Genomic DNA, 106,403 nt, shown 5'->3' with positions numbered 1-106,403 from the left:
GTGCTTTTCGCGCAGCGGACCGCGGGTGCCAGCCGGCACCCGGCCTTCCCTGCGCCCTCTTGGATAAGAGGGTGGAGTGACGAAGCAAAGCTCGGGCGAAATGCGCCGCGAGAACGCGGCTGTGCGTCCGCCTACCCAGAGAGTCCGGTTCGGGCACCGATGCCTTGTCCCTACCGATGGCTTGTCCCTAACGCTAGGGACAGACGCGTTGCTGCGATCCGCTTAGCATGGTCCGCCCGGTTGCTCGGGACCGCGGGAGGAAACGCCTATATCGGACGACATGCCTTCTGAGCAACGACGGTGCCCCTGGGGAGCAGTGCAACCTCGAGCCGGGCGCCCGATGCAGCCGGCGGAGTCATCAGAGCGGACAAGGAGGAACAGGATATGAAGATCGGTTTCGCGCGAGCCTCGCTTCTTGTGGCATGCGTCCTTTATGGAACTGCTGCTCACGCGGACATCAAGATTGGAATTGTGATTTCGGCAAGCGGCCCGGGATCCGCTCTGGGCCAACCGCAGCTCAAGACGGTTGCAGCTCTTCCGAAAGAGATCGGTGGAGAGAAGGTGACCTATATCGTCCTGGACGACGAGTCGGATTCGACTAAAGGGGTCCAGAACGCACGCCGGTTGGTGATCCAGGACAAGGTCGACGTGCTGGTCGGCTCCTCTCTGACCCCGGTGACCATGCCGATGCTGGATGTCGCGCTCGAATCGAAGACGCCGCTGCTGTCGCTCGCTGCCGCTACCGCCATCGTTCAACCGATGGATGAGAAACGCGCCTGGGCTTTCAAGGTCGTTCCCAATGACGACCTCATGGCGGCGGCCATCCTCAAGCATATCGCGAAATCAGGCGTGAAGACGCTCGGCTATATCGGCGTTTCGGATGGCTACGGCGAGGGCTACTACAAGGAGGTGAGCCGCCTCGCGCCCACGTTGGGGCTGACCGTAACCACACATGAGGTCTATGCGCGAGCCGACACCAGCGTCACCGGTCAGGCGCTGAAGGTGATGTCGACCAATCCCGATGCCGTATTCATCGCCTCCGCAGGAACTCCGGCGGTCTTGCCGCAGCAGGCGCTCCGCGAGCGCGGTTACGCCGGGAAGATATTTCAGACACACGGCGTGGCCAGTGAGGAGTTCATCAAGCTCGGTGGCGCGAACGTCGAAGGCGCCGTATTCGCGGGCGAGGCTTTCACCATTGCCGCCGATCTTCCCACGGGAGATCCGTTTCGTCGCTCGACGGAGGAGTTCGTGACCGCGTATGAAGCGGCGAACGGGCAAAAGCCCAACATGTTCGCTGCTCACCTCTGGGATGTCGTCGCGCTGATAGGAAAAGCTGCACCGGATGCGCTGAAGACGGCAAAGCCTGGCACAGCCGAATTTCGCGCGGCTCTGCGCGACGCACTCGAGCGTGGGCAGAACATCTATCTCAACAATGGGCTGTCGAACATGAGCAAGGCCGATCACAACGGTTACGACGAGCGCTCGGCCTTTCTGATCAAGGTCGAAGGCGGGAAGTTCCGCCTCGCAAAGTAGCGGGGCGCCAATCAGTTTTGTACGAGCGGGTGGCGGGACACCATGCCTGCGCCGATCTGGTCCGGTGGTCCGTTTTGGGGATCCAGAGATGGCTGATCGGGGATGGGGGCGCTCCATTCCCGGGGCGTCCAATGGGGCGTGAGATGAACAAGAAAAATCGATTTTCGATTTTCTATTGACCCTTTCGCGTTGCCTTGCCATCATTCGACCCATGGGTCCGCTTCAGTTTCACATGACCGGAGGCCCCGGGGATGGTCCGCGCAGCCTGACATCGGCGTTGCATGAGCGCTTGCGCGCCGACGTCCTGGCGACGCGGCTGCTTCCAGGCCAGAAGCTGCATATTGCCGGCCTCGCCAAGCAGTTTTCCGTGAGCCTTGCCGCCGTACGTGAGGCACTTTCCCGACTGGTGGCCGACGGGCTCGTGCTGGCGTCCGACCAGCGTGGCTTCCGGGTGAGCCCGGTGTCGCTCGCTGATCTCGCCGACGTGACGCAGACCCGGATCGATATCGAAGGCCTTGCGCTCCGTCGCTCGATCGAGCGGGGCGACGATGCCTGGCTTGCCTCGGTGAAATCCGCCTGGTCGGACCTGAAGGCGGTTCCCTATCGCTACCCCGACGATCCGACGGTGCATTATGAAGAGTGGGTGGTCCGCCATCGCATCTTCCATCGTGCGCTGGTCAATGCCTGCGGCTCACCGTGGCTGCTCGGCTTCCGCGACGTGCTGCACGAACAAAGCGAGCGATATCGCCGCCTCTCGATCCGCAGGGAAGTCGGCAAGCCGCGCGACGTTGAGGCTGAACACAGGGCGATTGTCGCTGCCGTCGTCAAACGCGACGCGGACGCGGCGGTTCGCGCATTGTCAAAGCACTTCGGCATCACCAAAGAGTTTGTCGAACTCGCCGCGCCTCGCATTGCGGAGGTGAACGGCGCAAACTGACGATCCGGAAAAATCCGGCAAAGAAAAACAGAGACCGGGAGGAAACAGATCATGAAAATAACTCGCCGCAAGGCGCTATTGGCGTCGCTCTTCGCAGCCGGCGTGCTCGCCGGCCCTGCCACTGCCGCCGAAACCATTCGCGTCGGCCTGCCGACCAAGACCTACTGGCCGACGACGATCGCCGAGACGGCCGTGCGGCAGAAATTGTTCGAGAAGGAAGGCATCCAGGCCGAGCTGACGATCTACCGCAGCGGTGCAGAGACGTTCGAAGGCATGGCTGCGGGCGCGGCCGATATCATCCTCGATCCGCCCTCGCTGGTCTCCGCGGGGCGCAAGAAGGGTGTGATGTCGCGGATCGTGGCCAATGCCGCGATGGGAAATTTTGGCTGGCAGTTGATGGTCCCGACCAAGTCGACGCTCGACGTCAAGGGCCTCAACGGCAAGAAGGTCGCGATCACCGCCGCCGGCTCCGGTTCCGACCTGCTCGCACTGTGGACACTCCAGGACAAGAAGATCGATTTCACGCGCGTCCCGGTTGGCGGCGGCGGTCTGGTGCCGAACCTCCTAGCGGGCAACGTCGAGGCCGCCGTGGTCTATTCGCCGCTGAGCTTCCAGATCTCGAAATCGGGCGAAGCCAAGTCGATCCTCGATTACGCCACGGCGGTGCCGCCGAACCTCACGGCAGGCTGGATCGTGCTCGACAAATTGGCGGAGACAAAGCCTCAGCTGGTTCAGAAGGCGGTGAACGCCCTCTATGGCGCAGTTGCGTTCATGCGCGCCAATCGGGACGTGACCGTCAAGCTGATCGCCGAGCTCTACGAAATGCCGGCCGAGATCGCCGCCCTGGAATACGACAACACGATCATGAAGCTCGAGACCAGCGGCGACATGGGCGCGCCCGACGTGAACGCGGCCGTGCAGCTGTCGCTGGACCTCGCCAAGCTCGGCGGGCTCAAGGACATCGTACCGGTCGAGGAAGTGATCTCGACCAGGTTCAAGCCGGTTCCGACCAAGCCGTGACGATGCAGAACTCACTCGCCATCAAGCTTGCACGGATCGCGATCGTCATCGCGGTCCTGGCGCTGTGGGAGGTGCTGTCGCGCACCGGCATCGTCAATCCGCGCCTGCTGCCCTCGGCGTCCGACACGTTCGCGACACTCGGCGACCTCCTGCAGCGCGCGGCCGTGCGGAAAGACCTGATGGTGACTGCGACCGAAGTACTGGCCGCGTTCGCGTTAGCCGTCCCCTTCGGCGCCGCGATCGGCTTCCTGGTTGCGGAGAACCGCTACTTCGCTGACGTGGCCAAGCCGCTGCTGTTCTTCGCCTTCAGCATCCCGAAGTCGATCTTCCTGCCGATGTTCATCCTCGTACTCGGCGTCGGGTTCGCCCAGAAGGTCGGCTTTGGCTTCTTCTCCACGATCTTCATCGTGATCATGTCGACGACCACGGCGGTGGAGTCGGTCAAGGTCGAGCATCTCACGGTGGCGCGCTCCTATGGCGCAACTCCGATGCAGACCGCGTTCCGGGTCTATCTGCCGAGCATGCTGCCGGTGCTGCTCGAGGCCCTGCGAATCTCCATGATCTTCAACCTCACCGGCGTGATCCTTGCCGAGATGTACGCCTCGCGCGACGGCATCGGCCACCAGATCGCGACCTGGGGCGAGAACTTCCAGATGAAGCAACTCCTCGCCGGGGTCGTGATGGTCGCCGCGATCGCCATGACCTTCAACGAACTTGTCAGATGGGTGGAAACGCGATGCAGCCATTGGCGAACGTGACCCCGTTGAAGCCTCCCGCGCGCGCCGGCGCGATCGAGGTGAAGAATGTTGGGCAGGTCTTCAAGACCAGGTCTCAGGACGTCGTCGCCCTGGAAGACGTCTCGCTCGATATCAAGCCGGGTCGCTTCGTCGTGCTGGTCGGCCCGAGCGGTTGCGGCAAGTCGACCCTTCTGATGATGATGGCGGGCCTGCGCCAGCAGACCTCGGGCTCGATCACCATCAGTGGCGCGCCGATTCTGCAGCCCGACCCGGACAGGGTCGGCGTGGTGTTCCAGGAGGCGAGCCTGTTTCCCTGGCTGACGGCCGAAGACAATGTCGAGTTTCCGCTGGCGCTGCGTGGCGTGCCCAAGGCGGAGCGCCGCGCCAAGGCGCAGGATGCGCTCACGCTGGTCGGCCTCGACGGCTTCGGCAAGCGCCATCCGCACGAGTTGTCAGGCGGCATGAAGCAGCGCGTCTCGATCGCGCGCGGGCTGGTGCAGGACCCGCCGGTGCTGCTGATGGACGAGCCGTTTGCTGCCCTCGACGAGCAGACCCGCATGACCATGGGTGACGAACTGCTGCGCATCTGGGCGGCGACCGGCAAGACCGTCGTCTTCGTCACACACAGCCTCACCGAAGCGGTCTATCTCGCCGACGAGGTGATCGTGATGTCGGCGCGGCCCGGCCGCATCGTCGATCATCTCCAGGTCCAGCTGCCGCGGCCCCGCACCTATGAGATGCTGAGCGGCGATGCCTTCGGGAGCTTGCGCGACCGCATCTGGCGGCATATCCGCAAATCGGCCTGAGGCGGAGATGAGCGCCAAAATAAGTGCGAAGACGCTGCGACGTCTGATCGTGATCGGCTTGATCGCGCTGTGGGAGCTGTTGCCGCAAACCGGTCTCATTCCCGAGCTGTTCTTGCCGTCGCTTTCGTCGACGCTGATGGCCGGATGGACCGACGCGGCCGAATACGGTCACGCGCTCGCAGTGACGCTTTATGAGGTGCTGATCTCCATGGCCTTCGCCTGCGGCGGCGGCATCCTGCTTGGCGCTATCGTCGGCAGCCTGCCGCGTCCGCGCGTCCTGATCATGCCGATGGTGTCGAGCCTCTATGCCGTGCCGCTCGTGATCCTCTATCCCGTCTTCACGGTGTGGCTCGGCATTGGCTCGGAATCCAAGATCGCCTTCGCCTCGATTTACGGCTTCCTGCCAACGATGCTGGCCACCGCCGCCGGCATCCAGACCATCGACCCTCAACTCCTGCTCGCGGCACGCAGCATGGGCGCCACGCTGAGCCAGCGGCTGGTTCGCGTCATCATTCCCGCGGCGATTCCGACAGTGCTGTCGGGGCTCCGCGTGGGAGGCGCACTGGTGATCGTTGGCGTCGTCGTCTCGGAGATGCTGATCTCCTCGGCCGGCATCGGTTATCTGATCTCGCGCTACCGCACGATCCTCGATAGTCCGCACGTGTTCGCCGGCGTCCTCCTCGTGCTGTTCATGGCGATCGCCTTCAACGCCGCGATCCGGTGGATCGAACGCAAGGCGGCGATCTGGCAGACCGGCACGCGCGCTGGTCAGGCCAACGATGACATCGCATCGGGCGCGATGCAGCCAGCGACCTGAGGAAATTCCGCGTGTTTGATCTGACCCTGACATTCGACAACGGCCCCGATCCCAACGTGACGCCGCGCGTGCTCGACATTCTCGGAGAGCGCGGCATCAAGACCACGTTCTTCGTCATCGGCGAGAAGCTCGCCGATCCCGCGCGGCATGGCCTTGCAATCCGGGCGCACGGGGAGGGGCACTGGATCGGCAATCACACCTTCACCCACAGCGTCCCGCTCGGCGAGCAGCCGGATCGCGCGACCGCGAAGAACGAAGTTGGCTGCACGCAAGCCGCGATCGGTGATCTCGCCCATCCGCAGCGCTGGTTCCGGCCGTTCGGTGGCGGCGGCAATCTTGATACGCGGCTGTTGAAGCCATCCGTCGTCGACTATCTCGCCCGCCACAAGCATAGCTGTGTGCTCTGGAACGCGATCCCCCGCGACTGGGACGATCCCGACGGCTGGACCGAGCGCGCCGTTGTCCAGTGCGGCCAGCAGCCCTGGACGCTGATGGTTCTGCACGATCTTCCGACCGGAGCGATGGACCATCTGGAGCGGTTCCTCGACCGCGCCGAGGCGGCCGGCGCCCGTTTCCGCCAGGAGTTCCCGCCACAATGCGTTCCGATCCGTAATGGCGCGATCGCACTTCCGATCAACGACTATGTTTCCTCCATCGAAGAGAGCGTTTGACTGATGAAAATCGCAAGTTTCACGATCGCCGGTACCGCGAGCTTTGGTATTGTCACCGACAACGGCGTCATCGATGCCGGCAAGCGTCTCAAGGCCTATCCGACGCTGAAGACGCTGCTTGCCAAGGGATCGCTCGACGAATTGAAGAAGCTTGCCGGCGAGAAGCCCGACCACGCGCTGCAGGACGTCACACTGCTGCCGACGGTCCCCGATCCCGACAAGATCTTCTGCATCGGCGTCAATTACGCCACCCATCTGGCCGAGAGCGGCCATCCCACCCCGCCACACCCGATGATCTTCACCCGCTTCGCCAACAGCCAGGTCGGACATGGCCAGCCGATGATCCGGCCGCTCGAATCCGAGCGCTTCGACTATGAGGGCGAGATGGCGGTTGTCATCGGTAAGGCCGGCCGCCGCATCTCGCGCGAAGCCGCATTGAGCCATGTCGCCGGTTATGCCTGCTACAATGATGGCAGCATCCGCGACTGGCAGCGCCACACCTCGCAATTCGCCCCCGGCAAGAATTTCGCCGGCACGGGCGGCTTTGGGCCCTGGATGGTCACGACCGACGAATTGACCGACGTCAGCAAGCAGACGCTGATCACGCGGCTCAACGGGGTCGAGGTGCAGAAGGCCCCGATCTCCGATCTCGTCTTCGACGTGCCGGCCCTGATTGCTTATTGCTCCACCTTCACCGAGCTCGCGCCAGGCGACGTCATCGTCACAGGCACGACCGGCGGTGTCGGCGCTTATCGTAATCCGCCGCTGTGGATGAAGGGCGGCGACATCGTGGAGATCGAGATCTCCGGGATCGGGGTCCTCAGCAATCCCGTCAAGGACGAAGCGCCGGCCAAGGCGACGCGCGCGGCCTGATTGGCCGCGCTCCACAGCAATAAGAAGGAGACCGTCATGCCGATGCCAACGCATATCCTCCCGACCACGGTGGTCGGAAGTTATCCGCAGCCGGAATGGCTCGTGAATCGCGCCATGCTGTCGAAAGTGGTGCCGCGCACGCGCCTGCACGACATGTGGCGGCTGCCAGCGGAACATCTGGAGGAGGCCCAGGACGATGCGACGATCGTCGCGATCCGCGACATGGAGCGCGCCGGTATCGATATCGTGACCGATGGCGAAATCCGCCGCGAGAGCTACTCCAACCGCTTCGCCACGGCGCTCGACGGTATCGACGGAGACAATCCCGCGATGATCGTAGCACGCACCGGTAACACCCAGACCCCGGTGCCGCGCGTCATCGGGCCGGTGAAACGCAAGGGGCCGGTCGAGCTGCACGACATGCAGTTCTTGCGCAGGAACACCGATCGTGCAGCGAAGATCACGCTGCCGGGTCCGTTCACCATGAGCCAGCAGGCCAAGAATGAGTTCTACAAGGACGACGAAGAGCTCGCGATGGCCTTGGCGGAGGCCGTCAATGCCGAAGCGCTCGATCTGCAAAGAGCAGGCGCGGACGTGATCCAGCTCGACGAGCCCTGGGTGCGGAACAATCCGGAGTCCGCCAAGCGCTACGCCGTCAAGGCGATCAACCGCGCGTTGGAGGGCATCACAGTGCCGACCGTCGTGCATCTCTGTTTCGGCTATGCGGCGGTCGTGCCAGGCTCGAACAAGCCGGCAGGCTATTCGTTCCTCGCCGAGCTCGACGATACGACTGCGGACCAGATCTCGATCGAGGCGGCGCAGCCAAAACTCGACCTCGGTGTTCTGAAGGATCTCTCGTCAAAGAAAATCATGCTCGGCGTGCTCGACCTCGCAGACCCCCAGATCGAGAGCGTCGATACGGTCGCCGACCGCATTCGCAACGGCCTGAAATATGTGTCGCCTGATCGTCTCGTTCCGGCGCCCGACTGCGGCATGAAATACATGCCACGTGCTGTCGCGTTCGGGAAATTGAAGGCGATGTGCGATGCGGCGGCCAAGGTTCGGCAGGAGCTTGGTTGACGAGGTTCCGAGCCGCTCGCAAGTAATGCACGATCCGGTCTGGTCCGCCTCAGACCCAGCCGCCATCGACGATGTAGTGCTGGGCTGTGCAGCCGGAAGCTTCGTCGGAAGCGAGGAAGATGGTGAACTTCGCGACCTCGTCCGGCACGAGCTTGCGCTTCAGGCATTGTCGTTGCATCAGCTCGACCTCGCCCTCGGGCGTCATCCATTTGTCGAGCTGGCGCTCGGTCATGATCCATCCCGGCGCTATCGCGTTCACGCGGATGTTGTAGGAGCCGTAATCGCGCGCCAGCGAGCGTGTGAGACCGATCACGCCTGATTTGCTGGCGGTGTAGGCGGCCATGCCGCCTTGTCCGGCGATCCACGACACGGAGCCGAAATTGATGATGGCACCGGCGTTCGCCGCCTTCATGTCCGGCAACACGGCCTGCGCAGCAAAGAACTGGTGCTTCAAATTGACCGCGATGCGGTCGTCCCAATACTCCGGTGTCATTTCCTCGGTGCTGTGCCGCTCGTCATGCGCGGCATTGTTGACGAGGATGTTGATCGCGCCGTGCACGTTCCGCGCCTCCGCGACACCGGCGCGCAACGCGGCGATATCGGTCAAGTCGACCCGCATGAAACTCGCGTTAAGCCCTTGGTCCGATAGCTCGCATGCCAGGGATTGGCCCTCGTCGACTTTGATGTCGAAGAACACGACATTGGATTTCTGCAGTGCGAAGCGCCGCACGATCGCAGCGCCAATTCCGGATGCGCCCCCGGTGACGAGAACAACCTTGCCGGCGAGGTCGGAATAAACGGCAGCCATGGATATCCCTCGATTTGCGTTGGGCAGCGCAACGCGCTGCCGACTCTCCCGCTCACCTTAGCTACTGCGCTCGTGAGGTGCATAGATCAGAATTTCAGTTGCGTACCTCAAAAATCGAAGGCAGGATTGCACCAAAGAATAAAAGCCGTTGGGAGGAATGTGATGAGACTGCTCGGGAAACTGGGACTGGCCGTTGTCGCATGCCTGTTCGGGGCGAAACTCGCTGCGGCCGAAACGACGGTCAAGTGGCTGCACATCGAGGCCAACCCGGCCCAGGTCAAAATCTGGGAGGAGGTTGCGCGCGCCTATGAGGGGTTGCATCCGGGCGTGAAGGTCGAGATGCAGTTCCTCGAGAACGAGGCCTACAAGGCCAAGCTGCCGACCATCCTGCAATCCAAAGACCGGCCCAACATCATCTACAGCTGGGCGGGCGGTGTCCTGAAGACGCAGATCGAGGCCGGCGTGCTCGAAGAGATCACCGATTCTGTGAAGGGTTACAGCGACAGTCTCACACCGGCGGCGCTCGCCGCCTTCACCAGCAACGGCCGTGTTTATGGTCTGCCCACAGCACTCTCGCAGGTTGGCTTCCTCTGCAACAAGGAGCTGATGGCCAAGGCGAAGGTCGATCCTGCCGGGATCAAGAGCTGGGACGATCTGCTTGCTGCCGTGAAGACGTTGAAATCCGCCGGCGTGACCCCGATCGTCGTCGGCGGCGCCGACAAATGGCCGCTGCACTTCTACTGGACGCATCTTGCTGTGCGCATCGGCGGCAAGGCGGCGTTCGATGCGGCGCTACGCGGCGAGAACGGCGGCTTTGCCGGGGAGACCTTCCAAAAATCCGGCGAGCTGTTCAAGCAGCTCGTGGATCTCCAGCCGTTCCAGAATGGCTTCCTGGGTTTCAAGAATCCGCAAGCCGTCGGCTATTTCGGCGACGGCAAGGCGGCGATGACGCTCGCGATCAGCACGGTCTATCATCTGCAACGCGCTCTCGCCGCCGACAAAGTCGGATTGAACGAAGACAAGATCTGCTGGTTCGACTTCCCGGTCGTGACCGGCGGCAAGGGCGCGCCGACCGATACGCTCGGCGGCATCACCGGTTGGCTGATTACGAAAGGCTCGCCGAAGGAGGCTGTCGATTTCCTGAAATATTTCGTCTCCAAGGATGTGCAGACGCGGCTTGCCGCCGGCAACTTCATCATCCCGGTGGTGCAGGGCGCGGATGTCGGCCTCAACAACGCTTTCATGAAGCTGATCGCCGCCAATCTGGCGAAGTCGAACTACCACCAGAACTTCTATGACCAGAGCCTCGGTCCGTCGGTCGGCCGCGTCGTCAACGATGTCACGGCCGAGATCGCCGGTGGCAGCATGAGCCCGCAAGACGCTGCCAAGGCGATCGAAGCGGCGTGGAAGCAGGGCAACTGACGGTGGCGCGGCGGACCGCGAGCGTGTCGGCGATCGGCGCTGCTGGCGAGATGGTGCCACAGGTCACGATCCGCGGCCCAAGTTGGGACGGCAGGCTGACGGTGCTCATCCTGTTCCTGCCGCCGGCGCTGCTGTTGTTCACGTTGTTCGTTGTGCTGCCGATCGGCGAAGCAGCCTGGTATTCGGGCTTCAATTGGAACGGGTTCGGCAGGCCGACCAATTGGATCGGCTTGGACAATTACCGCTTTGTGCTGGAGACCCGCGCCTTCTGGCTCGCGCTGCGCAACAACGGCCTGATTATCGGAGTTTCGCTCGCCATTCAGCTGCCGCTTGCGCTCACGCTGGCCTTGATGCTCGCCGAACGCTTTCGAGGGGCGGTGGCTCTGCGCATGCTGTTCTTCATGCCCTTTATCCTGGCGGAGATCGCGACCGGGCTGATCTTCAGCTTCGTCTATGATGGCGACTACGGCCTTGTAGCTTCGATCTGGCGCACCTTCGGCGCCGAGCCCCCACATCTGCTTGCCTCGACGGATACGGCCATGCTGGCGGTGCTGATCGTGATCGTCTGGAAGTACTTTGGCTTCCACATGATGCTGTTCATCGCAGCGCTCCAGAGCCTCGACAAGAGCCTGGTCGAGGCGGCACGCATTGACGGCGCGACCCGATCGCAAGCCTTGCGACATGTGGTCATCCCGTTGCTCTATCCGACGATTCGGCTCTCAGTGTTCTTCGCCATCGTCGGCTCGCTGCAGCTCTTCGACCTCGTCATGCCGCTGACGCGCGGCGGCCCTGCGGACTCCTCGAACACGATGGTGAGTTTTCTCTACAACAACGGCATCTCGCGCATGCGGGTCGGCTACGGGAGCGCTATCGGTGTCATTCTGTTCGCGATCTGCGTGACCTTTGCCTTCACGTACAAGCGATGGTTCATGCGCGATGAGTAACGCCAAGGCTATTCGCGCGCCGTTCGATCCCTCAATGCTGTTCAAGATGGTGTTCCTCGCGGTCGTTGCCATCATCGTCATGGTGCCGTTGCTCGCGACCTTGTTCGGTGGCTTCAAATCGCTCGGCGAACTGCGCGTCAATCCGTTTGGCTTGCCACGTCACTGGGAGTGGCAGAACTATGCCGACATCCTGTTCTCGGCACGCTACTGGCAGCTCTTGCGCAACTCACTGATTATCTCGACTCTCACGGTGGCACTGACCCTGATCGTCGCCTCGATGGCGGCATTCACCTTCGCCCATATCAGGTTCTACGGCAGCTCGATGCTGCTGAGCTACCTGACGCTGGGCCTGCTGTTTCCGGCCGCGACAGCGGTGCTGCCGCTCTTCATCAAAGTGCGCGATCTCGGGTTGCTCGATACATATTTTGGCGTTGCCCTGCCGCAGGCAGCCTTCGGTCTTGCGATGAGCGTGCTGCTGCTGCGGCGTTTCTTCAAGGACATCCCGTACGAACTGCTGGAGGCCGCGCTGGTCGACGGCTGCAGCTATATCAAGTTTTTCCGCTATGTGACGTTGCCTTTATCGCGGCCGATCCTGGCGACCGTCGGCACCATCACCTTCGTCAACAGCTGGAATGCCTATCTGTTGCCGCTGGTGATGCTCAACACCGACGCGCTCTATCCCTGGCCGCTCGGTATCATGATTTATCAGGGCGAGTATTCGTCCGAGTGGCATCTGATCCTCGCCTTCATCACGCTGACCATCCTGCCGACGATCGTTCTCTTTCTTCTGGCGCAGAAACACATCGTCGCTGGCCTCACCGCAGGCGCGGTCAAGGGGTGAACGGTACCTCACGGAGATCACAATGAGAAAAGTCGGCATCGGCATCATCGGCTGCGGCAATATCAGCACAGCTTATCTGAAGGCGGCCCAGCGCTTCCCGGTCATGGAAATCAAGGCGCTCGCCGATATGCGCAGCGACGTCGCGGAGCGGCAGGGCTCCGCCTTCGGACTGCCGGCGATGCGGGTCGATCAACTGCTCAAGCGGGACGATATTGAGATCGTCATCAATCTCACCGTGCCACTCGCCCACACTGACGTCAGCCTCGCAGTGCTAAACGCCGGCAAGCACGTTCATTCCGAGAAGCCGCTCGGCATCAACGTCACGGAAGCCCGCAAGGTGATGGATCTCGCCGCGCAAAAGGGTCTTCGCGTCGGCTGCGCGCCCGATACGTTCCTTGGCGGCGGACACCAGACCGCGCGCAAGCTGATCGACGATGGTGCGATCGGCAGGCCTGTGGCCGGTAGCGCGTTCTTCGGCTGCCCCGGCCACGAGCGCTGGCATCCGGCGCCGGGTTTCTACTATTTGCGCGGCGGCGGGCCGATGCTTGACATGGGGCCGTACTACATCACTGATCTCGTGCAGCTGCTCGGCCCGGTGGCGAGCGTGATGGGCTCGACCGCGCGTCCGAAATCCGAGCGGCTGGTCACCAGCCAGCCGATGAACGGCACGCTGATCCCGGTCGAAGTTGCGACCCATGTCGCCGGCACGCTCGAATTCGAGAGCGGGGCGGTTGTCTCAATCGCGATGAGCTTTGATGTGCCGAAGCACCGGCACGCGCCAATTGAGATTTATGGCGACAAGGGCAGCATGCTGGTGCCGGACCCGAACCGCTTCGGCGGCGAAGTGCAGGTCGCCAGGACCGGGGGCGACTGGGAGCCGGTGCCGCTGACTCATGGTCATGTCGATGGCGAGTTCCGTTCCATTGGCGTCGCCGACATGGCCTCCGCGATCCTGAATGACCGGCCGCATCGTACCAGCGGCGCACTCGCTCTCCACGTGCTGGAGGTGATGGAGGCGTTCCAGACCTCCGCCGACGAAGGGCGACGCGTCAAGATCGAGAGCTGCGTCGAGCGGCCGGCGATGCTGCCGGCCGGGCGTGAAACCGGACAGATCGACTAAGGACAGAAACATGCGCAAGGCAATGATTGTATGGGGCGGCTGGCCGGGGCACGATCCCGATCTCTGTGCTTCGATGATCCGCGGCTGGCTGAAAGCGGAAGGCTTCGAGGTGCGGACCGAAACCACCACCGCCGCGTTCGCCGATCCCGCGATTCACGACCTGTCACTGATCATCCCGATCTATACCATGTCGAAGATCGAGAAGGCGGAAGCGCTCAACCTCTGCGCTGCGGTCCGCAGCGGCGTCGGGCTCGCCGGCCATCATGGCGGCATGGGCGACGCGTTCCGCGATTCCGTCGACTACCAGTTCCTGTGCGGAGGGCAGTGGGTTGCGCATCCCGGCAACATCATCGACTACAAGGTCGACTTGACGAAGCCGGATGATCCCATCATGAAGGGCCTGAAGAGTTTCGAGCACCGTTCCGAGCAATACTACATGCATGTCGACCCCGCCAACGAGGTGTTGGCGACGACGACCTTCACCGGCGAGCACGCGCCCTGGATCGAGGGCGTGGTGATGCCCGTGGTCTGGAAGAAGCGATACGGCGCGGGCAGGGTGTTCTATTCCTCGCTCGGCCACCGCGCCTACGAGCTCGACGTACCGGAGATCCGAACGTTGATGACCCGTGGCATGCTGTGGGCCGCACGCGAATGACTGCTGGTGCGACCCAGCCGGTGATTCGTGCCACGCTTGAGGACGTCGCGCGCACGGCGGGTGTTTCGCTCGCCACGGTCGACCGCGTCGTCAACCGGCGTGAGGGCGTGCGCGCCAAGACCGTCGCGCGAGTCGAGGCCGCGGTGGCAAAACTCGGCTATCGGGCCGACGTCGCGGCCGCTCGGCTTGCCCGCGGGCAGACGTTCCGCTTTGCCTTCGTGCTGCCGACCGGCAGCAACAGCTTCATGACCAACCTGACCGAGCAGGTCCAGCGCACCGCGGACTGGCTCGCCGGCCAGCGCGGCTTCATTGATGTCCTCCATGTTGACGTGTTCGATCCGGACGTACTCGCCGCCGCCCTGGAAAATCTCTCGCCGGCGTATCAGGGCGTCGCCGTCATCGCGCTCGACCATCCCAGGGTACGCGCGGCGATCGACGAACTCACCGCGCGCGGGGTCGCTGTGGTGACCCTTGTGTCGGACGCGCCGAGCTCGCGTCGCCTGCACTATGTCGGCATCGACAATCCGGCGGCAGGCCGCACCGCTGCAACGCTGATGGGACGGTTCCTCACTGGTCGCAAGGGGACGGTGGCCGTGATCGCGGGATCGTTGTCGCTGCGCGATCACACCGAACGGCAATTCGGCTTCCACCAGATCCTGTCCAGCGAGTATCCGAACCTGCTCGCGCTGCCGGTGATCGAGGGCCGCGACGACAGCGAGCGCACGCGAGAGCTCACTGCGGCACTGCTCGCGCGCCAGCCCGATCTGCGCGGCATCTACTGCTGCGGCGCCGGCAACCGTGGCATCGCCGACGCGCTCGAGGCCTCAGGACGCGCGCGCGAGGTGGTCTGGATTGCCCATGAGCTCACTCAATATACACGGCGTTTCCTGGTGCGCGGCGCGCTCGATGCCATCATCAACCAGGATCCCGGCCACGAGGCACGGTCTGCGGCGAGAATTCTGCTCGCGCATTGTTCGGGTGAGCCCATCAGCCCCGACCAGGAGCGCATCCGCATCGACATTTTTCTGCGGGACAATCTGCCGTAATCTCGACTGGCCGGCGGGGCGCATCAGAAGCTCGCGGCCATTTCGGCCAGACGTTGGTGGGCCCTTTCGCGGGCCGCTTCCATGGGCTGTTGCGGTCCGGTGGTTGGCCCAATCAGAATGAAACGGACATTGTTGATGCCGACAAAGCGCAAGATTTCGCGGAGGTAAGGCGTTGCCATGTCGATGCGGCCGCGGTTCATGCCGGTGGCAAAATCGCTGCCACTGGCGATGATGACGATGGTCGGCCGGTCCTTCAGCAGCGGGATATATCCCAGGGACGGGTCGAACCGGAAGGTGAGCCCGGGTTGGACGATGACGTCGAACCATTGCTTAAGCTTATAGGGAATGCTGAAGTTCCACATCGGCGTCGAAATCAGCACCCGCTCGGCGAGCGCTAAGCGCACCGCCATCCGCTCGGCTTCCGCGAAACTGTCCCGCTGCGCGTCGTTGAAGGCTTGCGCCTTCATCCGCGCATATTTGGCTTCGACAATGGGGCCTGAAAACTCCGGCAGGCGCTCCCGCCAGAGATTCATGACGTCCACGTCCCAGTCGGGCCGAGCTCGGCGAAAGCCGTCAAGGAAAACGCGTGCGCCGGCGCTTGACCAGGAGTCGTCGCGGGGCGAGCAGGACAGGTGCAGGAGCTTCGCCACCGCTCATCCCAGCGCTTTGATGACCGCATCGGCCTTGGTCACGACGGCGACGTTTTGCATGGCAAAGTTGATCGACGCAGCGTGCCAATCGGCGTTCATGGTCGAGCAGCAATCCTCGGGAACAACCATGAAGTAGCCCTTGTCGGCACCTGTCCGCGCCGTGTGCTCGACCGACATGTTGGTCCAGGCGCCGGTGTTGATGATCATGTCGCGGCCGGTTGCTTTCAGAATTGTTTCGAGCCTCGTGCCTTCCCAAGCGCTCATGCGCACCTTCTCGACCACGAAGTCGCCGGGCCGTGGTTCGAGACCTGACACCGGTGCCGCGCCCCAGCTTCCGCGCACCATCGCCTTGCTGTCGAGGAGACCCTCGAACAGCGGCGCATTCAAGGTCACGCCGGGCGCGCCGGACTCGACGACGAACCAGACATGAATGATGGCGACGCCGCGCGCCCGCGCCGTTTCCGCCAGGCGGCGAACATTCTCGACGACATGCTGCTGGCGCGCATGCCCGGGCGCGCCGGAATCGGCAAAGGCGCCACCGTCCATGATGACGTCGTTCTGGAGGTCCTGGATGATCATGGCACAGCGTCGCGGGTCGAGCTGCATTTCGCCGTCGGCGAGGACGGGTGCAGCGGAAGCAGAGCCGGTCGCTGCAGTGCCGCTGCCTCGCTTGCCGCTCATATAGGGCTCATGGCGCGGTCCGACCTTGGTGGGGACGGCATAGACCGAGTGCGTCGAAGTCAGGTACAGCGTGCGAAAATCCCGCCCGCCCCAGGTAAGGTTGGCGACGAGCTCGGGCAGGCGGAGCTTGCCGAGCAGCTCGCTCTGCGGCGAATAGACCCAGACCCCGCCGGGTGCCGTAACCCAGACGTTGCCGTGCTGGTCGCACTTCATGCCGTCCGGCAAGCCGGGCTCGAGTTCGGAGCGGATGCCGCTCCCGAATACACGCGCACTCGACAGCGAGCCGTCGCCGTTGACGTCGAATACGCGGATCAGTGCCTGCACGGTGTCGTTGACATAGAGCAGTTTCTCGTCGGGCGAGAAGCACAGCCCGTTCGGTTGGTCGAACAGATTGCGGTCAACGACCAGCTTCGGCTCGGCGCCGGGCACGACGCGATAGACGCCCTGGAAACCGAGCTGCCTTGGCCGCTCGACGCCATAGACTGGCATGCGGCCGTACCAGGGATCCGAGAAATAGATCGCGCCGGAGGAGTGCACGCAGACGTCGTTGGGGCTGTTAAGCTCCTGCCCCCCAAAGTGCGAGGCTAGCACCTCGCGCCGCCCGTCCGGCCGCTCGCGGATCAACGACGATGTCGCGTGCTCGCAAACGATCAAATTGAGCTCGGCGTCATAGGTCATGCCGTTGCATTTGTTCGACGGACGTTTGACCTCGGCGATGCCGCGCCGCCCATCCCAGCGCCGGCGCACGTCGCCCGGCATGTCCGAGAACAGCAGATAATGATCGACCGGATGCCAGATCGGTCCCTCCGTGAAGTCAAAACCGGTGCCGATCTGCGCGACCGGTGCGTAAGGATCGATCAGGGTCTCGAATTCGGAGCGCAAGGTGACGTGCGTCATCGTCCATCCTCTGGCGTCTAGGCCGGAAACCAGTTGCGCTGGGGCAGGGATTGCACGACCGGTCCAGGGACCTGGTCGTGCAGCCGGCCGACGACGTTGCCGCCCTCGATCTTGGCGGGACGGTCGTGGACCGGCAGCAGATAGCGCGAATTGCTGAGCAGCTTCTTGATGGCGGCCTTCTCGGCCCGCTTGGTGGTGCCGTGGTTGCCCGTGGTGCGTGGCTCCCAGTCGTGGATCTCGTTGAAGGGCGTCACGATCTGGTCGTTGAAATCATAGATGACGTCACCGCAGATGGTGGCGATGCCGTCGGCGGTTTCTACGATGATGTTCATCGACCCCTCGGTATGCGCATTCGCGGCGTCGCAGTAGACGCCCGGCATCAGCTCGATGGGACCCGTGATTTCGAGGTCGAGAAAGCGCAGCGCGCTCTTGGTGTGCAGACGGTCGATCAGATGCTTGATATCCGGCGCCGGATATTGCGGATGCATGAGGCCGGACACGGAATACTCGAGCTCGCGGCGGTTGAGGACGACGGTCGTGTTCATCGGAAACAGATCGTCCTTGCCAGCGTGGTCGATATGCAGATGGGTGTGGCAGACGAAACGCACATCGCCCATCCGCACGCCGTGCCGCGCAAGCTGGTTCTCAATCATGTGCTCGTGATACTGCAGGCCGCGCATCCCCAGCGTTTCCATGATCTGGTTGGAGCGGTAACCCGTATCGACCACGACCGGGTATTTGCCGCCGAGGATCAGGAAGCCGAGGGTGAGGACACGGCGGGTGCGGCCGCAGTCGTGGCCGAGAACCAGAAAGCTCGATTCCAGCTCGATATCGCCATAGTCCAGGATCTTGATTTCCAGCGGCATTCCGTCCCTCCTGTGTCCGTTCTTATTGGTTTCCTCGGCGCTCAGAGCCGATAGACGCGCATGGCGGTGGTTCTGAAGATGGCTTCGCGCTGATCATCTCGCAGCGGCGCTGCGGCGGCACGGAACGCATCGATCAACTCGCGGTAGCTGGTCCACAATTTCTCGATTGGAAAATTCGAGCCGAACAAGCAGCGTTCGGCGCCGAAGATCGCGATCGTGTCGGTCAGGACGGATGCGATATGCGCGGGGTCGTTGCGGTGGATGAAGGTTCCGAGCCCCGACAGTTTCGACACGACGTTCGGGCAGGCGGCGAGGCGGGCCATCCCGGCACGCCACGCGGCGCGGGCTGAGGGTGAAAGGTCCTCGAGCATGCCGGCGTGCTGGAGGATGAAGATCACCTTGGGGCAGGCTTCCGCAAGGTGTGCGGCGTCCGGCATCTGCGGCGTGAACACCTGAAGGTCAAAGCTCCAGCCATAGTCCGCAAGGCGAGCGATATTGCGCTGGATCACGGGATCGGTGCAGAGATCCGGCCGCGCGGCAAAGCGATAAAGCGGGTTCTCGTGCCAATGCAGTTGCATGCGAACACCGCGTACCAGGGCATGGCGCTTCAGGCGGTCGAGCTGTGGACGCACATCGCCCACTGAAAAGTCGGCGTAAGCCACGATGGCATGCGGCCAGCCGTGCTCCTCGGCGGTCTGCTGCACCCAAGCGGCCTCGTCCTCGAAGCGGTCATTGGTCCAGTTGGTCTGGACATAGACCGACCGGGTAACGCCGCTGCCTTCGAGGTCGCCGAGATATTCCTCGATCGGGTAATCGCGCCGGATCGGCTCGTATGGACCGAAGATGCGCGGTTGCATCGGACCGACCAGCCAGGGCAGGTCGGCCTGGCGCCAGATATGATGGTGCCCATCGACGATGTCGGTCACGCAACTCTCCTTTGTCCCAGCGCCAGCACGTGCGCGACGATCGACGCGCTCGATCCACCATCGACGAGGTCGTCGACGAGGCGTTCGATCGCGACCAGCGCTTCGGTCTGCGGGCGAAAGCCGGGACCAGACGCGAGCGGCGTCAGCCAGCTCACGCGCCACGCACGGCGCGATAGTTTCGCGACCGCGTCGCGCAGCGCATCGGGTTCGCCCCGCTCCAGGCCGTCGGAAACGATGATCACGGCGGCGCCCCGCGCGTATCCGCCGAAGCGGGGCACCGCGAGAAAGGCCTGAAGCGCATCGCCGATTCGGGTGCCGCCGTCCCAGTCGCTCACCACGTAGGCCGCGGCGTTGAGCGCTTGCTCGCGCCGCTTGAGACGCAACGGCCGGGTGATGCGGGTCAGCCGTGTGCCGAAGGTGAAGACCTCGACGTTGGGCGCCGCCTGCACCAGCGCGTGCGCGAACTTCATATTCTCCTCGGTGCGGGTCTTCATCGAGCCGGAGACGTCGATCAGAAGCAACACCTTGCGTGGACGCTGCCGCCGCTTCAAACGTCCCAGCCGGAGGATTTCGCCGTCGCTGCGAACGGAGTCGCGCAGGGTGCGGCGCAAATCCGCGTAGGGCCCGCTGCGTGCCCGCATGCGGCGATGGCCGCGCCGCTTCGGTAGGCGCCTGGGTGCCTCGCGGGACAGACGGCGCAGCGCACCGGTGGTCGAGAGCTGCGCAAACCGGCGCTCGACGAGGGCTTCGGCGCGCGCTGCTGCGAGACCGGACTCATTGGCTTCGTCCGACAACAGCGGCTCGTCGTTTCCGCGGGCCTCCTCTTGCAGCCGAACCGTCTCGTCGTCCTCACCGTCATCGACGCGCTCGATGGCCTCGTTTCCACGAAAGTGCAGATCGAACAGCCGGTCGAACGTTGCACGACGGTCCGGCGGAGGGGCCAGTGTTGCGAGGGCTGCCTGCCGAATGTCCTCCAGGCGGCGGGGACCGAGCAACTGGATTGCGGCCAGGAACGAGGTCGTCTGTTCCGGTGCGACGGCAAACCTGTTCGTTCGCAACAAGCCGACGAACGAGATGAAAACACGCGCAGCGTGCGGCAGTTCGGGTTCGGCGCTCATGCAGAGGCCTCCGCCAGCAGGGCATCGAGGCGCGGCGAGATAAAGTGCAGATCCTCCTCGTCTTTCAGGGCAACGCCGATCGAGCGCCTGAATGCATCAGGCCAGCGCGCCCCGCCCTTGTGCAGCAGCGTGGCGGCCTCAGCCCAGTCGACGGCCTCGGCAATCCCGGGCGCCTTGCTGAGCGGCTCGCGTCGCAGCTTCTCGACGGCCGCGACGACGGCCCGCGCGGTCCCTTCGGCGACGCTGGAGGCCCGCATCATCACGATGCGCGCTTCGCGCTCAGCGGTGGGATAGTCGATCCAGTGATAGACGCATCGCCTCCGCAACGCTTCATGAAGATCCCGCGTGCGGTTTGAAGTCAGGACGACGACCGGGCGCTCGGAGGCGCGCACCGTACCGCGTTCCGGGATCGAGATCTGGAAGTCAGACAGAAACTCGAGCAGGAAGGCTTCGAATTCCTGGTCGGCGCGATCGATTTCGTCGATCAATAGCACAGTCGAGTCAGGCGCGCGCAGCGTCGCCAGCATGGGTCGCTCGATCAGAAACGTTTCGCCATAGATGTCGATGCTCTCATCGCCGGCCTGACGGATGGCGAGCATCTGGCGCGGATAGTTCCATTCATAGAGTGCGGCGGACGCGTCGATGCCTTCGTAGCATTGCAGGCGGATTAGTCGGCGGCCGAGGACAGCGGCAATAGCTTTGGCGGCCTCGGTCTTGCCGACGCCCGGCGCGCCCTCGAGCAGCAATGGCTTGCCCAACGCCAGCCCGAGATAGGCCGCGGTCGCCAGTCCCTCGTCGGCGAGGTAATAGGCCGCCCGAAGCGCCTTCTCCAGGGCCTCGGGGCTGTCGATGCCGACGATGTTGCTGCGGACGGCCATCGAGTCCTCAGCGCCGCGCCTGAGGGCGCGCACCGCCCTCGGCCTTGATCGCGCGCAGCACCTTCTCCGGCGTAATCGGCAGATCGTCGATGCGGACGCCGACGGCGTTGAAGATGGCATTCGCAACCGCTGGCAATACGGGATTCGCGCACATTTCGCCCGGACCCTTGGCGCCAAAGGGGCCATCGGGGGCGGGACGTTCCAACACGGCGATGTCGTGCGGGCAGATGTCGCCAGGACCGGGCATGACATATTCGACGAAGTCGCGAGGGCCGTGGATAGGGTCGGGATAATAGGGTTCAGGCGTCTCGTAGAGCGCGTGACTGACGCCCATCCACGCGCCGCCGACGAGCTGTTGCTCGACCAGGCGCGGGTTGAGCGCACGGCCGAGCTCATAGGCCGAGTCCATGCGGATCATCGTGACCTCGCCGGTCTCGTCGTCAACCTCGACCTCGGCGACGAGACAGGCGTGGGCGTAGCAGGTCGCCGGCGACATCTCGCCGGTTTCCGGATCGACATTGGACAGGGGAACCAGGAAGATGCCACGACCCGCGATGGTCTTGCCCTGCTTGAACTGCGCCGCGATGGCGACGTCCTTGGTGGAGATCGAGCGGTGCGGCGCGCCCTTGACGTGGATGTTGCCACGCCCGTCGGTTTCGAGATCGGCGGCGTTGACCTCGAGTTCCTCTGCTGCGGCTTCCATCATCACGCCGCGCGCCTCGCGCGCCGCCGCCATCACGGCATTGCCGACGCGATGTGTGCCGCGCGAGGCGAACGAACCCATGCAATGCGGACCGGTATCGGAATCGGCGGTGTCGACATAGACGTCCTCGACGGGTACGCCGAGTGTCTCTGCGCAAATCTGCCGCGTTACCGACTTCATGCCTTGGCCGAGATCAATCGACGACAGCGCCACGGTGAACTTGCCGCTCGGATTGGAGTGAACCAGGGCCTGGCTGGGATCGCCACCGAGGTTCATGCCGATGGGATAATTGACCGACGCGATGCCGCGTCCGCGATGTCGGGTCATCTCAACGCCTCCTGGTGCCGAACACGGATGAGAATCGACCCGCCCCATGCGAGGGCGATGTTGGTCGCGATGGCTGCGGCGGTGGCGGTGCGGGCGGTGGGGGCTCGCGCGGCGGTTCGCGCGACGCGGTCGTTGGCAGGCGATCATAGCTCGTGCGCTGCTGCGCCGGCGTAGTTATCCGCGCGTTGGTGTCGGCAGGCGTCCGCGGGATGGCGGCGCGGCTGCCGCCTCCGTCCTTGCGGGAGGAGGCGCGCTTGAACTCGTCGCGGATCGGCCATTTGGCTTTCTCGGCAGCGACCTGGACGCACTCGATCAGTGCCGTGTTCTTGGCCTCGCGCCGATGCGCCTTCATGTCGCCGTCGCGATAGGCATTGAGGATACGGAACTCCATCGGATCCATGCCGACGAGGTTCGCGAGCTTGTCCATCTGGCACTCGATCGCAAAATCCATTGCCGTGACGCCGAAGCCGCGCATCGCGGTTGCCGGCGTACGGTTGGTGAAGACGCAGTAGACATCGCCATAGACGTTCGGGATGGTGTAAGGCCCTGGCAGGTGGGCTGCGCATTTGACCGCTGCATAGCTTGAGAGCCGCGTATATGCGCCGCTGTCGAAATATGCGCGGATCTTTCGCGCGACGACCCGGCCGTCGCGCATCACGCCGTCCTTGATGTAGATGCGCTCGGCGCCGCGCGGCGGGCCGTATTGCATCTCTTCTTCGCGTCCGAACACGTAACGCACGGGACGTCCCGTCAGCATCGCACCCAGGATGCATAAAGGTTCGGTCAGCGTGTCCACCTTGCCGCCAAAGCCGCCGCCGACGGTGCCGCCAATGAAATGGAAGGTGTTGGAGGGGACGTCGAGAATCTTGGCGCAGGTGTCGACTGAGAAGAACAGTGCCTGCGTCGACGTATAGACGACGTAGCGCCCGTTGGTGTCGGGCGCCGCGATCGAGCCGTTGGTTTCGGTCGGCGCGTGCTCGATAGGCGACATCTGGTAGCGCTGCTCGAGCACGTGATCGGCGGTCGCGAGCGCGGCATCGGCATCGCCGAAGCGGAGTTTTTGGTGGTCATATACGTCGTGATAAATGAAGGCATTCTTCGGATAAGTATCGTTGACGACCGGTGCGCCGGCCTTCAACGCATGTTCCACGTCGAACACGGCAGGCAACGGCTCATAGTCGATCCGCACCTTTGCAATCGCCTCGAACGCCTCGCGCTCGCTGTCGGCGACGACAGCCAGGATCGGTTCGCCCTTGTAGCGGACCTTGTCGACGGCCAGCGACGGTTCGTCGTCCTTGCCGAAATTGATCAGGCTCAAGAGCGTGTTGAGGTTACGGGGCACGTCGGAGCCGCGGATGATCCGGCGCACGCCGGCGGAGCGCTCGGCCTCCGCGGTGTCGATCCGTCGGATCCTTGCATGAGAATGGGTCGAGCGGACGACTTTCAGGTGCAGCATGCCCTGGAGCTTGTGGTCGTTGAAATAGCTCGATGTGCCCGTGACATGGCCGAGCATGTCCTGGCGCTGTGTGCCCTTGCCGATCTCGTTGAGATTATCGTCGCGCTCGTCCGCGAAAATGTCTTTGCGCAGTTCCAGCATGGTCTGGTCCTTCAGGCGCTCACCCGGCCGCCGGAGGCGGCGAGGATGGCGTTGATGATCGGCTCGTAGCCGGTGCAGCGGCAGATGTTGCCGGAGATCGCCTCGACGATCTCGGCGCGGCTCGGGGAGGGATTGCGGTCGAGCAGCGCCTTGGCCGCCATCAGCATGCCCGGCGTGCAATAGCCGCACTGGGCAGCAAAATTCTCGGCGAAAGCGCGTTGCAGCGGATGCAGGTTTGGTCCTTGCTTCAGGCTATCCAGCGTCTCGACGGAGCGGCCGGCGACGGTCTCGGCCAGCGTCAGACAGGAGAGATGAAGCTCGCCGTCGACCAGGACGCTGCACGTGCCGCAGCCCCCCTGGCCGCAACCGAACTTCGGCGTCATGTCGCCGATCAATTCGCGAAGCGCGACGAGCAGGTTGGTGCCGCCATCGACGAAAATGGCGACATCGCTGCCGTTGTGACGAAATTGCAGGGCAGTCCTGGCCATACGATCTATTCCTGACCCAAGAGAAGACGACGCAGATGTACGCCGACGATCTCGCGGCGATACCAGGCGCTGCCGAGCGCGTTGTCGGACGGCGATGTTCCTTCCACGGCTGCAGAGGCTGCGGCCGCAATGGTCGCGGCATCGAGCGAGCGGCCTTCCAGCGCGCGTTCGGCCGCCCGCGCACGTATTTGCGTCGGCGCCATCGATCCCAATGCAATGCGTGCCCCGGCGACCCGCCCGCCGCTGATAGGCAGATGTGCGGCGAGCGTGATAACCGAGCCGCCTTTGGGCTTGATTCGTGCGATCTTGCGGTAGCGGAAAGCCTCCGCGCTCGCCGGCCGCGTGCAGGACACCGACAGCACGAGCGTGCCCGCCTGCCTTTCACGTGACTGCAAAAACTCCTCAATCGGAATGTCGCGCGATCCAAAGCCGCCTTGCAGGGCCACGGTGGCATCGAGCGCAAGCATGGCGACGGTGAAATCGCCATAGGGATTGGGCGCAAACAGATTGCCGCCCACCGTACCCATGTTGCGCACCGCCGGGCCACCAATCGAGCGGGCAGGAGCGTGCAGGAAAGCGAGGTCGCGCTCGCCCAGAATCCGGGCGAAAGTTACGCCGGCACCCAGTGTGATCCGCGGGCCTGAGGGGTCGATGCGCATCAAGGCATGGTCATTGGCGCGCACGACGGTCGAGATGGAGATGTCGCCTTCGTTCAGTGCGCGCATCACGAGCGTGCCGCCGCCGAGATAGCGCGCATTGCGATCGGACGACAGCGCTGCGGCGGCCTCACTCAAACTCGTGAAGGTCTTCACCGTCACAGTCATGTTGACACAGCCTCCTTGAGGTGCCGGCGGATCGCGTCGAACCCCGCTTGGTAGATATCTTCCGCGACCATGTGGGTGATACGGTCCTTGTCCTCCGGCCGTGTCGAGAAGCGGGATTCCCAGTGCCAGAAGGTGCGGTCGCCGTCCGTCACGGGCAGCAGGCGGACGTGGGCCACGTAGTTGAACATCGGGACCGGCGTATCGAGCAGGCAATAGCTGAAGGTCTGCTCCAGATCCGATAGCGTCAGCAATTGCTCGCGCAGCTCGGAGCCGTCCTGGAGCTTGAACCGCCTGACACAGCCGATCTTGTCCGAGGCTTGGGCGCGCTCGATCGTGGAGGTCGCGACCGCCGGATGCCAACGATCGTGCCCGTTGAAATCGCGCAGCACGGCCCACAGGGAGCCGGTCGGCGCATCCACGATCGTGCTCTTGATGATGTGCGGCACGGCGCTCAGCCTCCGAACTGGCGTTTGAGAGCGTCGAAGCCGCCCTGGAACACGCCGCCGCCGATATTTGCGACGAGCTCCGCCTCCCGCTCGGGTGCGCAGTCGAACTCGGCGGTCCATTCCATGAAGGTCTGGTCGCCATCCGTGACCGGCGTCAGCCGAAGCGTGGCGACGTAGTCCTCGACCCCCATCGGGGATTCGAGGATCGAGTAGGTGCAGAACATGTCGTAATCGGACAGGCCGAGCAGCTTCTCCCGGATACGATCGCCGTTGCGCAGGCGAAAATCCCTGACGCAGCCGATCTTGTCGGAGGGCTCGCCGCCCTCGATGCGGCTTTCCGCAATCGCGGGATGCCAGTTCGGCAGACCGTTGAAGTCGCGCACCCGCGCCCAGACGCGGTCGTTGCGCGCGTTGACGACGGTTGAGACGTAGACGCGGGCCATGGTGCGACCTCAGCTCTTCTTCCGAGGGCTGCGCTCGGCGGGCGGCTCGCCCTCGGCCGAAGGCGAGGGTGCAGCGGCTGGCTTCTCGCCGCCGCCGCCCTTGCGTGCGGAGTCCTTGATGCCCTGCATGTCGCGCGCTTCCCGGATCAGGCCTGGCATCTTGGCGAGGCTGCCGCCTTCGACGCCGATGTCCGCCAGAAGCGAGTCGATCAGCGGCGCCTGGACGCGGTAGCGCAGCGCCGAGTCGATCACCTCGTCGGTGGCGCTGCGGCCGCCATTGCCGCCATGGCCGTTGCCGTTGAGGCCGTCGACCTGGAGGATGCGGATGCCCTCGATCTTCTCCATCGGCTTCACGCTCTCACGGACGATGCCCTCGATGCGGTCGAGCAGCTTTCGCCGGAACAGCGAGTAGCGCGCCTGGTCGGTCAGCACGTTCTCGGCCTCGTTGAGCATACGCTGCCCCTCGGCCTCGACCGCAGCGCGGATCCGTTCGGCTTCCGCGGCAATTCGCGTCTCCTCGGCCTGCTTCTCGGCGATCAGGATCTCCACGGTCTTACGGCGCTTCGCAATCTCGCTCTCGCGCGCGGTAATGACACGCTCGGTCGCTTCAGTGGCATGCACCCGCGCTTCCTCGGCCGAGGCCTTGGCCGCAGATTCCTCCAACGACTTCAGGTGGATGGCAATCGCCTTCTCCATCAGAACGGTCTCGACCTCCCTCTCGCGATTGATTTCAAGCTTGCGTAGCTCGCGCTCGCGGCCGATGCGGGCCTCGTCGAGGCCACGATCGGACGCGATGCGGGAGCGCTCGACCTCTTCGCGCGCGGCAATCTCGGCTTCCTGGAGCGACTGGACACGGGCGACCTCGAGTTGTTCGATGGAACGTCGGCGTTCGATCCGCGCCGCCTCCAGCGCATGCTCGCGCGAGACATCCGTGGTCTCGACCTCCCTGCGCGCGACAATCTCGGCCTGCCTGACCTGGCGGTCGGCGTCGATGCGCTCGGACTTCTTGGTCGAAAGCGCAATGACGCGGTCCTCGTCCGCGATCTCGATCGCCTTCTTGTGCTCGATGTTGAGGACTTCGCGCTTCTTGGAGGACGTGATCCGCTCGGCTTCGAGCGCGAGATCGACGCCGATGCGCTGGCGCTCGATGGCGTCGCGACGCTTCAACTCGGCAGCCTCGAGCACGGCGGTGCGCTCGATCTCGAGCGCGCGCGTGTCACGCTCGGCCTGAATACGCTCGGCTGCAACGGACTTCTCCTGCGCAATCCGGGCGGCTTCGATGGCTTCGCGTGAGGCAATGTCGGCTTCCTCGACGGCGCGGTTTCGGGCGATTTCCAGCGAGCGAACGCGTTCTTGCTGGGTGATGCGGGCAGCTTCCGTGGCTTCGCGCGCCGTGACCTCTGCGACTTCCAGCGTCTGGTTGCGTTCGATCTCCAACTGCCGGGTATTTTGCTCGACCGCGATGCGCTCGACGGCGAGCCTATGCTCGCGGGCGATGCGCGCCGCCTCGACCGCGCGTTGCGCCTCAATCTCGGCTTCCTGGATGTTACGCACCTGCTGGATCTCCAGCGCTCGGGTGCGCTCATCGGATGCGATGCGCTCGACATTGACGATCATGATCTGGGCGATGCGGGCCTTTTCGGTGGTCTCGCGGGCAGCGATCTCGGCTTCGTCCACGGCGCGAGTCCGGTCGATCTCGCGGCGTCGGGTCTCCTCCTCGTTCGCGATGCGGGCGTCGGTCACGACGCGGTCTTGCTGGATACGCGCTTTCTCGATTGCCTCGCGGGCGGTGATCTCGGCTTCCTCGACGGTCTGCATCCGCTCGATTTCGCGCTGGCGCACCTCGCGCTCGGAGGCGATGCGGCTGGTATCGATCGAGCGCTGGTTGGCGATCCGGGCCTTCTCGATATCCTCCCGTGCGAGCAGTTCCTTCTCCTCGATGGTGCGGGTGCGCTCGATCTCCCGCTGACGGGTCTCACGCTCCGAAGCGATGCGGGCTTCGGCGATCGCCTGGTCGTTGGCGATTCGCGCCTTCTCGATGGTTTCACGGGCGGAAATCTGCGCCTGCTCGGCTTCGGTCTCGCGCAGGGCTCGCTCACGTGCGACTTCGGTGCGTTGCAGGGCGCGGCGCATCTCGATGTCACGCTCCTGTTCGAGGCGCGCCGTCTCGCTTTCGCGTTCGATCTCAAGCGCCTGCCGCTCGGCCTCCAGGTTGCGGGAGCGGATCTTGATCATCGAAACCTGCTCGATGTCGTTGCGCAGCTTGCGTTTGGCCTCGATGTCCTCCATCAGGCGGGTCAGACCTTCGGCGTCGAAGCGGTTCGAGGGATTGAAGAATTCGAGATCGGTCTGGTCGAGATCGGTGATCGCGACTGACTCCAGCTCGAGTCCGTTCTGGGCGAGTGCTTCTGCCGCGTTGGCTTTGAGGCGGGCGACGTACTCACCACGCTGCTCGTGCATCTGCTCGAGGGTCATCTCCGAGGCAACGGAACGAATGGCTGAGATGAATTTGCCGGCGAGGAGGGCGTGGAGCTGCTCGGGCTCCATGGTGCGGCGGCCGAGCGTGGCGGCCGCGATAGACACGGCTTCGCGGGTCGCCTGGACCCGGACATAAAAGTCAGCCTCGATGTCGACGCGCATGCGGTCTCGGGTGATCACGGCGTCCTGGCGGGAGCGAACGATGCCCATCGGCTGCACGTTCATGTTGACCGGCGTGTAGTCGTGGATGAACGGCAGCACGAAGGCGCCGCCGTTGATCACAACGCGCTCGCCGAGCAGGCCGGTGCGAACGAATGATGTCTCCTTGGACGAGCGATGATAGAGCCAGTTCACGATGTAGACGCCGACCACGATCACCACGACGGCGACGATCAACCAGAGGATCAATTCACCGACCAGAGTCCCTGACATGTTTCTCTCCCTCGACCTTTCGGCGTTATCGCGCGCCGATCGCCTTGAATTTGCGAACCTGATCCGTCAGCGCCCGCTCGACCGGCAGCCGCTCCATCGAGGAGGCGCCGTAGAAGCCGTGGCAATTGCGTGTGTTCCTCATGATGAAATCGGCATCGTCAGGATCGGAGATCGGTCCGCCATGAGCGAGCACCAGAATGTCCGGGTTGACGCCGAGCGCGGCGGAGGCCCAGGTGTCGATGTGCGCTGGGCAATCAGTCAGCTTGTGTGCGGTCTGCGCGCCGATGGTCCCCCCCGTCGTCAGGCCCAGATGACAGACGATAATATCCGCGCCCGCGATCGCCATCGCGGCGGCCTCCTTCTCGCTAAAGACGTAGGGCGTCGTCAGCAGGTCCTTCTCGCGCGCCTTTGCGATCATGTCGATCTCGAGCGCGTAGGACATGCCGGTCTCTTCGAGATTGGCACGGAAGACGCCGTCGATAAGGCCGACGGTTGGAAAGTTCTGCACGCCGGCGAAGCCGAGCGCCTTCAATTGGTCCAGGAAAAGATCCATGTCGCGGAACGGATCCGTGCCATTGACGCCGGCGAGCACTGGCGTTCTGGTGACGACGGGCAGCACTTCGCCGGCCATCTCCAGCACGATCGCGTTGGCGTCGCCGTAAGCCATCAATCCCGCGAGCGAGCCTCGGCCGGCCATGCGGTAGCGGCCGGAATTGTAGATGACGATGAGGTCGACACCGCCGGCCTCTTCGCATTTGGCCGACAAGCCGGTGCCGGCCCCGCCGCCGACGATGGGCTCGCCGCGCCTTGCCATGTCGCGGAAGCGCTTCAACAGTGCAGCGCGTTCAAACCGGGCCATCGGTCACCTCGCTAGTCTCCGGCGCGCCCCGGTGCGGCCGAACAATGTTCGGAACGCGCTGACAATGGTGGAGGCGAACTCGGGGTCATTGATGTTCTTGGGAACGCGGATGAGCCGACGGTTGGCGGTCTGCCGCACGTTGCGCTCCAGCGTTCGGAACAGCGCCGCATCCGCGTCCGGATCCCAGAATGGCTGTCCTCGCGCGTCGAGCGCGGAGACGCCGCCCTCGGGCAGGAAGAAGCGCACCGGGCCGTCCATGCGGTTGAGCCGGTCGGCGACCCAGTGCCCCATGCGCTCGTTCTCCTCCGCCGTGGTCCGCATCAGGGTGACCTGCGGGTTGTGGACGTGGAACTTCCTGCCGCGGTAGCGTTCCGGGATGGTCTCGGGGGCACCGAAATTCACCATGTCCAGCGCGCCCACCGAGCCGACATAAGGCACCCGGCTGCGGATGATGGCGCCAAAGCGATCGTCGGTGGCCGGGAATACGCCGCCCATCAGGAGATCGCCGACCTCCGTGGTCGTGAGGTCGATGACGCCTGCGAGCTGCCCGGAATCGACTAGCTTCTCCATTGAGCGTCCGCCGACGCCGGTGGCGTGGAAGACGAGGCACTCGAAATCCTCGAGCAAGTCGGCGGCGATCTTCTGCACCGCGGGCGTGGTGACACCAAACATGGTGATGCCGACCGCCGGCAATCCGCTGTCGCCGCGATCCTTCCGTGCAGGCTGGTCAAGGCGCGCCTTGACCATGCCGGCCAGCGCATTGGCGCCGTTGGCCAGCACAGCGCGTGAGATCGAATTGAGGCCCTGCACGTCCGCAACCGAATGCATCATGGTGATGTCCGCGGGGCCGACGTAGGGCCCGACGTCGCCGGAGGCGACGGACGAGACGATGAGCTTCGGCACCCCGACAGGAAGCGTCCGCATACCCGGCGCGACAAGCGACGCTGCGCCCGAGCCGCCCGCCGAAATCACGCCGGCAACATTGCTCTGGCGCCGCAGCCAGCTGGCGAAGGCCTCGGCCATCGCGGTGACGGCGGCGCCCCGGTCGGGTCCGAATACCGCCGACCCGCCGCGACCATGGTTCAAGGCGATCTCCTGGGCGGAGACGTCGCTGGCCGCGTGCCTGCCGCTGGTGGAGATATCGACCAATCGGGTTCGCAGGCCGGTCCCGGCGATGATGTCGCGGATGAAGCGGAGCTCCGTGCCCTTGGTATCGAGCGTACCGACGACGAGCACGACCGGAGAGGCCTGCGTTTGCGTCGCGGCCGGTTCGCGTCGTCGCCGTGCCGTTTCGTCGAGTCGCATCACCTGTGTCGAGAACGTGCGGGCCGCAGCTTCGATGCGGGCGATCGGCACGGGCTGCGACCAGCGTGTCGGCGGCGTCGGGTTGGACATGTAGATCCGGATCGCGCCGCCTGGACGGGTCTGCTGCGAAGGAGGCTTCGCTTCCGTATCCGCTGGCGGCACGTCGAGGTCGAGCTCGAGTCCGGCGTGCATTCCGACACCGAGCAGGCGCTGCTGCAGTTCGCGATCGGCGGCAAGCCGCACCGAATCGATGATGCGGTTGACGCGACCATTGACCATGATCGCGACGTTGCGCGACACGGCGGTAGCCACGCCGATATTCTGCTCGATCACGAGCACGGACATGTCGCCGTCCTCGCCAAGCTGTAGCAGCATCTCCTCGACCTGGGCCACGATGACGGGCGCGAGCCCCTCGGTGGGCTCGTCCATGATCAGGAGCCGCGGGTTGGTCAGCAACGCGCGGGCGATCGCAAGCATCTGTTGCTCGCCGCCGGAGAGCTGGCCGCCGCCGTGATCCTTGCGCTCGGCTAACCGCGGAAACGTCTTGTAGATGCGCTCGACCGTCCAGGCGCCGCGGCGCAAGCCGGCGGCAAGCTGCAGATGCTCGTCGACGCTTAGTGAGCGCCACAGCCGGCGTCCCTGCGGAACGTAGCCGACGCCGAGCCGGGCTATGTGGGCGGGCGGCTGCCGGGTGATGTCATCGCCGCGGATGCGGATCGAGCCGCCGCTGACCGGCACCAGCCCCATGATGGCCTTGCACAGTGTGGTCTTGCCCATGCCGTTGCGGCCGACGACCGAGAACACGCCGGCCTCGAGCGTCAGATCCACGCCCTGCAGCGCATGCGAATGGCCGTAATAGACGTCCAGCCCACGGACTTCGAGCGCGGCGGCGGTACGGCGGACCTCATTCATGGCCGCCTCCGAGGTAAAGCTCCTGCACTTCGGGATCTGACTCGATCTCCTGCGGACGGCCTTCCTTGAAGATCCGCCCATTGTGCATCATCGTGACGCTCTCGACGACCCGCAGGGCCACGTCCATGTCGTGCTCGATGATGATGTAGCCGATATGCGCGGGCAGGGACGTCAATATCTCGATCAGCTCGGCACGCTCGGTCGGCGACAGTCCCGCGGCCGGTTCATCGAACAGGACGAATCGCGGCGCGCCGGCAAGCGCAAGTGCGATCTCGAGCTGGCGCTGCTGGCCATGCGCGAGCTCGGCAACGCGCTGATCCTTCACACCCGAGAGATGGACGGCCTGCACGAGATTTTCGGCCGCGTGCATCAACGCATCGTTCTGACCGGGGCGGAGGAACGAGAAGCGCCCCCGTGAGACGCCACGGCAGGCGAGGTAGACATTGTCCTGGACGGTGAGGCCGGGAAACAGCGCGGAGATCTGGTAGGTCCGGCGCAGGCCACGGCGGATGCGCTCATAGGGCGGGAAGTGCGTGACGTCCTCGCCGAAGAAGCGGATGGTGCCGGAAGAAGGTGGGAAGTCGCCGGTGATGCAGTTGAACAGCGTGGTCTTGCCGGCGCCGTTGGAGCCAAGCACGGCGCGCCGTTCGCCGGGGCGGACGGTAATGGTGATGTCGGTGAGTGCCGCGAGCGCGCCGAACAGACGCGTCACGCCGCGCAGCTCCAGCGCCGCGCCTGCGCCTACGACAGAGAGACGTTGCGCGACGCTATCCATGGCGGGATCCTTGGGTGGATCCTTGGGTGGATCCTTGGCCAGATTCCCGGCCATGACGCCCGCTTGAACTTGCCGCGCCGGAGCGTTGGCGGCGCCGCCAGCTCTGCCAGAGCCCGATGACGCCGTCCGAGGACCAGAACACGATGGCGAGGAAACCGAGGCCGATCAGGAGGCGAAAGCGGTTGCCGTCGAGCCCCAGCTTGACCAGGAAGTCGAGTGCGAAAGTGCGCAGCAGCACGAAGATCAGCGCGCCGATAAAGGGTCCGATAGGGCGCGTGATGCCGCCGACGACTGCGATGATGAGGATATCGATGCAGGCTCCGACGCTCACGGATCCCGGCGAAATCTGCCGGTAATTCCAGACCTGGAGCACTCCTGCGAGCGCCGCGACAAAGGACGCGAAGGCGTAGGCCGCGACGCGATGCGCATTGACGTTGAAGCCAAGTGCCGCCATGCGGCGGGGATTATCGCGTACACCTTGCAGCGCGAGGCCGAACGGTGCGCGGGAGATGTAGTCGACGGCGAAGTAGCACAGCGCGGCTACCGCGAGCACGATATAGTAGAAGGGAATGTCGGCGCGCCAGTTGACGCCCCAGAAATGCGGTGTGGCAACGGTATTGATGCCGGTATGGCCGTTGAAGATCGCCCAGTTCTGGTTGGTGAAATAATAGAACGCCGCGCCGATCGCGAGCGTGATCATGATGGTGTAGATGCCCTCGGTGCGCACCGCCAGCGCGCCGCCGAGGGTGCCGAAGATGGTCGCGAGCGCAAGCGCCATCGGGACCGCAAGCCACCACGGCCAGCCCAGACTGATGTTGGCGTTGCCGCTGACGCCAAACACCGCGACCATATAGGCGGAGAAACCCGCGATGGTGAGCTGCATCAGGCTGACCATGCCGCCATAGCCGGCAAGAAACATCAGACTCAGCGCCATGAGTCCGAGGATCAGCGTGGTCGCAAAGATCTCGATCAGGAAGAAGCCGTTGGCGATCAGCGGCATGATCAGGAGAATGGCCGCGACGGCCCAGGCCGCCGGATTTTCGATCTCCGGCCATCCGCGCAATTTCGAGCGCTGCACCGCAGCGGCGGGACGAACCGGGACGCGGGCGTCGTGAGCGAGGGACATGTCAGCGCCTCGCCAGCAGGCCCTGCGGCCGAATTGCCAGCACCAAAACCATGATCAGGAAGGTCACGACTATGGCGTAGGTCGGGATGTAGACCGAGCCGAGCTGTTCGGCGAGGCCGATGATGAGCGCGCCCAACGCAGCCCCAGGAATCGAGCCCATCCCACCGACGATCACAACGACGAGGGAGGCGAGCAGGAAGCGGATATCCTCGCCCGGCGAGAGCGACTGGAACGTTCCGCCGACGACGCCGGCGACGCCGGCGAGGCCGGCGCCGAGCGCAAACACCACCACGAAAACGAGTTGGATCCGCACTCCGGTCGCCGCCAGGATGTCGCGATCGTCGACCCCGGCGCGGATGATCATGCCGATGCGCGTGCGGTTGAGCGCCAGCCACATCGCCACGCCGATCACGACGGAGGCGGCGAAGATCACGAGTCGGACCATGGGATAGCGGAGATAGACCGGCTCGCCTGAGGATTTGACCGCGGTGACCAGCGGCAGCTCCACAGGTCCGATCAGCCAGTTCGGGGTCTGGATCTGATAGAAATCGCCGCCGCAGGCCCAAAGCATCAAATCGGCGAATACGATCGAGAGTCCGATCGTCACCATGGTCTGGCGCAAGTCCTGGCCTTCCATGCGGCGGAAGACGAGGACCTGGAGCAGGACGCCGACCAGTGCCGTCAGGATGAAAGCGACGATGAAGCTGAGGACCCACGAGCCGGTCGCGGCGCTGATGGCGTAGCCGACATAGCCGCCGAACAAATAGAGCGAGCCGTGTGCGAGGTTGACGTTACGCATCAGGCCGAAGATCAGCGTAAAACCGCTGGCGACGAGGAAATAGAGGCCGCCGAGCGTGATGCCGTTGAAGAGCGCGTTGAGGAAGACCCGCTTGCGGCCGACCGCATCTTCAAGGCCCTGCGGCCACACTGCGAAAATCAGCCAAAGCGCCACCGCGATCGCGATGATGACGATCAGTGCCCAGGCGGGATGGCGTTCGACAAAGCGGGTCATGATCGCCGCTCCGTCTTCACGTCACCCCATCTCTCATCCCGCAAGCAGGACGGTGGGGCGCGCAGACCGTTGCCGGCCGCAAGCCCTGCCATGAACGTCCTCTCCCTATCGAGCGCGATCCTCTTTTCGGGACCGCGTTTGGCCTATCCTAATGCGGCTGTAACAGAGGCGTTTGATCGTGAGTATCTTTTCGCGCGCGGTCAGGCGCGCAAAACCTTGGCCGCGCGGCGATAATCGGTCGGCGCCATGCCGACATTGGCGGCGAAGAAGCGGGTGAATCCGCTCTGCGACGAGAAACCGAGATCGAAGCCGATATCGGCGATCGGGGCTTCGCTCGCCACCAGCGCCTCCAGCGCCTGCTCCATCATCAGCGTGTTGAGATAGAGGTGTGGCGTGACGCCGGTCTGGGTGCGGAACAGCCGGTAGAAATGCGGCCGCGACAGGCCGGATTCGCGCGCGATGGTGTCGAGCTCGATCTCGGCGCCGGGGCTCTCCGACATCATCTTGATGCACTTGCGCACACGAAAATCCGTGACGAAGCCGTTTGCGCGCGGATCGCGCGCGGTCGCGGCCTGTTGCCAGCTTTCGTCATAACAGATGTCGATGAGACTTCTCAGCTCGCCATCGAGGCTGTTGAGCGAGGGGGCGCCGCACACGAGGGCGGCTGCGTGCCTGATATGCTTGTCGAGCGCAACTGACCGCGTGAACTGGGTACGGCCGAAGCGCAGGCGGTCGGCGCCGGGCGCGTCGGGCGCGAACCACTCTGCATTGACGTAGAGCACGAAGAAAACGGCGCCGCCCTCGAGATCGGATGGCAGGAAATTATGCGGCTCCCACGGATTGACCGCGACGACGGAACCTTCTGTGAGCTCGTAACGTCCGTCGCTGACATCGATGCATGCGGAACGCCCACCCACATGGAAGATCAAATGACCTTCGCGATGTGCGTGGATGTTGAAAGGGCGGTTCAACTGATAGACCGTCGCCCGGCCAAAGCGGCCGTGGAAGACGGCGAGCGCCCGGCTCATGCCTCTCCTCCCAAAAGCTCTTGGTATTTTTTGGTAGCGTTCAACAACCGGGGAGAGAATGCAAGGGCGCACGTGTCGCGTCCTGGCAAATCTCTCCCCGGTCGGTCATCGCTCGCGAACGAGGCTAGGTCAGTATTTCTTACATTCCGGTACTGTGCGGCTCGGCAAACCGATTTTAGCGAACACTGCGGGATCGTAGCCCAGCGTCTGGTTGACGTTCGGGATCACCTTCACGACCTTTGAGAACAGTGCGCCCTTGCCGTCGTCGACGACCTCGGTGACGAAGTTGGTGCCGATCGCCTGGCGGTTGGAGTCCAGCTTGATCTTGCCATTGGGTGCGTCGATCTCGATCTTGGCGAGGGCTTCCTTGTACTTGGCCTGGTTGTTGGAGAGGTCTCCGTTGACCTGACGAAGCGCCAGGATCAGCGCCATGGTCGAGTCGTAATAGTTGGTGGCGAGCAGCGATGGGCTGGGGAAGCGCTTGTTGGCCGGGAAGGCGTCCTGATAGTCCTTCACGAACTTCTGCCAACTCGGGTTCTCCCAGGTGTCAGCCTGGCCGCTCGCGGCCAGCGTGCCGATCAGGGCATTCTTGGCGTTGCCCTTGGACGACAGGATGGTCTGGTCGATCATAATCGAGCCGCCCATCAGATGCGCCTTGCCGCCGGCCTGCTGGTACTGGTTCAGGAAGTTGACGGCATCGGCGCCGCCGAGGCCGAGATAGATTGCGTCGACGTCGTCGGGCAGTGCGGCGATAACCGAGGCAAAGTCCTTGGTGCCGAGCGGTACCCATTGCCGGTTGGTGACCTGTCCGCCGGCACCGCAGAACTCGAGCACGAGGCCGAACACCTGCGTATAGATGAAGGAGTAGTCTTCGCCGACGGTCGCGATCTTGCGATACTTCTTTTCGTCATAAGCGTATTTTCCGAGGCCCACCTGCCACTGCGCGCCGTCCATGTTGTAGCGGAAAAAGTTCGGAGCGGGATCGACATAGGTCGTTTCCTGGGCCCCCGAGGCGGCGTTGATGAAGGTCAGTTCGGGATGGGTCTTTGCAAAATTCTTGACCGCGATGCCTTCGTCGCCGGAGAGCGGCGACAGCAGGATCTGTACCTTGTCCTGCTCGATCAGCTTGCGCACGGCTCGTACGGCGGAGTCGGGCGTCGCGTCGGTCGAGGCGATGACAAATTCGAGTTCCTTGTCGCCGACCTTCTTGCCGAGCACGTTGAGGGCCGTCTGGAAGCCGCGGATACCGTCCTCGCCGAGCACGGTGTAGGTGCCTTCGAGCGTCGCGGTGACGCCGACCTTGATCTTCTCCTGTGCGAAGGCGGTGCCCGAAAGTAACAGGCTGCTCAACGCGATCAGTCCTAGACTGCCTTTCAACATTGCTCTCCTCCCTTGGCGTTCTTGTCGCTGTTTTTCACCGCGCCCTGGCGCGTCCGCCGCGTCGTGCGGCGTTCGGGCAGGGCCAACGGTTCTTGAAGTGGAGGCTAACCGAACTCCGAAGCAGCGCACGTATCGGAGCTGTGCGCGGCTTAACGGGCAGTCTCATTTTGAATGCTGCGTCGCGATTAACATCGCGGTGCAACAGGCGTCGGGCTTCCCGAATTTGCATGCGCCTGCCGCATGGCGGTCGCGGACTGCCGCCGCGTGAATGGGAACGCTCGAATAGAGGAGAAATCAATCGTAGGCGTTGCGTGATTTCGCCGCGCGGCACTCGCTGGTTATACGTTGTGGCAGGCGATTGTCCGACCGTCCGCACCGACAGATCGAAGTTGTGGCACATCGACGAGACAGCGATCGCTGGCCATTAGACAGCGGGGCGCATATGCACAACCGTGCGGTCGTGTGAAGAGGCTCGGCGGTTCACCCATTTCGATCGCGCCCAGGATCCGCCTCGATGGATCCGGCTTCGGAATTGCTGCCACCAACGCGCGCGTATAGGGATGGAGCGGATGATCCAGCACCGTCCGCGTCCCGGCCTGCTCCACGATCCGGCCCATATACATGACAGCAACGCGGCTGCTGATCTGTCCGATCACGCCAAGGTCGTGCGAGATGAAGAGCATCGCCAGTCTCAACTGGTCACGCAGATCCATCATCAGATTGAGCACCTGCGCCTGCACGGAAACGTCGAGGGCCGAGACCGGCTCGTCGGCGACGATAATGGACGGCGTGGGAAGAATGGCGCGTGCGATTCCAACCCGTTGCCGTTGCCCGCCACTCAGTTCGTAGGGATAGCGGGCGGCGAAAGACGGGTTCAACCCGACGGCCGTCAAGGTGGCAGCTATGCCCGCGCTGCGCTCGGCGCGGCTCTTGAAGAAGCCGCTGATGTCGGCCGCCTCCGCCACCGAATCTCCAATTGTGCGCCGCGGGTTGAGCGATGCATTGGGATCTTGGAAAACCATTCGGACGTTCAGACGCATCTCGCGGAGGCCGGAGCCGCCGGCTCGGATCACTTCGGTTCCCTTCAAATTGATGTTGCCGCTGTCGGGCTGGACCAGCCCGACGAGGGTTCGGCCCAGCGTGGTCTTGCCGCAACCGGACTCGCCGACGATCCCGAGGACCTCGCCTTCGGCTAGCGATAGCGATACACCATCCACCGCCTCCACCCGGTATTTCCGACCGGCTCGCCTGGCACTGAACGAGACCATCATGTCCCGGACATCGAGGATGACATTGCCGCTCATGGCAGCTCCCCGCGGGCAAGCGGAAATGCGCAGAGCACCTCGTGTCCTTGGGAGGCCTCCAGACGAGGCGGGGTCGCCACGCGGCACTCATCGCGCACCGCTGCGCAACGTAGGGCAAACACGCAGCCAGCAGCGACCGTACCTGGCAGCGGCGGCTGACCAGAAATGGTTGGCAGCCGGCGCGCGCCGGAATTTCGCGACGGCATGCAATCCATCAGTCCGCGGGTGTAATGGTGACGCGGTGCGCCGAACAGCGCATTGACTGCCGCGGTTTCCACGATCCGGCCGGCGTACATGACGGCGACGCGATCGGCGAGCTGCGCAATGACTCCCATGTCGTGAGTGATGAACAGTATCGCCATATCCAGCCGGTTGCAGAGCTCGCGCAAGAGTCCGAGAATCTGAACCTGTATGGTGACATCCAGCGCTGTGGTCGGTTCATCGGCGACCAGCACCTGTGGCCGGCAGGCCAGCGCAATCGCGATCATGACCCGCTGGCGTTGGCCTCCGGACAACTGGTGCGGATACGCGGACAGCTGCATTTTGGGGTCAGGCAAACGCACCAGTTCGAGCAGTTCGCGTGCACGGGCGAGCGCCGCTGCGCCCGGAATTCCCTCATGCACACGCACGGCTTCCGCGATCTGATCGCCGATCCGGCGAACCGGGTTCAGTGAGGTCATCGGCTCCTGAAAGATCATTGCCATGCGGCCGTGGCCCGCTTCGACACGTTGCCAGGGCTGCAGCTGCGTTACGTCGCAGCCCTCCAACAGGACCCGCCCGGCCCGGACCCGGGGACCGGGCTGCGGCAGCAATCCCATGACTGCAAGCGAGGTCATGCTCTTTCCGCAGCCGGACTCGCCGACGAGGCCGAGGATCTCGCCCTTGGCCAGGCTGAAGGACACGCCCGCGACGATGTCGACCGGCGCGGTCTCCGGCCCCACTGACACCGTAAGGTCGCAAACTGTCAGCACGGCCTAACCCTTCTCACCAAAGACCTGACGGAACCGCGGATCGAGTCGATCGCGCAATGCATCGCCGACCAGGTTCAGAGAAAATGCCGTCGCCACGATCATCATGCCCGGAAAGAAGAGCAGCCACGGAGCGCGCGTGATGAAGGTGCGCGATTCCGCCAGCATATTGCCCCAGCTCGGAATGTCCGGCGGCGCGCCGAGGCCCAGGAAATCGAGTGAAGCCGCGCCGAGCTGCGCGAACGCGAAGACGAAGCTGGCCTGTACGAGAAGCGGTGAGACAAGGTTCGGCAAGATGTGCCTGCTAATGAGCCATGCCGTTCCGGCACCCATGCTGCGGGATGCCTCGACATAGGTTTCCGCGCGCAAGCGCAGTGTCAGTCCGTAGACGATGCGGGTCGTCGTCGTCATGTAGCCGAGCCCGATGGCCAGAATGACGGTGCCCACACTCGGGCTCAAGATGACAATCAGCCCAAGTGCGAGAAGCAGAGTCGGAAAGGCCATCAGCACGTCGACCATGCGCATCAGCAGGTGACCCAGCCGCGGAAACAGAGCGGAAAGTACGCCGGCCGGAACGCCCGTTGCGAGGGCGAAGACCACCACGCCCGAGCCGATCAGAAGTGCCATGCGTGATGAATGAATGGTGCGCGAGAGAGTATCCCGGCCGAATTGGTCGGTGCCGAACCAGTGGGTCACGTTCGGGGGCATCAGACGGATCAGGGGATCGATGGCATACGGATCGTAAGGCGACAGCCAGGGCGCGAAGACCGCGGCGAGCACAGTCGCCACAAGGACCCCGAGCCCGGCCAGCGCGATCGGGCGGGCGGTGAACGGCCTGAGCCACAATGTCACGCTGTTGCTGCTCATTGGAGCTCGACCCGCGGATCGAGCAGACGATAGCTCAGATCGACGATCAGATTGATCAGGAGATAAACCACCACGATGACCAGGATGACGCCCTGGATCACAGGGTAGTCTCGACGAAGGATCGACTGAACGACGAGGCGGCCGATGCCGGGCAGGGCAAACACGGTTTCGGTCACCACCGCTTCGGACAGCAGTGCGGCGAAGGTGAAGCCGAAGGCCGAGACGACCGCCAGGAGTGCATTACGCCAAATGTGGCGGCGCACCACCTGCCACGGCCGGATTCCCTTTGCACGCGCCGTGCGCACGTAGTCCTCCCGGGAGACGTCGAGCATGCTGGCGCGCGTCAGCCGCAGGATCAAGGCGGCATTCGGAGCCGCTAGCGCCAGGCTGGGGAGGACGAGATAGCGAAGATTGACGACACCGCCTTCGAAGATCGACGGATAACCGGAGCTCGGAAACCAGCCGAGCCATGCAGCAAAGATCAGGATCAGATAGAGCCCGACCCAGAACGTGGGTATCGAGGCCATCAGCATCGCCCCGCCGGACAATCCCTGATCGAGCCACGTGCCGTGCCGGACTGCCGCAATCATGCCGATCGGCACCCCGATGACCGCAACCCAGATCATGGTCATTGTGGCGAGCAAGGTGCTGGTCTCGGCGCCATCGGCAATCACCGACAGCACGGGTGCCTGGAAGAAGATCGACCGCCCGAGGTCGCCCTCGAGCACATGGCCGGCCCAAGTGAAATATTGCAGGATGATCGGTTGGTCGAGACCGAGTTGGTGTCTCAAGGCGTCGATCTGATCGGGAGTCGCGGTGTCACCGAGCAGAACATAGATCGGGTCACCTGGCACGATATGAATGAACGCGAAGATGATGATGGACGCTGCCACCAGCGTCACCGCCGTCGTTCCTGCGCGCTTGAATGCGTAAGACCACATGTGATTGTGCGCCTGATCAGCGGCAACGATGCGCGCCGGCGCTCGACAGTCCTCGCGGCCTCATTGCCCGTCCTTACTTCGTTGACACATTCCAGAACACGGGACCGTTCGGGTTGAGCCCCTTGAGCTTGGGAGACGCAATGTCATAGGTGTAGGCATCGCCTACTTTCATCACGGGTACCTGCTCATAGATCAGCGACTGGATCTTGTCCCATGTCGACTTGCGCGCGGCTGGATCGGTCGTGTTGATCAACTCAGCCCGAAGCGAGCCGATCTCGGGGCTGTCCCACCATCCGGGATAGCTCGCATTCAGGAACGTGAGCAGCAGCGGGTCGGGCGCGAAGGAATGGTGGGTGACGAAGATGTCCCACTGTTCCGGCTGGCCGCGCATCTTCAGAAGAGTCGCCCAATCGACGACCATCATCTGAACATTGATGCCGGCATCGGCCAGCTGGCGGGTGAAGACGGAGGCTTCGTCATAGTGTGCCTGATAGTTCGTCGAGACCAGCAGGCGGATCGGCGCCCCCGTGTAGTCCGCCTCCTTTGCGAGCTCCTTGGCCTTCTTCGGATCGTGCGCACTATAATTTGAGGCGCCGTCCGTCGAGTACCAGGGTGTGCCGTTGGGAAAGATCGATCCTTCGGCATTCCACAGGTCCTTGGGACCGAAGGCGACGCGCAGCGCCTGCGACTTGTCCAACGCGGTCTGGATGGCGCGGCGGAGCTTGTAATTGTCCTTCAGGATTCCTTGCTTCGAGTTCATGAAAAAAAGGCCGAAGATCGGCGCGTTGGTACGCTGCACCTGAACCGATGGATCTTTGCTCAGGGACTCGTACAGATCGCCGGAGATCATTTCCGCATAGTCGTAGTCGCCCGCCTGCACGCCGCTCACGCGCGTGCCGACGTCAGGCACCGGAATGAACCGGATCTTGTCGAAGCTCGCAAGGCGGGCGCCGGCGAAGCCGTCACCCTTTTCCTTCAACGGCTTGTAGCCGTCGAACTTTTCCACCTCGACGTAGCGGTTCGGCCGCCACTCCACGAACTTGTAAGGCCCGGTGCCGATATAGTCCTTTTGCTCGATCGGCCGGTTTCCCGCTTTGGCGGCAATGTCTTCCGGATAGATCGCAAGACCGCCATTGACGTCCGCAATGAGAGCCTTCCAGGCGCCGTTCGGCGCGGACAATTTCAGCGTGACTTCATACTTTCCGGTCGCCTCGACCGACGTAGCCGCCGCCATCAGGAGCTTGCCGCGCGCACCGAAACTGCCCCATCGCGTCATCGAGGCGACCACGTCCTTGGCGGTCATCTCCTTGCCGGTGTGGAAGAGGACACCCTCGCGGAGCTTGATGACGATGGTCCGACCGCCGTCTTCCGTCCGATCGTTCTCGGCCAGCATCGGACGCGGCGTATAGGTTGAGTCCAGCGCATACAGGGTCTCGAAGATGTGGCGGCCGATGACCGATGCCACATCGGCTGTCGTCAGCATGACATCGAGCGGCGGCGGTTCTCCGATGGTGGCTTCGCGCAGCAGGGTGGCGGCAGTAGCCTGCGCAATCAAGAATGACGCGGTAACCAGCCCCACGACGCCACGCATCAAGACACTTGGACCGTATCTCATGATCGCCCTCCCGCCTTGTTGAACCGCCTGCTTCCCGGTGCAGGGGATGTGCCTTTCAGCTGTTGGGCTGATGGCACGCTATTGCTTGTTTGAAAGTTACATACACAATTTGGCAATTATCAAGCGGAAAATGCTGTTCTTGATGGGGCATGCCGATATACGTTTGGTCGGATGCTGAAGGTTTCTTACGGCAGCTTCTTGCCAAGGGCGCAGGTGGATCTGACCTGGGGAAGGGCGGCAATGGCGCGTGCAAAGCGAAATCATCCGACGAGAGCCGTTGATGCAGCGATCTCGAAGCCGTCGGGCGACGACAATGTCGTGGTCGGCGACATCATCTCGCTCATCAGGCAGAGCGCTCCAAGCCTCAGCCCGTCCGAGCAACGCGTTGCAGCGGTGCTGCTGGCCGATATGGAGTTTGCCGTTCACGCCAGCAATTCCGAGCTGGCCCGTCGGGCGCGCGTGAGCGAGCCGACGGTCACCCGGTTCAGCCGCTCCGTCGGTTGCCGGGGCGTCCGGGACCTCAAGGTGAGGCTGGCTCAAGCAATGGCGGTTGGGCGGATCTACGTCGAGCTTCCCCCGCATGTCGGGACCGATCTGGCGCGCCCCGCGCTGTGGCGGTCGGTGTTTCAGGAAATTCGTCGTGCAATTGCCGCTGCCGAGGAGGGACTTCGCAAGGAGGACATCGAGAGGGCTGCCGAAGCTATCTCCCGCTGTTCGAAGCTTGCAGCGTTCGGGGTGGGGGGCGGTTCCACTCTTGCGGCGGCGGAAGTTCAGAACCGGTTCTTTCGTCTTGGGATTGCCGTCTCGCATGCCTCTGACCCGAGCTTGATGCGCATGATCGCGGCGACCCTCGGGCGGGATGACGTCGTCGTTGCCATCTCGACCACCGGTGCGGCGAACGAAGTGATCGACGCAGCCAGTATCGCCAAGCAATACGGCGCCTTGGTCGTGGCAATCACCAAGCCGCAAAGCAGGCTGGCCTCAATCGCCGATATTGCGCTTGGCGTGCACGTGCCCGAAGCGCCCGACGCGCTCAAGCCGACGGCGTCGCGCTATGCGTTTCTCGCCACCATCGACCTGCTCGCAGCGTCAACTGCCTATTGCAAGCCGCTCGAAGCCCAGGCACGCATGCGGCGGATCAAATACGAGTTGCTGAAGGGAAGCGACGGGGACGCCAAAGGGCCGCTGGGAGACTGAAAAATCTGCAGTGGCCCAACGAGGATTTGGTCGGTGCATTGCCGCTCGCATCCGGCCACGTCAATCGCGCTCCGAAGCCCGAAACCGCACATCCTGCAGAAAAATTATCCGGCAGGATGCGGTGTTCAGAGCCGGCAACGACGGCTATCAGCGGCAGACGTAGCTGCCATTGATCAGAACGCGGACACATGCCGTGCCGACAGCGGCTGCACCGACCGCCGCGCCGCCGACGACCGCGCGCCTGGTGGTGCGCCGTGCTACGCCAGCGACTGATACGGGTGTCAAGGGCCGCCCGACCCGTGCTTCAGCCCGGCCGAGCGAGAGCGAAAGGCCTTCGTCGACCGACCAGTCGATCGAGCCGGACACTCCAAGGGCGACCACGGCAGCCGCGAGTGATAGCTTTGTGACCAAACCACGCTTCATGATAGTCTCCGCCTGTGAGAGTGAATTTGGATCGCTCCATGGACTGGCGCTCGGACCATTGATCAAGATCAACGAACCGTGGAAATCGTGAAGCTGTTAGCGAAGGCGAAACACCAGAACGATTTCAGTCGGGGTCGGGTGCATGCGTCACACTTTTCGTCGCTTTTTTACTTCTGTATGCAGAGTGGCCTGAGCGTCTCGTCGGTACTGCGCGCTTTTGCGTATTCCATCAGCGCCGTCCGGGCTGCTTCGCAACGCTCTGCGCTTGAAAATTCTTGCGTCGAGACTACGGCGCCGTTCGCGACGCCGAGCCAGCTGATGACGACCAGAACATAGGTCATGGTATCCTCCCCCCTCAGTCGCCCATCTCGGAACGCAGCTTAGCGCGACGGGCGGCTTGATGAGCGCCGTCCATCGCGCCGCTATCAAGCTCTATTGGCAGACATACATGATGCCGTCACCGCCCTTCACCAACGAGCCTGGGACGCAACCGATGCCGTTGCGCGCTGCATAGTCGGTCCAGCCGCTATAGCCGTAGCTCCACGGTCCGCCGAAGTAATAGGCCCGAACAGCGTACCAGGGCAAACTCTCGTTAGTGTAGTAGTGTCCGCGATAAGAGGGAGTGACGTACAATCGCGTCGCCGCTTGCGCCTTGTCGACCTTCAGCGAAACTCCGCCTTGGTCGGTCCAGCCTATGGACAGCGTCGTGCCGCATACGAGCGCGGCGACGGCAACGGCAATTTTCCTTGCGCTTATCGACTTCATGGACGTTCTCCAAAAATGAAGTTTAACGCTACAACACCATCCCGGCACTGGGCCGCCGACTTGCTTTAGATCAAGGGATTGAAATAAATCGAGTCCGCTTCCTCTTCGAATTCGCCGGATCCAGTTCGGAGCGAGTTAAGTGAATCTGGAGGAGGACGCTCCGACGTCTGAAAAGTGCAGCCCGCCGGGTCGCATCGGAAAGCGCGCTGTCACGTGGGACGGCTTCTCCACACTGGAGCGAAGTATGCAATCGTGCGAGCGCTTTTTGCTGGAATGCGTCAGGCAGTCGGCGACAAGCTCCGAGACGGCATGACGCCTCTCGACCTGCTCTTCATCATGTCTGCTGTTTCGTTTGTAGGCTCGTGTTGCGCCTCGACCAATTTGCTGAACGCGAAGAACAATCGGGCGGTGATGCCACCTTTTAATTGGTGCTCATCATGAAGCGCCTCGGCGGCCTGGCGTGACCAGCTCCTTGCCTCGGCCATCCAGACTATTTGGTTTGCCGGATCCTGGCTTGCAAGCTGCCGGCAAAGTGCTGCGCGCGAACTCAGCTCGAATTGACTCATCATCGGCCCTCCCTGCCAGAAGCTCGATGTACGCGGTGAGAATTCTGCGTTGCGTGCCACATCTCTGCAATTGCCCTTCCGGCCATTGTACCAAGGGGCATGTCACTGACACTGATATGCCATGCGGCACTAACGCGAGGCGGTGTTGCGATAATTCCATTCGTTGATCTGGCTCAAGCGAAACCGCGTCGGGCGCGGTGAACATTAGTCCGCTGCAGCGTGCGTGCGCTTACCACGAAGCGTCGCCCATGCCTCAGCAAGTGTTTCACCAGGGGCGCGCCGCGGCGGAAGCGGCGGCGGCTCGATTTAGGCAACCACGTCCATGCAGGTTGCGTTGCTTCGCCAATTCTGCCGCCGTGGCCCGTTGCTTGCCAGACGAAAATCTGCGGCGGCGATGGCGCCGACAATGCCTATCTCACGATATCTGTTCTATGTCGGCGGTGCGTTGCTCGCGATGCTCTTCGTTGCGGATGCCTTTGTCCCGGTCCGGCCCGCTATACACGATGGCGTTGCGCGCTCCTCCACTATCCGCATCCACTCTGATTTGAGGTTGCCCGAACGGATCGTTCTCGACACTAGCCGGCCCACGATCGTGGCGGTTGACGTCCCCAAGGTCGAGCTCGCCGCCCCGCCGGGCGCCGACCTGCCACAGACGCGCGCGCGCGAGGCATTTGCTCGGCTTGGAGCCCTCGATGCCGAACGACCGCCAGCGCGTCCGTCGGCAAAGGCTGATGCGAAGCCGCAGCGTCAGAACAAAATTGTGAGGAGGCACATTGAAAGAAATATCCGGCTCGTCTCGCGACCTCCGCAGTACGGCTGGTTTGGCAACCAGGTCTGGTGAGCGTCTCCGTTCGTCGCTGCGGAGTGGGGTGCCCGCCGTTGATACTGATCAACGAATGCACGTCGAGGCTTCGCCTACAAACGTCCTCAAGATCGGGAGTAACTGACATGAGTGAAACGTCAAGGCCTGAACGATTGGATCGTCGCGGGGCTCTTTCATTGCTCGGATTGGCGACATCCGGCACGGTGCTGTTAGGAACAGAAGTGCCGGCTCAGACGATCGGCATGGAGCGACGCCAGGAGAGGCGGGGAGCCCGCCACGAGCGGCGTCAGGAACGGCGCACGGGCCGGACTGAACGCCGCCTGGAAAGGCGTACAGGGCGCACGGAGCGCCGTGAAGAGCGGCGCAACTAGGACGCCGACATGATCTCACCGATCATCGTTCACCGGCATATGTCTGCTTGATCGCGATCCGGAAGCTGGCGGATGCCGCAGACCTGGTACGTAACATTCGAGGTGCAGAAGCGTGGGACCTTGCCGAAGAGGCGAAGCCCACGGGAGACACGCACATTCGAGAGCGAAGCCGAGGCGCGGGCTTTCGCGCGAGAGAAGTTCAATGAGGGATTGATCGTGTTTGCAGGCACGCTCAATCCCTTTTTGCCGCGACGGCTGATCCCCTCGAGCGACATTCCGTCCTGGATAGAGCAAGACCAAGGCGACGAGGTTGCCGGCCAGGACGCCAAGCGCGACCCGGAGAAATAAGCGGTCCATCATGGTGACTGATGCTGATGACCGGAGGCGGCTCGGAGCGGGCGGCTGCCTTTTGGTGCTTTCGCATACTGGCGCCGGTCGTTCGACTCTGCTGGCGAGGCAACCCGGAGTCTGGTTCGAAATGTCTTGAGTGTTGCCATTTTGGCACGGGGAGTTTGTACCCTCGCCCGTAGAGTTTCAGCTGGAAGTTGGGGGATGATTGCAGTGCAACAAGCCGCCGTTCGAGCAATCAAAAAGCGGCCGGCAAGGAGAGAGCATGATGAAAAGACTTTTGCTGACAACCGTTGGTCTGGTGGCGCTGTGCACGGCGGGGAGCGCCATGGCTGCCGACATGGCCGTGAAGGCGCCGCCACCGGCACCGATTATTCCAATCTACAATTGGACCGGGTTCTATATCGGCGGCAATGGTGGCTGGGCGCAGAACCACAACTGCGTGGATTTCCTTGACGCGGCTGGCGTCGCCGTCGCTTCCGGCTGCCGTGATCGATCCGGTGGCGTCATCGGTGGCCAGCTCGGTTACCGCTGGCAAGCCAGCCAGTGGGTGTTTGGTCTGGAGGCTCAGGGCGATTGGGCGGATCTCAGCAATCAGCGCGTCAGCCTGTTCGATCCGACGCTCTCCACGCGCGCCAAAACGAGCGCCATCGGCCTCTTCACCGGCCAGATCGGCTACGCCTGGAATGCGTCACTGTTCTACGTGAAGGGCGGCGCTGCGGTGACAGACAATCGCCTCAGCGTGCTTGATACTGCGACCGGCGCCGAGCTCGCGGCGCAAAGCGCAACCCGCTGGGGCGGTGTCATCGGTGTCGGATTCGAGTATGGCTTCACCCCGAATTGGTCGGTGGGACTCGAATACGATCATCTATTCATGGGGCACCGAAATAATTCGTTCACGGTCGCCGATCCGCGCCTTGCCGCTTTTGTAAACGACCGGATCACCCAGGACGTGGATATGCTCACCGTGCGCTTCAATTACCGCTTCGGAGGGGCCAACCCCGTCGTCGCGAGGTACTGAACTCTCTCGGTCTGATGTCTTCAGGGGGCCGGCAGCAACGCCGGCCCTCATTTTTGTGGTCTTATCGTGCAAGCCAGGCAGCGTCTGCCGGCGCGATCGACCGGACCGCCGCGGTTGGTCGGAGTGCCGGACCGCACTGCTTCTCGTGCAGCAGCGCGCGCGACGGGACGCACTCCCAGGGCGACGCCCGGTCTTGCGACGAAATGCGCGGGGTAGTTCACAATATTGGCAGTATACGGCCGCGTTGGCGCTTTCAGCGCTCGCGAAGACGAGCCCTGGCACCAAGAGCGCGTGCTCAGGAGAATCCGAGGCAGATTCTACCAGCCGGAATAGTAGCTCCGTCTCGCGTAGTAGCCGCCATAACCGCCATAGCTTCCGTAGGCGCTGTAGGCACTGGGCGGACAATAATCATAGCCGTATCCTCCGCCGTAAGAGGAGTATCCGCCGCCGTAGGACGGATATGCACCATAGTAGCCGGAGCTTGCGATCGCGCCACCGACGACGCCGCCCGCGACCACCGCGCCGGCGCCCCAGCCACGGTAGCCTCTATATCCATAACCTCTGTAGCCATATCCGGCGCCGCGATATCCCAAACCACGATAGCCCAATCCCGCTCCGCGGTAGCCTCCGCCCCATCCTCCGCGATAACCCCAGCCTCCGTAGCGCACGTTCACTACGTCGTTATCGAGCGCTGCTCTCATCACGCCGACGTTGGTGAGCAATGGCGCTGCTTCGCTTCCGGGTACAGAAATCATGGCGCTCGCGACAGTAAGAATTGCTGCAAATGCCCCTTTGATGAACCTCATAATGTCCTCCACTGGTTTAAATCTCGACTGACCGGCAAGAGAAGAATTCCGTCACGCCGGCGGCATGGCCGTGCACATGAAATGTTTGCCTTCGTTACCGGCTTGGCCTTGATTTGAATCAACGAGAGAGGCTGGAGACCGTGAGCGGCTCCGGCCGGTCACGGGTTCGCTTGCCCGAGGCGCGGCACCAGATGGATCGTCTTTAAGGTCGCAGAGCGCGGCCGGCTTGAAGAATCTGCGAATATCGCCAGCATTGATCGCAGAGAGACATGGCTTGATCTGCATCGTCGACAATACCATAGCGGAGAGACCTGATGATCACAGTTCCGGAACTGGTGTCGCAAGCTTTGGGCGCGTTTCTGACGACCGAAACCAAGGACCGGTTCGGTGCCTCCCATGCCGGTCTGACCGAACTGCTTCCGTTCGCGGCCAAGCTCACGATGGAGTGCATCGGCAATAGCGATGCCCTGTATCACAATATCGAGCATACGTTGCTCGTAACTCTGGCCGGGCACGATATCTTGACGGGACGTGCGCTGCTGCGGCCCACCACAGCAAACGACTATGCGAATTTCATCCTCGCGTGCCTTGCTCATGACATCGGATACGTGCGCGGTGTCGTTCAAGGCGATGAGGACGAGCTGTTCATAGCCGACGTGAAAGGCGGCACCGTTCGGCTGCCGCGAGGATCGTCCGATGCGGCATTGGCACCATACCACGTAGATCGGTCGAAGTTGTTTGTGCTGGAACGGCTGGATTCCATCGAGCAGCTGGATGCGGGCCGGGTTGCCCAGGCGATCGAATATACCCGATTTCCCTATACAATGTCCTCCAATGACAGCCTCATCGAAGAGGAGGGATTGCTGCTGCGCGCCGCCGATCTCATCGGTCAGCTCGGTGATCCCAACTATCTGAAGAAGTCGAACGCGCTGTTCTACGAGTTCGAAGAGATCGGACTCAACAAGACCCTGGGCTACGCGACGCCGGCAGATATCGTCTACAAATATCCGCAATTCTATTGGAGCAACGTCGCCCCTCAGATTCAGCCGGCGATACGCTATCTCAACGTGACGTCCCGCGGTCGGCAATGGATAGCGAGCTTGTACGGTAATGTGTTTCGGGCCGAGCGTGAGCTGAACCTGTCCGGACCTCAGCCCTAGAAGAGCGCGCGCTCGTTGATCTGGATCAAGCCAGCTGAGCGAGGAGACTGGCTAGTTCGCCTCAGCATGCGCGGCATGAGCTGAAGGCGCGTCCGTGAAAACACTCCGCCAGATATTCTCAGGAGACGAGATCATCCAGCTTCTGATCCGGCTGGGATTGCTGGGGCTGTTGCTCATCTGGGCCCTCCTCCTGGTCCGTCCATTCGTGCCCATATTGGCCTGGAGTGTCGTGCTCGCCGCTGCGCTGAACCCGGTATTTCGGCGCCTCTCCGACCTTCTGGGCGGTCGACCGAAGCTTGCAGCGACGATCCTTACTCTCGTCAATCTTGCTGTGGTGATCGGGCCCGCGACCTGGCTGGGCATGGGCGCTGTCGACGGGATCACCGATCTCGCCGCCCAGGTGACGGCTGGCGAACTGCATGTGCCTTCGCCGCCGCAGTCTCTCAAAGATTGGCCCATCGTCGGCGCTCAGCTCTTCGATCTCTGGGACCAAGCGACGACTAATCTCCGGTCGCTCTTGCGTGCAGTGGTCCCCTACCTGAAGCCATTCGCTGCGACCTTGCTCGGATTTGCCGGCAATGCCGGGGTGGGAACGGTCAAGTTTCTGCTGTCGGTGGCGGTGGCCGGGGTGCTGTTTCCGTATGGACCTCAGCTCGTGGCTGCGGGGCGCAGCTTTCTGTCGCGCGTCGTGCCGGACCAGAGCGAGCACTTTCTGGATCTAGCAGGTGCCACGATCCGCGCGGTGGCCCAGGGCGTGATTGGCGTCGCCATCATCCAGGCGTTGCTGGCGGGTATCGGCTTCAAGCTGGCCGGCATCGCCAGCGCGGGGCTGCTGGCTTTTGCGGTGTTGTTGCTGTCGATCGTGCAGATCGGCGGGGCCATCGTCATCCTGCCGGTCATCATCTGGATCTGGACCGACAAGGAATTTCCGATCGCCCTCCTGCTGACGGTGTTTTTCGTGATCGTATCGGTTCTCGACAACATCCTGAAACCGCTTGTCATGGGCCGCGGCCTGACCACGCCAGCGCTCGTCATCCTGATCGGGGTGATCGGAGGAACCCTCTTCCACGGGATCATCGGCCTCTTCATCGGACCTATCATTCTATCTGTGGTCTGGGAGCTGACGGTGGCCTGGATTCGTACCGAACGTGCTGTGCCGGCGAAACTGGCGATCGAGCGTTGACTGTCTGGCTCGCTTGGTGCCGTTGCTGTGACCGCCGGTGTTGATGCAGGGCTTTGACATGCTCCAACGAGTGCGACGTGAGTGCCATGGATACCATCCTTGTCATCAATGCCGGCTCTTCCCACCTCAGGTTCCGGATCTATTCGGTCGAAGGAGAAGGAATCTTACGACAGCAGATCAAGGGGCGGATCGACGGCATCGGGCGTTGCCCGCGACTGCAAGCGAGCAGTTCCGGCGGTGATCCGCTTGCCAATCGCGCCTATCCGATCGAAGCGGTGCTGGATATTTCGGCCGCACTGAACATTGCAGTCGCTTGGTTGCGGGATGAGCTTCATATCAGCCCCATTGCTGTCGGGCATCGCGTCGTTCACGGCGGGGCGGAGCATGACCGCCCGGTCCTGATTGATCAGGAGGTCCTGACTCGCCTGGATGGACTGACGGAATTGGCGCCGCTTCATCTGCCGCACAATCTGGCTCCAATACGTTTGATCCTGTCTGACTTCCCAACGCTCCCGCAGGTCGCCTGCTTCGAGACCGCATTTCATCGAACCCATGCTGAGGTGGCCGACCACTGCGCGATCCCGCGTTGGCTTCATGCCGAAGGCGTACGGCGCTATGGATTTCATGGCCTCTCCTACGAATATATCGCGAAGACCTTGCTGAAGGTTGCGCCAGAAATCGCGATGGGGAGGGTGATTGTCGCGCATCTCGGGCGTGGGGCATCAATGTGCGCGCTCCATGGAGGACGGAGCGTCGAGAGCACCATGGGGTTCACCGCGATAGACGGACTGCCGATGGAAGCGCGACCAGGGCAGATCGACGCCGGAGTCGTGCTTTATCTCATCTCGGAGAAGGGAATGGCAGCGTCCAGGGTGCAGGAGTTTCTCCTCGGAGATTACGGGTTGAACGGCCTCTCGGACCTCAGCGGCGATATGCGTCAGCTTGAGGCAAGTGAGGATGTCGACGCAAAATTTGCGATCGACTATTTCGTTCATTGGGTCGGCCTTAACGCCGGTATGCTCGCAGCTGCGTTGCAAGGGCTCGATGCCTTTGTCTTTACCGCCGAGATAGGCGAAAGCTCCGCGTCGATCCGTTCGCGCGTGGCGGAGCGGCTCGCATGGCTCGGTGTCAAGCTTGATATGGCGCAGAATGCGCGGCAATCGCAGCTGATATCGTCTTCCGCCAGCCGCATTCCAGTTTACGTCGTGCCGTCCGACGAGGATCTCATGATCGCGAGACACACGTTGGCGCTGCTGATGAACCGTAGCTCGACAGCTCCAAACGGGGCATCGTGATACGTTCTCCTTGATCCGGGTTGCGGTCAGGCGTTGAGGGGGGCGTGGTCGGCGCTTGCGGGATTATCGGACGGCTTCTTCGATGTCGGCACCAGGAGTGTGTAATGGCGGTCCAATTCCTGCTCGGTACCTTGATCAGCGTGATCAACATCATGATTCACGCGCTGGTGACCGTTGCGGCCATCGATATCGCTCGTACCGCCGGATTAAGGCACACGGCGCGGCCCCGGTCGCACCTGATGGCCGTGATGGTCACCACTGCTGTCATTTTGATGGTCGCCCACACTGTCGAGGTTCTCATGTGGGCGCTCGCCTATGCGGCAGTCGGCGCGGCGCCTCCAGGCAGCGATCTGCTATATTTCACGTTCGTGAACTACACCACGCTTGGCTATGGGGACATTACGCCCGTGGCGGGGTGGCGATTGACGGGACCCATGACAGCGATGAACGGAATCCTGATGTTCGGATGGTCGACTGCGGTCCTGTTTGAGGTTCTGCGCAAGACGGTCGAGCATCGCGCCGCGATTGCGGCACCTAAGTCTAGTTCTGGAGATCGAGGCTAGCGAGCTTCAGCCTGTCCAGCAGCACGATCTGGCGCTGGGTGTTTCCGATGAAGCCGAGGATACCGAGCTCATGCAACCGCGATAGTGCGCGGGAGACGGTTTCCAGCGTCAATCCGAGATAGTCGGCGATATCGCGCCGCGACATCGGCAGCGCCATGATGCCGGCGGCCGTCAGCCGCTTGTCCATCTCGATCAGGAAGGCTGCGACTCGCTCCAGCGACGTCTTGCGGCCAAGCAGCAGCATGTGGTCTTCCGCATGCTGAAGGTTCTTGGTGGTCATGCTCAGCAGGTTGCGGGCGACCATGGGGTCGCCCTGCGCAACCAGCTCGAGGCTTTGGCGCCTGACCAGACGAACCGTGGTGTCGACGATCGCTTCAGTCGTGAATCGGTGCAAGCCGCCGTTCTCGAGCCCGAAAATATCGCCGGCCAGGTGAAATGCGCCGATTTGGCGCCGGCCGTCGGACAGCAGCTTATAGCTTCGCACCGCGCCCCTCTTCACCTGATAGACGTATTCCGCAGGCTCCCTTTCGCCGTAGACTTCCGAGCCTTTCTTGTAGGTAAATTCGTTTAAACTAATGATCGGGTTTGAATCGGTGTTTAACCCTAGCTCGCGGAGCGAATGAAGCCGCGAGGCGGCGTCGGCAGCGGTGCGAACGAACATGGCCAACTCCCGAACTGATGGTGACGCGGTATTTCCATCGTCGGGAATGAGGAGCCGCCGAAAATCCGCTTCCCGCGAAGGTTGTTTAGGCCATAAGTGGGGTTTTCAACCATTGTCTGTAGGTGCATTGTACCAAGGTACAGGAAGGGTTCGATGCGCTTGATGAGAACCCGTCAGAGTGTCTGTCAGATGGTGCGGCAATATGCCGAAAACAGACGCTCCATTCGCGGTTGTGGCATTCCAATTGTGCTGCTTTGCTCAGGTACTAAGGCGCATCTGGTCTTTCTGCATTTGAAGTACCCAGCGAGGAAAAAACTTGCCCGGCTTCGTTTATGTCGTGGACGACGACGCATCCTTTCGGATGGCGATCCAGCGTCGGCTTAAACTGGCTGGGTATGAAGTTGTGACCTACGCGTCCGCCCAGCAGTTACTGGATGATCCGCCAGGGTCCGACGATCCGGGATGTATCTTGCTCGATGTGCAGCTTCCGGGCCTGAGCGGGCCGGAGTTGCAAGCCTCCCTCGTCCAATGCCATTCGCCGCTGCCCATCGTCTTTCTGACCGGACATGCGGATACCGCGACGACGGTCCGTGCGATCAAGGCCGGCGCGGAGGATTTTCTGACCAAGCCGGTGTCGTCGGAACAGTTGATCGATGCGATTGAGCGGGCAATGGCTCAACAGGAGGCGGCGCGGAGTCAACACAGCAAGCTCGATTCGCTACGTTCTCGCTTGAGGTCTCTATCGCGGCGCGAACGACAGGTGTTCGACCTGATCGTACGCGGCAAAATCAACAAGCAGATCGCCTATGAGCTTGGAACGACCGAACGCACGGTGAAGGCGCACCGCCACCAAGTGATGACAAAGATGCAGGTACTATCGTTTGCCGAACTGGTGTCCGCTGCAGAGCGGCTCGGCCTTCTGGATTCGGCAAAGATGTGATGCAGGCCGTTTTCGTGGCTTCGTCAGGTCGGTGATCAGACCTGTACGATGGGACAATATGAAATGTTATTGACATATTTCGGCCTGGACCGCCTACATACCGGCGTCGTTAGCCGTCGGATTAGCGCAGGAACCTTTGCCCCGTAGCGTCGTTGCGACGCGAGTGCCAGGTTTCCAATCAGAAAGACGGGTCCATTGTTTGCACGTAAGCCGATTTACGTCGTGGATGATGATTTATCAATGCGCCGAAGCTTGGAGCGGCTGCTTCGGAAGCACGGCTTTGATGCGGTTGCTTTTGATTCCGCGGGTGCGTTGCTTCGTCATGGGTGCATCGAAGAGGCGTGCTGCATCGTTCTGGATATCAATCTAAACGGCGAGTCGGGTATCTCACTCCGCCGCAGGCTCGCCAGCGAGGGTGCCACGGTCCCCGTCATCTACATTACCGGCAACGACTGCCGGACGAATCAGGTTGCCGCGATTGAGTCTGGGTGCGCCGCCTATCTGGCCAAGCCCTTCGCAGCAAGCGCACTCATCGACTCCATTGAACGCGCCTGCGCCGAGCATGGCTGAAGCCGCCGCTGCTCACTCCTCGATGTCCTGCTCTAGGGTCTGTGTGGGCGCGCCGTTGTGTACCGAAGCGAACTGCGCCAGCGGTAACGATGTCGCCAGAGACAAAAGGTTGGAATCGGTGAGTTCGAGCAGGAGGACCTTGCCTCCATCCATGTCTTTGACGAACTTGGGATCCGCTGCGTCGGCGGCAATGCAGGTATTGGTCAGGCACCAGGTGTAGGGCAATGACTGGGCGCTTACTCCATCGATCGTCAGCTTGGCGGGCCTCTGCAGATACATCCCGACGGGGACAAACACTTGGAGCCGGGCAGTGCGGTCGCCGTCACGCTCGATCAGGTCCAGGCGCACCGCCATCTGGCCCGTTGCAAACTTGCCGGTGATCGAGGTCCGGCACAGCATCGGCGCGCCGCCGGGCTTTACGCAAAGCTTCCGCCAGTCGCCATAGGTGATGTCCTTGGCTTCGCGCTGTCCGCGAGGCGCAATTTCGGCGGGCTTTGCCTCGCGCGCATGCTCCTGCGCTGCCGAGTTCTGGGCTGAAGCCGGTCCGACAACGGTCGCTGCTAACAAAAGGGATAGGTAAGCGCGCGCCTGCTTGAGCCATGGTGTCGAAGCTGGGTTGATCATGTCAGTGCCTCCAGCCGCGCGTCCTCCGCGCCTACTTCTGTTCGTCGAGGAATTTCTCGACGAGTGGTGCCCACGTCGCGATCGTGTCAGGCGAGCCGACGAAGAAATGTCCTTCGTTGCCGAAGGGCGGCATCAGATGATATTCGGCCCTGCCGCCGGCAGCGGTGAAGGCCTCGTGCATGCGCTTCGACAAGGCGGGACCGAAAAACGTGTCGTTCTCGATATAGAACCACAGCATTGGAACGCGCGAGGTTCGGCCGAAATCGGCAGTCGCTTCGACCAGCTTGTCCGGTGCGCAATTGTTGTTGGGTTTGCCATCGACGCGGCCCCCGCGTCCTGCTGCGAATGTGATGATTGCCTTGACCTGCGGCGGGTTTGCACTCGAGAGCGCAATGGAAGCCCAGCCGCCCGCGGACTGTCCAATGACGATCACGTCCTTCGGCAGAACGCGCTTCTCGGCCACCATGTAGTCGATGATCCAGAGATCGGCTTGCGCAACTGCACGGCCGGCGTCGTGGAAGTTCGGATTGGTGCAATTTCCGACCTTGGAGAAGAACGGTCCGTAGAGACCATGCTCGGGAATATCGATCGCGGCTGCCCCATAGCCGGTGCCGACTGGTGCAACCACGAGGTAGCCGCGCTTGGCAAACCATTTGGCGGCGCCACGGAACTCCACCAACGGGAAGAAGCTGCGATCGACGGGCTTGAGCGACACGCCGTGGTTCATGATCGCCAGCGGGAAGGGGCCGTCGCCGACGGGCCGCACTACATAGGCGAACATCGGCAGCGGTAGCGGCAGAGCCCAGACCTCCTCCTGGATGCGGACATTGTCGTCGGCACGTGCTGGAGCAATAATGCAGGCCAGGATACTCAATGCTGCCGCCAGGTAAGTCACTGTTGAAGCATGGCGGAGATTCACGCGCGCCTCCTTCAACCGGCGAAAGTGCTGGCCACGATGATCGGTCCAAGCACGGTCAGCACAACGTTTCCGACAGCATAGGGCACCGCGACGCCGAGCACCGGCGTCTGGCTTTCTGCAACTTCGCAGGCGCCGGTCACGGCGGCATCGACCGTCATGGCGCCGGCGAGCGCTCCACAAATGATGACCGGATTCATGCGAAGCACGCGATGCGCGAATAGGGTGGTCACAATCAGCGGTACCAGCGTGACGACCAGGCCCATGCCGACCAGCAGCATACCGTGGGACTGGATCGCGACCCAGGCTGCGTGGCCGTTGCCGAGTCCGATCGCCGCGATGAAGCCGCCTAGCCCGAGGTCGCTCAGCGTTTGCTGCGCGGCGGGCGGCATTGCACCCATGGTCGGTCGGCGCGAGCGCAGCCAGCCGCAGAAAAGTCCCGCTATCAAGGCACCGCCGCCGCCGCCCAGAGTCAGGGGCACTGAACCGATCTTGACGCTCGCGAGACCGGCGAGAAGACCTACGGCAATGCCTGCGGCAAGGAATGCAATGTCGGTACGGTCGTCGGAGCTCAGGATCTGTCCAACCTGCGAGGCGGCGCGCTCGATGTTGCGGGTGCTGCCGACCAGCGTCATGACGTCACCGACATAGACGCGGGTATCGGCGCTCAGGGGGACCTCGCGTCCCATCCGCGTCAAGGTGCGCAGGAACACGCCGCGCGCAGCGTCGCCAACGCGTTCAGCCACCTCCTTGACTGAGCGGCCATGGAGCTTGCGATTGTCGACGAGGACCTCGACCACGTTGCCGGGAAGCGCCTTCAGGATCTCGTCAGCGTCGATCTCGGTGCCAACAATCGGCTTTGCAGTGACGATGGCGGCGGTGCGGCCTGCGATAACGATGTCGTCGTTCGCTTCAAGAACAGTGTCGCGATGCGGTTCGACGTCAGCGCCCTGGCGCACGATCCGCTCGATCACGCTGCGGCTGCCGATCTGGTCTTCGACGGCACCGACGGTCCGTCCCGCCGCTGCCGACACCCGATACGCGCGGGCCTGGAATTTTCGATAATGCAGATTTTCAGTTTGTGGCGGGTTGCCGCCCGAAAGCTCCGCCTCGAGCTTTGCAGCTTCCGCTTTCAAATCGATCCGCATCAATTTCGGCGCGACAAACGGCACGTACAGGAGCGTGAGGATATAGCCGAGCACGTAGGTGACGGCGTAACCGGCGGCGATATTGGCGTCCTGTTGCTGAAGCACCTCTTTGGCCAGTCCGAGCTGGGATAGTGCGCCAGATGCGGTGCCGATGACCGACGATTGTGTCAGGGCTCCCGCAGCAAGACCGGAAGCGGTGCCGGGACCGAGCGCGAACACATGGGCAAATATGAGAACGATGACGAGGCCGGTACCACCAAGCACGAGCGCGAGCGCGACCTGAGCCAGGGTCCGGATGCTCAGCGAGGCAAAGAACTCGGGTCCGGACCGGTAGCCGATCGTGAACACGAACAGGCTGAAGAGAATAATCCTGAGCAGGGAAGGAAACGTGAAGGTGCCAAGCTGCCCGATCAGGACGGCAACGATGAGCGTGCACGCGGTGGTGCCTATCGAGAAGCCGCGGATTCTGACGCGACCAAGAATGGTGCCGAGCGCGACGGACAGCAGCAGGAAAATTTCCGGCGCGGCGGATATGATCCATCTGACCGTGCTCATGGGCGGGCCCTCCAGCCATTTGCGCCAATCTGGTTGGTGATAGCCGCCGATGCTTGATCCAGATCAACCTCGCGGTCGGTCAGACGCTCCCTGTTGAGTTGCAGGATTTCAAAACCCGACGTTGGGGCATGAGTACGATGGATACCACCGCCGCTTCGTCGATACGCCGCGACGAAACGGTGCCTGTCGCGCTGTTGCTGGCCTTCACCGGCGGCTACCTCGACGCCTATACGTGGATCGTCCACGGCGTCATGGCCAACGCCCAGACGGCCAATCTCGTCCTGCTGTGGGTCCATGGCTCCGTCGGCAACTGGGCGAAAGCGCTCCACTTCGTCCCACCAATCCTTGCGTTCGCGGTCGGTATCGTCGTCGCGTCATGGTTGCGCCGCGCGGCGGGAGAGCGCGCCATTGCCATCAGCATTCTGCTGGAAATCCTCCTGCTGGTCGTTATCGCCGTCCTGCACAATCGCCTGCCGGATCTCGCGGGTACACTTGGTATTTCGTTCGTCGCCGCCGTACAGAGCGCTGTCTTCACGAGAGTTGAGGGCGTGCCCTACAGCTCCGTCATGATCACGGGCAACATGCGGCAGGCAATTGAAGGGGTATTTGCTGTAGCTTCTGGCGATGGGGCGCTGCGGCCCTCGGGCGTTTTCGCGGTCTTGTGCATCACGTTCGGCCTCGGTGCCGCGCTTGGCGCCTTCGCGACCAAGCAGATCCCGAACCTGGCGCTCGGCGTTCCCGTGATCGCGCTCCTGGTCGTGCTGTTGCGTTGCGAAAGTCCAGGCGACGAGGCCAGCCCATGACCTCATCTGACCGCAGATCGCGCTGGACCTTCCTGTTTCCGCCCGCAATCTGGCTGGCGCAGTATCACAGTGCCTGGCTGCGTTCGGACGCAATCGCCGGAATCACCCTCGCGGCTTACGCCATCCCCGTGTCGCTGGCCTACGCGACTCTGGCGGGCCTGCCGCCTCAGATCGGCATCTACGGCTACATGCTCGGCGGCCTCGGCTATGCGCTGCTCGGGTCGTCTCGCCAGCTTGCGGTCGGTCCGACCTCCGCGATCTCGTTGATGATTGCGGCGACGGTCGGGACGCTGTCCGCCGGAGATGCGGCGAAATACGCCGAGATCGCAAGCCTGGCCGCATGCGCGGTGGCGTTGCTCTGTCTGATCGCGTGGTTGTTCAAGCTCAGCGTTCTCGTCCGCCTGGTGAGCGACAGTATCCTGGTCGGCTTCAAGGCCGGCGCGGGACTTACCATCATGATGAGCCAGTTGCCGAGCCTGTTCGGTGTCGCCGGAGGCGGTCACAATTTCTTCGATCGCGCCATCAAGCTCGCCGGCCAGCTCGGCGGCATCAATTGGCTGGTTCTGGCGATCGGAGCCATCGCGCTCTCGTTCCTGCTGGTGGGAGAGCGGCGGCTGCCGGGAAGGCCGGTCGGGCTCACGATCATGGCGCTGTCGATTGTCTTGGCAACACTGCTTGGCCTTCCGTCGCTTGGCGTACCAGTCACCGGGCAAATCCCAGAGGGATTGCCGGCTATCGGGTTGCCGAGTTTTGGTTTGTTGGAGCCCGACGAGCTCTTCCCGCTGGCTGCGGGATGCGTACTGCTGGCCTATATCGAAGGCGTCTCCGCCGCCCGCAGCTTTGCTGCCAAGCACGGCTATGCCCTCGATGTCCGGCAGGAGTTCTTGGGGCTTGGCGCGGCGAACCTCGTCACCGCCTTCGGCCACGGCTACCCCGTGGCCGGCGGGCTGTCGCAATCTGCGGTCAACGACAATGCCGGGGCGCGCACGCCGCTGGCCCTGGTGATCTGCTCGGCGACGCTTGCGCTGTGCCTGCTGTTCTTCACGGGTCTGTTGACAAACTTGCCCAAGGCAGTGCTGGCGACGATCGTCCTCGCCGCCGTCTACAGGCTGGTGGACATCCGCGCGCTGTTGCGGATGTGGCAAGTCAGCCGCATCGACTTTTATGCCGCGGCGATTGCCCTTCTGTCAGTGTTGCTCCTGGGCATCCTGCAGGGCGTTTTGCTGGCGGCCGTCGCGTCGATCTTCCTGCTCCTGGCGCGGGCCTCGCGTCCGAATGTTGCTTTCCTCGGCCGGCTCCCCGGTACCGGCCGTTACTCCGATAATGCGAGGCATGAGGGCGTCGAGCCATTGGTCGGCATCATCGCGTTTCGACCCGAAGCCTCGTTGCTCTACATCAATGCTGAAACGATCCTGGAAACAGTGTTAGGCACCTTGCCGCTGTCGGTCGGCGCCAAACTGGTTGTCTGCGATCTATCGGCATCCCCCTACATCGATCTGGCCGGCGCGCGCATGTTGCACGATCTCTATGACGAACTCGCCTCCCGGAATATCACGTTACGAATCGTCGGCGCGCACGCACAATTGCGCGATTTGCTGCGGGCTGAAGGCCTGGCGGAAAAGACCGACAGCGGAGCGTGGCTTCGTTCGGTTGACAGCGTACTCGGGGAGAGCACGACCGGGCAATCATCTGATCCCAATCCAAAAGATACACCCGACTTATGGGCGGGCCGGCTCTGATGCGATCTCACCATCGTCCTCAATCGATCACGCGGTAGCGCCTTGGACGATGTCCGCATCGCAAATTGTTCCGGGCCTCTTCAAGGTGCTCGACCCTTGACTTGGATCAATGGACCGAGGTGGGCGGGCATCACGATCCCGGACGAGACGTCGCAAAGATCCGGAGAGAGACATGTCCAAGGACGCCAAGGCTGCAGAAAAGCGCATCGATCAGTTCATTTCCGGGCCCGGCGGACGGGCGGATGATTGGCGCGATCTGGTCGAGGCAGCGAAGGCATGGTCGCGCGGCGGCGACCGCACGAAGTACGATGCGGCGCTGGCTGATCTTTCCGTCATAGAGGAGTTTCTCGGCTATCCCGGCCTGCAATTGATGGCGGCCTTGCGGGAAGCGGCAACGGCCGGGGATGCGGCGGAGTCACTTGGCCTTACGACGCGCATCACGCAGGCCTTGATGACACGATCCTTCCGCCAGCACGCCGGCGACTGGGATCCCAAGGACGACGGCGCCGATGCCTCGCCCGAGCTGGTGCCCTCGACCTTCGGATCGCATGGGGGCCATCGGCCCTATTTCGAAACACTGATTGTCACCGGCGTCTCTTCCAGCCACTGGCCGGCGCTCGCCGCCGAATGGCGCAAGCTGCGCCGCACGGTTGACTCCTTCGTATATGAGCCGGTGATCGTCGGCAGCCTCGAGGATGCCTTCTGCGCAACGATGCTCAATCCCGACATCGCGGCCGTCGTCATCAACGAAGGGTTCGGGCTGCGTTCGCGTCACGACGCGCCGATCCTGCGGACCATGACAGCCGGCGCGGGCCTCAATGACGAGGCCGACGCGTCCGCGCTCCGGCTTGCGCACATCATCAAGCGGGTACGTCCGGAGCTTGACATCTATCTGATGTCCAACCGCGACGTCGAGAAAATGGCTGGAGACCCCGAGGCCAACGTGGTTCGGCGGATATTCTATTCCATCGAAGAGCTTCTCGAGCTCCATCTCTCCATCCTCGAAGGTATCCAGGATCGCTTCGACACGCCGTTTTTCGACAATCTCAAGAAATATGCACAACGTCCGATCGGAACGTTCCATGCGCTGCCGATCGCGCGCGGCAAGTCTGTGTTCAGGTCGGACTGGATCCGCGATATGGGTGAATTCTACGGCTTGAACCTGTTCCTGGCCGAGAGCAGCGCGACGACCGGTGGCCTCGACAGCTTGTTGGAGCCGACCGGTACCATCAAGAAAGCGCAGGACAAGGCGGCGCGGGCGCTCGGCGCGGATCGTGTGTTCTTCGTGACCAACGGCACCTCGACCTCGAACAAGATGGCAGTGCAGGCGCTGCTCGGGCCGGGCGACATCGCGATCGTGGATCGCAACTGTCACAAGTCGCACCACTACGGCATGGTGCTGGCCGGCGCCCAGCCGATCTATGTCGAAGCGTTCCCGATGACCGAGTATTCGATGTACGGCGCGGTGCCGCTGAAGACCATCAAACAAGCGCTGCTGAATGCGAGAGCCGATGGCCGGCTGGACCGAGTCAAGATGCTCGACCTGACCAACTGCACCTTCGACGGCCACATCTACAACACCCGCCGGGTGATGGAGGAATGTCTCGCGATCAAGCCGGATTTGATCTTCCTGTGGGACGAAGCCTGGTTCGGCTTTGCGCGTTTCTCGCCGTTCCTGCGGCGACGGACCGCGATGGGCGCCGCCAACGAGATCGAGACCTGGATGCATGATCCGAAATCGGTCGCGGCTTACGACAAGCAGCAGGCCGAGCTCGGCAAGACCCCCTCGGACGAGTTGCTGCTCAAGACTCGTCTGATCCCGGATCCGCGTCAGATACGATTGCGCGTCTACCAGACCAACTCGACCCACAAGTCAATGTCGGCGATCCGGCAGGGGTCGATGCTGTCGGTCAAGGATGTCGAATTCCACACCGTCGAGCAGCAGTTCAAGGAAGCGGTGTTCACGCACGCGTCGACCAGCCCGAACCAGCAGCTCATCGCCAGCCTCGATGTCTCACGGCGCCAGATGGAGCTCGAAGGCTACGGTCTGGTGGCCAATGCGATCGAAATTGCGTTCGCGATCCGCAAGGCGGTCAACGGCAATCCGCTGATCTCGAAATACTTCCGGATTCTCGGCGCGGACGCGATGGTGCCGGCGCAATATCGCCAGAGCGGCTTCACCGACTATCTCGCAACAGGCATGAACTGGGCGAACGTCCTGAAGAGCCTGGACGATGACGAGTTCTGCCTCGATCCGACCCGCATGACCTTGGTGTGCGGCACCGCGGGCTACGACGGCACGCAGTTCAAGGGCATCCTCGCCAATGACTACAATATCCAGATCAACAAGACATCGCGCAACTCGGTGTTGTTCCAATCGAACATCAACAACACCCGCAGCGACGTCGCCCATCTGGTGAGGGTGCTGGCCGAGATCGCGGGCGAGGTCGACCGTGGCCTGGTTCAGGGCGGCGCCAACGCGAAGAAGACCTTCGACGCGCGGGTCAAGAGCCTGATGACCGATGTGCCCGACCTGCCGAATTTCTCGCACTTCCACGACAGTTTCCGTGGCGATGCCGGCACCAAGACCAACGAGGGCGACATCCGTAGCGGCTTCTACTCGGCCTATGACGCAGCGGGGTGCGAATATATCCGGCTCGGCGATTCCGAGATCGACCGCCGCCTCAAGGCCGGGCCGGACCTCGTCTCCGCGAGTTTCGTGATCCCGTATCCGCCGGGCTTTCCGATCATGGTGCCGGGACAGGTGATCACGCAGGAGACCATCGACTTCATGCGAAAGCTCGATGTGAAGGAAATCCACGGCTACGACGCCAAGGAAGGGCTGAAGCTCGTACGCGCCGAAGCCCTGGCGAAGATCGGCCGGCCCAAGCCCGGTGCGACGCCGAAGCTGAAGGCTGCATCGTAATAAAAGGGGACGGACATGCAGAGCTTTTTCACGTTCTTGCAGCAGAACCCGTTTCTGTTGCTGTTCTTCGTCGTTGGCGTCGCCGTCTGGATCGGCCGGGCCAGCATCAAGGGTTACGGCCTAGGCATGGTTGCCGGCGCCATCGTGGTGGGCGCCGGCCTATCTGTGTGGGCGTCGGTCTATGGCGTGAAGCTCGAGTTGAACAACTTCGCCAAGAGCCTCTTCTATTACCTGTTCATGTATGGGGTTGGCCTTCGTGTCGGGCCCTCTTTCATCAACAGCCTGAAAGGCGACGGCCTCAAGTTCTGCATCCTTGCGCTCGTGTCCAGTGTTGTCGGACTTGCGCTGGTCGTGATTTGCGCCAAGCTGTTTGCGCTGCCAATTGGTGCTGCCGGCGGCATGCTGGCGGGATCTCAGACCATGTCTGCCGCGATCGGTTCGGCCGAGCAGGCTATCACCTCGGGTGTGGTGAAGCTCCCTGAAGGCATGAAGCCCGAGGATGCGTCGGGCATGATCGCACTGTCTTACGGCATCACGTATATCTGGGGCACCGTCGGCATCATCCTGATCTGCAAATACCTGCCGCGCTGGTGGGGCGTCGACGCCAAGGCCGCAGCCAAGCAGTACGAGCAGGAGTTTGGCGTCAAGGACCTCGAGGGTGGCGGCCTGACCGGTTACCGGCAGTTCGGCCTCCGTGCCTACCGGCTCGATAATCCAGCCCAGGTTGGCATGAGCATTGCCAAATTCCGCACGATGAATCCCGAATACCGCATCGTCAATGTGGCGCGCCGAGGAGAACCGCTGGGTGCCGACCCCGAACTCGTTCTGGAAAAGGGCGACGTCGTCGCGCTCGGCGGCTCGACTGAGCATCTCACCGACAAGATGGGCCTGATCGGGCCGGAAGTTGCCGACGCCAAGGCGCTCGGCATTCCCATGGATCAGGCGGACATCCTCGTCACAAACAAGGCGATGGCGGGACGGACCTTTGAATCCTTCCGCGAGACGGCCATTGCCGGTCAGTTGCAGGTCACCAAGGTCGAACGTGGCGGCGTGCAGATTCCGGCCGGTCTCAAGACCGAGTTGCAGCGGATGGACATCGTCTCGGTGGTCGGCATCAAGTCGGCCGTCAACGAGCTCGGCGAGATGTGGGGCCGCATTGCACGGACCAACACCTCGACCGATCTGTTGACGCTCGCCGCAGGCATGATCATCGGCTTCCTGATCGGGATGATCGAATTCCCGGCCTTTGGTGCCAAGATCGGCCTCGGCAACGCCGGCGGTCTGTTGCTGTCGGGCGTGATCGTCTCATCGCTGGTCTCACGGCTGCGCTTCTTCGGCAATACGCCGAACGCGGCACGCAATGTGCTTGAGGATCTCGGTCTCGTGGTCTTCGTCGCCATCGTCGGCATCAATGCCGGCGCGGGACTATTGGCGCAGCTGACCGGGGCCGTGGCACTGAAGATCTTCGTTGCCGGCTTCATTGCCTGCACGATTCCGCCGTTCATCGTCTGGGCGATCGGCTTCCACGTCTTCAAGATCAACCCGGCCGTGCTGATGGGCGGCGTTGCCGGTGCGCGGTCGCACTCCGGCCCTTGCCGCGAGGCCGCGGTGGAAATCCAGAGCTCCGTGCCCTGGATTGGGTTCCCGGTCGGCTACGCCGTATCGGGCATTCTGCTCACCGTGTTCGGCTACTTCGCAATGATCCTGGCTCAATAGCTCGGCGTCAAAACCAGAGGAAAGAAAAGTCATGAGAAAAGTCGCTATCTATGCCGCCCTGGTCGCCTCGCTGGCAAGCGTCGCCGGATTCAGCACGCCATCCCGGGCAGAGACCGGCCAAGTTGCCGTTGTCTTCACCAAGGGCGGATTCATCGTTGGCGTCGGTGGGGGCGAGGGCGTTCTGCTGTATCGGGGCCACAAATATCCCTTCACCGTCTCGGGTATGAGCGTCGGCTTCACGATCGGCGCCTCGACCACCAAGCTGGTCGGTCGCGCCCTCAACCTGAGGGGACCGGAGTCGATCGAAGGCTCCTACGCTGTCGGCGGTGCGGGCGGTGCTATCGCTGCTGGCGCAGGTGCCGTTCAGCTACAAAACGGCAACGGCGTGATTCTGCAGCTTAGCGGGCCGAAGGTCGGTGCGGAGCTGTCAGCCGCTGTGGGGGGCGTGACGATAGCTTTGAAGCGGTAGAGCGGCAGTCGCGCCGCTTCGGCGGTCGCGGCGCTCTAGCTGAATGGCGGCTGCTTTTCTCATGCACGTAGGTCGGGGAAGCGCCCGCAAATCAGCGCCAGGTCGGGTGCCAACCGCGTTTCGCGAGGCATCGTCGAAGCGGATCACGGCACCCATATCGAGGGAGGACATGCCATGCTTCGTTATCTACTAGCTTTTGTTGCGGCCGTCGTTCTTCTCACGGCCACGCTCATTCCCGATGATGCCTATGCCCGCCGCGGAGGTGGCGGTGGTGGCTATCGCGGAGGTGGAGGGGGCATGCGCGCCGGAGGCTTCCATGGCGGCGGGGTTCATGCCGGACGCATCCATGGCGGAGGCGGACGCCACTACGCAGGAGGTCCGCGGCCCAGCCATCCGATTGCTGGTCGTCCTGGCCGTCCAGGTTACCCCGTTGCGGGCCGTCCCGGCCGTCCCGTCGCCGGTTATCCCGGAGGCTATCCGCGATATGGCTATCGAGGCGCGGCTTACGGTGCTGCTGCCGTCGGTGCGGCCGCCGCGGGCGCTTACGGATACTACAATAACAACTACAACAATGGTTGCTATCAGGACACGTACGGAAATTGGGTCTGCCCCAACCAGTATCCATACTGAGAATGCGCCGCTGGCGGGCTCTAATACACCGTCAGCATTGGCCCCGGACTCAACGATCGGACCGCACCGGCAGTGCGGCCCGACCACTTTGTCAATAGCGTTCGGCGACGAAGTTCATTCCGCGCAGGCCGGCCTGGTCATTGTAGCGTCCTTTGTCGGAACGCTTCGGCAGCCTCACCTTGTCCTTCTTGATCCGCTTGTGCGGGATAGCCTCCAGGATGTGCGCGATACAGTTCAGCCGCGCCCGCCGCTTGTCGTCGGAGCGAATGATGTACCAAGGCGCCTCCTTCGTGCTCGTCTTCTTGAGCATCAGGTCGCGCGCGCGCGAATAATCATACCAGCGCTTGAAGGATTCGAGGTCCATCGGGCTCAGCTTCCATTGCCGCACCGGATCGTCGATGCGGGCGTTGAAGCGGCGCTCCTGCTCGTCCATCCCGACCTCGAGCCAGATCTTGATCAGGATGATGCCGCCATCGATGGCGTACTTTTCCATTTGCGGGCAGAGCGACAGGAAACGGTCGTGCTCGGCGGGCGAGCAGAACCCCATGACATATTCGACGCCGGCGCGGTTGTACCAGCTCCGGTCGAAGATCACGATCTCGCCGCCGGCCGGAAACTGCTTCATGTAGCGCTGGAAGAAAAGCTGCGTCTTTTCGCGATCCGATGGTGCCGGCAGCGCCACTACCCGGAATACACGCGGGCTGACCTTTTCGGTGATCGCCTTGATCGTGCCGCCCTTGCCGGCCGCATCGCGGCCTTCGAACAGGACGATGACTCGGAGCTTGTTTTCCTTTACATAATCCTGGAGGTGGCAAAGCTCGATCTGGAGCTTTTCGAGCTCCTTCTCGTAGTCTTTGCGCTTCATCCGCTCTGAGGCTTCAGCCTTTGCCATGCTTCGCGTTCCATTGCCTCGAGTTGGCCAAACCGTGATCAGTCGCCCCAGGAGATGGTGACCCCGATGTCGCCGGGCACGCCGTCCGGGAAGTCGATGACCTGATAGCCGATGCGATAGCCGCGCGGCTTGAGGTATTCGGTCCAGAGCTCGAAGATCTCCTTTGGAATTCCAGTCAGCGTTGTCTCCCAGCCCGCCTCCATCTGGTTGATCGCGCGGCCCTTGTCGGTGCACAGCGTGTTTGGGAAGCGATAGACCTGCACTTCGGTCAGGCCGTTGCGAACCGCGCGCTGGATGATGGTCGAGGCGAGCTTGATCTTCTCCTCCTCGGTCTTGCCGGACGGTTTGCTCAGCCGATCGATTAGAGCGCGTTTCTCGGCTTCGGCCGCGGCGGCAAGGCGAACATATTCCTCAGCCTTTCTGGCCTCCTCGAGCGCGGCTTCCTTGCGGATTTGCAGTGCGTTGGGAATGAGCTCATCGATGCCGGGCATGATTGTGCGTTCCTGGCTTGCTGTGGGATCGGAGTCAGGGCTAGGCTACGTTTCGCGCCGTTCGGACCCTTGATTCATATCAAGCAATTTTCTCACCTGCGCGGCCAGGGTAACTAATCGGCGCGCAGACCGCCCTGATCCCTTCTGTGGAGGCGACCATTGAGCGAGCAACTTCATCCGATGGCCCCGCATCATCTGCCGTTCTATCTCGCGCCGGGAAGTGGCACGGACGTGCTGATGGTGGTGATGGGGATCTTCCTGATCGGCACAGTACTCTGGGTTGGCACGCTCTATTGGAAGCTGCACAGCCTGCCGGAACGAATGGCCCACAAGTCGCAGAAGCTTCAGTTCGAGATCGTGGCCGTGCTCGGCATCATCTCGCTCTTTACGCACATGCACATTTTCTGGGTGGCCGGCCTTCTGCTCGCGATGATCGACTTGCCGGATTTCGGCACGCCGCTGCGGAGTATCGCAGGCTCGGTCGAGAGGATCGCCGACGCCGCGCCCGGCGAGGGTCGCGAGCCAGAAATCTCCAGCTTGCCGCCGGTTGAAAAGCCGATCGTCAAGGGAAAGGAACACAGCCATGTTTGAGCTCATGTTCTGCTCCCTCCTGACCATCCTGCCGGACTACCTCTACCGCCGCTATGCCCAGGGCAAACGTTTCGGCAAGGAGATCACTTTCTTTTCCATCTGGTATGAATTGCGATGGGGCATCACCGGCTGCCTGATGCTGACGATTTCGCTGATCACGATGATCTTCTACTTTCACCCGTCAACGACCTCGGCCGCGCTCTATTTTCGGACGGTCCCCATCCTTCCTGAAGGCTCCGGCCGCGTCGCGGAAGTCAATGTCGGCTACAGCGAGGCAGTGAAGAAAGGCGATGTGCTGTTCAGGTTGGACAGTTCGAAGCAGAAGGCCGCCTTGGAGACGGCCACGCGCAAGATCGCCGAGGTCGACGCCGCGATGACAAGCGCCGAAAACGACGTGGTCAAGGCCGAAGCGCAGATCCAGGAAGCCAAGGCCAGCCTTCAGCAGGCCAAGGACGAGCTGGACGTCAAGACGGAGCTGCAGCGCCGCAATCCCGGTATCGTCCCGCAACGCGATATCGAGAAACTACAGGTCGTGGTCAACCAGCGGCAGGCTGGTGTGGACTCGGCCACCGCGTCCAAGACGTCGGCGATGTTGCGGCTTTCAACGCTGTTGCCGGCTGAAAAAGCGAGCGGCCAGGCGGCGTTGGCTGAAGCGCAGGTCGATCTCGACAAGACCTTCGTTCGCGCCGGCGTCGACGGGCGGGTCGAACAGTTCTTCGTTCGACCTGGCGATCTCGTCGCCCAGATCATGCGACCAGCCGGCGTGTTGATACCGGCGGATGCCGGCAGGGGTAGGCTGCAGGCCGGGTTTGGACAGATTGAAGCGGGGGTGATGAAGGTAGGGATGGTCGCGGAAGCGACCTGCATCTCCAAGCCGTGGGTGATCATTCCGCTCGTTGTCACCGATGTGCAGGATTACATCGCCGCCGGCCAGGTCCAGGCTGGCCAGGAATTGATTGAACTTCAGAATGCACGGAAGCCGGGTTCGATACTCGCCTTCCTGGAGCCGCTCTACAAGGGCGGACTTGAAGGCTTGACGCCGGGCAGCAGCTGCATCGTCAATGCCTATACCAGCAATCACGAGGAGATCACTGCGAAGGAGACGGGCACTGCTCGGGCCGTCGCTCTGCATGTCGTCGATGGCGTCGGCCTCGTGCACGCCATGCTCTTGCGAATTCAGGCGCTGCTGCTGCCTATCAAGACGCTGGTGCTGAGCGGGCACTGACCGGCTTCGCTTTGGTTTGAATCGCACTTCGGTTCAGCGATGCGCCTCAGTTGAGCCGGTCTGGCGTCATGAGCCAGTCCGACCAACCAGCGCATATTCACTATGAGCGCCACATGGTCCCCGCAAAAATGCCGATCTGGCTTCGTTCCTTCATTGTCGCCAGCGCTGTCGTGCTCGTGGTTGGAGCTGGCCTGTTCGGCTACCGGTGGTATTCTCGCCCCACGACGCTGACCATCGCGGTCGGATCGCTGGACGGTGAGGCCGCTCGTCTGGTCTCGGCACTGGCGAGCCGGCTTGCCGTGGTGAACGCCCCGGTCCGGCTTAAGTTGGTGGAAACCACCAACGCGGTTGATGCTGCCGAGCAGTTTGCGGCGGAAAAGGTCGAGCTCGCTGTCGTCCGTGGCGACGTCGGCGACCTATCGCAGGCGCAGGCCATCGTGGTTCTCGCCCATGCCGTTGTCCTGCTAGTTGCGCCGCCGGGCTCCTCCATTACCGAAATCGCTGGTCTGAAGCGCACCAGCGTCGGCGTGATCGGCGGCGAGATGAATCGCAAGGTCGTCGACGTCCTCAGCGACGAATACGGCCTTGGACGCGCCAACGTGACATTCCGTAATCTCCAACCGGCAGACGCGCGGCGGGCACTCGATGCCAAGGAGGTACGGGCGATTCTGATCGTCGTTCCCCTTGCGGAAAAGTATCTCGCCCTCTTGCGCGGCCTCTTTCTGCAGACGCCGAAGACCGCGCCGGTCCTCCTTCCCGTCGAGGCGGCTGGTGCCATCGCGGAAAAGCAGCGCGCCTATGAAAGCTTCGACGTCCCAAAGGGGACGTTGCGTGGCTCGCCTCCCGTCCCGAGCGAGGATCTCACCACGCTGCGGGTTTCGTTCTATGTGGTCGCGCAAAAGCAGCTCAGCGCAGAGGTGGCGGGTAGCCTGGCCGACGCGCTGATGAAGGCGCGCAGGGACCTGCTCGGCGAATTGCCGATCCTCTCGCAAATGACCACGCCGAGCACGGATTCGGACGCCTTCCTCCCGGTCCATCCTGGCGCCGCAGCATTCTACAACGGAACGCAGCAGAGCTTTCTGGACGAATGGGGAAACGCGATCTTCCTCGCGCCCATGATTTTCGGCGGCCTCATCTCCGTATTGGCGGCGGCCTGGAAATTCCTTCAGGTACGTGATCCCTCGAAGGACGAGCGGGGGCTGGACCTGCTGTATGCGTTGGGGGTGCGGATACGCGGGACCGAGGCAGCGGCCGAACTGTCGGATATCGAGGCCGAAATCGACCGGGTTCTCCAGGCTCAGCGCGCCAAAGCGGCGGCAGGAGACGAGAGTGCGCTCGATGTCACCACATTGAATGTCGCTGCGCATCGTCTTCAGAGCCTGATTCACGACCGTCGGATCCTGCTGTCCGCGAACGGACATGAGCAAGCGCTCGGTCAGCCAGTTGACCGCACCTGACGGTGGTCACTCCAGACCAAGTCGAATCACGGCCGAACCCAAGCTTAGCTACCTTGATCTTGATCAAACCCTCCGGCCGCCAACCCCGTTTCCTTCAGCAATCGCGTCATGCGAAGGGTGCGGGACATTCGGGGGATAGCGGACGGGCAATGAAGCGTCGTGAGTTCATGGCCTTGGTCGGGGCTGCAGCCGCTTGTCCGGTTTTCGCGCATGCTCAGGACGGGGCACCGCGGCCGATGCCGTCGGTCGGCGTGCTGACTGGTAATTTGGTGGGCGATGGCGGCGCTCAGATGCGCGTCAATGCCTTTCAGCAGGGTCTCGCCGATCTCGGCTGGATCGCCAATCAGAACTACCGACTCGATGTGCGCTGGCCGGGCTCCAATCCGACATGGCAGGAACGTGAAGCTCGCGAACTTGTTGCCACCGGACCCGACGTGCTGTTTGCGACCAGCACGGCGACGACACGGGCGCTGCGGGCTGCAACGCAGGTCATTCCGATCATTTTTGTCGGGCTCTCGGATCCGGTCGGGACAGGCCTCGTCGTCGATCTGGCAAGGCCGACCAGCAATCTTACCGGCTTCTCGCTTTACGAGCATGCTATGAGCGGGAAATGGCTGAGCCTGTTGAAGGACATGGTGCCCGGCATGAGCAGTGCGATGCTTCTGTACAATCCCGAGACCGCGCCATATGCGCCCCTTTATCTTCAGGCCGCACACCAGGTGGAAAGTCGCCTGCGCATGACGGTTACCGGCGCCTCCGTCCGCAGCGGCGCCGAGATCGCGGGGGTCATCGAGACGGCGGCGCGGAATGGCAGCGGGCTCGTCGTGCTGCCGGATGGCGGGTTCTTCAGTACTCAGAGCGCAATGGCAATCCCGTTGCTGGCCCAGCGCCGCGTCCCGGCGATCTTCGCCGTCCGCTTCTATGCTGTGAATGGCGGGCTGATGTCTTATGGCGCCGACCTGACGCAACAGTTTCGCGACGGCGCTGGCTATGTCGCTCGCATCCTTCGCGGCGCCGAGGTCCGCAGTCTTCCGGTGCAATTCGCCACAAGGTTCGATCTCGTTATCAACGTGAGAGCCGCCCACGCGCTTGGGCTGGCGGTCCCGGAACGATTGCTGATGGAGGCTGAGCTGATCGACTAGCTTGCTCGGGCGTCCCGGGAGATGAGGCAGCGTTTCGTTGATCTCGATCAACAAATGTCAGCTCTCCGGTCTGATGATCGCCGGGAATGTGCATGGAGGATCTGATGTTTCGCTGCGGCAGGATCTTGATGGCGGTCGCGCTCGTGATCGCGATTCCGCTGGCGGCGGCGGCGCAGACGGCAGATAAGGCGCCGGCCTCCAGTCCGCAGCAGGCAGATCCCCCCGCGCAAGCAGCAGAGCTTCTGAAACCGGAGCAGCTCGAAGCTCTGGTCGCGCCGATTGCGCTCTATCCCGACGAGTTGCTTGCCAACGTGCTGGCGGCTTCCACCTATCCTCTGGAAGTCGTTCAGGCCGATCGCTGGCTGAAAGAGCGCAAGACTCTGAAGGGTGATGCCCTGAAGACTGAAGTCGAGAAGCAGCCGTGGGATGACAGCATCAAGGCGCTGGCCTCGACTGCTGAGGTTCTGGCCATGATGAGCGACAAGCTCGACTGGACCAAGGCGCTGGGCGACGCCGTGCTCGCGCAGCAACCGGATGTGATGGATGCGGTCCAGCGGTTGCGGACCAAGGCTTATGACAATAAAAAGCTGGTGACCACCAAGCAGCAGAAGGTGAGCGTCAAGACCGAGGAAAGCAGGCAGGTGGTCGTGATCGAGCCGGCGGTTCCCGATACGATGTACGTGCCGTACTACGAGCCTGCGACAGTCTACGGCGCGTGGCCCTACACCGAGTATCCGCCGTATTATTTCGGCTATCCATCCTACATCGGCGCAGGCGTCGTCGCGGCAGGTCTTGCCTTCGGCACCGCCTGGGCCATTGGGCGCTGGGGCAATTACTGGGGCGGTGGCTGCAACTGGGGCAACCGCAACGTCTATATCAATCACCGAACCACCAACATCGGAAATGGCTGGCAGCACAATCCTTCGCATCGCCAAGGGGTGCGGTACAACAACGCCAACGTTCAGCAGCGCTTTGGCAACAGCAACCTGAAGGCCGGCGCCGCCGACCGGATGGATTTCCGCGGCCGCGACGGACAGCAGAAGCCGGGACAGGATCGGCCAGGTGCGGGAGATCGCGCAGGAGATCGTGCCGGCGACCGCGCAGGTGATCGAAGCGGTGACCGACAAGGCGCGGGGGATCGTGCCAAGGCGGGAGGCGATCGTGCTAAAGGTGGTGGCGATCGCGCGGCCAAGGGTGGTGGTGCCAAGAATGCCGGCGCAAAAAGTGCCAGCCCTAAAGCGGGCGGTGCCAAGGGCGGCGGTGGCGCCAAGGCCGCGAACCGCGGTGGTGGCGGTGCCCTGAACGTGTCGTCGGGCCGCTCGGCGGCTGCAGCATCGGCCCGTGGCCAGGCGAGCATGGCGAGCATGGGACCGCGCGGTGGCGGCGGCGGAGGTGCGAGCTTCGCCGGCCGAGGCGGCGGCGGAGGCTTCCAGGGTGGCGGTGGCGGTGGCCGCGGTGGCGGTGGTGGCGGCGGACGGCGTTCCGATATCGGGCTGAAGCACGATGTCGTTCTGCTCGGCCATCTTTCAAGCGGCCTTGGTTACTACCGCTTCAGCTATATCGGCAGCGACAAGGCCTATGTCGGCGTCATTGCGCAGGAAGTCGAGGAAGTGAAGCCGGTAGCCGTCACCCGCGGAGCCGACGGCTATCTCCGGGTCTATTACGAAAAGCTCGGTCTGAAATTCCGTACCTATCGCGATTGGCTCGAGAGCGGCGCGCGGATTCCTGCGGGGGTGACGCCATGATGAGTTTGAAGTCGCTTCTTCGTGCGGCGTTGCCGGCCATCATGGCGCTGGCGCTCCTGAGCTGGCCATCCCTGGCGCAGCAATCCTATCCGACACCGGAGGATGCGGCAGCGGCGCTCGCTGCCGCCGTCAAAAGCGGGCCGGACCGGGCCATCCTGAAAGTGCTCGGCAGCGCTGCCGAGGACATCGTCTCGTCCGGTGATGAGGTTGCCGACGTCGACATCCGGAAACGCTTCGTCTCGATGTATGATGCTAAGCATTCGGTCAAGACAGAGGGTAACAAGAAGGCGATGCTGATGTTGGGTCCGGACGACTTCCCGTTCCCGATCCCGCTCGTCAACACCAAGACCGGCTGGGAATTCGATGCCGCCGAAGGCCGCATCGAAGTGCTGTATCGCCGCATCGGCCGCAATGAGCTCGACGCCATCCAGACCAGTCTTGCCTTTGTCGATGCCGAGAACGACTACGCTGACAAGGATCGCGGCGAAGGGGTCGGCGTGTACGCACAGCGCATCGTCAGCAGCGCGGGCAAGAAGGACGGGTTGTTCTGGCGCGACGACAGCGACCAGAGCCCGCTCGGCGCACTGGTAGCGCAGGCTTCGGCTGAAGGGTACCAGGCCGGGGATGGCCCGGAGCCCTATCACGGCTACTATTTCCGCATCCTGAGAGGGCAGGGCTCGAACGCGCCAGGCGGCGCGCTCAACTACGTCGTCAAAGGCAAGATGATCGGAGGTTTTGCGCTGGTCGCCTGGCCCGCCGAGTACGGCAATTCCGGCGTCATGACCTTCCTGGTCAATCATGCGGGCGTTGTCTACCAGAAGGATCTCGGGCCTCGGACCAAGGTCCTCGCTCCTCGCATGACTGCATTCGATCCGGACCAGACCTGGAAGAAGGTCGATGGTGCGAAACCCTGAGCGACGTACGTAGATGGTGCGCCTGGCATCCTCGTGTCGGTCGCCAACCTCAGCACGATCATGATCTCTCTGAAGTGAGCGAAAGGCGGAACGATGGTGACGCCTCGTACCGCTATTGCGCAGAAGACTGAGCGGAGATTGGAATCTCCAACTCGAAAACGGAGCCCCTGACGTCCGACTTGACCAGCCTCAGCCTTCCTCCGCACCTTGCGACCAGGTTGGAGGAGATCGCCAGTCCCAACCCCATACCGCCTTGCTTCGTCGTGAAGAAAGGGTCGAAGATGCGCTCTTGATGACGCGGTGTGATGCCGGTGCCGGAGTCCTCGACGGACAAATGGACGGTTGTGCTACCATCGAGGGCGGTTTTCAGACGGAGCTGCCGTTGATCGGCGGGCACAGAACTCATTGCGTCAATCGCGTTCTTGCAGAGGTTCAGGACAATCTGCTGAAGCTCAGTGCCGTCCAGGGCGACTGGAGGTATGTTGCCCTGAAGCTCCGTCGCTACTGATACACCATTGGTCAGGAGATCGTGCTTCAAAAGTCTCAGCGTAAGCTCGGCGATCTCCTCGACGTTTGCCGAAGCGCCGCCGTGTGCCGTTTTGATTGTCATCTCGCGAATGCTCGATATGATGTCAGCGGCCCGGCCGCCGTCGGCTTCGATGTCACAGAGGATGTTCTCGAGTTCCGCAAGTTCAGGGGATGCAGCTCGCAAGTGACTGAGGCCCGTCGCAGCATTGAGCGAGATGGCTCCCAATGGCGATCTCAACTCATGGGCGATCGCGCCAGTGACCGCGTCGATGCTCAGAAGCCGGTTCGCTCGTTCGCGCCGCTGCAGGGCGATGACGCTGGCGAGGCGTGAATAGAGAAACATCGTTTCGATGAGCAATACGGTCAGCAACATGCAACTGCCGACCAGAACGAAACCGCGTGCTGCATACCAACCGATGGTGAACCGTACCGAGCTGCCGATGATCGCCACCAGGAAATTGGGCAAGTAGGCGAGTAAAGTCACCATCAGCCAAAGGTCAAGAATGGTGCGCATGCGTGCAAACATGACGGTCAGAGCAGTCACATTCCATAGCAGTAGTATGAGGTTGACCTGATTACCGAGGGGCGTCTGATGCCTGACGTCGATCATGTAGAAGCTAGGGAGAAGTTCGGCTTTCGCGGTCACCATCCACGTCAATCCCGTCACCGTAGCGGCGATGCAGCCGAGAGCTAGCATGATCGCGGTTAGCGCAGGTCTGCCTGGTCTGCCGGCGGTGGAATAATCCTTTGTGAATCCGTACACCAGGATCGCTGCGGGAAAAGCCGTGTGCCAAAGCACGTAAAGCCAAGCGGGGCTATCCAGTCCATTTCCAATGACACCTGCGGGAGCGTATCCGTTCGGAAAGGCGAGCGTTTGCAGGAATGCGAACGATCCGCTGAAAACGTATCCGCTTGCCAGTGCGAGAAGTGCCCGTTGGGGCTGGATCGCAAATTGAGCAAACAGCAGGGCTGCCGTGATGAACTCGGCCAGAGCCAATGTGGTCTGCAATATCGGAACGAAACCATTAATCTGGCCCAATTGGATCCGAGCGAACGGCGCGATGACGGCTGCAAGGACGATGAGCAAGACGGCGACACTCACCGCCCAGGCCTTTTGACGAGGGGTTGCGGGTATGTTTGCGATGATCAATGGGAATTCTTGCTCATCGTCATGAGCAGGCTCGGCGGCCGCGTTGGCTGATCGCTGGCTCGCTAGCGCAATACCCGACCCTGATGCTGTCGCACCGCCGACAAGTCCCATGAACTTGCGCTGGCTCATGCCGCCTCCGGGCCCACGAGACAGCATCTTACTCGTCCCCGCGCCCGTTGAAAGCCCATAGGGCGATCGGCGTGTTCCGGCAGAGACATCTACCGGCAGGATTTATGTTCGCAGCATGGCCTCGATCTCTTGCGCTGCTTGAAGCAGCGTGCGGTCCTGTCCGCGCGCGGCGATGACCTGAAGGCCAAATGGAAGTCCGCACCCGTCTGTTCCGCACGGTATCGAAATCGCCGGCAGCCGGGCATGATTGACAAAGGGAGTTAACGCCGCGTGCGCGCGCGGGCTCGCCGCGCGGCCACCGATCATGTCGGGTCCGAGCTGGGTGAATGGCCAAGCGACACAGGGGACGGTTGGCGCCAGCAGCAGATCGACCTCGGTGAAGAATGCCGCGAAAGCATTGGCGATCGCGGCGCTTGCCACCAGCGCACCGGCAACGTCGGCGCCAGACCATGACAGCCCTCGCTCGATCTGCTTGGCGATGTCAGGATCGAAGACGCTCGGATCCGCGCGGAAGGCGTCTCGATAGAGTGCGGCGAGACCGGCGTGCTGAAGCGGCATGATGGCCTCTTCCGTCGCGCCCGCCGGCCAGACGGGATCGCGCTGGGCGATGCTGAGGCCTGCGGCGGAGAGACGCGCGATGGCGAAAACGAGCCCGTCAGCGACAACGTCGTCGACCGCGACGTCGAGCCCAAGGCGTGGCGAGAACGCGATGCGCAGACTGGCGGTATTTTTGGCCTTTTGAGCGATGCCGACTGAATCCGGATCGCGCGGATCGACGCCGGCCATGGCCTCGAACGCCAGCGCGATGTCGGCAACATCAGTGGCGATCGGCGCGATGACGGAGAGGCCGAAGAACGGTTCGGCGAAGCCGGGCCCATAGGGGATCGCGCCATAGGAGGGCTTGAACCCGGCGACGCCGACATGAGCCGGCGGCCTGCGGCTCGATCCGCCCGCATCTGTGCCGATCGCTAGCGGTACGAGGCCGGCCGCAACCGCGGCAGCCGGACCGCCCGACGAGCCACCGGGGGTCAACGTGGGATCGAGTGGATGCCGCGTTGGCCCATACAGGGGAGAGGTGGTCACGCCCTTGCAGGCGAATTCCGACGTTGCGCCGATGCCGACGACGACGGCGCCGGCCTTGCGCAGCCGCTCAATCGCAATCGCATCCCGCGGCGCGGCGAATTCGGCGAACAGGCGCGAGCCCTGTGTCACACGCCAGTCGCCGACCCAGATGTTGTCCTTGACGATGACGGGGACACCGGCGAGCGGCATCGTCTCGCCGGCACGCAGGCGATCGTCGATCGCTGCGGCGTCGGCAAGCGTACGCGCGGGAGCGGTCGTCACCACCGCGTTCAGCGCCTTGGCGGCCTCGATGCGCGCAAGCGCGGCCTTGGCGGTCTCGACCGCACCCGTTCGTCCGGCGGAGACGTCGGCCGCAATCTCGCACGCGCTACTTTCTTGCTTCTTCATCGCCTCCCCAGATCAGTGCCAACGTGCCGCAGAGGGTGAGGCACGCCAAGGCGAAGAAGGCGGCCCCGAGACGGGCTGCGCCGTCCAGGAGCGACACCAGGGCCGGTGCTGCCAAGAGGCCGGCATAGGATGCGGTCAGCACCGCGCCGGTGGTCTCGCCAATCCTGTCCTGCGGGGCGAGGCGTGCGATCTCGGCGATGAAGACACCGTTCCAGCCCGAGGCTGTCAGGCCGAACAGAGCTGCAATCGCGAACTGGCCGGTCCGTCCGAGCGATGCGCCATCGAGACCCAGCAGCGCTGCGCAGAAAGTCATGCCGAGACCGATGACGACGAGAACTCCGCGCGAGGCATTGAGGCGCATTGCGACGAGGCCCCAGCCGAGCCGGCCGATCAGGCCGCCGGCCTGGGCGCAGGCAAGCGCCATGCCGGCCTCGATATGGCTGAGGCCGAGTTCGCGGGTGCCGAGCGTGACGAAAACCGTATTGAGCGACACCTGCATCGCGCTGAACGGCATCGAGGCCAGCGCCAGCATTGCGATGCGCCGATCCGCGGTCACCAGTGCCAGCAGCGTGCTAAGGCCAAGCTCCGGCAGTGGAGCGACCTTGGCGACGTAGGCCGGCCGCAGGCGCTCGAACCATGCTATCGCCAGCAGCGCGCAGGCGCCCACGGCGGCATAGCACCAGGCTGGCCCTAGCGAGATTGCGATCGCGGGCAGAACCAGCGACCCGCAGACGGCACCGATCTGGTTTCCGGTCTGGCGAACCGAGAACACGAACGCACGCCGCTCGGTCGTCACGAGTCGCGCCAGCAGCGCCGCGCTTGCGGGCGTCTCAGGTCCGAAGGCGAGGCCAAGACAGAGGCCGGCTGCGAGCAGGGCCGCCGTCGAGCCGAGCGAAGCCAGCACCATGCTGGCGATGATCGCCGCCGCGCAGAGGCTCGCGATCCGCAGCGAGCCCAGGCGAGCGATGAACCCGCCGCCCCAGAACGAGGCGGGAATGCCGACCGCGAACACGGCGCAGGAGAACATCGAGAGCTGCCAGACCTCGATATGGGCGCGCGGTGCCACCACGCCCGGCGCGAACAGAGCCAGCGCCACCAGCGCCTGAAGCGAGGTCATGGCGCCAAGCGCCGGCAACAATGCGGGCGCTGGCCGAACGGCCGTGTTTGCGTCTACCATGGCGCTGCGTTCATTGGAGGAACATAGTGGCAGGCGGCATTTCCATTCACGCGGTCGATGTGGCGAGCGGACGCCCAGCGCAGGGCCTGCGCGTCGAGATCTGGCGGATCGATCCGGACTCGCTGCGTATCGCCGACGGACGGCTTGGTGCCAACGGCGTGCTCGATCATCCCGTTGCGCAGGGCGCGGGCGTTACGGCAGGCGAGTACGAGGTCCTGTTTCATCTCGGCGAGTTCTTTGGCGACCGCGACGGTTTTCTCACGGTGACGCCGTTCCGCTTTCGCATCAAGGATGTCAACGAGCATTTTCATTTGCCACTGAAATTCACGCGCTGGGGCTATTCGCTGTTCCGCGGCGCCTGATCAGTTGGTCAGCCGCCGCGACAATCCCGTGACGCGCTCCATGATGGCGACCAGCGCGACGGTCGCAATGATTAGCACGCCCGACAGCGCGGCGATGGTGACGTCGAGCTTGCCCTCGAGGTCCTGCCACATCCGGATCGGCAGCATGTCGGTTGCGGCATCACGCAGGAACAGCGACACCGGCACGTTGTCGAAGGACGACATAAAGGCGATGAAGGCGCCCGCAATGATACCCGGCCGGATCAGCGGCAGCACGATGCGCCGGAAGGTGTAGGTGCGGCTGGCGCCCAGCACGGCCGAGCTCTCCAGCAGGGTGGGCTCCAGCTGGGCGAGCGCCGCAATCGTGTTGCGCACGACATAGGGGACGCAGACCACGGTATGGCCGATCACCAATGTCAGCGTCGACACCGGCAGTCCGACCAGCGAGAACAGCATCAAGGCGGCAAGGCCGAAGGCCAGCGCCGGCAGCACCAGCGGCGACATGAACAGGGAATCGAGCAGCCGCGCCGACAGCGTCGGCGAGCGCGAGATCGCCAGCGCGGCGGCAACGCCGAGCACCACGGACAGGCCCGTCGCCCATAGCGCCACGAGGAGGCTGTTCTTGGCTGCGAAGTGCAGCTGCCAGGCGTTCCATAATTCGGCGTACCAGCGCAGCGAATAGCCCGGCGGCGGAAAACGCAGCGAGAAGCCGCTGGTGAAGGAGACGATCACCACCACCAGCGACGGCGCGATGATGATGATCAGCGCGACGATCGCGATTACGGTCATGACCAGCTCGAAGCTGAACGCCTCCAGGGTACGCTTGCGTCCGCTCATCACGCGCCTCCATAGCCGCGCGACAGGCGGCCGAGCGTGGTGAAGACGGAGACGACCGCGAGAACGGCCAGCAGGAAGATGATGGAGATTGCCGATGCAAACGGCCAGTTCTGCAGCGTCGAGGCCTGCTGATAGAGATACATCGGCATGAACAGCATCTGTCCACCGCCGATCAGCGACTGGGTGATGAAGGCCGTGATCGCCGCGGCATAGGTCAGCGTGCAGCCGGCGATCACGCCGGGCAGCGACAGCGGCAGCACGATCTTGAAGAAGGTGCGCCAGCTTCCGGCGCCGAGCGAGCAGGAGGCATCGTCGAGATTGGAATCGATCCGGCCGAGCGCGGTGATCAGCGGTAACGTCATCAGCGGCATCTGCACCTGCGCCAGCGCGATCACCACGCCGAACTGGGTGTAGAGCAGTTTTATGGGCGTATCGATGATGCCGAGCGATTGCAGCGTGGCGTTGATGATGCCCTGGCGGCCCAGGATGACGATCCAGGCGAAGGTCCGGACCACGACGCTGGTCAAAAGCGGCAGCAGCACGATCAGGATGATGATGGTCTGAAGCCGCGGCCCGACCCGCTGGTAGAGCCAGGCGATGGGAAAGCCGAGCACGAGGCAGACGGCCGTCACCTCGGCCCCCAGCAGCAGCGTCGAGCCGAGCACGCTGAGGCTGAAGGGGTCGGTGAGGAAGTGCAGATATTGGCCGAGACCCCAATGGAGCGCGGACGTGTCGTTGTGCAGCGAGAGCCACAGCAATTGCAGCAGCGGCGCCACGAAGAACACCAGGAAGAACAGCGCCAGCGGCGCTGCCAATCCCATCCCGTAGGACGTGACGTCTCGTGATGCCGGTGCTGCGCCCATGGTATTAGATCTTGATCTCGCGGTTGAAGCGCTCGATCCAGGCCGAGCGCTGCTCGTTGATCTTCTTCCAGTCTTGGAACACGAATTTCTGCTTCAGCTCCGCGGTGTCCTTGGCGAGCACGCGCGCGATCTCGCCGCCCATCGTCACCTTGGAATTGGTCGGCACGATTAGGTAGGGCGGGTTCATCAGCGTGGTCTGTACCTCCGGCGTCAACGACGCCTCGATCAGCTTGAAGGCGAGCTCGCGGTTGGGCGAGTTCTTGACGATGTGGATCGTGGTCTTGAACGCGATGGCGCCTTCCTTCGGAGCCACGAACTCGACCGGCACGCCGCGCGCTTTCAGGATCTGGATGGCGTTGAAATTACCGGGCGAGATATCGATCTGGCCCTGCTGGAACAGGGTGGCGAGCGCGCCGGGGTTAGCGGCGACCGCGGCGAGATTGGGCTTCAGCTCCTCGATCGCCTTGAAGCCGGGATCGACATTGGCCTCCGAGCCGCCGCGCATCTTGGCAATCTCGACGAGCCAACCGGTGCCGAGCGTCGAGTTGAGGTTGGTGATGCCGACGCGGCCCTTGAACTCGGGCTTCCACAGATCGGCCCAGGAGGTCGGCGGCGTCTTGACGGCTTCCGGATTGTAGGTAAGGCCGACGACCTGGAAGAACGGGGCCGGGCCCATCGGCTCCTGCGCCTCGGCGATCAGGTCCTTGTAATAGGCGCTCTTCTCGACGGGGTATGGCTCGACGAGATCCTGGCCGATCGCGACCAGCGCCGGACCGGGATCGTGCAGCATGACGTCGATCGGCGGATTGGCCTTGGCGGCGTTCACCTTGGCGATCTGGTCGACCGAGAGCATGGGGTCGAGCACCATCGCGGCGTCCGCGTTGGCCTTGCGGAAGGCCGGCACCAGCACGGCCTTGTGCGCCTCCTCCCAGCTTCCGGTGAAGGTCGCGAACACCAGCGGGCGGGCCTGGGCGTAGCTCAATCCGGGAAACGCCTTCATGGCGCCGAGTGTGAGTGCGGTCGTCATCAGACTTCGGCGGTTCATGATCATGGTCGAACTCCCTCTGGACAAAGATTGGATCTAAAGCGTTGCAGGAAAGGCGTTGGCGAGCGACGGAGCGAGCGGAGCAAGGCGCACCGCGGCGCCGCTCTCCAGCGTGCGCGTCTCGCCGATGCGCGCCTGGGAGATCTTGACGCCGGAGCCGTCGGCGGTGGTGACTTCGTGCACGACCGTGGCCCCTAGCGGCAGCGACATGCCGACCACGCCGGCAAAGCCGGTCTCGTCACCGACGAACTGCAGATGCTCGGGGCGTATGCACACGGTGACGCGGCCGCCTTCGGTGAGGGCGCCGCCGGCGGGACGCGCGATGATTTCCGCGCCGGCGTCGAGGCGGACTTTTGCCGCCGTTCGATCCGCCGAGACGACGACGCCGGGCATGCGATTGCTGGCGCCGACGAAAGTGTTCACGAACAGCGTTTGCGGCCGGTCATAGACGTCGGACGGCGATCCGAACTGTTCGAGCTTGCCGTGGCTGAGCACGGCGACGCGATCAGCCATCGACAGCGCCTCTTCCTGGTCGTGGGTCACGATCAGCGTGGTGATGCCGGAGACACGCTGGAGCCGCTTGACTTCGATCTGCATGTCGAGCCGCAAATTCTTGTCGAGCGCGGCAAAGGGCTCGTCGAGCAGCAGGATCGACGGCTTGATCGCCAGCGCGCGAGCGAGCGCCACGCGCTGCTGCTGGCCGCCGGAGAGCTGACGTGGCAACCGTTCCGACATGGTCGGCAGCTGCACCAGATCCAGCAGGCGCTGCGCTTCGCGCTGGCGGGTCGCTTTGTCGATGCCGCGCGCGGCCAGCCCGTAAGCGACATTCTCGCTGATGCTGAGATGGGGGAACAGTGCGTAGTTCTGGAACACGATGCCGACCGCGCGGCGGTTCGGCGGCAGCGCGTCGACGATGTCGTCGCCGATGATGATCCGTCCCTGCGTCTGCGCGATGAAGCCGGCGATGATGCGTAGCAGTGTTGTCTTGCCGCAGCCGGACGGCCCGAGCAGAGCGATGATCTCGCCGCCCTTGATGTCGAGATTGATGTTCTCGACCGCGAGCGCGCCGCTCGGATAACGGTGGGTGACGGCGTCGACGACGAGCGATCGGCCGCCTTGCGCTTCAGCCATGATGTTGCCTCCCGTTCACCCGAGTAAGAAAGCAAGTCTCGTGCCCGCGACGGTCGCTTTTCGCTGCGAGTTTTGGCATTGTGGCGCAATGACATCGGATCGATCGGTTTGCGACCTCACTGCCACGGTCCTTGCGCGCGCCATTGCGAAGGGCGAGCTGTCGTCGCGCGAGGTTGTCGAGGCGCATCTCGAACGGATTGCGCACCAAGACGTGCAATTGGCGGCATTCGTGACTGTCGATGCGGAGGGGGCCCGCCGTGCCGCGGATATCTGCGACGCCGCGCCGGCGCCGGTCGGCGCACTGCATGGGCTGCCCGTAGGGCTCAAGGACCTCACGGACACGGCGGGGCTCGCGACCACTTATGGGTCGGTTCTGTTTCGTGATCACGTTCCGGCTGAGGACGATCTCGTGGTCGCGCGGCTGCGGCGCGCTGGTGCGATCATTCTGGGCAAGACCAACACGCCGGAATTCGGCTTCGGCGCGGTATGCACCAACAAATTGTGCGGCCCGACCCGCAATCCGTTCGATTCCGCGCTGACCTCGGGCGGTTCGTCCGGCGGCTCCGCTGTTGCGGTCGCGGCCGGCATGGTGCCGCTGGCGCATGGCACCGATTTCGGCGGCTCCGTGCGTACACCCGCAAGCTTCTGCGACGTCGCTTCGATCCGTCCGACGCCCGGCCGCATCCCGTCGCCGCATCGCCCCCTCGGCTGGGACATGCTCGCCACCCATGGCTTCCTCGCCCGCGATGTCGACGATCTCGAACTCGCGCTGTCGGTCTGTGGGGGAGGCGACGCGAATGATCCGCTTTCGGTCGGCGTCGTCACCGACGATCGGCCGATCGCAAGACGTCCCAGAATTGCGGTGACCCCCGATTTCGCTGTCGCGCCTGTTGCACGCGAGGTCCGTGCGCGGTTCGCCGCGGCGTGCGAGGCGCTCGCGGCCGCGGCCGATGTCGCGGCCGCGTCGCCCGATTGCGGCGGTGCGATCGAGACATTTCGGACGCTGCGCGCCGCGCACATCGCCAACAGCTATGGCGAGCTGCTGAGGGCGCGCCGCGCCGAGCTCACGCCCACCGTGATCTGGAACATCGAGGCGGGCGCAAAGCTCGCCGCGGAGGACTATCTCAACGCCGAACGGCGCCGCACCGCGATCTACCGCAGCTTCCGCGAGCTGTTCAGCCGCGCCGATTTCCTGGTCGCGCCGGCGGCGTCCGTTCTGCCCTGGCCAAATGAGATCAGCGACGTCACCGTGATCGATGGCGCGGCGCTGGAGACGCCGATCGACTATCTCGCCGTCACCTTCATCGTGTCGCTGGTCGGTTTCCCGGTCCTGACCATGCCGGCGCCGCGAGGGGAGAACGAGTTGCCGTTCGGCATCCAGATCATCGCACCACCGGGATGCGAATCCCGTCTGTTTGCCTTCGGCCGTGCCATCCAGAACGAACTTGGTTTTTCGCATCGCTGGCCGAAGCTCCCCTAGCTGTCGCGATGCTCAAGCCGGGCGGCGAGCGCATCGGCAAGGCCAAGCGTGGGTTTGGCGGCGGGACGGCGGTACGTGCCTGCAATTGCCTTGCACAGGCGCAGCGCCACCAGGGCCTCGGCCTGCTTCACCGAGGCGATGACTTGATCGACGACGGGGACGGGGATCCGGTCGGCGACGCGCTCAGCGAGGCCCGAGAGCGGCGCACCTGCAAAAATCAACACGTCCGCATCGTCTTCCACGATCGCGCGCCGGGCGAGATCGACCAGCACATCCTCCTTCTCGGTGCCGACCTCGGAGATCGCCTGGAACGGCGTATCGAGCATGCGGATACCGGCACAACGCTCCCAGAGCCCGTGGGCGCGGACGCATTCCTCGTACCAGGGGCCAAGCGCCTGGGCGAAGGTGACGATGGCGAAGCGGCGCCCGGCCATGCAGGCGGTCAGCATCGCTGCTTCCGCCATGCCGACCACGGGAATGTCAAAAGTTTCGCGCGCGGCGAACAGGCCGGGGTCGCCGAAGGCGGCGATGATCGCGGCGTCGACATTGCGATGCTGCTCGGCCAGCATCTCAAGCGCAATGGCGCCGCCGATCTGCGCCTCGGTGCGCGTCGAGATGTAGGGCACGCCGCGGGTCGCGGTGCAGGGGATCAGCTCGGTCCCTGGCGCAGCCGCGCGCTGCCCGACTCCCGTCATCAGTTGCGTGACTTCGGTGCTGGTGTTCGGGTTGAGCAGCAGCAGCTTCATGGTTACGCCGCCGTCCGGTTGGCTTGAGAGGCCGCGATGACTTCGAGCAGCGCAGTGCCGGTGCGGTGGACATGGGCGCCGAGCAGGCGGCCGGCCGCTTCGCTGTCGCGCGCCTCGATAGCCGCCAGGATACCGGCGTGCTCGTCGACCGAATTGCTCCAGCGGCGGTCGGCGCCGAGCGCGAGGTAACGCGCGCGTTCGGCGCGGGAGATCAGCGTCTCGTGCGCCTCGCGCAGCGGCGTGTTGCGCGCCATGCGGACGATGGTGTTGTGGATCTCGCCGTTGATGGCGAAGTACTCGTCGAGCTTGCCGTTGCGATGATGGCCTTCCATGCGGGTCTGAAGCGTGCGCAGGCGGGCGAGATCGCGCTCGGTGGCGCGCTCCGCGGCGAGCTCGGCGGCCAGACGTTCGATGCCGGCCAGCGCCTCGAACAATTCCGAGATGCCGCCGACCGCGATGCCGGCAATGCGCGGGCTGCGGTTGGGGCGAAGCTCGATCAGTCCTTCGGCCGCGAGTACCTTCATCGCCTCGCGCAGCGGGGTGCGCGATACGCCCAGCTCCTTCGAGAGCCTTGTCTCCTGGGTCTGCGATCCCGGCGCCAGCTCGCCGCGAATGATCATCGTCCGCATCCGCGCAGCGGCGCGCTCATGCAGGCCCATCCGCTTGAGTTTGGGCGACTTTCGGCCCTGGTTCGGTTCGGATTTTTGCTGCACGCAAGCCTCGCTGCTTGCGCGCAATCTAATCCAATCTCTGTCAAACCCGTGCTCAATTAGGAGACGTATGTAGCTCAAAATAAAAGCATATCGAACAAATTGCATGCAGTATGCAGATTGCGGGTTGCGCGGGTGCGAGGGATGCGGATGATCCTGCTGAGGAGCGCAGTCGCGCTTCGCCGCAAATGGAGCGAAGGCGATCGATGTTAGTACTGCGCAAGCGTCTCGGCATGATCACGCCATCCTCCAATTCGGTGCTCGAGCCCGTCACCAGTGCGATGCTCGCCGGCGTCGACGGCGTCACTGCGCATTTCTCACGCTTCCGCGTTACCGAGATTGCGCTCGACGCCGCCGCGCTGAACCAGTTCGACGCCTCGGTGATGCTGCCCGCAGCGGATTTGCTCGCCGATGCAAAAGTCGATGCCATCGCCTGGAACGGCACGTCCGCGAGCTGGCTTGGCATCGACCGCGACCGGAGCCTTTGCGAGGCGATCACAGCGCGCGCGAGCGTGCCGGCAACGACCTCCACACTCGCCTGCATCGATGCCGCCCGCGCACTTGGCGCCAAGCGTGTCGGCCTGGTCTCGCCCTATACGGACGACGTGCAGCGGCGGATCGCGGACGTGTGGGCTCAGGAGGGCATCACCTCGCATGCGGAGCGGCATCTGGGCTTGCGCGACAATTTCTCTTTCGGCGAGGTCGCGCCTGCAACGATCGCGGACATGATCCGTGCCGTGGCTGCGGAAGGCGCCGACGCGATCGTTATCCTCTGCACCAACCTCGACGGCGCCGCGCTGGCCGCTTCGCTCGAACGGGAATTGGATATCGCCGTGCTGGATTCCGTCGCTGTCACGCTGTGGCGGACCCTGAGCCTCGCCGGCGGCGACGTTGCGGCTCTTGCGGAATGGGGCAGGATATTCCAGACCATGCCGGTCATCAAGTGATGGAGACTCCTGTGGCGCAACTCGATCTCGCCGTTCGCGGCGGCACCATCGTGACGGCCGGCGACGAGTTCCGCGCCGATATTGGCATTCGCGACGGCCGCATCGTCAGCATCGCCGAGAGCGTCGAGGGCGCAGCGCGCGAGATCGACGCAACCGGTCTGCTGGCGCTGCCGGGTGGGATCGACAGCCATGTCCACATCTCGCAACCGTCCGGTCCCGACGTGGTGATGGCCGATGATTTCGCGTCGGCGACGCGTTCGGCAGCCGCCGGCGGCAACACCATGGTGTTGCCCTTCGCGCTTCAAGAGAAGGGCACGTCGCTCCGAACCTGCGTCGAAAACTACCGCAAACTCGCCGAAGGCGAATGCTATATCGACACGGCGTTCCACCTCATCATCTCCGATCCGACCGCGGTCGTGCTCGGGCAGGAGCTGCCGGCGCTGGTGAAGGACGGCTACACCTCGTTCAAGGTGTTCATGACCTATGACGACCTCGTGCTGAGCGACCAGCAGCTGCTCGAAGTGTTCGAGGTCGCGCGCCGCGAGGAAGCGCTGGTGATGGTCCATTGCGAGGGGTACGACGCCATCCGTTTTCTCACCTCGAAACTCGAGCGAGAGGGGCATATCGCCCCGTATTTCCATGGTGTGTCCCGGCCGCAGGCCGTCGAGCGCGAGGCGGCGCATCGCGCTATCAGCCATGCCGAAATCGTCGGTGTCCCCATCATGATCGTCCACGTCTCCGGCCGTGAGGCGATGGAGCAGGTGCGCTGGGCCCAGCAGCGCGGGTTGCCCGTGCATGCCGAGACCTGCCCGCAATACATCACGCTGACGGCCGACGACATGAAGGGCCTGAACATGGACATGTCAGGTGCGAAATATGTCTGCTCGCCGCCGCCCCGCGATGCCAAAAGCCAGCAGGCGATCTGGGAGGGCATCACATCAGGCGTGTTCCAGACCTTCTCGTCCGACCACTGCCCGTTCCGCTACGACGATCCCAAGGGCAAGCTGACGCCGAACGGTCGAACCTCGTTCCGCTGGGTGCCGAACGGTATTCCGGGTATCGAGACCCGGCTGCCGATCCTGTTCTCCGAAGGCGTATCGAAGGGACGGATCAGCTTGCAAAAATTCGTCGAGCTCACCGCGACTAACCATGCACGTATCTACGGCCTCTATCCGCGCAAGGGCTCGATCGGCGTCGGCTTCGATGCGGATATCGTGCTCTGGGATGCCAAATTGAAGAAACCTATTCGGCAGGCCGATCTGCATCACGGCTCGGACTACACGCCATGGGAAGGGTTCGACGTCACGGGATGGCCGGTAACGACGATCGCCCGTGGCCGGGTGGTGTACGAACACGGCAGGATCGTCGGCACCAAAGGCGCAGGCGAGGTTCTCAGCCGCGGCAGGTCGAGCCTGATCTGATCGGGCTCAACACGCTGCTGCGCAACTGTGCCGGCCGTGCGCGCGGGCGATGGCCGTCTCAAGTCCACAGACAATGCCGGTCATATGTTCGTATCCAGCCCTCGCATGCGGCAAAACCGATCGCTCAATTCGGACAAGGTTGCCCGGCCGCCCCCCACAAGGCGACGTCCTTGACATGTTCCTCGAAACTGCCTGGAGGCGTCGTCCGGCCCGCGCCGGGCGCCCAACCGCGCGGAATGAAGCCGCTCAATGACGCGTCATGGCGCAGATGCTCCACCAGCCCGGCGGCGTCGCGGCCGCCATTGCGCTTGGGGTCCTTCAGTTGCGCGCAGATCTCGGCGCCGCTCTTTCCGAACCAGATGAAAGCAACGGGAGCGAGTTGCCAATCGATCCCGGCGCGGGGCGGAGCGGGAGCCGGCTCGTTTGCTTGCGTGGAAGTCATGTGACAGGTCGAGCAAGGGACCGCCTCCTCGCCCTTGCGGCTTTCTCCGCCGTGGATGTTCATGCCATGCACGCGAGGTTTGGTTTCGCCGGCCGGCGTCCAGATCGGAATCGCCTTGGCGTCGACGTGGCAATTCGCGCAGCGGGGATGTGTCACCACCGCTTCAATCCGATTCCAGGCCTTCAAACCCTCGCTGCGGCTGACGCTGCCCGGCCGCAGCACATCTTTGGCAACCTCGTCCTTCGCCGCGACAATGCCTGTGAGGACCGCGACGGATGAAGCAGCGATGACGAGCGCAATCAGCGATATTTTCATGGCTCTGCCTCACACGAAATCAATGAACTTGTTGAACGGCATTTCGCGGATGCGCTTGCCTGTAGCCGCGAATATCGCGTTGGCGAGCGCGGGCGCGGCCGGAGGAACGGGAGGCTCGCCGATGCCGCGTACTTTCGGGTCGTTCTCGAGTGCGCGGACTTCGATGACCGGACATTGATAGATTCGCATCGCTTCGTGGTGGTTGTAGTTGGTTTGCTGGACCGCACCCTTGGCGTAGGTGAGCTGGCAGTTCATGGCATGGCCGAGTCCCCAGACCACACCTCCCTGCACCTGGCTTTCCAGATTCACGGGATCGACGACCTTGCCGACATCGACGGCGACCCAGACTTTGTCGATCCTGACGCCTTTGTCGGTCATTGTGACCTCGATGACCTCGGCCGTCGGTGTCCCGAAGGATTCCACGAACGCGACGCCCCGGCCTCTGCCGTTGCCGAGTGGCCCGTTCCAGTTCGACATCTCCGCAACCGTCTCCAGCACCTTGCGGTAGGTGGGAACGGAGCACATCGCGATGCGCGCCTTCAACGGATCAAGCCCCGCCGCGTGGATCAGCTCGTCGATGAAGCTCTCGGTGAAAAAGCCGGCCGTCGAGGCTCCGACCGACCGCCATGTGGTGCTTGGCGACAGCCCTTGCGCTTCATAGCTCGTGGCCCGGAAATGGGGCAGGTCGTAATAGACGTTCCACAGACCGGCGGCTAACTGCGGGTCGGGGTCCTTCGACGGCGCTCCCATCCGTTCGAGCAACCCTTTCAGCGGAGCCGTCGATGCCAATTGCAGATCGGCCGCGACGATCTTCCCCTTGTCGACACTGCCTCTGTGGCGGGCGATTGCAATCTGCCTCGGGATGTCCTGCAGGAAGTCCTGCTCGCGCGAAAAGACCAGCTTGATCGGCGTTCCCCGCATCTGATTGGCGATCTCGGCCAGGACGCGGATATTCTCGAATTCCAGACGGTGACCGAAGCTTCCACCGGTCCACTGATTGTGGAACGTCACCTGTTCCGGCTTGAGGCCGATGGCAGCTGCCGCGATGCTTTGGACGGCCTGAGGGCTCTGATGGCCGACCCAGATCTCCATGCCGGAATCGGAGACAATGGCAAGCCCACTGAGCGGCTCCAGAGGCTGATGCCCGACATAAGGCGCGCGATATTCGGCTTTGACGAGCGTGCCCTGTTTCAGCCCAGCCTCTACGTCCCCGACTTTCCGCCATTCCTTGCCCAGGAACTGCGGCTTGAACGATCCTTCAAGGACTTTCCAATGGCCGGCCTGTTCGGCAGGGTAGGTCGAGGGCGCCCACACGCATTGGATGGCATCGACCGCCTTCATGGCGTACCAGCTGTTGGTTGCGATCACAGCGACGCCGTTCTTCAATTTGAGGATCTTCTTGACCCCCGGCATCGACTGCGCCTTGCCTGCCTCGTAAGATTTCAGCGGCTGGCCCTTGTTGGGGTTCAATTTGACGGCGGCATACATCATGCCGTCTATCTTCTTGTCGATACCGAATTTCAGCTCGCCCATGACCTTCGATCGGACGTCGAGGCGCATCATCGGCTTGCCGACCATTCGCCATTTGGACGGATCGCGCGGCTTCGCATCGAGCACCGGCGCGATCCGAGCGGCCTCCGCCGCAAGTTCGACATAGGGAATCTTGGTCCCATTGGGCAGGATGACGTGGCCAGACTGCGTGTTGATGTCGGCCAGCGCGACACCGGAACGCTTGGCCGCTGCAGCCTTGAGCGTTTCGCGCGCGACCGCGCCGGCGATACGCAACTTTTCGTAGGTGTCCGGAATCGAGCTTGACCCGCCAGTCATTTGCAGGCCCGACTTTCGCAAAGCTTCGAGCGCGTCGGCACGCGCGGCCTCCGCCGCCGGGCTATGGTCCGCCGACAGGAAGGGCGCATTCTCATTGGCAAATCCGGTGTTGAAGTAAGCGGGACTCGGCCCAGCGAAGCGAACCTCGAATTGACCTGGGTCGAGGTCCATCTCTTCTGCAATCAGGATCGGCTGCGCCGAGCCGACGCCCTGACCAATATCAGCGTGTTGGGCAATGAGCGTTATCTTGTCCGGGCTGATCTCGACCCAGGGATTGAAGGTGACTGAGTTCGGCCCGAGCCCCGCGGCCAGGGGATTGCCGTTCGTTGCCGTAGCAGCCATGGCCGCATCGCCGTAGGAGCCGAAAGCTATTCCGCCCGCTATCGCGGCGGAGCCGAAAACGAAAGCGCGACGGGAAATATTCTTGATGTCCTCCATCTCACTTCTCCGCCATTTTCTTTGCGGCAGCCGCGTGGATCGCAGCGCGGATACGCGGGTAGGTGCCGCACCGGCACAGATTGCCGGACATCACTTGGTCGATAAGCTCATCCGTCGGCTTGGAAGCGCGTTCAAGCAGCGAGATGGCCTGCATGATCTGGCCGGTCTGGCAGTAGCCGCATTGTGGGACCTGATGTTCGATCCAAGCTTGAAGAACCGGATGCTGATCCCTGTTCTCCAATCCTTCGATCGTGACCACCGAATTTCCCGCGACTTCGCCGATGCGCGACTGACAGGATCGAACGGCCTTTCCATCAATATGCACAGTGCAGGCGCCGCATTGCGCGACACCGCAACCGTACTTCGGGCTTGTAATGCCGAGTTCGTCGCGCAACACCCAGAGCAGGGGCATTTCGGGTACGACGTCAACCTGGCGCTTGATCCCATTGACCGTGAGTTCGATCATGTCGCTACGTCCTTGGCGGATTGTTGATGCGGTCGTGTTGGAACTGGTGTCCTGACATCTTGCTTCCCTCACGCCGATCGACATGTGGCCGCTTGCGATCGGGACATCCATTTGTTCGCCCCAACAGCACTGTCTCATGCGTGCCGAGCGGTATTGCCGAATCCTGCGCTTTCATGCGCAATCTCTGCCGAGTCCCGCAGCGATGCGGTCGGTCCTGACGTCGAGCGGGCCGCAGCACAGCTCGCGGTAGTGCCCCGGTGTGAGGGTGGTGGCCTTGCGGAACACGCGCGTGAAATTGGCTTGGGACCCGAAACCGAACTCCAGCGCAATGTCGACCAGCGACGAATGGTTGCGTGCCAGTTCTTGCCGCGCGGCCTGGACGCGCCGATCGGTCACGTAGCGGTGTGGCGAGAGGCCTGTCGCCTCGCGAAAAAGCCTCGAAAAATGATAGGGACTGAGGCAGGCTTGCGCCGCCAACTCATCAAGCCTGATGTCAAGGCCGAGCGAGGCCTCGATATGGTCGAGCACGCGTTGAAGCCGTCGCTCATCGAGCGACGGTGATTTCTCGGGCGGCCGCCAGCGGTCGATCGTGTAATGCGCCAGAAGATGCGCCGCGAGCGCGACCTGGATGCCTTCCACAAACAACGCATCTGTCGGCTGGCGCGGACGATGGAGCAGGTCACGCAAGGGCGAGCAGACGTGGAAGAGAACCTGGTCTGGCAGGCCGTGGGCATAGGCGATCTCGACCTTCGCCGGATCGATATCGAAGTCGGCAAGGGCGCTTTGGTCCAGCAGCGCCGGCGGAAGGTAGAGATGGAGACATTCCATCCGGTCCGAAAGCTCGAGATGGCTCTCCTGCGTACCCGCCGGTACGAGGTAGCTCATGCCCGGCCGGGCCAGGCTCTTCTGGACTTCGCCATTGCCGATCCGGTGGACCATCCCGCCGCCTGACAGCAGCATGACGAGTTCGGTGCAAATGGGGGCGGGGGTTGCTTGGTGGCCCGCCTCGAATTTCCGGTGTTCAATGCTCAGCGCAGGCCACTCGCTGGTCTTCGCGAGCTTCTCGCTGTTCTGATATTTTTGATCTCCATGCGTGACGAACGCCATCATGACCTCCGTCCCGGCCCCGTACGCGAGCGAGCGATGATTTCATCCAGCGGACAGTCGCAGTCTCGATCGCTGCCCGCTCAGGGATTTCTCACAAACCGCCGCATGCGTGTCCAGAGGCGGGGCGGTTAAAAGAGGTAAAAGGCAAGCATGGCAAGGGCTTGGCAATGCGCCCGCCAGTTTCGAAAGCTGATCTCGCGCCGAATGAGCAAGATGCGTCCGTCATCTCGCAAGAATCGAAAATACCACAATGGGCGCGCGATCTAGTGATGGCTCATCTAACTGCGATTGCTGCAGTCGACGTTCTCGCGATCATCCCTCGACGAATGGCTTCGCCTGCCACAACGAAGGACATGCGCTATGGCCCTTAGGGATATTCTGTCCAGCAGGCTTGGCTTCGGCGCGGCGCCACTCGGCAACATGTTTCGCGACATTCCGGAGCAGGAAGCGCTCGCGACGGTGAACGCGGCCTGGGACGATGGCATCCGTTATTTCGACACTGCCCCCTTTTACGGCGCAGGTCTCGCAGAAATCCGCATGAGCGCTGCCCTGGCCGCCAAGCCGCGCGGGGACTACGTGATCAGCACCAAGGTCGGTCGTCTGATTCAGGACGAGATCGAGGATCTGGGTGCCCGCGACCTCGGCGAGAAGGGCGGCGTCTTCAGATATGGACGCCCCAACAAGATTGTGAACGACTACTCGCGCGATGCCACGTTGCGCTCGATCGACGACAGCCTGAAGCGGCGGCTAGGCACCGACCGTATCGATATCGTTTTCGTGCACGACGTCGCGCAGGATTTCTACGGCGACGAGTGGCTGTCGGTCTTCGAAGATGCGCGCAAGGGCGCCTTCAAGGCGCTTGACCGGCTCCGCGACGAGGGTGTGATCAAGGGATGGGGGCTCGGCGTCAACCGCGTTGAACCGATCGAACTGCTGCTTGGGCTGGAAGGCCCGCGTCCTGACGGGTTTCTTCTCGCGGGCCGTTACACGCTCCTCGACCACGCACGGGCGCTTCAGAGGGTAATGCCGATGGTCGCAGAGCACGAGCTCGCAATCGTCGTCGGCGGTCCCTACAGTTCCGGGGCACTCGTCGGCGGCCCGAATTTCGAGTATGCTCCGGCGGCTCCCGAGATCCTCGGCAAGGTGGCGCGGATCAAGGCGATCGCTGACCGCTACGGCATCAGCATGAAAGCAGCGGGCTTGCAGTTTGCGCTGGCGAATCCGGTGGTTCAGGCCGTCATTCCGGGCGCGAGCCGTCCGAGCCGCATCGCTGAGGATCGCGCAGCTCTCCTCGAATCCATCCCTGCCGATTTCTGGCACGAACTCCGTTCGGCAGGTCTGGTCAATCCCGCCGCGCCGCTTCCCGCCGATTGAACGGCGCAATCGGCGCTCCGACTTTTCGGCTCGGCTGCGCGTCGACCGACAGGAACTGCTCGTGAATCAAACAACGGCCAAGGAGACGGACATGACGGACAACCGGGACAACGCGACGGGAACGGGGCGCCGTAGCGTGCTTCGAGCGGTCGGTGCTGCCGTGGTGACCGGTGTTGCCGCCAGCACGCGCCCCGCCGCAGTCGCCGCAGCTCAGGGCACGGATGCAATGTCGGCTGTCGAACGCAACCAGGCGCCGCTTGGCGCGCGACTCCAGGGTGTCCAGCACTTCGGACTTACGGTGCAGAACATGGAGCGGGCCTATCAGTTCTATACTGACGTACTGGGCGGTACCGAAGTTTTCCGTCACGGCGATTTCAAAGGTGACGGAGTGCATAACACCTGCTGGCCGACTAGGAGATTGAGGCGAACGCTCGTGGGGTCAATCCCCGTACCATCGGGGTCCCCGATTTGCGGAGCGGCGCGCAGCGGCTGGATGTCCGCTTCATTCAATTCGACAACATGGTGCTTGAGCTGCTGCAGTATCGCGAGTCCGATCAGCCGATGGGCACTTCGAAGAGCTTTGCCGAACCGGTGGAGCACATGAGTCCCGCGTTTCCGCGCATGATGCATATCTGCTTCTATGTTCGCGACGATGTCGATTTCAACAAGTTCATCACCGACCTCGAAGCCGAATCCGCTCGCCGCGGCCTGACGCGGGTGAGGGCAAACCGGACGGTCCGGGTCACGACCGAGGCGGAAAGGAAAGCCGCGCCGCAGAGCGCCAATACGAACCGGGTCACCGAGGAGCCCTCGAACGGCTGGGAACTGATCTATTGCAAGGGTCCGGAAGGCGAGCAACTTGAATTCGTCAAGGCGCTGGGCCCGGTGAAGAAGCGTTTCAGCGAAGCCCTCGCGAAACGGCAGCAGGCGATCACACGCTGATCCACAGATCACGGGCGACGGACATCCGATCTCCAGCCGGTTGCCAGCTTGGCCCTGCGAAGCGTTCGTGACTGACAATTCAAGATACTCATGATGCCAATTCTCGTCCGTAACTCGCTTGCCGCCCTGCTGTTCGCCGTCTCGATCACCGGAGCCGCGTCTTTGGCGGTCGCCGAAGAAGCGCCGCGAATCCGCTACCAGGAAATTCCGGAAGGCGCCTATTCGGTGGTGGCGCAGGTGCGAGCCAAGCCGGGTAAGGAAGATGCGCTGCGCGCAGCCACGTTGCCGCTCATTGCCAAGGTTCGGAGCGATCCCAGGAATCTGGTCTATTTTCTCGCGGAAGATCGGACAAAGCCAGGCCACTTCATCTTCTACGAGGTCTTCGCCAGCAAGGCCGATTTTGACGCACATAATGCCATGCCCTCTGTCCAGGAATGGTTTGCCAAGCTGCCGGAGCTTGCCGAGGGCGGCGTCGAAGTCATGCATATGGCAATCCTTGCCACGCCGGAAAAATAGCCGGATTCCGATCGAGCACTCAATCGGCGGCTCGCATGTGAACAAGCACTATCTGAGCGGGTGCACCGGCCGCTGGATACGCAATCTGCGCTATGACGTTCCTGCGGCAAATTGCTCTTCGCAATCGTGCTAATTCGGAAGCGCGCTATTCAACCTCTTCGCAATGCATGATAATTCCGCTTGATCTATTAGATCGAGCGGCAAGTATCGATGCTGGCTGTCACGGAGACACGACAACGGAGCGGGCGCCCGCAGGAATCGGCGTTCTCTTTCGGCCCATTTCGACTGATTCCTCGGCGCCAGTTGCTGCTTCTGGATGGGCGCCCGGTGAAGTTGGGAGGGCGTGCATTCGAGCTCCTGCACCTGCTGGTGCAGCGCTCTGGCGACCTCGTCAGCAAGAATGAGTTGATGGCGGCGGCTTGGCCGGGCACGTTCCTCCACGACAGCAACCTCAAGGTCAACATGTGGAGCTTGCGGCGTTCGCTGGGCGATACGCAGATCGAGCCTGTGTATATCGCGACGGTCGCCCGTCGAGGCTATAGGTTCATCGCCGATGTGCAGGCCATTGCCACCGACATCACCGACGATCCGGCGCGCGCTGATCCCGTCGTCCCGTCACGGCCGCCTTCCTTGCGTGGCATCGTTGGCCGCGAGTCGGACATGGCGGAGATTGCCGAGCTGTTGGCCCGGAAGAGGCATGTCACCCTTGTTGGGCCCGGTGGCGTCGGCAAGACGACGCTTGCCGTCGCCGTGGCGCAAGTCTTCGCCCCCCAATGCCGCGATGGCACGTGCCTCGTCGATCTCACCACAATCTCCGATCCGATGCTTTTCGGCCCCGCGCTGGTGACGGCGCTTGGGATCCGGGGCAACTCGGACAACAGCCTGGCCGTCGTGCTGGAGTATCTTAGGTCGCGCCAGATGCTGATCATCCTCGACAACTGTGAGCACGTGCTGCCTGCGGCGACCATCTTCGCCGGGAGCTTCGCGGACGACACGTCGCCGTCGGTTCTGCTCGCGACGAGCCGGGAGGCGCTTGGTACCGCGACCGAGCATGTCGTGCGGCTTGGCTCGCTTGCCGCGCCCAGAGTGGGCGAGACCACAACAGCTGTGCAGGCGCTGAAATTCCCGGCGGTGCAATTGTTCGTTTGCCGTGCGGCCGAATGGTCGGACTACCAGTTTAAGGACGAGGATTGCCCGGCCATTGTTTCGATATGCCATGCGCTCGATGGCCTTCCTCTGGCTATCGAGCTGGCGGCGGCCCAGATCGGCACATTCGCTCCTCTCGAATTGGTGGCGGCGATGGACGGGAACCTGGGTTTTCGTGCAGCAGGCGCCGAAGTCACGCCTCCGCGTCATGAAACCCTCATGGCGACGATCGACTGGAGCTTCAGGCTCCTCTCGCACAAGGACGCAAGGCTGTTTGCCTTGCTGTCCGTGTTCAACGATGCGTTCGAATCCGAAGATGCGGCTTTTGTCGCTGAGGGCGCCGGGCTGAATCCGGTTGACGTCGCGACCGGGCTCGGCAGTTTGGTCGCCAAATCCCTTCTGAGCGCAGAGTCCGACGGGCCGAGCTTGCGCTACCGACTGCTCGACAGCACGCGGCGATATGCAGCCGAGCGGCGGGAGAGGGATCGTGCTTGCCATCAGGCGCTACGCCACCATGCGGAGCGCGTCCTGGCGCTGTTCGAACGGTCTGAAGATGAATGGAACTGGCGCGAGCCGGCTGATTGGACGAATCGCTATCTCGGCCGCATCGCCGATCTGAGGGCTGCGCTATCGTGGGCATTTGGCAAGCATGGTGATCCTATCCTCGGAATCAGACTGACGGTCGCCGGGATCACTTTGTGGTCGGAGACCTCGATCCTGTCGGAGGCTCAAGCGCGGCTGGAAACGGCGCTTGCTCTGGCCAGGACCGTCGAATGCGATGATCTGCTGCGGGCAAAACTTGCCTGTGCGCTCGGATGGAGCCTGTTCTACGCCCGTAAATTGTCGAACGAGAACGAAGTTGCCTGGCTCGATGCCATCGAATTTGCAAGGCGCGCGCGGGATTGCGAATATCAGCAGCGCGCGCTGGTGGGGTTTGCATTTTATCTGCTTCAGATCGGACATGTCCCACGTGCCATAACCTATCTCGAGGAAGCCACCGAGCTCGCTGAGCGCGACCGCGACCTGACGGCAACGTCCGAAGCCGATCGGGCACTTGCCTGGGCCCGAGCCTTCGCCGGCGAGTTGAGCCGAAGTCGCCCGGTTCTCGATCGCCTCGCTGCGACCTATTCGCTGGCCGATAGCCGTTCGCGCAAGGACGCGAACGAGGTCTATCGCTACATCACGGTCCGCTTCAATCTGCCATTCGTTGCCTGGATGCAGGGACAGCCGGACTACGCGTCCAGACTGGCCAGCGACGCGGTCGAGGCCGCAGGCCGCAGTGGCCAATGGGTGTCCCAGTCGAATGCGCTCGGCCTTGCTGCGCTACCGGTGTCGCTCGAAACGGGAAATCTGGAAGCCCTTGAAAGCTACACGGAAAGGATGCGCGCCAATCTCGAGCGGGAGCGCATCTCGCGCTGGGTCCCGGTCGAGCGCTACTTCTCCGCGTGCCTTCGCGACCTGCGCGGCGACCCGCGCGCGGTGGAGGACATCCGAGCGGCGATCGACGAACTCATCGAATGCCGCTTTCTCATGCGAATTGGCAGCTATCTCGCGGTCCTCGCCCGCGCGCTGCTGAGACAGGGACGTATCGACGAAGCGCGCGCAGCCATTACCCGGGCTCTCGCGCATCAGGAACGCCAGGGCGAACGCTGGTGCCGGTCGGAGTTGCTGCGGATCGATGCATCGGTGCTGCTTCGCGCAGGTGAGGCTCCGCTGGCTGAAAAGCGGCTGCAGGAGGCTCTCGCCGAAGCGCGGTCCATCGGCGCACTGACGTTCCAGTTGCGTATCGGCACCGATCTTGCGAGGCACTGGATCGCACTTGGTCGCAGGCGCAAGGCTGCCCAGTTGCTCAGCCCGATCTATGAAGAGTTCAGCGAGGGCTTCGGATCAAAGGACCTCGTTGAGGCTTGGGAACTTTTGCGCCGAGCGCGAGCGAAAAATTAGTGCTGCGAGCAGCATGCTCAATGACGGCTTGACGATCGAATACAGTAGGCTGCCGGCAGCGAACGGAACGGCTTGGACCCTTTGGCGAACTCGCCGATCGAGGGCTTTGCGGCGGTCGATGTTGCGCTCCATGTCGAGCGGCCAATCTTCACCGTCCTTGCGACGGCGGAAGGTCTCTGACACATAGCGGCTCTGCGACGGACCTGGACGCGCCAGTTCCTAATTCGTGGACGCGACGTGCACCGAGAGGTCGAGACGGGTACAAACGTGTGCAATTTCGGCTAGATTGGAGTGCACGGGTTCGTGTTTCATCCTATTGACACGATAAGGTAAATCATTGAAAGCGCAAAGCTATCGCTTTTCCGTGGCCCCTATGATGGACTGGACTGACTGAACGCCGACGAATCAAGAAGTCCTTGCGGGACAGGGACTTTTTCAACGTTCATAAAAGAGCAGATGTGCGATGTAGTATTTTCGTCGTACCTAGCTCGCAAGCTGACGACATTCCTTAAGCGCGGCAGCGCGCCGGGCGTCGAGGTAATCGGCCAAATCCTGAAGGTGGACGCCCTTGGCACACTTCTGACTCGCCTCCATGCGGACTAGCGGGATCATGATTTCGCCTGCGCCAACCTTGCGGATGAACTTCGCCGGATCGAGATGCGAGAAGTAATCGCGGCACAATTCCTCCACCGGGATAATGGCTTTGCCGCCGTACTGCGCCATAAGCAAGAAGGCGGTGTTGAGGGTCGGGGAGTTGGCAGCTGCTTTGCTCATGAGATGGATGCTAGTTCGGCGCAGCGGCGACTCAAGCTGTTCTGGTCTCCCTTACGGGCGCACGCGCAAGGTAGCGTGGGCGGCCCCTGTGCCCATCCATATCGCAGTTGCCGCAATTGGCGAGGTGGGCGTCCCAAAGTGGGAGGCGTGGAGCGCGCTTTCGAAGCACCGAAGAGTAGGCCGAACAATCAGCCAAGCTAAACGCTGCGGGCGGACTTATCCGGGCATCGTTTCCGCTGTGAACGGTATCTTAGCGTACACCTCCTCATCCGATATTTCGGTGACCGTTATCCCGCCGTCTTTCAAAAGATCGTCGGCAATGGTCTCCAAGATGGCAAATTCCGCGATATCGGACCATTCACCGTAGCGATCCATGAGGGTTCTCAGCGCGACGTCTAGACGACTTACGAACTCGGCGCACCAATGATCGGCAACAAAATCACTGGCCGCTTTGTGGTCAGCAAGTCTCATTCCAAGGCCGTGAAGCTGACCCAACAAATACGCCGCGAATTTGAGGGTGTTTCCGTATTCTGCTCCGACTTCGCTGACAACTGAACGAATGTCACCGTGCCGCCTGTAGCGCTTTATCGATTCGTTGGCGCGTCCTCGCGCATCGCGAGCTGCGCCTACGAAGAGTTCCGCTAGATTGTCCGTCGTTTCAGCGGCGGAAAATTGCGCGCTGAAGTAACTCGCTGCGTATTCGTCCCAGCATGCGGCAGCGGTGCTACCGAGAACGTTACGCCGAAGGTTTGAATATCGCGTCTGCATCAATACGTTCGGGAACGCTTCGTCGCGAGCTTTTAGGTCATGAACGTGGCCGCATTCATGCGCGATGAGGTGAAAAAGCTCGCGACTAATCTCATCAGCTTCGATGCCACGTACAACGTTGGCGTCATAGACCATATGAGCTTTGACAACCCCGTTCCGTAGTACTGCCGGTGTCATTGCAACCCCTAGTCCGTAGAACGCTGACGTCGCGGTAAGGGGCGCGGTTCCTTCAACACCCCTGTCAACGTTTGCTAGCGCCTCGGGATAATTGTAGGCGACGCTCACTGCGTCCAAACGCTCCAAATCCAAGTACTGTCCGATCACATGGAGGTAGGCTTGCAGCTTCCCAGCAAATGTGCGTGCTGCCTCATCGCTTTCGAAGCCGCTAAGCGTCACCGGGAGCTGATTAGGTAGTGTAGACGGAGCCGCAGCGGTCATCCCCGATTCTGTCATTCGCACCTACGCGTCCCGGCTATCCAGAATAAGTATTGAACCTGCCCTGCTTCACGCCGCGAATGTACCCGCGCGACACCCGCTCATCCATCTTGCGCTCTAAGAACTCGTTCGCAATCAACAGCGCCTTCACAGCTTCGCGGGCGTCGCCGCCGCACGCTGCAATTGCCTGATTGGCGGCAGTTTCCAGCGCCTGCGTGTCAGATTGCAGGTTCAGGGCAGTGACTTCAGGCATGGGGAAAACCGAACGACAGGGCTTGGCAATGTTCTCACTTCGTTCTAAACAAGTCAAGCGTGTAGTGTGCCTGGGGGAAACGCGATGGCGGTTGGTAGGTTGGGCGGGCTGGCGCTGTTTGCCGCCATCGCTTTGTTAGCCTTTGGCGAGCCAATCCAGGCGGCTTCCGACCAGATCGATCCAAGAATTGCATTCTTTCGCGAATACGTTCGCGAAATCATCGAATTGCATGCGCTTCGCGAGCAGGCGTCTAAGGAGTTGGCTGAGGCGCCAAGCGCCGACCAGAAGCTTGCAACGATGGTACGCGTTGGCACGCGATATAAGATGAATACTTCGATAAGCATGAGACTGCTCAAGGACATAAAGCCGGACGCGCCCTGCGACGCCTTCGCCAATGGGCTCCACGATGTGAATGAATTGAGATGGTCGAAACACGCGGAGTTGGTTGGAGCAGCCCAAGAGTTAATAAGCGGACCAAAGCCCGGCGTGGACTACGGAAGAATATCTGCGCGTGTGCCAGAGATTAGCGCAGAGCTGGAACAGGTTGACCGCACGACGTTTACAATAGCTTCAGGAGCGTTTCTCTGTCTGGTGGACGCGACTAAAGTGAACGCCCAAGGCAAAGTGGATCGACTCATCATCGACGGCAACGAGCGTCGGTCGCTGGCGAAGCAGATACAGTCCGGCTTTGGGGCTACGCTGCAATCCTCGGATGACGCCGACACATTTGTATCTGCTGGCAAGCTCCTGAAATTTGCCCTGGAAGGACAGCAGTGGAAGAACAGCGATGCCCATTAGGCGGCTGACCGCTTTCGAAATCGCGTTCAGTGCAACCATCGTCATTTTGTCTTTTGAGTGTAGCGCAGGGACCCGCCTTAGCGGGCAAGCGAGCATCATCGATGGCGACACACTCGAAATCCACGGTGCGCGCATTCGCCTGTGGGGCATTGATGCTCCCGAAAGCTCGCAGCTCTGCCGCGGTGACGACAGCTTGCTTTATCGTTGCGGAAGGAAGGCGGCGAATGAGCTGGATGCGTTTATAGGGAGAAGACCAGTTAGCTGTGAGCCGGTGAGCCGTGATGTCTACGGACGTACAGTCGCTAGGTGCTCAGTTGGCCGCGTTGATCTGGGAGATTGGCTTGTGCGGGACGGGCTCGCGTTCGATTGGCCCCGCTACTCCAAAGGCAAATACGACAGCGCGCAACGCGAAGCCGAACACGCGGGACGTGGAGTGTGGGCGGGCAGCTATGTTGTGCCGTGGCTGTATCGCGCTTGCATCAATGGGGGCGGGAAGCCGGGCGGCTGTTCGGACGAGGCAAGGTCGCATCCGTGAAGGTAAAATTGTGACAAACAACTTGAATAGAGCGCGTCCCGATGAGTGGCAGCGCGGCGATCTTTTTCCCTTTATCGAGGAATGTTGGAGCAACTCGCTGGCTGTTGTTGGCAACAAGAACGTTGTGGCGGCACGGTTCACAGCAATCGACGACATCTTCGGCGAAGTGGTACGGCAAGGTATCAAACCGACAAAGACCGCCGAAATAGTGCCGGTGTTGCTATATATGCGGTCCTTCAATGCATTCAGGGCTTCGGTGATGGTTTGCCTAAGCTTACCAACCGAAAGCTTTCCATTGCAGCGCTCCTGTCTGGAGAATGCGGGATACGCTAGACTAATCGCGACAGATGCGACTCTATCTGCCTTGTGGTTGCAGCGCGATGAGAACTTGGCGGAAGTTCGAAAGCAATTTTCCAATAAGGCCGTACGAGAGGCTATTGCTAAAGATGACGAGCCGCTTTCGAAAATCTATCAGGAAATGTATGAGCGCAGCATAGACTTTGGCGCCCATCCGAATGAAAAGGGGGTCTTGGGTGCTGTCGTGCCTGGCTCCATCAACACTGGCACTTTGCAGCTGGCGATGCTGGCGGGTGATAGCACACAACTTCAACACGGTTTAAAGAGTTGCGCCCAGGTAGGCATATGCGCTTTGAAGGTCTTCAACCTAATATTCCGCACCCAATTCGCGAAATGGGATTTCGAGAGCAAGATAGCCGCGGCAGCCCGGTCGTTCTGATGAGGCTGTTGGTCGCTTCGGCCCTCATAGTCGTGGCGACAACTGCCCTCGCTGCGCCATTTGAGGGCGGTGCTAACAGCCCAGAATGCAAGGAACTGACGGCCAGACTAGCCGAAGCGACAAACGCGACGTTCGATCACTACTCGCCTTCGGGCAATAATGTGTTCCTCAAGAATCCCGACATGGTCCTGAGTTGCATGACCCATCGCCTCACCGGGGTTTCGCTCACCTGGGACAACAGCGGCTTTCCCCCAAGCGAGTGGTTCGGCCTACTAGCGAGAGCGGGGAAGGCCGTCACGGGAGTCGACGTGAAGACCTTAGAAGCTGAATCCCGGAAGTGTCATCGTGCGGCCCTAAAGGACAAGAGCGAGCTAGCGGATTTGGACATTCCCAATGCGAAGATCGAGTGCCAGGCGTTTACGCGCGACGGGGGCGGGGTCAACATCCACATTTGGATGAACGACCGTGAAGCTCGAAAATGAATTGAAGAGCGCTGAGGGAGAGGTACGGCTAGTGACAATCTCGCTGAAAACACAAAAGATGCTTTGGGGGAAAGCTGCGGGGCGCTGCTCAAGAGAGGATTGCCGGAGAGTGCTATTTGAAGACGAGACGACGGCCGACGATGCGTCGCTTGTTGGAGAAAACTGCCATATCGTAGCGGAAAGTGATGGCGGCCCGCGTGCCGATCCCACAATGCCAATAGAGCGGCGCAACAGCTACTCCAACTTGATTCTTCTCTGCCGCATCCATCACAAGGTGATTGATGATCAAGAGAGCACTTACACAGTTGCGTCCCTCCACGAGATGAAGGATCAGCACGAGGCTTGGGTGAGGGATCAGCTTGGATTCGACCAAGCTAAGCAGTTTCAGGACGAGCAGTACGCAGGGATCGTTGATGAATGGGAGCGTCTGGCTCATACCGAGAATTGGCTTGGGTGGGCGAGTTATGTGCTTTCCAATGATCATCCGAGAATGACAGTCGAGATCGATAGTGACCTGGAGAAACTTCGCCAATGGCTTCTTACTCGTGTTTGGCCCGAAGGTGACGCGGGATTGGAGAACGCATTCCAAAATTTCCGACGAGTCTTGAGTGACTTCCAGGAGATTTTTCGGAAGCACGTCGAGAGAACCAGCGACGGAGACTGGCTCTTCACGATAAAATTCTACCAAAATCCTGTATGGGACGCCGAGCGTTACGAAGGGATGCTCAAGAAGTACGAGTTCCACGTCTCGCTAGTCCAAGATTTGATGCTGGAGCTAACCCGCGCAGCTAACCTGATAGCGGACCGGATCAGGCAGACGCTCTTGCGGACCTATCGCCTCAAAGAAGGGAGGTTCGCAGTAGAATACGGTCCGCTAGAGGGGTTTCAATTTCGCACTGTCATAGTTCAGTATGGTCCTGAAGAGCGGAAGGAAAAGATGCCTTACCCCGGGCTAGCAGAGTTCCTGACCAAGCGAGCGAGCCGCGACTTGCATTTTGGCGAGGGGACCGAGCCGTAGCAGGAGATTGACCATCCTACCTTCATGCTGCTCGGTACCCAGTTCATGAAGTAATGCGCGGTTCTCTTTTCGAAAACCAACCGTGACGTGGCCGAGCTTCTCGAAACGAGCTCGTAGTAATTGACTCTCTTAGGAACTGACGTTTCCGCCGCGATCGTCAATCGCTTAAATAACCGTGCTGCTCGGACTCTAGCTCGGCCAGGATGACCTTGCCCCCAAGTTTTATCCAGTTCTGAGTTCGCCCCGGCGGTTGGATTTGCCCTCTTGGGCGGTGGGAGCGA

The 106,403-nt window shown here is 62.6% G+C and carries 106 protein-coding genes; 51 read left to right on the top strand and 55 right to left on the bottom strand.

Annotation, left to right across the window (positions count from 1 at the left end):
- Positions 1–384: 384 nt before the first annotated feature.
- From AC0L27_RS31390 to AC0L27_RS31350, 9 genes are all read left to right on the top strand, one after another.
- A complete protein-coding gene (locus tag AC0L27_RS31390) occupies positions 385–1,533 on the top strand; it encodes an ABC transporter substrate-binding protein (RefSeq protein WP_275167555.1) in 1,149 nt (382 codons plus the stop codon).
- Positions 1,534–1,744: 211 nt separating this feature from the next.
- The gene (locus AC0L27_RS31385) at positions 1,745–2,470 is read left to right on the top strand and encodes a GntR family transcriptional regulator (protein ID WP_354204513.1); all 726 of its coding nucleotides are present in this window, start codon (positions 1,745–1,747) and stop codon (positions 2,468–2,470) included.
- A gap of 51 nt (positions 2,471–2,521) precedes the next feature.
- Positions 2,522–3,490 (top strand): ABC transporter substrate-binding protein, encoded by a 969-nt coding sequence (locus tag AC0L27_RS31380; protein ID WP_354254143.1) that lies wholly within the window; start codon positions 2,522–2,524, stop codon positions 3,488–3,490.
- A 2-nt stretch (positions 3,491–3,492) separates the two neighbouring features.
- Positions 3,493–4,248 (top strand): ABC transporter permease, encoded by a 756-nt coding sequence (locus AC0L27_RS31375; RefSeq protein ID WP_354057500.1) that lies wholly within the window; start codon positions 3,493–3,495, stop codon positions 4,246–4,248.
- The gene (locus AC0L27_RS31370; RefSeq protein WP_275167552.1) at positions 4,227–5,033 is read left to right on the top strand and encodes an ABC transporter ATP-binding protein; all 807 of its coding nucleotides are present in this window, start codon (positions 4,227–4,229) and stop codon (positions 5,031–5,033) included. Before AC0L27_RS31375 ends, AC0L27_RS31370 begins: the two co-directional genes overlap by 22 nt.
- 7 nt (positions 5,034–5,040) lie before the next feature.
- Positions 5,041–5,850, top strand: a complete 810-nt coding sequence (locus AC0L27_RS31365) for an ABC transporter permease (RefSeq protein ID WP_275167551.1) — start codon at positions 5,041–5,043, stop codon at positions 5,848–5,850.
- 11 nt (positions 5,851–5,861) lie between these two features.
- Positions 5,862–6,521 (top strand): polysaccharide deacetylase family protein, encoded by a 660-nt coding sequence (locus tag AC0L27_RS31360; RefSeq protein ID WP_354204508.1) that lies wholly within the window; start codon positions 5,862–5,864, stop codon positions 6,519–6,521.
- Between the two features lie 3 nt (positions 6,522–6,524).
- The gene (locus AC0L27_RS31355) at positions 6,525–7,394 is read left to right on the top strand and encodes a fumarylacetoacetate hydrolase family protein (protein WP_354254146.1); all 870 of its coding nucleotides are present in this window, start codon (positions 6,525–6,527) and stop codon (positions 7,392–7,394) included.
- A gap of 36 nt (positions 7,395–7,430) precedes the next feature.
- A complete protein-coding gene (locus tag AC0L27_RS31350) occupies positions 7,431–8,474 on the top strand; it encodes a uroporphyrinogen decarboxylase family protein (RefSeq protein WP_354204505.1) in 1,044 nt (347 codons plus the stop codon).
- Positions 8,475–8,523: 49 nt separating this feature from the next.
- On the opposite strand, the gene AC0L27_RS31345 is transcribed toward AC0L27_RS31350, so the two are convergent.
- Positions 8,524–9,282 (bottom strand): SDR family NAD(P)-dependent oxidoreductase, encoded by a 759-nt coding sequence (locus AC0L27_RS31345; RefSeq protein WP_473321516.1) that lies wholly within the window; start codon positions 9,280–9,282, stop codon positions 8,524–8,526.
- 162 nt (positions 9,283–9,444) lie between these two features.
- Between AC0L27_RS31345 and AC0L27_RS31340 the strand changes: the two genes are divergently transcribed.
- From AC0L27_RS31340 to AC0L27_RS31315, 6 genes are read left to right on the top strand one after another with little or no spacing between them, the layout of a single operon-like run.
- Positions 9,445–10,704, top strand: a complete 1,260-nt coding sequence (locus AC0L27_RS31340) for an extracellular solute-binding protein (protein WP_354204501.1) — start codon at positions 9,445–9,447, stop codon at positions 10,702–10,704.
- Between the two features lie 2 nt (positions 10,705–10,706).
- A complete protein-coding gene (locus tag AC0L27_RS31335; protein ID WP_473321536.1) occupies positions 10,707–11,648 on the top strand; it encodes a carbohydrate ABC transporter permease in 942 nt (313 codons plus the stop codon).
- Positions 11,641–12,489 carry a carbohydrate ABC transporter permease gene (locus AC0L27_RS31330; RefSeq protein WP_354204499.1) on the top strand — a complete coding sequence of 283 codons (849 nt, stop codon included), beginning with the start codon at positions 11,641–11,643 and terminating at the stop codon, positions 12,487–12,489. Before AC0L27_RS31335 ends, AC0L27_RS31330 begins: the two co-directional genes overlap by 8 nt.
- A 22-nt stretch (positions 12,490–12,511) precedes the next feature.
- Complete coding sequence (locus AC0L27_RS31325; protein WP_473321514.1) at positions 12,512–13,609, top strand: Gfo/Idh/MocA family protein; 1,098 nt, start codon at positions 12,512–12,514, stop codon at positions 13,607–13,609.
- Positions 13,610–13,619: 10 nt separating this feature from the next.
- Positions 13,620–14,264: a ThuA domain-containing protein gene (locus AC0L27_RS31320; protein WP_354204495.1), complete on the top strand. Its 645-nt coding sequence runs from the start codon at positions 13,620–13,622 to the stop codon at positions 14,262–14,264.
- A complete protein-coding gene (locus tag AC0L27_RS31315; RefSeq protein ID WP_354204493.1) occupies positions 14,261–15,310 on the top strand; it encodes a LacI family DNA-binding transcriptional regulator in 1,050 nt (349 codons plus the stop codon). The genes AC0L27_RS31320 and AC0L27_RS31315 overlap by 4 nt, the downstream gene beginning before the upstream one ends.
- A 23-nt stretch (positions 15,311–15,333) precedes the next feature.
- On the opposite strand, the gene AC0L27_RS31310 is transcribed toward AC0L27_RS31315, so the two are convergent.
- The 25 genes from AC0L27_RS31310 to AC0L27_RS31190 form a co-directional block, all read right to left on the bottom strand.
- Complete coding sequence (locus tag AC0L27_RS31310; protein ID WP_354204491.1) at positions 15,334–15,960, bottom strand: FMN-dependent NADH-azoreductase; 627 nt, start codon at positions 15,958–15,960, stop codon at positions 15,334–15,336.
- A gap of 3 nt (positions 15,961–15,963) precedes the next feature.
- Positions 15,964–17,538 carry an isochorismatase family protein gene (locus tag AC0L27_RS31305; protein ID WP_473321511.1) on the bottom strand — a complete coding sequence of 525 codons (1,575 nt, stop codon included), beginning with the start codon at positions 17,536–17,538 and terminating at the stop codon, positions 15,964–15,966.
- 17 nt (positions 17,539–17,555) lie between these two features.
- Entirely contained in the window at positions 17,556–18,404 is an 849-nt protein-coding gene (locus AC0L27_RS31300) for an MBL fold metallo-hydrolase (protein WP_275167539.1), read from the bottom strand.
- A gap of 41 nt (positions 18,405–18,445) precedes the next feature.
- Positions 18,446–19,330, bottom strand: a complete 885-nt coding sequence (locus tag AC0L27_RS31295) for an amidohydrolase family protein (protein WP_354204486.1) — start codon at positions 19,328–19,330, stop codon at positions 18,446–18,448.
- Positions 19,327–20,448, bottom strand: coding sequence for a vWA domain-containing protein (locus tag AC0L27_RS31290; RefSeq protein ID WP_354204484.1), 1,122 nt, complete (start codon positions 20,446–20,448; stop codon positions 19,327–19,329). The genes AC0L27_RS31295 and AC0L27_RS31290 overlap by 4 nt, the downstream gene beginning before the upstream one ends.
- Positions 20,445–21,326, bottom strand: a complete 882-nt coding sequence (locus AC0L27_RS31285; protein ID WP_354204482.1) for an AAA family ATPase — start codon at positions 21,324–21,326, stop codon at positions 20,445–20,447. Before AC0L27_RS31285 ends, AC0L27_RS31290 begins: the two co-directional genes overlap by 4 nt.
- Before the next feature lie 7 nt (positions 21,327–21,333).
- Complete coding sequence (locus tag AC0L27_RS31280; protein WP_063992928.1) at positions 21,334–22,356, bottom strand: xanthine dehydrogenase family protein molybdopterin-binding subunit; 1,023 nt, start codon at positions 22,354–22,356, stop codon at positions 21,334–21,336.
- Position 22,357: 1 nt separating this feature from the next.
- Positions 22,358–23,953: a xanthine dehydrogenase family protein molybdopterin-binding subunit gene (locus AC0L27_RS31275; RefSeq protein WP_354204479.1), complete on the bottom strand. Its 1,596-nt coding sequence runs from the start codon at positions 23,951–23,953 to the stop codon at positions 22,358–22,360.
- An 11-nt stretch (positions 23,954–23,964) separates the two neighbouring features.
- Positions 23,965–24,441 (bottom strand): (2Fe-2S)-binding protein, encoded by a 477-nt coding sequence (locus AC0L27_RS31270; RefSeq protein WP_354204477.1) that lies wholly within the window; start codon positions 24,439–24,441, stop codon positions 23,965–23,967.
- Between the two features lie 5 nt (positions 24,442–24,446).
- Positions 24,447–25,265 (bottom strand): FAD binding domain-containing protein, encoded by an 819-nt coding sequence (locus AC0L27_RS31265; RefSeq protein ID WP_354204475.1) that lies wholly within the window; start codon positions 25,263–25,265, stop codon positions 24,447–24,449.
- Entirely contained in the window at positions 25,262–25,711 is a 450-nt protein-coding gene (locus AC0L27_RS31260) for an SRPBCC family protein (protein WP_354204473.1), read from the bottom strand. Before AC0L27_RS31260 ends, AC0L27_RS31265 begins: the two co-directional genes overlap by 4 nt.
- A 5-nt stretch (positions 25,712–25,716) precedes the next feature.
- Positions 25,717–26,154, bottom strand: a complete 438-nt coding sequence (locus AC0L27_RS31255) for an SRPBCC family protein (protein WP_007593021.1) — start codon at positions 26,152–26,154, stop codon at positions 25,717–25,719.
- A gap of 9 nt (positions 26,155–26,163) precedes the next feature.
- Positions 26,164–29,064 (bottom strand): flotillin family protein, encoded by a 2,901-nt coding sequence (locus AC0L27_RS31250; protein WP_354204471.1) that lies wholly within the window; start codon positions 29,062–29,064, stop codon positions 26,164–26,166.
- Between the two features lie 25 nt (positions 29,065–29,089).
- The gene (locus AC0L27_RS31245; RefSeq protein WP_275167529.1) at positions 29,090–29,923 is read right to left on the bottom strand and encodes a phosphoenolpyruvate hydrolase family protein; all 834 of its coding nucleotides are present in this window, start codon (positions 29,921–29,923) and stop codon (positions 29,090–29,092) included.
- A 3-nt stretch (positions 29,924–29,926) separates the two neighbouring features.
- Positions 29,927–32,140 (bottom strand): ABC transporter permease, encoded by a 2,214-nt coding sequence (locus AC0L27_RS31240; RefSeq protein ID WP_354204469.1) that lies wholly within the window; start codon positions 32,138–32,140, stop codon positions 29,927–29,929.
- On the bottom strand, positions 32,133–32,915 hold the full coding sequence (locus AC0L27_RS31235) for an ABC transporter ATP-binding protein (protein WP_007593014.1): 783 nt from the start codon (positions 32,913–32,915) through the stop codon (positions 32,133–32,135). Before AC0L27_RS31235 ends, AC0L27_RS31240 begins: the two co-directional genes overlap by 8 nt.
- The gene (locus AC0L27_RS31230; RefSeq protein ID WP_354204467.1) at positions 32,908–34,041 is read right to left on the bottom strand and encodes a branched-chain amino acid ABC transporter permease; all 1,134 of its coding nucleotides are present in this window, start codon (positions 34,039–34,041) and stop codon (positions 32,908–32,910) included. Before AC0L27_RS31230 ends, AC0L27_RS31235 begins: the two co-directional genes overlap by 8 nt.
- Position 34,042: 1 nt before the next feature.
- Complete coding sequence (locus AC0L27_RS31225; RefSeq protein ID WP_354204465.1) at positions 34,043–35,053, bottom strand: branched-chain amino acid ABC transporter permease; 1,011 nt, start codon at positions 35,051–35,053, stop codon at positions 34,043–34,045.
- A gap of 200 nt (positions 35,054–35,253) precedes the next feature.
- Positions 35,254–36,081, bottom strand: a complete 828-nt coding sequence (locus tag AC0L27_RS31220) for an AraC family transcriptional regulator (RefSeq protein ID WP_354204463.1) — start codon at positions 36,079–36,081, stop codon at positions 35,254–35,256.
- A gap of 129 nt (positions 36,082–36,210) precedes the next feature.
- The gene (locus AC0L27_RS31215) at positions 36,211–37,461 is read right to left on the bottom strand and encodes an ABC transporter substrate-binding protein (RefSeq protein ID WP_275167525.1); all 1,251 of its coding nucleotides are present in this window, start codon (positions 37,459–37,461) and stop codon (positions 36,211–36,213) included.
- 338 nt (positions 37,462–37,799) lie between these two features.
- Entirely contained in the window at positions 37,800–38,765 is a 966-nt protein-coding gene (locus AC0L27_RS31210) for an ABC transporter ATP-binding protein (protein WP_354204460.1), read from the bottom strand.
- A complete protein-coding gene (locus AC0L27_RS31205; RefSeq protein WP_354204458.1) occupies positions 38,762–39,736 on the bottom strand; it encodes an ABC transporter ATP-binding protein in 975 nt (324 codons plus the stop codon). Before AC0L27_RS31205 ends, AC0L27_RS31210 begins: the two co-directional genes overlap by 4 nt.
- Positions 39,737–39,739: 3 nt before the next feature.
- Positions 39,740–40,600, bottom strand: coding sequence for an ABC transporter permease (locus AC0L27_RS31200; protein WP_354204456.1), 861 nt, complete (start codon positions 40,598–40,600; stop codon positions 39,740–39,742).
- On the bottom strand, positions 40,597–41,541 hold the full coding sequence (locus AC0L27_RS31195; protein ID WP_354204454.1) for an ABC transporter permease: 945 nt from the start codon (positions 41,539–41,541) through the stop codon (positions 40,597–40,599). Before AC0L27_RS31195 ends, AC0L27_RS31200 begins: the two co-directional genes overlap by 4 nt.
- A gap of 73 nt (positions 41,542–41,614) precedes the next feature.
- Positions 41,615–43,156: an ABC transporter substrate-binding protein gene (locus tag AC0L27_RS31190; protein ID WP_354204452.1), complete on the bottom strand. Its 1,542-nt coding sequence runs from the start codon at positions 43,154–43,156 to the stop codon at positions 41,615–41,617.
- 171 nt (positions 43,157–43,327) lie between these two features.
- Here AC0L27_RS31190 and AC0L27_RS31185 point away from each other — a divergent pair, with 171 nt between their 5' ends.
- Positions 43,328–44,353 carry a MurR/RpiR family transcriptional regulator gene (locus AC0L27_RS31185; RefSeq protein WP_354254154.1) on the top strand — a complete coding sequence of 342 codons (1,026 nt, stop codon included), beginning with the start codon at positions 43,328–43,330 and terminating at the stop codon, positions 44,351–44,353.
- Positions 44,354–44,500: 147 nt separating this feature from the next.
- Here the strand turns inward: AC0L27_RS31185 and AC0L27_RS31180 are convergent, their stop codons facing one another.
- The 4 genes from AC0L27_RS31180 to AC0L27_RS31165 all read right to left on the bottom strand — a co-directional run bounded on the left by AC0L27_RS31180 (position 44,501) and on the right by AC0L27_RS31165 (position 46,110).
- Complete coding sequence (locus AC0L27_RS31180; protein ID WP_354204448.1) at positions 44,501–44,776, bottom strand: hypothetical protein; 276 nt, start codon at positions 44,774–44,776, stop codon at positions 44,501–44,503.
- 167 nt (positions 44,777–44,943) lie between these two features.
- Positions 44,944–45,117, bottom strand: coding sequence for a hypothetical protein (locus AC0L27_RS31175; protein ID WP_354204446.1), 174 nt, complete (start codon positions 45,115–45,117; stop codon positions 44,944–44,946).
- A gap of 91 nt (positions 45,118–45,208) precedes the next feature.
- Positions 45,209–45,541, bottom strand: coding sequence for a hypothetical protein (locus tag AC0L27_RS31170; RefSeq protein ID WP_275167517.1), 333 nt, complete (start codon positions 45,539–45,541; stop codon positions 45,209–45,211).
- A gap of 278 nt (positions 45,542–45,819) precedes the next feature.
- Positions 45,820–46,110 (bottom strand): hypothetical protein, encoded by a 291-nt coding sequence (locus AC0L27_RS31165; protein WP_275167516.1) that lies wholly within the window; start codon positions 46,108–46,110, stop codon positions 45,820–45,822.
- Between the two features lie 319 nt (positions 46,111–46,429).
- Here AC0L27_RS31165 and AC0L27_RS31160 point away from each other — a divergent pair, with 319 nt between their 5' ends.
- The 3 genes from AC0L27_RS31160 (at position 46,430) to AC0L27_RS31150 (ending at position 48,670) form a co-directional block, all read left to right on the top strand.
- Complete coding sequence (locus AC0L27_RS31160) at positions 46,430–46,948, top strand: hypothetical protein (RefSeq protein WP_354204443.1); 519 nt, start codon at positions 46,430–46,432, stop codon at positions 46,946–46,948.
- A gap of 425 nt (positions 46,949–47,373) precedes the next feature.
- Positions 47,374–47,649: a hypothetical protein gene (locus AC0L27_RS31155; RefSeq protein ID WP_275167514.1), complete on the top strand. Its 276-nt coding sequence runs from the start codon at positions 47,374–47,376 to the stop codon at positions 47,647–47,649.
- A gap of 265 nt (positions 47,650–47,914) precedes the next feature.
- Complete coding sequence (locus AC0L27_RS31150) at positions 47,915–48,670, top strand: outer membrane protein (protein WP_275167809.1); 756 nt, start codon at positions 47,915–47,917, stop codon at positions 48,668–48,670.
- Positions 48,671–48,987: 317 nt separating this feature from the next.
- On the opposite strand, the gene AC0L27_RS31145 is transcribed toward AC0L27_RS31150, so the two are convergent.
- Positions 48,988–49,425 carry a hypothetical protein gene (locus AC0L27_RS31145; protein ID WP_354204440.1) on the bottom strand — a complete coding sequence of 146 codons (438 nt, stop codon included), beginning with the start codon at positions 49,423–49,425 and terminating at the stop codon, positions 48,988–48,990.
- 365 nt (positions 49,426–49,790) lie between these two features.
- On the opposite strand from AC0L27_RS31145, the gene AC0L27_RS31140 reads away from it, so the two are divergent.
- The 4 genes from AC0L27_RS31140 to AC0L27_RS31125 all read left to right on the top strand — a co-directional run bounded on the left by AC0L27_RS31140 (position 49,791) and on the right by AC0L27_RS31125 (position 53,677).
- A complete protein-coding gene (locus tag AC0L27_RS31140; protein WP_354204438.1) occupies positions 49,791–50,636 on the top strand; it encodes an HD domain-containing protein in 846 nt (281 codons plus the stop codon).
- 94 nt (positions 50,637–50,730) lie between these two features.
- Positions 50,731–51,819, top strand: coding sequence for an AI-2E family transporter (locus AC0L27_RS31135; protein WP_354204436.1), 1,089 nt, complete (start codon positions 50,731–50,733; stop codon positions 51,817–51,819).
- A gap of 86 nt (positions 51,820–51,905) precedes the next feature.
- Positions 51,906–53,114, top strand: a complete 1,209-nt coding sequence (locus AC0L27_RS31130) for an acetate/propionate family kinase (RefSeq protein ID WP_473321502.1) — start codon at positions 51,906–51,908, stop codon at positions 53,112–53,114.
- Positions 53,115–53,218: 104 nt separating this feature from the next.
- Positions 53,219–53,677: a potassium channel family protein gene (locus tag AC0L27_RS31125; RefSeq protein WP_354204432.1), complete on the top strand. Its 459-nt coding sequence runs from the start codon at positions 53,219–53,221 to the stop codon at positions 53,675–53,677.
- On the opposite strand, the gene AC0L27_RS31120 is transcribed toward AC0L27_RS31125, so the two are convergent.
- Complete coding sequence (locus AC0L27_RS31120; protein ID WP_354204430.1) at positions 53,655–54,338, bottom strand: helix-turn-helix domain-containing protein; 684 nt, start codon at positions 54,336–54,338, stop codon at positions 53,655–53,657. The genes AC0L27_RS31125 and AC0L27_RS31120 overlap by 23 nt on opposite strands.
- A 316-nt stretch (positions 54,339–54,654) precedes the next feature.
- Here AC0L27_RS31120 and AC0L27_RS31115 point away from each other — a divergent pair, with 316 nt between their 5' ends.
- Both AC0L27_RS31115 and AC0L27_RS31110 read left to right on the top strand, forming a co-directional pair.
- Positions 54,655–55,278 carry a response regulator transcription factor gene (locus AC0L27_RS31115; RefSeq protein WP_354204428.1) on the top strand — a complete coding sequence of 208 codons (624 nt, stop codon included), beginning with the start codon at positions 54,655–54,657 and terminating at the stop codon, positions 55,276–55,278.
- A 195-nt stretch (positions 55,279–55,473) separates the two neighbouring features.
- Complete coding sequence (locus AC0L27_RS31110) at positions 55,474–55,848, top strand: response regulator (RefSeq protein WP_354204426.1); 375 nt, start codon at positions 55,474–55,476, stop codon at positions 55,846–55,848.
- A 12-nt stretch (positions 55,849–55,860) separates the two neighbouring features.
- Here the strand turns inward: AC0L27_RS31110 and AC0L27_RS31105 are convergent, their stop codons facing one another.
- The 3 genes from AC0L27_RS31105 to AC0L27_RS31095 are packed head-to-tail and all read right to left on the bottom strand — an operon-like array spanning position 55,861 to position 59,091.
- Entirely contained in the window at positions 55,861–56,472 is a 612-nt protein-coding gene (locus AC0L27_RS31105) for an invasion associated locus B family protein (protein WP_354204424.1), read from the bottom strand.
- A 31-nt stretch (positions 56,473–56,503) separates the two neighbouring features.
- Positions 56,504–57,391 (bottom strand): alpha/beta hydrolase family protein, encoded by an 888-nt coding sequence (locus tag AC0L27_RS31100; protein WP_275167504.1) that lies wholly within the window; start codon positions 57,389–57,391, stop codon positions 56,504–56,506.
- 11 nt (positions 57,392–57,402) lie between these two features.
- Entirely contained in the window at positions 57,403–59,091 is a 1,689-nt protein-coding gene (locus tag AC0L27_RS31095; protein ID WP_473321497.1) for an aspartate-alanine antiporter-like transporter, read from the bottom strand.
- Between the two features lie 128 nt (positions 59,092–59,219).
- On the opposite strand from AC0L27_RS31095, the gene AC0L27_RS31090 reads away from it, so the two are divergent.
- The 5 genes from AC0L27_RS31090 (at position 59,220) to AC0L27_RS31070 (ending at position 66,744) form a co-directional block, all read left to right on the top strand.
- Positions 59,220–59,894, top strand: coding sequence for a YoaK family protein (locus tag AC0L27_RS31090; protein WP_354204587.1), 675 nt, complete (start codon positions 59,220–59,222; stop codon positions 59,892–59,894).
- A complete protein-coding gene (locus tag AC0L27_RS31085) occupies positions 59,891–61,633 on the top strand; it encodes a SulP family inorganic anion transporter (RefSeq protein ID WP_354204419.1) in 1,743 nt (580 codons plus the stop codon). Before AC0L27_RS31090 ends, AC0L27_RS31085 begins: the two co-directional genes overlap by 4 nt.
- Before the next feature lie 172 nt (positions 61,634–61,805).
- Complete coding sequence (locus AC0L27_RS31080; protein ID WP_354204417.1) at positions 61,806–64,559, top strand: decarboxylase; 2,754 nt, start codon at positions 61,806–61,808, stop codon at positions 64,557–64,559.
- Positions 64,560–64,574: 15 nt separating this feature from the next.
- Positions 64,575–66,275, top strand: coding sequence for an aspartate:alanine exchanger family transporter (locus AC0L27_RS31075; RefSeq protein WP_275167500.1), 1,701 nt, complete (start codon positions 64,575–64,577; stop codon positions 66,273–66,275).
- Between the two features lie 31 nt (positions 66,276–66,306).
- A complete protein-coding gene (locus tag AC0L27_RS31070) occupies positions 66,307–66,744 on the top strand; it encodes a hypothetical protein (RefSeq protein WP_354204415.1) in 438 nt (145 codons plus the stop codon).
- 189 nt (positions 66,745–66,933) lie between these two features.
- Here AC0L27_RS31070 and AC0L27_RS31065 read toward each other — a convergent pair whose 3' ends face one another.
- Positions 66,934–67,077 (bottom strand): hypothetical protein, encoded by a 144-nt coding sequence (locus tag AC0L27_RS31065; protein ID WP_354055757.1) that lies wholly within the window; start codon positions 67,075–67,077, stop codon positions 66,934–66,936.
- Here AC0L27_RS31065 and AC0L27_RS31060 point away from each other — a divergent pair.
- On the top strand, positions 67,042–67,374 hold the full coding sequence (locus tag AC0L27_RS31060) for a hypothetical protein (RefSeq protein WP_473321533.1): 333 nt from the start codon (positions 67,042–67,044) through the stop codon (positions 67,372–67,374). The genes AC0L27_RS31065 and AC0L27_RS31060 overlap by 36 nt on opposite strands.
- Before the next feature lie 91 nt (positions 67,375–67,465).
- Here AC0L27_RS31060 and ppk2 read toward each other — a convergent pair whose 3' ends face one another.
- Both ppk2 and AC0L27_RS31050 read right to left on the bottom strand, forming a co-directional pair.
- The gene (gene ppk2, locus AC0L27_RS31055; RefSeq protein ID WP_354204411.1) at positions 67,466–68,266 is read right to left on the bottom strand and encodes a polyphosphate kinase 2; all 801 of its coding nucleotides are present in this window, start codon (positions 68,264–68,266) and stop codon (positions 67,466–67,468) included.
- A 38-nt stretch (positions 68,267–68,304) separates the two neighbouring features.
- On the bottom strand, positions 68,305–68,757 hold the full coding sequence (locus AC0L27_RS31050; RefSeq protein ID WP_354204409.1) for a hypothetical protein: 453 nt from the start codon (positions 68,755–68,757) through the stop codon (positions 68,305–68,307).
- A 180-nt stretch (positions 68,758–68,937) separates the two neighbouring features.
- On the opposite strand from AC0L27_RS31050, the gene AC0L27_RS31045 reads away from it, so the two are divergent.
- The 6 genes from AC0L27_RS31045 (at position 68,938) to AC0L27_RS31020 (ending at position 75,831) form a co-directional block, all read left to right on the top strand.
- Positions 68,938–69,348 (top strand): hypothetical protein, encoded by a 411-nt coding sequence (locus AC0L27_RS31045; protein WP_354254223.1) that lies wholly within the window; start codon positions 68,938–68,940, stop codon positions 69,346–69,348.
- Complete coding sequence (locus AC0L27_RS31040; RefSeq protein ID WP_275167495.1) at positions 69,341–70,573, top strand: HlyD family secretion protein; 1,233 nt, start codon at positions 69,341–69,343, stop codon at positions 70,571–70,573. Before AC0L27_RS31045 ends, AC0L27_RS31040 begins: the two co-directional genes overlap by 8 nt.
- Positions 70,574–70,686: 113 nt before the next feature.
- Positions 70,687–72,030: a TAXI family TRAP transporter solute-binding subunit gene (locus tag AC0L27_RS31035; RefSeq protein WP_354204583.1), complete on the top strand. Its 1,344-nt coding sequence runs from the start codon at positions 70,687–70,689 to the stop codon at positions 72,028–72,030.
- Positions 72,031–72,179: 149 nt separating this feature from the next.
- The gene (locus AC0L27_RS31030; protein WP_354204407.1) at positions 72,180–73,172 is read left to right on the top strand and encodes an ABC transporter substrate-binding protein; all 993 of its coding nucleotides are present in this window, start codon (positions 72,180–72,182) and stop codon (positions 73,170–73,172) included.
- A 104-nt stretch (positions 73,173–73,276) separates the two neighbouring features.
- Entirely contained in the window at positions 73,277–74,917 is a 1,641-nt protein-coding gene (locus AC0L27_RS31025; protein WP_473321526.1) for a DUF3300 domain-containing protein, read from the top strand.
- Positions 74,914–75,831: a DUF2950 domain-containing protein gene (locus AC0L27_RS31020; RefSeq protein WP_354204405.1), complete on the top strand. Its 918-nt coding sequence runs from the start codon at positions 74,914–74,916 to the stop codon at positions 75,829–75,831. Before AC0L27_RS31025 ends, AC0L27_RS31020 begins: the two co-directional genes overlap by 4 nt.
- A 112-nt stretch (positions 75,832–75,943) precedes the next feature.
- Here AC0L27_RS31020 and AC0L27_RS31015 read toward each other — a convergent pair whose 3' ends face one another.
- The 3 genes from AC0L27_RS31015 to AC0L27_RS31005 all read right to left on the bottom strand — a co-directional run bounded on the left by AC0L27_RS31015 (position 75,944) and on the right by AC0L27_RS31005 (position 80,285).
- Entirely contained in the window at positions 75,944–77,638 is a 1,695-nt protein-coding gene (locus AC0L27_RS31015) for an MASE4 domain-containing protein (protein WP_354204403.1), read from the bottom strand.
- Between the two features lie 102 nt (positions 77,639–77,740).
- On the bottom strand, positions 77,741–79,108 hold the full coding sequence (locus AC0L27_RS31010) for an amidase (RefSeq protein ID WP_354254157.1): 1,368 nt from the start codon (positions 79,106–79,108) through the stop codon (positions 77,741–77,743).
- Entirely contained in the window at positions 79,089–80,285 is a 1,197-nt protein-coding gene (locus tag AC0L27_RS31005) for an MFS transporter (RefSeq protein ID WP_354204399.1), read from the bottom strand. The genes AC0L27_RS31010 and AC0L27_RS31005 overlap by 20 nt, the downstream gene beginning before the upstream one ends.
- 26 nt (positions 80,286–80,311) lie before the next feature.
- Here AC0L27_RS31005 and AC0L27_RS31000 point away from each other — a divergent pair, with 26 nt between their 5' ends.
- Complete coding sequence (locus AC0L27_RS31000; RefSeq protein ID WP_354204397.1) at positions 80,312–80,647, top strand: hydroxyisourate hydrolase; 336 nt, start codon at positions 80,312–80,314, stop codon at positions 80,645–80,647.
- On the opposite strand, the gene AC0L27_RS30995 is transcribed toward AC0L27_RS31000, so the two are convergent.
- The 4 genes from AC0L27_RS30995 to AC0L27_RS30980 are packed head-to-tail and all read right to left on the bottom strand — an operon-like array spanning position 80,648 to position 84,502.
- Positions 80,648–81,463 (bottom strand): ABC transporter permease, encoded by an 816-nt coding sequence (locus AC0L27_RS30995; protein ID WP_354204395.1) that lies wholly within the window; start codon positions 81,461–81,463, stop codon positions 80,648–80,650.
- Complete coding sequence (locus AC0L27_RS30990; RefSeq protein WP_354204394.1) at positions 81,463–82,326, bottom strand: ABC transporter permease; 864 nt, start codon at positions 82,324–82,326, stop codon at positions 81,463–81,465. Before AC0L27_RS30990 ends, AC0L27_RS30995 begins: the two co-directional genes overlap by 1 nt.
- A 4-nt stretch (positions 82,327–82,330) precedes the next feature.
- Positions 82,331–83,377 carry an ABC transporter substrate-binding protein gene (locus tag AC0L27_RS30985; RefSeq protein WP_008138281.1) on the bottom strand — a complete coding sequence of 349 codons (1,047 nt, stop codon included), beginning with the start codon at positions 83,375–83,377 and terminating at the stop codon, positions 82,331–82,333.
- Between the two features lie 30 nt (positions 83,378–83,407).
- Complete coding sequence (locus tag AC0L27_RS30980; RefSeq protein WP_354204391.1) at positions 83,408–84,502, bottom strand: ABC transporter ATP-binding protein; 1,095 nt, start codon at positions 84,500–84,502, stop codon at positions 83,408–83,410.
- An 88-nt stretch (positions 84,503–84,590) separates the two neighbouring features.
- On the opposite strand from AC0L27_RS30980, the gene AC0L27_RS30975 reads away from it, so the two are divergent.
- Positions 84,591–85,982, top strand: a complete 1,392-nt coding sequence (locus AC0L27_RS30975) for an amidase (RefSeq protein WP_354204389.1) — start codon at positions 84,591–84,593, stop codon at positions 85,980–85,982.
- Here the strand turns inward: AC0L27_RS30975 and AC0L27_RS30970 are convergent.
- The gene (locus AC0L27_RS30970; protein WP_354204387.1) at positions 85,979–86,728 is read right to left on the bottom strand and encodes an aspartate/glutamate racemase family protein; all 750 of its coding nucleotides are present in this window, start codon (positions 86,726–86,728) and stop codon (positions 85,979–85,981) included. The two genes, AC0L27_RS30975 and AC0L27_RS30970, sit on opposite strands and share 4 nt — an antisense overlap.
- Positions 86,729–86,730: 2 nt before the next feature.
- Positions 86,731–87,441, bottom strand: a complete 711-nt coding sequence (locus tag AC0L27_RS30965) for a GntR family transcriptional regulator (protein ID WP_354204385.1) — start codon at positions 87,439–87,441, stop codon at positions 86,731–86,733.
- A gap of 203 nt (positions 87,442–87,644) precedes the next feature.
- Here AC0L27_RS30965 and AC0L27_RS30960 point away from each other — a divergent pair, with 203 nt between their 5' ends.
- Complete coding sequence (locus tag AC0L27_RS30960) at positions 87,645–88,385, top strand: maleate cis-trans isomerase family protein (RefSeq protein ID WP_354204383.1); 741 nt, start codon at positions 87,645–87,647, stop codon at positions 88,383–88,385.
- Entirely contained in the window at positions 88,346–89,806 is a 1,461-nt protein-coding gene (hydA, locus tag AC0L27_RS30955; RefSeq protein ID WP_354204380.1) for a dihydropyrimidinase, read from the top strand. Before AC0L27_RS30960 ends, hydA begins: the two co-directional genes overlap by 40 nt.
- Before the next feature lie 124 nt (positions 89,807–89,930).
- Here the strand turns inward: hydA and AC0L27_RS30950 are convergent, their stop codons facing one another.
- The 4 genes from AC0L27_RS30950 to AC0L27_RS30935 form a co-directional block, all read right to left on the bottom strand.
- Complete coding sequence (locus AC0L27_RS30950; RefSeq protein WP_354204378.1) at positions 89,931–90,470, bottom strand: hypothetical protein; 540 nt, start codon at positions 90,468–90,470, stop codon at positions 89,931–89,933.
- 102 nt (positions 90,471–90,572) lie between these two features.
- Complete coding sequence (locus AC0L27_RS30945; RefSeq protein ID WP_473321479.1) at positions 90,573–92,828, bottom strand: xanthine dehydrogenase family protein molybdopterin-binding subunit; 2,256 nt, start codon at positions 92,826–92,828, stop codon at positions 90,573–90,575.
- Between the two features lies 1 nt (position 92,829).
- Positions 92,830–93,294: a (2Fe-2S)-binding protein gene (locus AC0L27_RS30940; RefSeq protein WP_473321477.1), complete on the bottom strand. Its 465-nt coding sequence runs from the start codon at positions 93,292–93,294 to the stop codon at positions 92,830–92,832.
- Positions 93,295–93,465: 171 nt separating this feature from the next.
- Complete coding sequence (locus AC0L27_RS30935) at positions 93,466–94,401, bottom strand: AraC family transcriptional regulator (protein WP_354204579.1); 936 nt, start codon at positions 94,399–94,401, stop codon at positions 93,466–93,468.
- Between the two features lie 360 nt (positions 94,402–94,761).
- Between AC0L27_RS30935 and AC0L27_RS30930 the strand changes: the two genes are divergently transcribed.
- On the top strand, positions 94,762–95,775 hold the full coding sequence (locus tag AC0L27_RS30930) for an aldo/keto reductase (RefSeq protein WP_354204372.1): 1,014 nt from the start codon (positions 94,762–94,764) through the stop codon (positions 95,773–95,775).
- On the opposite strand, the gene AC0L27_RS30925 is transcribed toward AC0L27_RS30930, so the two are convergent.
- Positions 95,744–96,169: a hypothetical protein gene (locus AC0L27_RS30925; protein ID WP_275167477.1), complete on the bottom strand. Its 426-nt coding sequence runs from the start codon at positions 96,167–96,169 to the stop codon at positions 95,744–95,746. The genes AC0L27_RS30930 and AC0L27_RS30925 overlap by 32 nt on opposite strands.
- Between AC0L27_RS30925 and AC0L27_RS30920 the strand changes: the two genes are divergently transcribed.
- The 4 genes from AC0L27_RS30920 to AC0L27_RS30905 all read left to right on the top strand — a co-directional run bounded on the left by AC0L27_RS30920 (position 96,083) and on the right by AC0L27_RS30905 (position 100,323).
- Positions 96,083–96,379: a hypothetical protein gene (locus AC0L27_RS30920; protein ID WP_354057493.1), complete on the top strand. Its 297-nt coding sequence runs from the start codon at positions 96,083–96,085 to the stop codon at positions 96,377–96,379. The genes AC0L27_RS30925 and AC0L27_RS30920 overlap by 87 nt on opposite strands.
- The gene (locus AC0L27_RS30915; protein ID WP_354055714.1) at positions 96,376–96,717 is read left to right on the top strand and encodes a hypothetical protein; all 342 of its coding nucleotides are present in this window, start codon (positions 96,376–96,378) and stop codon (positions 96,715–96,717) included. Before AC0L27_RS30920 ends, AC0L27_RS30915 begins: the two co-directional genes overlap by 4 nt.
- Before the next feature lie 162 nt (positions 96,718–96,879).
- Positions 96,880–97,233: a putative quinol monooxygenase gene (locus tag AC0L27_RS30910; protein ID WP_275167475.1), complete on the top strand. Its 354-nt coding sequence runs from the start codon at positions 96,880–96,882 to the stop codon at positions 97,231–97,233.
- Positions 97,234–97,443: 210 nt separating this feature from the next.
- Positions 97,444–100,323, top strand: coding sequence for an ATP-binding protein (locus tag AC0L27_RS30905; protein ID WP_473321475.1), 2,880 nt, complete (start codon positions 97,444–97,446; stop codon positions 100,321–100,323).
- Positions 100,324–100,806: 483 nt separating this feature from the next.
- Here the strand turns inward: AC0L27_RS30905 and AC0L27_RS30900 are convergent, their stop codons facing one another.
- From AC0L27_RS30900 to AC0L27_RS30890, 3 genes are all read right to left on the bottom strand, one after another.
- Positions 100,807–101,097 (bottom strand): pyocin activator PrtN family protein, encoded by a 291-nt coding sequence (locus tag AC0L27_RS30900; protein WP_473321474.1) that lies wholly within the window; start codon positions 101,095–101,097, stop codon positions 100,807–100,809.
- A 216-nt stretch (positions 101,098–101,313) separates the two neighbouring features.
- Positions 101,314–102,303: a hypothetical protein gene (locus AC0L27_RS30895; RefSeq protein WP_473321473.1), complete on the bottom strand. Its 990-nt coding sequence runs from the start codon at positions 102,301–102,303 to the stop codon at positions 101,314–101,316.
- A gap of 34 nt (positions 102,304–102,337) precedes the next feature.
- On the bottom strand, positions 102,338–102,553 hold the full coding sequence (locus AC0L27_RS30890) for a hypothetical protein (protein ID WP_473321471.1): 216 nt from the start codon (positions 102,551–102,553) through the stop codon (positions 102,338–102,340).
- An 84-nt stretch (positions 102,554–102,637) separates the two neighbouring features.
- Here AC0L27_RS30890 and AC0L27_RS30885 point away from each other — a divergent pair, with 84 nt between their 5' ends.
- From AC0L27_RS30885 to AC0L27_RS30865, 5 genes are read left to right on the top strand one after another with little or no spacing between them, the layout of a single operon-like run.
- Positions 102,638–103,351, top strand: coding sequence for a hypothetical protein (locus AC0L27_RS30885; RefSeq protein ID WP_473321470.1), 714 nt, complete (start codon positions 102,638–102,640; stop codon positions 103,349–103,351).
- Entirely contained in the window at positions 103,341–103,886 is a 546-nt protein-coding gene (locus AC0L27_RS30880; RefSeq protein ID WP_473321469.1) for a thermonuclease family protein, read from the top strand. The genes AC0L27_RS30885 and AC0L27_RS30880 overlap by 11 nt, the downstream gene beginning before the upstream one ends.
- 10 nt (positions 103,887–103,896) lie before the next feature.
- The gene (locus AC0L27_RS30875) at positions 103,897–104,622 is read left to right on the top strand and encodes a hypothetical protein (protein ID WP_473321468.1); all 726 of its coding nucleotides are present in this window, start codon (positions 103,897–103,899) and stop codon (positions 104,620–104,622) included.
- Positions 104,622–105,104, top strand: coding sequence for a hypothetical protein (locus tag AC0L27_RS30870; RefSeq protein WP_473321467.1), 483 nt, complete (start codon positions 104,622–104,624; stop codon positions 105,102–105,104). The genes AC0L27_RS30875 and AC0L27_RS30870 overlap by 1 nt, the downstream gene beginning before the upstream one ends.
- Positions 105,088–106,122, top strand: coding sequence for an HNH endonuclease (locus AC0L27_RS30865; RefSeq protein WP_473321463.1), 1,035 nt, complete (start codon positions 105,088–105,090; stop codon positions 106,120–106,122). The genes AC0L27_RS30870 and AC0L27_RS30865 overlap by 17 nt, the downstream gene beginning before the upstream one ends.
- Positions 106,123–106,403 lie beyond the last annotated feature (281 nt).

The sequence above is a fragment of the Bradyrhizobium sp. Ken51 genome, from assembly GCF_055807435.1.
This window is presented reverse-complemented; position numbering and strand designations above follow the sequence as displayed.

Excerpts from the sequence above, each read along its gene's own strand:
- AC0L27_RS31390 (WP_275167555.1), top strand. The coding sequence starts at position 385 with ATGAAGATCGGTTTCGCGCGAGCCTCGCTTCTTGTGGCATGCGTCCTT.
- AC0L27_RS31385 (WP_354204513.1), top strand. The coding sequence starts at position 1,745 with ATGGGTCCGCTTCAGTTTCACATGACCGGAGGCCCCGGGGATGGTCCG.
- AC0L27_RS31380 (WP_354254143.1), top strand. The coding sequence starts at position 2,522 with ATGAAAATAACTCGCCGCAAGGCGCTATTGGCGTCGCTCTTCGCAGCC.
- AC0L27_RS31375 (WP_354057500.1), top strand. The coding sequence starts at position 3,493 with ATGCAGAACTCACTCGCCATCAAGCTTGCACGGATCGCGATCGTCATC.
- AC0L27_RS31370 (WP_275167552.1), top strand. The coding sequence starts at position 4,227 with ATGCAGCCATTGGCGAACGTGACCCCGTTGAAGCCTCCCGCGCGCGCC.
- AC0L27_RS31365 (WP_275167551.1), top strand. The coding sequence starts at position 5,041 with ATGAGCGCCAAAATAAGTGCGAAGACGCTGCGACGTCTGATCGTGATC.
- AC0L27_RS31355 (WP_354254146.1), top strand. The coding sequence starts at position 6,525 with ATGAAAATCGCAAGTTTCACGATCGCCGGTACCGCGAGCTTTGGTATT.
- AC0L27_RS31350 (WP_354204505.1), top strand. The coding sequence starts at position 7,431 with ATGCCGATGCCAACGCATATCCTCCCGACCACGGTGGTCGGAAGTTAT.
- AC0L27_RS31345 (WP_473321516.1), bottom strand. The coding sequence starts at position 9,282 with ATGGCTGCCGTTTATTCCGACCTCGCCGGCAAGGTTGTTCTCGTCACC.
- AC0L27_RS31340 (WP_354204501.1), top strand. The coding sequence starts at position 9,445 with ATGAGACTGCTCGGGAAACTGGGACTGGCCGTTGTCGCATGCCTGTTC.
- AC0L27_RS31330 (WP_354204499.1), top strand. The coding sequence starts at position 11,641 with ATGAGTAACGCCAAGGCTATTCGCGCGCCGTTCGATCCCTCAATGCTG.
- AC0L27_RS31325 (WP_473321514.1), top strand. The coding sequence starts at position 12,512 with ATGAGAAAAGTCGGCATCGGCATCATCGGCTGCGGCAATATCAGCACA.
- AC0L27_RS31320 (WP_354204495.1), top strand. The coding sequence starts at position 13,620 with ATGCGCAAGGCAATGATTGTATGGGGCGGCTGGCCGGGGCACGATCCC.
- AC0L27_RS31315 (WP_354204493.1), top strand. The coding sequence starts at position 14,261 with ATGACTGCTGGTGCGACCCAGCCGGTGATTCGTGCCACGCTTGAGGAC.
- AC0L27_RS31305 (WP_473321511.1), bottom strand. The coding sequence starts at position 17,538 with ATGACGCACGTCACCTTGCGCTCCGAATTCGAGACCCTGATCGATCCT.
- AC0L27_RS31300 (WP_275167539.1), bottom strand. The coding sequence starts at position 18,404 with ATGCCGCTGGAAATCAAGATCCTGGACTATGGCGATATCGAGCTGGAA.
- AC0L27_RS31290 (WP_354204484.1), bottom strand. The coding sequence starts at position 20,448 with ATGAGCGCCGAACCCGAACTGCCGCACGCTGCGCGTGTTTTCATCTCG.
- AC0L27_RS31285 (WP_354204482.1), bottom strand. The coding sequence starts at position 21,326 with ATGGCCGTCCGCAGCAACATCGTCGGCATCGACAGCCCCGAGGCCCTG.
- AC0L27_RS31280 (WP_063992928.1), bottom strand. The coding sequence starts at position 22,356 with ATGACCCGACATCGCGGACGCGGCATCGCGTCGGTCAATTATCCCATC.
- AC0L27_RS31275 (WP_354204479.1), bottom strand. The coding sequence starts at position 23,953 with ATGCTGGAACTGCGCAAAGACATTTTCGCGGACGAGCGCGACGATAAT.
- AC0L27_RS31270 (WP_354204477.1), bottom strand. The coding sequence starts at position 24,441 with ATGGCCAGGACTGCCCTGCAATTTCGTCACAACGGCAGCGATGTCGCC.
- AC0L27_RS31265 (WP_354204475.1), bottom strand. The coding sequence starts at position 25,265 with ATGACTGTGACGGTGAAGACCTTCACGAGTTTGAGTGAGGCCGCCGCA.
- AC0L27_RS31255 (WP_007593021.1), bottom strand. The coding sequence starts at position 26,154 with ATGGCCCGCGTCTACGTCTCAACCGTCGTCAACGCGCGCAACGACCGC.
- AC0L27_RS31250 (WP_354204471.1), bottom strand. The coding sequence starts at position 29,064 with ATGTCAGGGACTCTGGTCGGTGAATTGATCCTCTGGTTGATCGTCGCC.
- AC0L27_RS31245 (WP_275167529.1), bottom strand. The coding sequence starts at position 29,923 with ATGGCCCGGTTTGAACGCGCTGCACTGTTGAAGCGCTTCCGCGACATG.
- AC0L27_RS31240 (WP_354204469.1), bottom strand. The coding sequence starts at position 32,140 with ATGAATGAGGTCCGCCGTACCGCCGCCGCGCTCGAAGTCCGTGGGCTG.
- AC0L27_RS31235 (WP_007593014.1), bottom strand. The coding sequence starts at position 32,915 with ATGGATAGCGTCGCGCAACGTCTCTCTGTCGTAGGCGCAGGCGCGGCG.
- AC0L27_RS31230 (WP_354204467.1), bottom strand. The coding sequence starts at position 34,041 with ATGTCCCTCGCTCACGACGCCCGCGTCCCGGTTCGTCCCGCCGCTGCG.
- AC0L27_RS31225 (WP_354204465.1), bottom strand. The coding sequence starts at position 35,053 with ATGACCCGCTTTGTCGAACGCCATCCCGCCTGGGCACTGATCGTCATC.
- AC0L27_RS31220 (WP_354204463.1), bottom strand. The coding sequence starts at position 36,081 with ATGAGCCGGGCGCTCGCCGTCTTCCACGGCCGCTTTGGCCGGGCGACG.
- AC0L27_RS31215 (WP_275167525.1), bottom strand. The coding sequence starts at position 37,461 with ATGTTGAAAGGCAGTCTAGGACTGATCGCGTTGAGCAGCCTGTTACTT.
- AC0L27_RS31210 (WP_354204460.1), bottom strand. The coding sequence starts at position 38,765 with ATGAGCGGCAATGTCATCCTCGATGTCCGGGACATGATGGTCTCGTTC.
- AC0L27_RS31200 (WP_354204456.1), bottom strand. The coding sequence starts at position 40,600 with ATGAGCAGCAACAGCGTGACATTGTGGCTCAGGCCGTTCACCGCCCGC.
- AC0L27_RS31195 (WP_354204454.1), bottom strand. The coding sequence starts at position 41,541 with ATGTGGTCTTACGCATTCAAGCGCGCAGGAACGACGGCGGTGACGCTG.
- AC0L27_RS31190 (WP_354204452.1), bottom strand. The coding sequence starts at position 43,156 with ATGAGATACGGTCCAAGTGTCTTGATGCGTGGCGTCGTGGGGCTGGTT.
- AC0L27_RS31185 (WP_354254154.1), top strand. The coding sequence starts at position 43,328 with ATGCTGAAGGTTTCTTACGGCAGCTTCTTGCCAAGGGCGCAGGTGGAT.
- AC0L27_RS31180 (WP_354204448.1), bottom strand. The coding sequence starts at position 44,776 with ATGAAGCGTGGTTTGGTCACAAAGCTATCACTCGCGGCTGCCGTGGTC.
- AC0L27_RS31175 (WP_354204446.1), bottom strand. The coding sequence starts at position 45,117 with ATGACCTATGTTCTGGTCGTCATCAGCTGGCTCGGCGTCGCGAACGGC.
- AC0L27_RS31170 (WP_275167517.1), bottom strand. The coding sequence starts at position 45,541 with ATGAAGTCGATAAGCGCAAGGAAAATTGCCGTTGCCGTCGCCGCGCTC.
- AC0L27_RS31165 (WP_275167516.1), bottom strand. The coding sequence starts at position 46,110 with ATGATGAGTCAATTCGAGCTGAGTTCGCGCGCAGCACTTTGCCGGCAG.
- AC0L27_RS31160 (WP_354204443.1), top strand. The coding sequence starts at position 46,430 with ATGCAGGTTGCGTTGCTTCGCCAATTCTGCCGCCGTGGCCCGTTGCTT.
- AC0L27_RS31155 (WP_275167514.1), top strand. The coding sequence starts at position 47,374 with ATGCCGCAGACCTGGTACGTAACATTCGAGGTGCAGAAGCGTGGGACC.
- AC0L27_RS31150 (WP_275167809.1), top strand. The coding sequence starts at position 47,915 with ATGATGAAAAGACTTTTGCTGACAACCGTTGGTCTGGTGGCGCTGTGC.
- AC0L27_RS31145 (WP_354204440.1), bottom strand. The coding sequence starts at position 49,425 with ATGATTTCTGTACCCGGAAGCGAAGCAGCGCCATTGCTCACCAACGTC.
- AC0L27_RS31140 (WP_354204438.1), top strand. The coding sequence starts at position 49,791 with ATGATCACAGTTCCGGAACTGGTGTCGCAAGCTTTGGGCGCGTTTCTG.
- AC0L27_RS31130 (WP_473321502.1), top strand. The coding sequence starts at position 51,906 with ATGGATACCATCCTTGTCATCAATGCCGGCTCTTCCCACCTCAGGTTC.
- AC0L27_RS31125 (WP_354204432.1), top strand. The coding sequence starts at position 53,219 with ATGGCGGTCCAATTCCTGCTCGGTACCTTGATCAGCGTGATCAACATC.
- AC0L27_RS31120 (WP_354204430.1), bottom strand. The coding sequence starts at position 54,338 with ATGTTCGTTCGCACCGCTGCCGACGCCGCCTCGCGGCTTCATTCGCTC.
- AC0L27_RS31105 (WP_354204424.1), bottom strand. The coding sequence starts at position 56,472 with ATGATCAACCCAGCTTCGACACCATGGCTCAAGCAGGCGCGCGCTTAC.
- AC0L27_RS31095 (WP_473321497.1), bottom strand. The coding sequence starts at position 59,091 with ATGAGCACGGTCAGATGGATCATATCCGCCGCGCCGGAAATTTTCCTG.
- AC0L27_RS31090 (WP_354204587.1), top strand. The coding sequence starts at position 59,220 with ATGAGTACGATGGATACCACCGCCGCTTCGTCGATACGCCGCGACGAA.
- AC0L27_RS31085 (WP_354204419.1), top strand. The coding sequence starts at position 59,891 with ATGACCTCATCTGACCGCAGATCGCGCTGGACCTTCCTGTTTCCGCCC.
- AC0L27_RS31080 (WP_354204417.1), top strand. The coding sequence starts at position 61,806 with ATGTCCAAGGACGCCAAGGCTGCAGAAAAGCGCATCGATCAGTTCATT.
- AC0L27_RS31075 (WP_275167500.1), top strand. The coding sequence starts at position 64,575 with ATGCAGAGCTTTTTCACGTTCTTGCAGCAGAACCCGTTTCTGTTGCTG.
- AC0L27_RS31070 (WP_354204415.1), top strand. The coding sequence starts at position 66,307 with ATGAGAAAAGTCGCTATCTATGCCGCCCTGGTCGCCTCGCTGGCAAGC.
- AC0L27_RS31060 (WP_473321533.1), top strand. The coding sequence starts at position 67,042 with ATGCGCGCCGGAGGCTTCCATGGCGGCGGGGTTCATGCCGGACGCATC.
- AC0L27_RS31065 (WP_354055757.1), bottom strand. The coding sequence starts at position 67,077 with ATGAACCCCGCCGCCATGGAAGCCTCCGGCGCGCATGCCCCCTCCACC.
- ppk2 (WP_354204411.1), bottom strand. The coding sequence starts at position 68,266 with ATGGCAAAGGCTGAAGCCTCAGAGCGGATGAAGCGCAAAGACTACGAG.
- AC0L27_RS31050 (WP_354204409.1), bottom strand. The coding sequence starts at position 68,757 with ATGCCCGGCATCGATGAGCTCATTCCCAACGCACTGCAAATCCGCAAG.
- AC0L27_RS31045 (WP_354254223.1), top strand. The coding sequence starts at position 68,938 with ATGGCCCCGCATCATCTGCCGTTCTATCTCGCGCCGGGAAGTGGCACG.
- AC0L27_RS31040 (WP_275167495.1), top strand. The coding sequence starts at position 69,341 with ATGTTTGAGCTCATGTTCTGCTCCCTCCTGACCATCCTGCCGGACTAC.
- AC0L27_RS31035 (WP_354204583.1), top strand. The coding sequence starts at position 70,687 with ATGGTCCCCGCAAAAATGCCGATCTGGCTTCGTTCCTTCATTGTCGCC.
- AC0L27_RS31030 (WP_354204407.1), top strand. The coding sequence starts at position 72,180 with ATGAAGCGTCGTGAGTTCATGGCCTTGGTCGGGGCTGCAGCCGCTTGT.
- AC0L27_RS31025 (WP_473321526.1), top strand. The coding sequence starts at position 73,277 with ATGTTTCGCTGCGGCAGGATCTTGATGGCGGTCGCGCTCGTGATCGCG.
- AC0L27_RS31020 (WP_354204405.1), top strand. The coding sequence starts at position 74,914 with ATGATGAGTTTGAAGTCGCTTCTTCGTGCGGCGTTGCCGGCCATCATG.
- AC0L27_RS31015 (WP_354204403.1), bottom strand. The coding sequence starts at position 77,638 with ATGAGCCAGCGCAAGTTCATGGGACTTGTCGGCGGTGCGACAGCATCA.
- AC0L27_RS31010 (WP_354254157.1), bottom strand. The coding sequence starts at position 79,108 with ATGAAGAAGCAAGAAAGTAGCGCGTGCGAGATTGCGGCCGACGTCTCC.
- AC0L27_RS31005 (WP_354204399.1), bottom strand. The coding sequence starts at position 80,285 with ATGGTAGACGCAAACACGGCCGTTCGGCCAGCGCCCGCATTGTTGCCG.
- AC0L27_RS30995 (WP_354204395.1), bottom strand. The coding sequence starts at position 81,463 with ATGAGCGGACGCAAGCGTACCCTGGAGGCGTTCAGCTTCGAGCTGGTC.
- AC0L27_RS30990 (WP_354204394.1), bottom strand. The coding sequence starts at position 82,326 with ATGGGCGCAGCACCGGCATCACGAGACGTCACGTCCTACGGGATGGGA.
- AC0L27_RS30985 (WP_008138281.1), bottom strand. The coding sequence starts at position 83,377 with ATGATCATGAACCGCCGAAGTCTGATGACGACCGCACTCACACTCGGC.
- AC0L27_RS30980 (WP_354204391.1), bottom strand. The coding sequence starts at position 84,502 with ATGGCTGAAGCGCAAGGCGGCCGATCGCTCGTCGTCGACGCCGTCACC.
- AC0L27_RS30975 (WP_354204389.1), top strand. The coding sequence starts at position 84,591 with ATGACATCGGATCGATCGGTTTGCGACCTCACTGCCACGGTCCTTGCG.
- AC0L27_RS30970 (WP_354204387.1), bottom strand. The coding sequence starts at position 86,728 with ATGAAGCTGCTGCTGCTCAACCCGAACACCAGCACCGAAGTCACGCAA.
- AC0L27_RS30960 (WP_354204383.1), top strand. The coding sequence starts at position 87,645 with ATGTTAGTACTGCGCAAGCGTCTCGGCATGATCACGCCATCCTCCAAT.
- hydA (WP_354204380.1), top strand. The coding sequence starts at position 88,346 with ATGGGGCAGGATATTCCAGACCATGCCGGTCATCAAGTGATGGAGACT.
- AC0L27_RS30945 (WP_473321479.1), bottom strand. The coding sequence starts at position 92,828 with ATGGAGGACATCAAGAATATTTCCCGTCGCGCTTTCGTTTTCGGCTCC.
- AC0L27_RS30940 (WP_473321477.1), bottom strand. The coding sequence starts at position 93,294 with ATGATCGAACTCACGGTCAATGGGATCAAGCGCCAGGTTGACGTCGTA.
- AC0L27_RS30935 (WP_354204579.1), bottom strand. The coding sequence starts at position 94,401 with ATGGCGTTCGTCACGCATGGAGATCAAAAATATCAGAACAGCGAGAAG.
- AC0L27_RS30930 (WP_354204372.1), top strand. The coding sequence starts at position 94,762 with ATGGCCCTTAGGGATATTCTGTCCAGCAGGCTTGGCTTCGGCGCGGCG.
- AC0L27_RS30920 (WP_354057493.1), top strand. The coding sequence starts at position 96,083 with ATGGAGCGGGCCTATCAGTTCTATACTGACGTACTGGGCGGTACCGAA.
- AC0L27_RS30925 (WP_275167477.1), bottom strand. The coding sequence starts at position 96,169 with ATGCACTCCGTCACCTTTGAAATCGCCGTGACGGAAAACTTCGGTACC.
- AC0L27_RS30915 (WP_354055714.1), top strand. The coding sequence starts at position 96,376 with ATGAGTCCCGCGTTTCCGCGCATGATGCATATCTGCTTCTATGTTCGC.
- AC0L27_RS30905 (WP_473321475.1), top strand. The coding sequence starts at position 97,444 with ATGCTGGCTGTCACGGAGACACGACAACGGAGCGGGCGCCCGCAGGAA.
- AC0L27_RS30900 (WP_473321474.1), bottom strand. The coding sequence starts at position 101,097 with ATGAGCAAAGCAGCTGCCAACTCCCCGACCCTCAACACCGCCTTCTTG.
- AC0L27_RS30895 (WP_473321473.1), bottom strand. The coding sequence starts at position 102,303 with ATGACCGCTGCGGCTCCGTCTACACTACCTAATCAGCTCCCGGTGACG.
- AC0L27_RS30890 (WP_473321471.1), bottom strand. The coding sequence starts at position 102,553 with ATGCCTGAAGTCACTGCCCTGAACCTGCAATCTGACACGCAGGCGCTG.
- AC0L27_RS30885 (WP_473321470.1), top strand. The coding sequence starts at position 102,638 with ATGGCGGTTGGTAGGTTGGGCGGGCTGGCGCTGTTTGCCGCCATCGCT.
- AC0L27_RS30880 (WP_473321469.1), top strand. The coding sequence starts at position 103,341 with ATGCCCATTAGGCGGCTGACCGCTTTCGAAATCGCGTTCAGTGCAACC.
- AC0L27_RS30870 (WP_473321467.1), top strand. The coding sequence starts at position 104,622 with ATGAGGCTGTTGGTCGCTTCGGCCCTCATAGTCGTGGCGACAACTGCC.